At 68.8% G+C, this 115343-nt stretch carries 100 protein-coding genes and 1 pseudogene (1 of these 101 running past the window's edge); 63 read left to right on the plus strand and 38 right to left on the minus strand.

The window, feature by feature from the left end:
- Positions 1-249: pseudogene (locus tag D3230_RS16085) on the plus strand (hypothetical protein); the annotation flags it as partial.
- 398 nt (positions 250-647) lie between these two features.
- Here D3230_RS16085 and D3230_RS12835 read toward each other — a convergent pair.
- The 5 genes from D3230_RS12835 to D3230_RS12855 form a co-directional block, all read right to left on the minus strand.
- The gene (locus D3230_RS12835) at positions 648-2330 is read right to left on the minus strand and encodes a hypothetical protein (protein ID WP_202345450.1); all 1683 of its coding nucleotides are present in this window, start codon (positions 2328-2330) and stop codon (positions 648-650) included.
- 53 nt (positions 2331-2383) lie between these two features.
- On the minus strand, positions 2384-3433 hold the full coding sequence (locus tag D3230_RS12840) for a lipoate-protein ligase LplAB (RefSeq protein ID WP_202345644.1): 1050 nt from the start codon (positions 3431-3433) through the stop codon (positions 2384-2386).
- 70 nt (positions 3434-3503) lie between these two features.
- Positions 3504-4373, minus strand: a complete 870-nt coding sequence (locus tag D3230_RS12845) for an alpha/beta fold hydrolase (protein WP_202345451.1) — start codon at positions 4371-4373, stop codon at positions 3504-3506.
- Positions 4374-4469: 96 nt separating this feature from the next.
- A complete protein-coding gene (locus D3230_RS12850; RefSeq protein ID WP_202345452.1) occupies positions 4470-6143 on the minus strand; it encodes an amidohydrolase in 1674 nt (557 codons plus the stop codon).
- A 104-nt stretch (positions 6144-6247) separates the two neighbouring features.
- A complete protein-coding gene (locus D3230_RS12855) occupies positions 6248-7543 on the minus strand; it encodes an MFS transporter (protein ID WP_202345453.1) in 1296 nt (431 codons plus the stop codon).
- 129 nt (positions 7544-7672) lie between these two features.
- Here D3230_RS12855 and D3230_RS12860 point away from each other — a divergent pair, with 129 nt between their 5' ends.
- Both D3230_RS12860 and D3230_RS12865 read left to right on the plus strand, forming a co-directional pair.
- The gene (locus D3230_RS12860; RefSeq protein ID WP_202345454.1) at positions 7673-8290 is read left to right on the plus strand and encodes a TetR/AcrR family transcriptional regulator C-terminal domain-containing protein; all 618 of its coding nucleotides are present in this window, start codon (positions 7673-7675) and stop codon (positions 8288-8290) included.
- 22 nt (positions 8291-8312) lie between these two features.
- A complete protein-coding gene (locus D3230_RS12865) occupies positions 8313-9350 on the plus strand; it encodes an alpha/beta hydrolase (RefSeq protein ID WP_337249180.1) in 1038 nt (345 codons plus the stop codon).
- 40 nt (positions 9351-9390) lie between these two features.
- On the opposite strand, the gene D3230_RS12870 is transcribed toward D3230_RS12865, so the two are convergent.
- Together D3230_RS12870 and D3230_RS12875 are read right to left on the minus strand one after the other, a co-directional pair.
- Positions 9391-9960 (minus strand): flavin reductase family protein, encoded by a 570-nt coding sequence (locus D3230_RS12870; RefSeq protein WP_202345455.1) that lies wholly within the window; start codon positions 9958-9960, stop codon positions 9391-9393.
- The gene (locus D3230_RS12875) at positions 9957-10478 is read right to left on the minus strand and encodes an NAD(P)H-dependent oxidoreductase (RefSeq protein WP_202345456.1); all 522 of its coding nucleotides are present in this window, start codon (positions 10476-10478) and stop codon (positions 9957-9959) included. Before D3230_RS12875 ends, D3230_RS12870 begins: the two co-directional genes overlap by 4 nt.
- 253 nt (positions 10479-10731) lie before the next feature.
- Here D3230_RS12875 and D3230_RS12880 point away from each other — a divergent pair, with 253 nt between their 5' ends.
- The 8 genes from D3230_RS12880 (at position 10732) to D3230_RS12915 (ending at position 20401) form a co-directional block, all read left to right on the plus strand.
- The gene (locus D3230_RS12880; RefSeq protein WP_202345457.1) at positions 10732-12042 is read left to right on the plus strand and encodes an LLM class flavin-dependent oxidoreductase; all 1311 of its coding nucleotides are present in this window, start codon (positions 10732-10734) and stop codon (positions 12040-12042) included.
- On the plus strand, positions 12039-13472 hold the full coding sequence (locus tag D3230_RS12885) for an NtaA/DmoA family FMN-dependent monooxygenase (RefSeq protein ID WP_202345458.1): 1434 nt from the start codon (positions 12039-12041) through the stop codon (positions 13470-13472). Before D3230_RS12880 ends, D3230_RS12885 begins: the two co-directional genes overlap by 4 nt.
- Complete coding sequence (locus tag D3230_RS12890; protein ID WP_202345459.1) at positions 13469-14029, plus strand: GNAT family N-acetyltransferase; 561 nt, start codon at positions 13469-13471, stop codon at positions 14027-14029. Before D3230_RS12885 ends, D3230_RS12890 begins: the two co-directional genes overlap by 4 nt.
- Positions 14026-15060: an amino acid ABC transporter permease gene (locus D3230_RS12895; protein WP_202345460.1), complete on the plus strand. Its 1035-nt coding sequence runs from the start codon at positions 14026-14028 to the stop codon at positions 15058-15060. Before D3230_RS12890 ends, D3230_RS12895 begins: the two co-directional genes overlap by 4 nt.
- 11 nt (positions 15061-15071) lie before the next feature.
- Complete coding sequence (locus D3230_RS12900; RefSeq protein ID WP_202345461.1) at positions 15072-15968, plus strand: amino acid ABC transporter ATP-binding protein; 897 nt, start codon at positions 15072-15074, stop codon at positions 15966-15968.
- Between the two features lie 69 nt (positions 15969-16037).
- Positions 16038-17048, plus strand: coding sequence for an ABC transporter substrate-binding protein (locus D3230_RS12905; RefSeq protein ID WP_202345462.1), 1011 nt, complete (start codon positions 16038-16040; stop codon positions 17046-17048).
- A gap of 63 nt (positions 17049-17111) precedes the next feature.
- On the plus strand, positions 17112-18179 hold the full coding sequence (locus D3230_RS12910) for a transporter substrate-binding domain-containing protein (protein WP_337249181.1): 1068 nt from the start codon (positions 17112-17114) through the stop codon (positions 18177-18179).
- Entirely contained in the window at positions 18176-20401 is a 2226-nt protein-coding gene (locus D3230_RS12915; RefSeq protein ID WP_202345463.1) for an FAD/NAD(P)-binding protein, read from the plus strand. The genes D3230_RS12910 and D3230_RS12915 overlap by 4 nt, the downstream gene beginning before the upstream one ends.
- A gap of 76 nt (positions 20402-20477) precedes the next feature.
- Here D3230_RS12915 and D3230_RS12920 read toward each other — a convergent pair whose 3' ends face one another.
- The gene (locus tag D3230_RS12920; RefSeq protein ID WP_202345464.1) at positions 20478-21305 is read right to left on the minus strand and encodes a DUF1684 domain-containing protein; all 828 of its coding nucleotides are present in this window, start codon (positions 21303-21305) and stop codon (positions 20478-20480) included.
- Between the two features lie 114 nt (positions 21306-21419).
- Here D3230_RS12920 and D3230_RS12925 point away from each other — a divergent pair, with 114 nt between their 5' ends.
- From D3230_RS12925 to D3230_RS12935, 3 genes are all read left to right on the plus strand, one after another.
- Positions 21420-22031, plus strand: a complete 612-nt coding sequence (locus tag D3230_RS12925) for a GNAT family N-acetyltransferase (RefSeq protein WP_202345465.1) — start codon at positions 21420-21422, stop codon at positions 22029-22031.
- Positions 22032-22221: 190 nt separating this feature from the next.
- Positions 22222-22896: a HEAT repeat domain-containing protein gene (locus D3230_RS12930; protein WP_202345466.1), complete on the plus strand. Its 675-nt coding sequence runs from the start codon at positions 22222-22224 to the stop codon at positions 22894-22896.
- A 4-nt stretch (positions 22897-22900) separates the two neighbouring features.
- A complete protein-coding gene (locus D3230_RS12935) occupies positions 22901-23899 on the plus strand; it encodes a MerR family DNA-binding transcriptional regulator (protein WP_202345467.1) in 999 nt (332 codons plus the stop codon).
- A 60-nt stretch (positions 23900-23959) separates the two neighbouring features.
- Here D3230_RS12935 and D3230_RS12940 read toward each other — a convergent pair whose 3' ends face one another.
- The 4 genes from D3230_RS12940 to D3230_RS12955 all read right to left on the minus strand — a co-directional run bounded on the left by D3230_RS12940 (position 23960) and on the right by D3230_RS12955 (position 29594).
- Complete coding sequence (locus D3230_RS12940) at positions 23960-25204, minus strand: alpha-hydroxy acid oxidase (protein ID WP_202345468.1); 1245 nt, start codon at positions 25202-25204, stop codon at positions 23960-23962.
- 38 nt (positions 25205-25242) lie between these two features.
- The gene (locus tag D3230_RS12945) at positions 25243-26709 is read right to left on the minus strand and encodes a rhamnulokinase (RefSeq protein ID WP_202345469.1); all 1467 of its coding nucleotides are present in this window, start codon (positions 26707-26709) and stop codon (positions 25243-25245) included.
- Positions 26706-28745 carry a bifunctional aldolase/short-chain dehydrogenase gene (locus D3230_RS12950; protein WP_202345470.1) on the minus strand — a complete coding sequence of 680 codons (2040 nt, stop codon included), beginning with the start codon at positions 28743-28745 and terminating at the stop codon, positions 26706-26708. Before D3230_RS12950 ends, D3230_RS12945 begins: the two co-directional genes overlap by 4 nt.
- Before the next feature lie 87 nt (positions 28746-28832).
- Positions 28833-29594: a DeoR/GlpR family DNA-binding transcription regulator gene (locus tag D3230_RS12955; RefSeq protein ID WP_202345471.1), complete on the minus strand. Its 762-nt coding sequence runs from the start codon at positions 29592-29594 to the stop codon at positions 28833-28835.
- Between the two features lie 189 nt (positions 29595-29783).
- On the opposite strand from D3230_RS12955, the gene D3230_RS12960 reads away from it, so the two are divergent.
- The 6 genes from D3230_RS12960 to D3230_RS12985 are packed head-to-tail and all read left to right on the plus strand — an operon-like array spanning position 29784 to position 36624.
- A complete protein-coding gene (locus tag D3230_RS12960) occupies positions 29784-31043 on the plus strand; it encodes a cupin domain-containing protein (RefSeq protein WP_202345472.1) in 1260 nt (419 codons plus the stop codon).
- Positions 31040-32092 (plus strand): aldose 1-epimerase family protein, encoded by a 1053-nt coding sequence (locus tag D3230_RS12965; RefSeq protein WP_202345473.1) that lies wholly within the window; start codon positions 31040-31042, stop codon positions 32090-32092. Before D3230_RS12960 ends, D3230_RS12965 begins: the two co-directional genes overlap by 4 nt.
- On the plus strand, positions 32089-33582 hold the full coding sequence (locus D3230_RS12970) for a sugar ABC transporter ATP-binding protein (RefSeq protein ID WP_202345474.1): 1494 nt from the start codon (positions 32089-32091) through the stop codon (positions 33580-33582). The genes D3230_RS12965 and D3230_RS12970 overlap by 4 nt, the downstream gene beginning before the upstream one ends.
- A complete protein-coding gene (locus tag D3230_RS12975; RefSeq protein WP_202345475.1) occupies positions 33579-34586 on the plus strand; it encodes an ABC transporter permease in 1008 nt (335 codons plus the stop codon). The genes D3230_RS12970 and D3230_RS12975 overlap by 4 nt, the downstream gene beginning before the upstream one ends.
- Entirely contained in the window at positions 34583-35638 is a 1056-nt protein-coding gene (locus D3230_RS12980; RefSeq protein ID WP_202345476.1) for an ABC transporter permease, read from the plus strand. The genes D3230_RS12975 and D3230_RS12980 overlap by 4 nt, the downstream gene beginning before the upstream one ends.
- Complete coding sequence (locus D3230_RS12985; protein WP_202345477.1) at positions 35635-36624, plus strand: sugar ABC transporter substrate-binding protein; 990 nt, start codon at positions 35635-35637, stop codon at positions 36622-36624. The genes D3230_RS12980 and D3230_RS12985 overlap by 4 nt, the downstream gene beginning before the upstream one ends.
- 100 nt (positions 36625-36724) lie before the next feature.
- On the opposite strand, the gene D3230_RS12990 is transcribed toward D3230_RS12985, so the two are convergent.
- The 7 genes from D3230_RS12990 to D3230_RS13020 form a co-directional block, all read right to left on the minus strand.
- A complete protein-coding gene (locus D3230_RS12990; RefSeq protein ID WP_202345478.1) occupies positions 36725-37726 on the minus strand; it encodes a LacI family DNA-binding transcriptional regulator in 1002 nt (333 codons plus the stop codon).
- A 91-nt stretch (positions 37727-37817) separates the two neighbouring features.
- The gene (gene rhaI / locus D3230_RS12995; RefSeq protein ID WP_202345479.1) at positions 37818-38987 is read right to left on the minus strand and encodes an L-rhamnose isomerase; all 1170 of its coding nucleotides are present in this window, start codon (positions 38985-38987) and stop codon (positions 37818-37820) included.
- Positions 38984-39364: an L-rhamnose mutarotase gene (locus tag D3230_RS13000; protein WP_202345480.1), complete on the minus strand. Its 381-nt coding sequence runs from the start codon at positions 39362-39364 to the stop codon at positions 38984-38986. Before D3230_RS13000 ends, rhaI begins: the two co-directional genes overlap by 4 nt.
- An 85-nt stretch (positions 39365-39449) precedes the next feature.
- The gene (gene rhaS, locus D3230_RS13005; RefSeq protein WP_202345481.1) at positions 39450-40496 is read right to left on the minus strand and encodes a rhamnose ABC transporter substrate-binding protein; all 1047 of its coding nucleotides are present in this window, start codon (positions 40494-40496) and stop codon (positions 39450-39452) included.
- A 73-nt stretch (positions 40497-40569) separates the two neighbouring features.
- A complete protein-coding gene (locus tag D3230_RS13010; protein ID WP_202345482.1) occupies positions 40570-41634 on the minus strand; it encodes an ABC transporter permease in 1065 nt (354 codons plus the stop codon).
- Positions 41631-42686 (minus strand): ABC transporter permease, encoded by a 1056-nt coding sequence (locus tag D3230_RS13015; protein ID WP_202345483.1) that lies wholly within the window; start codon positions 42684-42686, stop codon positions 41631-41633. The genes D3230_RS13010 and D3230_RS13015 overlap by 4 nt, the downstream gene beginning before the upstream one ends.
- Positions 42683-44212 carry a sugar ABC transporter ATP-binding protein gene (locus D3230_RS13020; RefSeq protein WP_202345484.1) on the minus strand — a complete coding sequence of 510 codons (1530 nt, stop codon included), beginning with the start codon at positions 44210-44212 and terminating at the stop codon, positions 42683-42685. Before D3230_RS13020 ends, D3230_RS13015 begins: the two co-directional genes overlap by 4 nt.
- A gap of 236 nt (positions 44213-44448) precedes the next feature.
- On the opposite strand from D3230_RS13020, the gene D3230_RS13025 reads away from it, so the two are divergent.
- Positions 44449-45468, plus strand: a complete 1020-nt coding sequence (locus D3230_RS13025; protein WP_202345485.1) for a substrate-binding domain-containing protein — start codon at positions 44449-44451, stop codon at positions 45466-45468.
- Positions 45469-45620: 152 nt separating this feature from the next.
- On the opposite strand, the gene D3230_RS13030 is transcribed toward D3230_RS13025, so the two are convergent.
- Positions 45621-46367, minus strand: coding sequence for a response regulator (locus tag D3230_RS13030; RefSeq protein ID WP_202345486.1), 747 nt, complete (start codon positions 46365-46367; stop codon positions 45621-45623).
- Positions 46364-47701, minus strand: a complete 1338-nt coding sequence (locus D3230_RS13035; protein ID WP_202345487.1) for a sensor histidine kinase — start codon at positions 47699-47701, stop codon at positions 46364-46366. Before D3230_RS13035 ends, D3230_RS13030 begins: the two co-directional genes overlap by 4 nt.
- 123 nt (positions 47702-47824) lie before the next feature.
- Here D3230_RS13035 and D3230_RS13040 point away from each other — a divergent pair, with 123 nt between their 5' ends.
- From D3230_RS13040 to D3230_RS13050, 3 genes are read left to right on the plus strand one after another with little or no spacing between them, the layout of a single operon-like run.
- Positions 47825-48724, plus strand: a complete 900-nt coding sequence (locus D3230_RS13040; RefSeq protein WP_202345488.1) for an ABC transporter ATP-binding protein — start codon at positions 47825-47827, stop codon at positions 48722-48724.
- A complete protein-coding gene (locus D3230_RS13045) occupies positions 48721-49845 on the plus strand; it encodes an ABC transporter permease (protein WP_202345489.1) in 1125 nt (374 codons plus the stop codon). The genes D3230_RS13040 and D3230_RS13045 overlap by 4 nt, the downstream gene beginning before the upstream one ends.
- A 44-nt stretch (positions 49846-49889) precedes the next feature.
- The gene (locus D3230_RS13050) at positions 49890-50318 is read left to right on the plus strand and encodes a cytidine deaminase (RefSeq protein ID WP_237467555.1); all 429 of its coding nucleotides are present in this window, start codon (positions 49890-49892) and stop codon (positions 50316-50318) included.
- Between the two features lie 160 nt (positions 50319-50478).
- Here D3230_RS13050 and hpaD read toward each other — a convergent pair whose 3' ends face one another.
- The gene (gene hpaD / locus D3230_RS13055) at positions 50479-51474 is read right to left on the minus strand and encodes a 3,4-dihydroxyphenylacetate 2,3-dioxygenase (RefSeq protein WP_202345490.1); all 996 of its coding nucleotides are present in this window, start codon (positions 51472-51474) and stop codon (positions 50479-50481) included.
- A gap of 131 nt (positions 51475-51605) precedes the next feature.
- On the opposite strand from hpaD, the gene D3230_RS13060 reads away from it, so the two are divergent.
- Complete coding sequence (locus D3230_RS13060) at positions 51606-52514, plus strand: LysR family transcriptional regulator (RefSeq protein WP_202345491.1); 909 nt, start codon at positions 51606-51608, stop codon at positions 52512-52514.
- 84 nt (positions 52515-52598) lie between these two features.
- Positions 52599-53270 carry a GntR family transcriptional regulator gene (locus D3230_RS13065; protein WP_202345492.1) on the plus strand — a complete coding sequence of 224 codons (672 nt, stop codon included), beginning with the start codon at positions 52599-52601 and terminating at the stop codon, positions 53268-53270.
- 62 nt (positions 53271-53332) lie between these two features.
- On the opposite strand, the gene D3230_RS13070 is transcribed toward D3230_RS13065, so the two are convergent.
- Positions 53333-54670 carry a DUF3500 domain-containing protein gene (locus D3230_RS13070; RefSeq protein ID WP_202345493.1) on the minus strand — a complete coding sequence of 446 codons (1338 nt, stop codon included), beginning with the start codon at positions 54668-54670 and terminating at the stop codon, positions 53333-53335.
- 23 nt (positions 54671-54693) lie between these two features.
- Positions 54694-55743 carry an amidohydrolase family protein gene (locus D3230_RS13075; protein ID WP_202345494.1) on the minus strand — a complete coding sequence of 350 codons (1050 nt, stop codon included), beginning with the start codon at positions 55741-55743 and terminating at the stop codon, positions 54694-54696.
- Between the two features lie 296 nt (positions 55744-56039).
- Between D3230_RS13075 and D3230_RS13080 the strand changes: the two genes are divergently transcribed.
- The 10 genes from D3230_RS13080 (at position 56040) to D3230_RS13125 (ending at position 67425) form a co-directional block, all read left to right on the plus strand.
- Positions 56040-56828, plus strand: coding sequence for a dienelactone hydrolase family protein (locus D3230_RS13080; RefSeq protein WP_202345495.1), 789 nt, complete (start codon positions 56040-56042; stop codon positions 56826-56828).
- A gap of 61 nt (positions 56829-56889) precedes the next feature.
- Positions 56890-58182, plus strand: a complete 1293-nt coding sequence (locus D3230_RS13085; protein ID WP_202345496.1) for an FAD-dependent monooxygenase — start codon at positions 56890-56892, stop codon at positions 58180-58182.
- The gene (locus tag D3230_RS13090) at positions 58179-58649 is read left to right on the plus strand and encodes a YybH family protein (RefSeq protein WP_202345497.1); all 471 of its coding nucleotides are present in this window, start codon (positions 58179-58181) and stop codon (positions 58647-58649) included. Before D3230_RS13085 ends, D3230_RS13090 begins: the two co-directional genes overlap by 4 nt.
- Positions 58646-59500, plus strand: a complete 855-nt coding sequence (locus D3230_RS13095; protein ID WP_202345498.1) for a fumarylacetoacetate hydrolase family protein — start codon at positions 58646-58648, stop codon at positions 59498-59500. Before D3230_RS13090 ends, D3230_RS13095 begins: the two co-directional genes overlap by 4 nt.
- Before the next feature lies 1 nt (position 59501).
- Entirely contained in the window at positions 59502-59936 is a 435-nt protein-coding gene (locus tag D3230_RS13100; protein ID WP_202345499.1) for a RidA family protein, read from the plus strand.
- Positions 59937-60018: 82 nt separating this feature from the next.
- On the plus strand, positions 60019-61557 hold the full coding sequence (locus tag D3230_RS13105; protein WP_202345500.1) for an ABC transporter substrate-binding protein: 1539 nt from the start codon (positions 60019-60021) through the stop codon (positions 61555-61557).
- 135 nt (positions 61558-61692) lie between these two features.
- A complete protein-coding gene (locus D3230_RS13110; protein ID WP_202345501.1) occupies positions 61693-62640 on the plus strand; it encodes an ABC transporter permease in 948 nt (315 codons plus the stop codon).
- Complete coding sequence (locus D3230_RS13115) at positions 62637-65309, plus strand: dipeptide ABC transporter ATP-binding protein (protein WP_202345502.1); 2673 nt, start codon at positions 62637-62639, stop codon at positions 65307-65309. Before D3230_RS13110 ends, D3230_RS13115 begins: the two co-directional genes overlap by 4 nt.
- A gap of 271 nt (positions 65310-65580) precedes the next feature.
- Positions 65581-67041, plus strand: coding sequence for an MFS transporter (locus D3230_RS13120; RefSeq protein ID WP_202345648.1), 1461 nt, complete (start codon positions 65581-65583; stop codon positions 67039-67041).
- 57 nt (positions 67042-67098) lie between these two features.
- Positions 67099-67425 (plus strand): thiamine-binding protein, encoded by a 327-nt coding sequence (locus D3230_RS13125; protein WP_202345503.1) that lies wholly within the window; start codon positions 67099-67101, stop codon positions 67423-67425.
- 86 nt (positions 67426-67511) lie between these two features.
- Here the strand turns inward: D3230_RS13125 and D3230_RS13130 are convergent, their stop codons facing one another.
- On the minus strand, positions 67512-68297 hold the full coding sequence (locus D3230_RS13130; RefSeq protein ID WP_237467556.1) for a hypothetical protein: 786 nt from the start codon (positions 68295-68297) through the stop codon (positions 67512-67514).
- Positions 68298-68599: 302 nt separating this feature from the next.
- Between D3230_RS13130 and D3230_RS13135 the strand changes: the two genes are divergently transcribed.
- Genes D3230_RS13135 through D3230_RS13145 form a run of 3 tightly spaced genes read left to right on the plus strand, consistent with a single transcriptional unit; the run spans position 68600 to position 72207 of the window.
- A complete protein-coding gene (locus D3230_RS13135; protein WP_202345650.1) occupies positions 68600-70465 on the plus strand; it encodes an ABC transporter ATP-binding protein in 1866 nt (621 codons plus the stop codon).
- Between the two features lie 60 nt (positions 70466-70525).
- Entirely contained in the window at positions 70526-71752 is a 1227-nt protein-coding gene (locus tag D3230_RS13140) for an aminotransferase class I/II-fold pyridoxal phosphate-dependent enzyme (RefSeq protein WP_202345504.1), read from the plus strand.
- Positions 71749-72207, plus strand: coding sequence for a 23S rRNA (pseudouridine(1915)-N(3))-methyltransferase RlmH (locus D3230_RS13145; protein ID WP_202345505.1), 459 nt, complete (start codon positions 71749-71751; stop codon positions 72205-72207). The genes D3230_RS13140 and D3230_RS13145 overlap by 4 nt, the downstream gene beginning before the upstream one ends.
- Positions 72208-72283: 76 nt before the next feature.
- On the opposite strand, the gene D3230_RS13150 is transcribed toward D3230_RS13145, so the two are convergent.
- Positions 72284-73468: a methyltransferase gene (locus tag D3230_RS13150; RefSeq protein WP_202345506.1), complete on the minus strand. Its 1185-nt coding sequence runs from the start codon at positions 73466-73468 to the stop codon at positions 72284-72286.
- 203 nt (positions 73469-73671) lie between these two features.
- On the opposite strand from D3230_RS13150, the gene D3230_RS13155 reads away from it, so the two are divergent.
- The 6 genes from D3230_RS13155 (at position 73672) to D3230_RS13180 (ending at position 79720) form a co-directional block, all read left to right on the plus strand.
- Positions 73672-74040: a hypothetical protein gene (locus D3230_RS13155; protein WP_202345507.1), complete on the plus strand. Its 369-nt coding sequence runs from the start codon at positions 73672-73674 to the stop codon at positions 74038-74040.
- A gap of 307 nt (positions 74041-74347) precedes the next feature.
- The gene (nrdH, locus tag D3230_RS13160; RefSeq protein WP_087015249.1) at positions 74348-74584 is read left to right on the plus strand and encodes a glutaredoxin-like protein NrdH; all 237 of its coding nucleotides are present in this window, start codon (positions 74348-74350) and stop codon (positions 74582-74584) included.
- 99 nt (positions 74585-74683) lie between these two features.
- Positions 74684-75085 carry a class Ib ribonucleoside-diphosphate reductase assembly flavoprotein NrdI gene (nrdI, locus tag D3230_RS13165; RefSeq protein ID WP_202345508.1) on the plus strand — a complete coding sequence of 134 codons (402 nt, stop codon included), beginning with the start codon at positions 74684-74686 and terminating at the stop codon, positions 75083-75085.
- Positions 75085-77226 carry a class 1b ribonucleoside-diphosphate reductase subunit alpha gene (gene nrdE / locus D3230_RS13170; RefSeq protein WP_202345651.1) on the plus strand — a complete coding sequence of 714 codons (2142 nt, stop codon included), beginning with the start codon at positions 75085-75087 and terminating at the stop codon, positions 77224-77226. Before nrdI ends, nrdE begins: the two co-directional genes overlap by 1 nt.
- 43 nt (positions 77227-77269) lie before the next feature.
- Positions 77270-78247, plus strand: coding sequence for a class 1b ribonucleoside-diphosphate reductase subunit beta (gene nrdF, locus D3230_RS13175; protein ID WP_202345509.1), 978 nt, complete (start codon positions 77270-77272; stop codon positions 78245-78247).
- Positions 78248-78466: 219 nt separating this feature from the next.
- A complete protein-coding gene (locus tag D3230_RS13180) occupies positions 78467-79720 on the plus strand; it encodes a Fic family protein (protein ID WP_202345510.1) in 1254 nt (417 codons plus the stop codon).
- A gap of 70 nt (positions 79721-79790) precedes the next feature.
- On the opposite strand, the gene glpK is transcribed toward D3230_RS13180, so the two are convergent.
- The 3 genes from glpK to D3230_RS13195 all read right to left on the minus strand — a co-directional run bounded on the left by glpK (position 79791) and on the right by D3230_RS13195 (position 84001).
- The gene (gene glpK / locus D3230_RS13185) at positions 79791-81305 is read right to left on the minus strand and encodes a glycerol kinase GlpK (RefSeq protein WP_202345511.1); all 1515 of its coding nucleotides are present in this window, start codon (positions 81303-81305) and stop codon (positions 79791-79793) included.
- Between the two features lie 45 nt (positions 81306-81350).
- Entirely contained in the window at positions 81351-82106 is a 756-nt protein-coding gene (locus tag D3230_RS13190) for an MIP/aquaporin family protein (RefSeq protein ID WP_202345512.1), read from the minus strand.
- A gap of 185 nt (positions 82107-82291) precedes the next feature.
- Entirely contained in the window at positions 82292-84001 is a 1710-nt protein-coding gene (locus tag D3230_RS13195; protein ID WP_202345513.1) for a glycerol-3-phosphate dehydrogenase/oxidase, read from the minus strand.
- A 128-nt stretch (positions 84002-84129) separates the two neighbouring features.
- On the opposite strand from D3230_RS13195, the gene D3230_RS13200 reads away from it, so the two are divergent.
- Positions 84130-85077, plus strand: coding sequence for a sugar-binding domain-containing protein (locus D3230_RS13200; RefSeq protein WP_202345514.1), 948 nt, complete (start codon positions 84130-84132; stop codon positions 85075-85077).
- 45 nt (positions 85078-85122) lie between these two features.
- Complete coding sequence (locus D3230_RS13205; RefSeq protein WP_202345515.1) at positions 85123-86841, plus strand: long-chain-fatty-acid--CoA ligase; 1719 nt, start codon at positions 85123-85125, stop codon at positions 86839-86841.
- A 178-nt stretch (positions 86842-87019) separates the two neighbouring features.
- Here D3230_RS13205 and D3230_RS13210 read toward each other — a convergent pair whose 3' ends face one another.
- Entirely contained in the window at positions 87020-87760 is a 741-nt protein-coding gene (locus tag D3230_RS13210) for a Pr6Pr family membrane protein (protein ID WP_202345516.1), read from the minus strand.
- A 142-nt stretch (positions 87761-87902) separates the two neighbouring features.
- Here D3230_RS13210 and D3230_RS13215 point away from each other — a divergent pair, with 142 nt between their 5' ends.
- A complete protein-coding gene (locus D3230_RS13215) occupies positions 87903-88580 on the plus strand; it encodes a TetR/AcrR family transcriptional regulator (RefSeq protein WP_420029041.1) in 678 nt (225 codons plus the stop codon).
- A gap of 36 nt (positions 88581-88616) precedes the next feature.
- Here D3230_RS13215 and D3230_RS13220 read toward each other — a convergent pair whose 3' ends face one another.
- Both D3230_RS13220 and D3230_RS13225 read right to left on the minus strand, forming a co-directional pair.
- Positions 88617-89042 (minus strand): TFIIB-type zinc ribbon-containing protein, encoded by a 426-nt coding sequence (locus D3230_RS13220; RefSeq protein ID WP_202345517.1) that lies wholly within the window; start codon positions 89040-89042, stop codon positions 88617-88619.
- A 134-nt stretch (positions 89043-89176) separates the two neighbouring features.
- A complete protein-coding gene (locus D3230_RS13225) occupies positions 89177-90811 on the minus strand; it encodes a thiamine pyrophosphate-dependent enzyme (protein WP_202345518.1) in 1635 nt (544 codons plus the stop codon).
- Between the two features lie 168 nt (positions 90812-90979).
- Between D3230_RS13225 and D3230_RS13230 the strand changes: the two genes are divergently transcribed.
- On the plus strand, positions 90980-92140 hold the full coding sequence (locus D3230_RS13230) for an RsbRD N-terminal domain-containing protein (protein WP_202345519.1): 1161 nt from the start codon (positions 90980-90982) through the stop codon (positions 92138-92140).
- Positions 92141-92215: 75 nt separating this feature from the next.
- Here the strand turns inward: D3230_RS13230 and D3230_RS13235 are convergent, their stop codons facing one another.
- A complete protein-coding gene (locus tag D3230_RS13235; RefSeq protein WP_202345520.1) occupies positions 92216-93166 on the minus strand; it encodes a C-terminal binding protein in 951 nt (316 codons plus the stop codon).
- Between the two features lie 225 nt (positions 93167-93391).
- Here D3230_RS13235 and D3230_RS13240 point away from each other — a divergent pair, with 225 nt between their 5' ends.
- The 3 genes from D3230_RS13240 to D3230_RS13250 all read left to right on the plus strand — a co-directional run bounded on the left by D3230_RS13240 (position 93392) and on the right by D3230_RS13250 (position 97820).
- Positions 93392-94729, plus strand: a complete 1338-nt coding sequence (locus D3230_RS13240; protein WP_202345521.1) for an MFS transporter — start codon at positions 93392-93394, stop codon at positions 94727-94729.
- A gap of 117 nt (positions 94730-94846) precedes the next feature.
- Positions 94847-96496, plus strand: coding sequence for an amidohydrolase (locus tag D3230_RS13245; RefSeq protein WP_202345522.1), 1650 nt, complete (start codon positions 94847-94849; stop codon positions 96494-96496).
- Between the two features lie 46 nt (positions 96497-96542).
- Positions 96543-97820, plus strand: coding sequence for a M20 family metallo-hydrolase (locus tag D3230_RS13250; RefSeq protein ID WP_202345523.1), 1278 nt, complete (start codon positions 96543-96545; stop codon positions 97818-97820).
- On the opposite strand, the gene D3230_RS13255 is transcribed toward D3230_RS13250, so the two are convergent.
- Positions 97810-99108 (minus strand): D-alanyl-D-alanine carboxypeptidase family protein, encoded by a 1299-nt coding sequence (locus D3230_RS13255; RefSeq protein WP_202345524.1) that lies wholly within the window; start codon positions 99106-99108, stop codon positions 97810-97812. The two genes, D3230_RS13250 and D3230_RS13255, sit on opposite strands and share 11 nt — an antisense overlap.
- A gap of 242 nt (positions 99109-99350) precedes the next feature.
- Between D3230_RS13255 and D3230_RS13260 the strand changes: the two genes are divergently transcribed.
- Positions 99351-100523 carry an acetyl-CoA C-acyltransferase gene (locus tag D3230_RS13260; RefSeq protein ID WP_202345525.1) on the plus strand — a complete coding sequence of 391 codons (1173 nt, stop codon included), beginning with the start codon at positions 99351-99353 and terminating at the stop codon, positions 100521-100523.
- A 50-nt stretch (positions 100524-100573) separates the two neighbouring features.
- Here D3230_RS13260 and D3230_RS13265 read toward each other — a convergent pair whose 3' ends face one another.
- Together D3230_RS13265 and D3230_RS13270 are read right to left on the minus strand one after the other, a co-directional pair.
- Complete coding sequence (locus tag D3230_RS13265) at positions 100574-101791, minus strand: NAD(P)-dependent malic enzyme (RefSeq protein WP_202345526.1); 1218 nt, start codon at positions 101789-101791, stop codon at positions 100574-100576.
- Positions 101792-102160: 369 nt separating this feature from the next.
- On the minus strand, positions 102161-103459 hold the full coding sequence (locus D3230_RS13270; RefSeq protein WP_337249183.1) for an MFS transporter: 1299 nt from the start codon (positions 103457-103459) through the stop codon (positions 102161-102163).
- Positions 103460-103571: 112 nt separating this feature from the next.
- Here D3230_RS13270 and D3230_RS13275 point away from each other — a divergent pair, with 112 nt between their 5' ends.
- From D3230_RS13275 to D3230_RS13295, 5 genes are read left to right on the plus strand one after another with little or no spacing between them, the layout of a single operon-like run.
- Positions 103572-104330 (plus strand): 3-oxoacid CoA-transferase subunit A, encoded by a 759-nt coding sequence (locus tag D3230_RS13275; protein ID WP_202345527.1) that lies wholly within the window; start codon positions 103572-103574, stop codon positions 104328-104330.
- Positions 104327-104983: a 3-oxoacid CoA-transferase subunit B gene (locus D3230_RS13280; protein ID WP_202345528.1), complete on the plus strand. Its 657-nt coding sequence runs from the start codon at positions 104327-104329 to the stop codon at positions 104981-104983. The genes D3230_RS13275 and D3230_RS13280 overlap by 4 nt, the downstream gene beginning before the upstream one ends.
- The gene (locus D3230_RS13285) at positions 104980-106149 is read left to right on the plus strand and encodes a thiolase family protein (RefSeq protein ID WP_202345529.1); all 1170 of its coding nucleotides are present in this window, start codon (positions 104980-104982) and stop codon (positions 106147-106149) included. The genes D3230_RS13280 and D3230_RS13285 overlap by 4 nt, the downstream gene beginning before the upstream one ends.
- A gap of 35 nt (positions 106150-106184) precedes the next feature.
- Complete coding sequence (locus D3230_RS13290) at positions 106185-106976, plus strand: IclR family transcriptional regulator domain-containing protein (protein ID WP_202345530.1); 792 nt, start codon at positions 106185-106187, stop codon at positions 106974-106976.
- Positions 106973-108097 (plus strand): FUSC family protein, encoded by a 1125-nt coding sequence (locus D3230_RS13295; RefSeq protein ID WP_337249184.1) that lies wholly within the window; start codon positions 106973-106975, stop codon positions 108095-108097. Before D3230_RS13290 ends, D3230_RS13295 begins: the two co-directional genes overlap by 4 nt.
- Positions 108098-108119: 22 nt before the next feature.
- On the opposite strand, the gene D3230_RS13300 is transcribed toward D3230_RS13295, so the two are convergent.
- A complete protein-coding gene (locus D3230_RS13300; RefSeq protein ID WP_202345531.1) occupies positions 108120-108950 on the minus strand; it encodes an aldo/keto reductase in 831 nt (276 codons plus the stop codon).
- A gap of 88 nt (positions 108951-109038) precedes the next feature.
- Here D3230_RS13300 and D3230_RS13305 point away from each other — a divergent pair, with 88 nt between their 5' ends.
- The 3 genes from D3230_RS13305 (at position 109039) to D3230_RS13315 (ending at position 113204) form a co-directional block, all read left to right on the plus strand.
- Positions 109039-109578, plus strand: coding sequence for an HPP family protein (locus tag D3230_RS13305; RefSeq protein ID WP_202345532.1), 540 nt, complete (start codon positions 109039-109041; stop codon positions 109576-109578).
- A gap of 400 nt (positions 109579-109978) precedes the next feature.
- Positions 109979-112147 carry an ATP-dependent Clp protease ATP-binding subunit gene (locus tag D3230_RS13310; protein WP_202345533.1) on the plus strand — a complete coding sequence of 723 codons (2169 nt, stop codon included), beginning with the start codon at positions 109979-109981 and terminating at the stop codon, positions 112145-112147.
- Positions 112148-112304: 157 nt separating this feature from the next.
- Positions 112305-113204, plus strand: coding sequence for a glycerophosphodiester phosphodiesterase (locus tag D3230_RS13315; RefSeq protein WP_202345534.1), 900 nt, complete (start codon positions 112305-112307; stop codon positions 113202-113204).
- On the opposite strand, the gene mftR is transcribed toward D3230_RS13315, so the two are convergent.
- Positions 113196-113858, minus strand: a complete 663-nt coding sequence (gene mftR / locus D3230_RS13320) for a mycofactocin system transcriptional regulator (RefSeq protein ID WP_202345535.1) — start codon at positions 113856-113858, stop codon at positions 113196-113198. The genes D3230_RS13315 and mftR overlap by 9 nt on opposite strands.
- A gap of 383 nt (positions 113859-114241) precedes the next feature.
- Here mftR and D3230_RS13325 point away from each other — a divergent pair, with 383 nt between their 5' ends.
- A complete protein-coding gene (locus D3230_RS13325; RefSeq protein WP_202345536.1) occupies positions 114242-115069 on the plus strand; it encodes a mycofactocin-coupled SDR family oxidoreductase in 828 nt (275 codons plus the stop codon).
- A 34-nt stretch (positions 115070-115103) separates the two neighbouring features.
- A protein-coding gene (locus D3230_RS13330) for a mycofactocin-coupled SDR family oxidoreductase (RefSeq protein WP_202345537.1) crosses the window boundary here: on the plus strand, positions 115104-115343 show its 5' end (the start). Its footprint extends 585 nt past the window's final position; 240 of the gene's 825 nt are visible here — the first part of the coding sequence; it begins with the start codon at positions 115104-115106; its stop codon lies beyond the right edge, outside the window.

Here is a 115343-nt window from a genome sequence, read left to right on the forward strand (position 1 = left end):
CATCACGTCATGAAACACCACACCGGGTGGACCCTCACCCAACACGACGCCGGGGAGCTGTCCTGGAAAGACCCGACCGGACGCACATACCAGGACCGGCCACCGAGCCGGGTCAGGTTCGTACCCGTCATCGAACCACCCAACGACGACACACGAAATCGAGCCGGGGGAACATCACCGGGTACGCCGCCACCCGACGGTCACGGGAACTCGGGAACCGCCGACGATTCAGACGACCACCCGTTCTAACACGCAGCCGGGCTGGCACGCACGTTCCGGCGTCAACCCGCCCCCAAGCCGGCCACGCTGTGGCACCGTCCTGGACTGCTATCGCCCCGATGCCAGTGCGCCCCGATGCGAGTGCGCCCCGATGCCGGCGCGCGCCGGTGCCAGTGCGCTCCTGCGCCAGTGCGCACCGGTGCTCAGGGAGTACAGCACGCCCAGGAAATCATGGACTCCGCGGCCTCGGCTGGCCCCCATCAGGCGACGAACGCATGACCCGGTTGTGCGCCGCCGGAAGCTTGGGAGCGCATACCAGCCCACACCGGGGAACCCACGATCGAAGGCTGCAGATCGAAGGCTACAGGTTGGGGGCTTTCGGCCGGGGATTCCGCGCGAGAGCACCGGTGCGAGAGGCCCCGGGCAGCCTATTCCTCCGTGTGGCGGTCGATGTCGTCACGAGACTCAATCAGTTGACGCCGCCGCCAGGACACCAGAAGGGCTGGATCGCCGAGCATCACCGCGGTTGTGCCCGGGATGAATGCTTTCCCCATGGCGCGGAGCATGGTCTCGGCACGGCCTAACGGTGAGGTGCGGGTCGCGAAGGCCGACATCAGGGACTTCGCGGTGCGCGCGGGGTCGTCTCGCTCAAACCACTGGTTGTTCTTCGCGGCGAGCCAGCACAGTGCGACAGCGAGGTTCGCGTCTTTGATGCGCCCCCGGAAGCTGCCCGGGTCGACGAGTGCGAGGCGCTCGAGGAGCCGAGACGCGACCGCGACGAGCTCTGGGTCCCCGAAGAATTCCCCGCCGACCTCCGTGAGGAGCCTGGCTACCGCGCGCACCTGGTCGCGCGCGTCGTTCCGCATGCCCGCCAGTTTGAGTGGTTCGCTCGGGAGCGGACGGTCGTCGAGCGATTCGAGTTCTTCCGGCGTTCCGACCTCGGCGATGAGGTAGTCCCGGTACTGGGCCGGAGAGAATTCCGTGTATTGCCCACCCACCTCGTCGACGGGGGTGAATAGTTCGCCGGGGAACGCACTCGCTGCGGTCGTCTCCGCAATCAGGGCGAGGTAGCCGGGAACGAAGTACGCGAGCGCCTGGAGGGTCCGCGCCGTGGCCTCCTCCGGGAGGCCCGCTCGCCGATTCGCCCACGGAATCAACGCCATGAGGGCTTCGGGGAACTGTCGCAAGTACGTCGCGTCCGCCAGGACCTTCCGCGGGATGAGGTCCATGAGGACGCGCTCGACGAACTGGGGACCCCAGCGGAGCGGGTCCCCGCAGCCGTAGTCCACGTTGAACTCCATCAGGATTCGTGTGTGGTCCCGGAGAAGCTGGCCGTCCGCGCGCTCCGATGCCGTGGAGACGAACTCCGCGAGGAGCGCGCCGATCTCCTCGGGTGCCCACTCTCGCCGCCCGTAGCCGGCCCCGCCCTCCGGGAGCAGCCGCATCACCCATTCAAGAAGGGGGCGGTGGGACGGCCAGTCCGGGTCATCGTCTTCCGGGTCGGGGATAGTGGAATCGTGGAGCGCGAGTGCCTCGCGGAGCCGGGCACCGCCATCGGCGAGCGTCAGCTCGGTGAGCGTGGTCGGAGGAGCGGGCGCCGCGGCGATGTCCGCGAAAAGGGCATCCAGCGGCGCCTCGAGCGGATACGCCGATTCCAGGGTCGGAAGCCCGTGGAGGGCGATGGGAGCGGCGATCGTGAAGACGTGGTCGCCGAGCAACAGCTCGACGAGCAGCGTTTCTTCCGCCCCGTACACGTCGCCGGCAGCCGCCACCCTGACGGGCCGCAGCTCGGCGAGTTGACCGAGCCACGCCGGTTCGGTGGCGGCGGGGAGGCCGAGCGCGCTTCGTCGCCGCAGCACGTCATCGCCCAGCATCACCGACCACACGCTGAGCACGGCATCAAGTTCAGGCGCGCGATGCTCACCGAACATGTGGATCAGCTCGAGGAGCGTCGTTCGGGGCGCGCGTACGCCCACCAGGTGGCCGAGCGGTTGTGGGGTGGCGGATGCCGCAAGCGCGCTCGCGAGTGCGAGCAACGGGACGGGTGACGGCGCGGACCGCGCGCTCGCGAGGTCACGCAGCAGCGGAGGGGGCGGTCCGAAATCGGTCATACGGTCAAGGTACTGGCCTCGGCCGAGTGGGGGATGAGTTATCCACAGGGAGCTTACGGTACCCGGCGTAGCCACGCTTCCGTGTTGAACTTCTGCGCGACGAGCAGTTCGGCGGCATCCCACTCACCCTCCGTGACCTCGCCGTCGGTGCCGCCGTGCCGGCGCTTGAACACCTCAATCATCTTCTCGATGATCGCCTCCCGCGTCAGCCCGGTCTGGCTGCGCAGCGGATCGACGCGCTTCTGCGCGCTCGTGGTGCCCTTGTCGGAGAGCTTCTCGCGCCCGATCCGGAGCACCTCGGTCATGGCACCGGCGTCCATGTCGTAGGCCATCGTGACGTGATGGAGGACCGCGCCGGATCCGAGGCGCTTCTGCGCCGCCCCGCCGATCTTGCCGTGCGGGCTCGTGATGTCGTTGAGTGGCTTGTACTGGGCGTTGATGCCGAGCGCCTGGAGCGCCTCGAGCACCCACTCGTCGAGGTACGCGTAGGAGTCCGCAAAACTCATGCCGCGGACCAGCTCGCCCGGCACGTAGAGCGCGTAGGTGATGCTCGCCGCGGGTTCCATATACATGGCACCGCCACCCGAGATCCGGCGCACGATCTGTGCGCCGTGCGCAGCTGCCTGCTCCTCGTCGACCTCGTTGCGGACGGACTGGAAGCTGCCGATCACCACGGCGGGCTCGTTCCACTCCCAGATCCGCAGCGTGGGACCGCGGAGGCCTTCGCCGACCGCGGTGGTGAGGACCTCGTCCAGCGCCGCGTTCATCATGGGGGTGACGGGCGGCTCGTGCAGGATCTGCCAGTCGTAGTCGCGCCAGTGGGCCGCCCCGGTGATGGCGCGGCGGATCGCGATTCCGACCGAGTCGGGCGTGAAGCCGAGGAGATGCACCTCGCTCGGGAGGGCCTGCTGGATCGCCTCCCCGAACTCCTCAATCGTGCCGTTGGGGCTCAGGCCCTCGACCGCCTCGTTGATGCAGCCGAGCGCGTCGTCCGGTTCGAGGAAGAAATCGCCCGAGAGTCGGAAATCGCTGATCCGGCCGTCGAGCACGTCGAAGTCGACTACGACGAGCTTGCCGCCGGGTACCTTGTATTCGCCGTGCATGGTCATAGTCTCAGCGTACGCCTCCGAGGCGAATTCGGGGAGAGGCGCGTGCGCGTCACGGGGCGCGCGGTTACTCCGTGGAGACGCGTTCGAGCATCCAGGTGGTCACGTCTGCGATGACCTCGTCGCGATTCGTCTCGTTGAGGATCTCGTGCCGCGCGCCGGGGTAGATCTTGACCGAGACATCGCGCAGGCCGCGAGCGCGATACGCGGCGGCGAGTCGCTGCAGGCCGTCGCCCCGGCTGAGGGGGTCTTCCGCGCCCGCCACGATCAGGATCGGGAACTGGGCGGGGATGCCGGGACCGGGCTTGCCGAAGAGGCGCAGGCCGTCGGCCACCCCGAAGAGTTTGAGGATGTCCGCCTCGAAGCAGAGCGGGTCCGCGATGAACCGGTCGACCCGCTCGGGATCCCGGCTCAGCCACTCGAATCCGTTCGCGTCGGGGCCCGCCCACCGGGCATTGAGGTCGCCGCTCTCCATGAAGCGCGGCGTGCGGAACGCGGAGCCGGAGAGGACGAGCGCGTCCCACAGGAGCGGCCGCGCGTTGAGGATGCGCTGCGCCATGAGGGATCCCCAGGAGTGGGCGAACATCACGACGGGCACGTCGGGGTAGCGCTCGCGCGCGATCCCGGTGAGCTGCGCGATGGCGTCCTCGGTGGCTTGGAGGCCGCCCGGCCCGAGCTTGCCGAGGCGCGCCAGCTCCCCGCCGTGCTGGCGGCGACCGGTCTCGCCGTGGCCGCGGTGGTCGTCGGCGAACACGGCGAAGCCCGCGCCGGTGAGGTGCTGCGCAAACTCGGCGTAGCGGGCCGAGTGGTCGCCGATCCCGTGCGCGATCTGCACGACGGCGATCGGCTCGGCCACGGGCCACTCGGTGGCCGAGATCTCGACGCGGTGGGCGTCAACGTAGCTGAACTCGCGGGGGGCCGTCGGTGCGCTGCTCATTGCCCTATTGTGTCGGGTCCGGCTGAGCAGCGCCACCGAGGGGAGCGCCACGCGGGCAGTGCTGGCGGGCGGCGAGGCGCCCGCCAGGCGGGGTCGTTACGCCTCGCGGCGGTGTGCGACGTCGCCATCGACGAGGGTGAGCGCCGCGCCGGATCCGAGCAGCGCTTCGGGGGCGCCGGCGAGGGGATCCACCGCCCACACGGCGACGTTGGCGCGCGCTCCGGTGGCGATCCGGCCGAACTCGTGCTCGCGTCGCGTGGCTGTGGCCGCCCCGAGCGTGAGCGCTTCGAGCGCCTGCGCGGGCGTGAACACGCGTTCGGGCTGGTACGGGGCGCGGCTGCGGTCGAGTGCCGACGCCGCGGTGAGCGCGATGAACAGGTTGTCCGGCGCGAAGTGCGGGGCCGTGGGCGCGTCCGTGCCGAGGGCGAGGAGCACCCCGGCCGCACGGAACTTGTGCCACGGGAAGCCGGTGTGGGCGCGCTCGTCACCGAGTACAGCCTGCCAGTTGTCAAGCACCGCGGGATCGCAGTGCACCGGCTGCATCGACGCGGTGACCCCCAGGGCGGCCATTCGGGCGATGGTGTCGTCCGCCACCGACTCGAGGTGCTCGACCCGGGGGCGGCGGTCGGCGCGGGCCCCGTTCACGCGGACGCACTCCTGCACCATGTCGAGGGCGATGGTGCTCGCCTCGTCGCCGATGGCGTGGAGGGCGAGCTGCAGGCCCGCCGCGTCGGCGGCGACGGCGACGGGCAGCGCGAACTCCCGCTCCCAGATCGGCCCGGGCAGCGCCCCGTTGGCGTACGGCGCGCGCATGGTGGCGGTGCACGCGTCGATCACGCCGTCGAGGATGAACTTGACGCCAACAATCTGCAGCCACTGGGTGCCGAACTCCGCGGCGAGCTCGTCCCGCGCCTGGGCGATGCGCGCGATCTGCGCCACGTCGGCGGCCACGTCCCCGGACGCGGTGAGCAGCCAGTGCGCGGTGATGGGGAAGGGGAGTCGCCCGTCCCGCGCAAGCCGGCGGCGGTACGTCGCGAGCTCGGCCTCGCCGAATGACATCTCGGTGGCGGCCGTGACCCCGGTCTCCAGGTAGGCGTCGAAGGCGGCGGAGAGGTAGCGATCCTGGTCGGCCTCGCTGCGAACGGAGTCCAAGTACCCCCACGCGAAGTGCATGGCCGCGGTCTCGAGCAAGAACCCGGTCGCGTTGCCCTCGGCGTCGCGCACGATCTCGCCGCCCACGGGGTTCGGGGTGTCGCGGGTGATGCCCATCGCCTCGAGCGCGGCCGTGTTCACCCACACCGAGTGCAGGTCGTTGGCGTCGAGGATCACGGGAACGTCGGAAATGACCGCGTCGATGACCGCCGCGGTCGGGCGCTCGCCGTTGGGAAAAATATCGAACATCCAACTGGTGCCGAGAATCCGCGGAGCGTCCGGGGCGGCCTGACGGGCGGCGGCGAGCCGCTCCTGAACCTCCGTGAGGGAGGCGGCGTCGCGCAGCTGAACCTTTGCGAGCGACTCGCCGAGCATCAGCATGTGGGCGTGCCCCTCGACGATGCCGGGCGTCACCACGGCGCCGCCGAGCGACACCTCGGTGACCTCGGAGGCGCCATCGGTGCGGTCGGCACCATCGGCGCCCGCCGCACGGCGCACCGCCGCCAGCTCACCGGCGGCGAGCACGCGCCCGTCGCGAACGGCGAAGCTCTCGCGCGGAGACACCGCGGCGTCCCCGGTGAAGACGGTGGCGTCGCGGTAGATGGTGGTGACGGACATGAGGCTCGCTTTCCTGGGCTGCGCTGGGGTGACTGAATGGAGGCTGGTGTGGCGGATCGGGCCGGCCGGCCGGTGCCCTGCCACGCAGGCCCCGTCATTCGATGCTAGGGGGCTGGGGTGGGAGGTGCGGCGTCCACGGACGCGGCACCCACGGACGCGGCGGGCGCGGGCGCGGTCGCTGCCCGCGCCAGCGCGCGTTCGGCGCCGACGGAGACGCGCGCGATGAGCACGGTGGGGACGATCACCACGAAGCTGATGACGCCCATGATGAGCGCGAAGCCGGTCACGCCCAACTGGGCGATGAGCGCGCCGCCGATCAGCGGCGCGAAGCTGGACCCCACGAGGTATGCGCCGAGGAGCGGGCCGGACCAGCGGCCGCGCGCGTCGAGTCCGGCGGCGGTCGCGATGAAGAGGGCAAACGCGAAGGCGTAGATCGTGTTGATCGCGATGATGAGCCCGGCGAGCAGCGCGGGGCTGTCCGCGAAGCCCAGCCAGATCTTCAGTGCCCCGCCCAGGCCGAGGGCGATCGCGAGGGGGACGGCGCGGCCGATCCGCGCGCCGAAGATCGTGACGGCGAGCATCCCGAGGATCCCGCCGGCGGCCGCAATGCTGAGCGCGAATCCGAGACTCTGCTCGCCGATGCCCACGGTCTCGCCGAGCACGGGCGCCATGGTCCAGATGGCGTCCTCGCTTGTTCCCCAGAGCGGGAACACGATGAGCACGGCGATGCCGGCGAGGGTGATGCGCCGCGGCTCCGCGATCTGCAGGCTCGTGGTCACGTCGACCGGGGCGGCGTGCTCGGGGGCGTCGGGTAGCCAGAGCGCGAGGGCGAGACCCGCGAGCGAGATCAGCGCGAGTGTGCCGAACACGCTGCCCTGCGTGATCCCGATGACGGGGATCACCGCGAGGATCACCGTGATCAGGATGCGGTTGACGAGACCGCTCGTGGCGGACACGCGGTTGGGGTTGCGGAGCGCGGCGAGCGCGGCACCGGAGGTGGAGATCGCGGCCCCGACGCCAGCGCCGCCGAGGATGAGCCCGACGGTCGCGAGCGTGGGGTTCGGGATGAGGGCGGCCGTCCCGAACGCGACGACGGCGAGGACGAGCCCGATCGCGGCGAGGCGGCGCCGGGCCGGGCCGGCTGCCAGGCGGGAGGTGCCCAGGCCGACGACGGCGGAGGCGAGGAGCGCCCACGTCAGGATGTTGCCGCTCGCGATGACGTCGAAGCCGAGGTGACCGAGCGCGGTCATGATGAACGGTGCGAGGTTCGCCATCATCAGGCTGGCGAGGGCGATGATAAACGTCGCGCTGCCGTTGCGAAGGGTGAGGGGGTGGCGCGGATCGCCTTCGAGAAGCGGGGCGGCGCCCGGGGTGGCGGGGCGCGAGGCGGTGGTGTTCACAGGGCTCTTCTCCGACGGCTCTGGCGGGTGCGGCCCGAGGCCGCGATTAACCGAAACGGTTTCGATTAACTGAGATTCATCGTGCCTCCTGTGAGAGGATCTGTCAAGCACACCCACCGAAGGAGTCCCGTGGCGAGACCGCGCACCGTTCTGCTCAGCCGAGAGATCATCGGCCGGGCGGCGATCGATCACGTCGCCGCGGGCCATGAACTCCAGCTGGTGCCGCTCGCCAAGCGGCTCGGGGTGAGCGTGTCCTCGCTCTACCACCACGTCGACGGGCGCGACGGCGTGATCCGGGCCATGCGCGCGGTGCTGGTCGAGCGCTACGTCGCGGCGGCACCGGACCTCCCGGACGGGAGCGGCTGGGAGCAGCGGATCCGCAGCGAGGTTGAGCTGACCTGGCGCATGTACGCCGACCACCCGGCCGTGCTGCAGCTCATGCTCACCGTCGTGATCGACGAGCCCGACGTGCTCCGCTTCTACAGCGCCATCGCGGCCGCCCTCGGCGACGCTGGCCTCCCGGAGGAGGAGCTGTTGACGACGATCGAGGTGATCGACGCGTTCACGTTTGGCGCGGCGCTCGACGCACTCTCGCCCGAGGCGATCCTCGACGCGGATCACACGGGGCCCGAACTCGGGGCGCTGATCCGGCGACATCCGGTCGGTGCGGAGCGGAATCGCCGCGTGTTCGAGCGCGGCCTGGACTTCGTGATCGCGGGCGTGCGGTCGCGGTTGCCCGGGGCGTAGCCACCTCGCCTACACTGGGGGCGTGACCGGACACCGCCCTCGGGGACGAGGCACTCGGGGGAGCAGTTCGCGGCCGCGCCGCGCGCTGGGCGTCTGGCTTGCCCTGGGTCTCACCGCGACGGTGCTCGGCTGCGTGCCGGCCGTCAGCGAGGCGGCCGCCACGGAGTCCCCGCAGAAGAGGAGCGCAGCTGTGCAGATCATGACGCTGGACATCGCCGGACCGGCGGCGGATCGCACCCCCGGGGTTCCGAACCGCGTGGGATCCGAGCGGGTGCGGCTGCGGAGCTACGAACCCGCGCTCGAGGCGGGCGGGCAGCCGTGGGCCACCCTCGTGTGGGCGCACGGCGGGTCGTTTGTGCGCGGCACGCTCGACTGGCCGGAGGCCGATTGGGTCGCGCGCGAGTTCGCGGCGGCCGGGGTGCGCGTGTACTCCGTCGACTACGTGCTCGCGAGCGAGACGGTGAAAGCCCCCGCGCCCGCGAACGACGTGGCCGCCGTCCTCGCCTGGGCGGCGGATCGCGCGGAGCCCGGTGTGCCGCTGGTGGTCGGCGGGGCGAGCGCGGGGGCGCACCTGGCCACGCTCGCGGCACTGGGAGGCGCCGCGCAGGCGCTGGTGCTCGAATACCCCACGTTCCACCGGGCGCAGCGCCCGGACGCGGCGATCGCGGCGGCGACGGCGCAGCTTCCGGAACAGCGCCGCTTCGATGCAGCGCGGATCGCGGAGATGTACGCCTCCTACCTGGGCGACGACGTGGACGCCGTGGACGCCGTGGTCGGCGCGGGCGAGGAGCTCCCGCTCGTCGCCGGCGAGCTGCCTCCGGAGCGGCTGAGCGCCCTCCCGCCCACGGTGATGGTGCACGCGGACGCCGACGATCTGCGCGCCTCGGGAGAGCAGTTCGCGGAGCAGCTCCGGCTCGCGGGCGTGCCCGTCAGCGAGGCGATCCAGCCCGGCACGGTGCACGGCTACCTGAACCGACCGGAGGAGTCGCCGCAGGCGCTCGCTGACGCCGAGGCGACGATCGACCGCTTCGTGAGCGAGCTCCGCCGAGTGCTCGCCTGACCGCGTCCCGGCGATCGCGCACCCAGCGCCCAGACAACGCCTAGATCATGTACTCGAGCTCCCGGTACGCGCCGCGGTAAAACAGGAGCGGGGCCCGATCCGGGTCGGTTGAGATGCCGCTCACGCGCACGAGGAAGATCAGGTGGTCTCCCGCCTCGATCTCGCGCTCGATGTCGCCTGCGACCCAGCCGGTCACCCCGTCGAGGGTGGGAACGCCGTTGCTCACGGACGGGGTCCACGCGACCCCCTGCCATTTGTCGGTGCCGGATCGGGCGAACTGCCCACTGAGGTGCTGCTGCTGCGCGCTCAGGAAGTTGACGACGACGCGCCCGTGTGCGCGGACCGCGCTGAGGCTGCGGGAGGTACGCGCGATGGAGAACGAGACGAGCGGCGGGTCGATCGACACGCTGTAAAACGACTGGCAGGTGAAGCCGACGGGGCCGTCGGCGCCCTGCGTGGTGATGACGGTCACGCCGGAGGCGAAGCTTCCCATGACGTCGCGGTAGCTGCGGTCGTCGAACGCGCGGGGGACGGCGGCGGTGGTGGTCGCGGGGGCCGCCGGAGCTGCGGCCGCCGGAGCGGTCGTCGCCGCGGGCGTACGGGGGCTCATGCGGCGGCCTCCGCCCGGGCGGAGAAGCCGGAGATGGCGGGGCCCTGGCTCGCGAGCCACTCGTCGAGGAGCTCGTCGCGGCGGTCGAACTTCGGGGTGGGGAACGCGAGGCCGCGGGTGGGGACGCTCGCGCCGAGCTCGACGAGCAGCGGCCGGAGGGTGAACTCCACGGCGAGCGCGTGTTCGTCGGACGCGGTGGTGAAGAGCGGGATCGCGGTCACACCGTCGAGCGCCCGCGCCGGGTAGCGGTCGAGAAAGGACTTCAGGAGGCCGGTGTAGCTGGCCTTGTAGGTCGGTGTCGCGATCACCGCATAGCGGGAGGTGCGGAGCTGATCCAGCAGCGGATCGAGCGTGGGTGCCGGCCAGGCGAACAGCGAGCTCGCGTGGTCGATGAGGTCCACGGTGGGGTGCCGGGTGGCGCCGGTGTGGGCGGCGATCCGCTCGGCGAGCTCCTCGGCGATGTGGCGGGTGCGTGAGTGGGGTTTGGGGTTTCCGACGATGACGGAGATGGCGGACACGGGGATCCCTTTCTGGCGCCGGGCGCAGAGCTGCGGTGCGGCGTGCATCTGTGGGTGGCGCGGAGCGCCACGGCAGGCGGGTCATGATCCACGGTGGGGTGTCGCGGAGTCGCCGCGGGATCTCATCTCGCGGAACTGGAGCCAGTGTAGGTCGCTCGGCCGGGGCCGCGAGGGGTCGTCGACATATGACGTAACGGTCATTCTTCGTCATATTGCTGGACAGCCCCCGGCGGCATACTCATAAGCTCGCCGTATGTCTCCCATAACTCAACCCACGGAATTCACGGTGGGGATCGCCCTTGACGCGGCCGGCTGGCACCCGGCCGCGTGGCGCGAACCCGACGCCCGCCCCGACGCACTGTTCACCGCGCCCTACTGGACCGAGCTCGTGCGGACCGCCGAGGCCGGTGGCCTCGATTACGTCACGATCGAAGACTCCCTGAGCGTGCCGGGCACCGGAGCGCTCGACGCGGCACCCGCGTCGCCCCGCCCAGACCGCGTCGCGGGGCGCCTCGACGCGCTCCTGACCGCGAGCTGGACCGCACCCCAGACGCGCACGATCGGGCTGATCCCCACCGTCACCGTCACCCACACCGAGCCCTTCCACGTCGCCACCGCGCTCCAGACCCTCGATCACGTCTCCGAGGGGCGCGGTGGGTGGCAGTTGCGGATCTCGCCCGAACCGGAGGCCGCGGCCGCATTCGGACGCCGCCCGGCCCCGAACGTCGAGGCCGCACGCGTCATCGCGGGGGATACCGATCCCGGCCTCGACGCGCTCCTCGGCGAGGCCGCCGAGGCCGCCGCGGTGGCCCGGGGGCTGTGGACCAGCTGGGCCGCGGACGCCGAGATCCGCGACGCCGCCACGGGTCGCTTCCTCGACCGGGATCGCGTCCGCCACATCGGCTTCGCCGGCGAGCACTTCTCGGTGGTGGGGCCCTCGATCGTGCCGCGCTCGCCGCAGGGGGAGCTCCCCATCACCGTGCTCTCGCACTCGCCCCGCGTGCACCGATTCGCGGCCACGTCCGCCGACGTCGTGTTCATTACGCCCGACAGCGAGTCCGTGCGTGCCGGCGCATCGCGCGGGGCCTCGGCGGCCGAGCTCGTCGCCCAGGTGCGCGCCGCCGAGCGCGCCGTTGACCGCCCGGGACTCGGGCTCGCCCCGCTCCGGATTGTCGCTGACCTCGTCGTCGCGCTGGACACTGCGGCCCCGGGTGAGACGGGGGCGGCCCGGCTCGCCCGCCTGAACGCCCTCGCCGGCGAGCCGTTCGAGAGCGACGCTCGCGTCGTCGCCGGCTCGGCCGCCGAAGTCACCGAGCTGATCGCCGCGTGGCGCGCGGCGGGCGTTGAGGGGATCCGGCTTCTCCCGCTGACACTGCCGGGCGAGCTCGGCCGCATCGTCGCGGATCTGCTCCCGGCGCTCCGCGCGCGCGGCCTTGTCTCCGAGCAGCTCGACGCCGCCGGGGCCCCGCCGCGGTCCCTGCGCGAACGCTTCGGGCTGGCCCCCGTTCCGCCCCGCGCCCACCGCACCGCCCGCACCGCCCGCACCGAGGAGACCGCCGCATGAGCACCGAGTCCGCCCGTCCCGCCGCGACCGCCCCGCGCCAGGTGCGCCTCGTGGCCCACTTCCCGGGCGTCAACAGCGCCACCGTCTGGAGCGACCCCGCCGCCGGGAGCCAGATCGACTTCGCCTCGTTCCGGCACTTCGCGCAGACCGCGGAGCGCGGCCTCTTCGACTACGTGTTCCTCGCGGAGGGCTTGCGAGTGCGCGAGCACGGCGGTGAGATCCACGATCTCGACGTGGCCGGGCGCCCGGCCACGCTCGCGGTGATCACCGCGATGGCCTCCGTGACCCGCAATATCGGGGTCGTGGGCACCCTCACGAGCACCTTCAACGAGCCCTACGAGCTCGCCCGCCAGCTCGCCACCATCGACCACCTGTCGAACGGGCGCGTGGGCTGGAACGTGGTGACGACCTCCGACGCGTTCCACGGTGCCAACTTCCGGCGCGGCGCGTACCTCCCCCACGCCGAGCGGTACACCCGGGCCGAGGAGTTTGTCGCCGTCGCCAAAGCGCTCTGGAACTCGTGGGATGCCGCCGCGATCGTTGCGGATCGCGCCGGCGGCCGGTACATCGACCCCGAGCGGGTCCGCCGGGTCACACACGAGGGGCCCCAGTTCTCGGTAACCGCGACAAGCACGGTGCCGCGCAGCCCGCAGGGCTTCCCCGTGATCGTGCAGGCGGGGGATTCCCCGGCCGGTCGGGACTTCGCGGCGGCGAACGCCGAGATCATCTTCTCGCGACACACGAGTTTCGCCGAGGGGCAGGCCTTCTACCGTGACGTCAAGGGCCGCCTCCCCGGGGTGGGGCGCACGGAGGACTCGCTGCTGATCCTGCCCGGGGCGACGTTTGCGCTCGGGGACACCGATGCGGACGCGGCGGAGCGGGCGCGCGCGATCTCGCTCGCGCAGACAACCCCGCAAACCGCGATCGCCTGGGTGGAGGCGATCTGGGGGCACGAACTGCCGGGGCTCGACCCCGACGGTGCCCTCCCGCGCACGGACCCGAGCGACGGCCAGCAGCGGCAAGGGCAGGTCTCCACGCAGGTGGCGGATCGCGTGGCGCGCGCCGAGCAGTTGCGGTCTCGGGCGGCGGCCGAGGGGCTCACTCTGCGCGAGCTCGTCGCCGCGGAAACAGCCCGCCATACCTTCGTCGGCTCACCGAACACGATCGCGGCCGCGATCGACCACGCCGTGCAGGAGCGCGCCGCGGACGGCTTTGTGCTCGTGCCGCACCTCACCCCGGGCGGACTCGACGAGTTCGTGGACCGGGTGGTCCCGCTGCTCCAAGAACGCGGGGTGTTCCGCACCCGCTACGAGACCGACCCCGAGACCGGCGCGAACTCCACGCTGCGGCGCACCCTGGGATTGCCCCGGCCGCCGCACGTGGCGTGGCGACCGGCGGGGGAGCGCGTGCCCGCGGGGGTGGGGGCATGAGCGCGGCACCGTTCGCCGACACCGTCGTGGCCCGGCTGGTGCGCCCGAGCGATCCGCTCGCCGCGCCGCTGCTTGCCGACCTCGAGCGCGAGTACGACGCCCGCTACGGCGTCGAGGTGTTCGGCGAACCCGCCTCGGTGGAGCTGAATCGCTACCCGGAGGCGTCGTTTGTCGCCCCGCACGGCGGTTTCCTGCTCCTCCTCGCGGAGGGGGAAGCGATCTCCGGGGGTGCCTTCATGCGCTTCGACGAGCGGACCGCGGAGTTCAAGCGCATCTGGACCCGCGCAGACCGCCGCGGCCGCGGCCTCGCGAAGCGGGTCCTCCTCGAACTGGAACGCGAGGCGAGCCGGCTCGGCTACGAGCGCGTCTTCCTCACGACCGGCCCGCGCCAGCCCGAGGCCGTGGCGCTCTACCTGGGCACCGGCTTCACCCCGCACTTTGATCCCGCGCGCCCCGCGGCGGAGATCGGAGTGCACCCGTTCACGAAGGATCTCGTCCCGGGCTTCTCGAGCCCCCACGCCCACGATCCCGCACTCACGAAGGAGCGCCGCCCATGACCGCGACACTCGACACCCCGCCGGCCGCGGTGGTGAACCGCTCTGCACCGAAGATCACGGAGCCGGTGGTGCCGCTGCGCCACTGGTGGCGCTGGGCGTTCAGCGCCGTGGCCGTGTTCCTGCTGGCCCAGCTCGTGTGGACGTTCTTCTCGAACCCGCAGTGGCGCTGGCCCGTGTTCGCCGAGTACTTCTTCAATGACGCCGTGCTGCGCGGGCTGTGGCTGACGCTGTGGCTCACCGCGGTGTCCGCCGTGATCGGCTTCGTGCTGGGCGGCGTGCTCGCGCTCGCCCGGCTCTCGGGCTCCGCACTCCTGAACTCCTTTGCGTGGGGCTTCATCTGGTTCTTCCGCTCCGTGCCGCTCGTGGTGCAGCTGGTCATCTGGTTCAATCTCGGCTACCTCTTCCCGACCCTCGGCATCGGCTGGCCCTTCAGCTACGACTTCTGGGTGGTCGAATTCGACACGGTGCGCCTGCTCTCCTCCACCGTCGCCGCGATCCTCGGGCTCTCGCTGCACCAGGCGGCGTATTCGGCCGAGATCATCCGCGGCGGGCTGCTGTCGGTGGACCAGGGGCAGATCGAGGCGGCGAAGGCGCTCGGGATCCCGCGCAGCCGCCGCTTCTTCCGCATCGTGCTGCCGCAGGCCGCCCGCGCGATCCTCCCGAACGCCTTCAACGAGGTGATCGGCCTGCTCAAGGGCACCTCGGTAGTGTTCATCGTCGCGCTGCCCGAGCTGTTCTACACGGTGCAGGTGATCTACAACCGCAATCAGCAGGTTGTCCCGCTGCTGCTCGTCGCCGCGGTCTGGTACACGATCTTCACCACCGTGCTGAGTATCGCGCAGTACTACATCGAGCGCCGCTTCTCGCGCGGCACCGCCCGCGAGCTGCCCCCGACGCCGCTGCAGAAACTCCGCCGCCGCCTGGGCACCGCCGCCGCCCGGCTGCGCGGCCCCGCCGACGCCCCGCCACCCGCGACCACCGGCGGCATCTCCACCCACACCGTTGCCGCGCTCCACACGAGCGCCCACTGACAGGAGTCATGATGGCACAGAACGCCACCGCAGCAGCCACGCGCGACCGCGCCACCGCGGATCAGGATCCGGCGGTCGATGTGGCGGTCGCCCGAGCCGCCGATCCGGCACCCCAGGCGACCCCGGCGGCCACCGACCCCGGCCCCCGCACCGGGCTCGTCGAGATCACCGACGTGCACAAGTCCTACGGCGCCCAGGAGGTGCTGCACGGCATCTCGCTCCGCGTCGAACCCGGGCAGGTGATCACCCTGCTCGGCCCCTCGGGCTCGGGGAAATCCACGCTGCTGCGCGCGATCAACCACCTCGAGACCATCGACGCCGGATCGATCACGATCGACGGCGATCACATCGGCTACGAACGCCGCGGCGGGGTGCTCCACGAGCTGCCGGAGAAACAGGTGCTGCAGCGCCGCACCCGCGTCGGCATGGTGTTTCAGAACTTCAATCTGTTCCCGCACCTCACGGCCCTCGAGAACATTATCGAGGCCCCCATCGGGCTCAAGCGCGCGAGTCGGGCCGCCGCGATCGCGCAGGCCCGCACCCTGCTGGAGCGCGTCGGCCTTGCCGACCGCGCCGACCACTACCCGCGCCAGCTCTCCGGCGGCCAGCAGCAGCGCGTCGCAATTGCGCGGGCGCTGGCGCTGGCACCCGATGTGCTGCTCTTCGACGAACCCACGAGCGCGCTCGATCCGGAGCTCGTCGCGGAGGTCCTCAGCGTGATCCGCGACCTCGCGCACAGCGGCACCACCCTCATCATCGTGACCCACGAAATCGGCTTCGCCGCCGAGATCGCCGACCATGTGGTGTTCCTCGACGCGGGCCGCGTCGTCGAGCAGGGCCCGCCCGCCCAGGTGCTGCGCGCCCCGGAAGAGGCGCGCACCCAGGAGTTCCTCGACTGGGTGATCTGATCCGGCGCTGCTCCGGTGCCGCGCCCACGTCTGTCCGTCCCGAAGTCCCTCCCTAACGAAAGCGAAGCCATGTACACCACTTCCCGACGACGCGCTCGCGTCGCCCTCCCCGCCCTCGCCGCGATCGCGCTGCTCGGCTTCACCGCGTGCAGCGCGGTGGTCGACGGCGACACCGCCGGGGCCATCGACCCGGGTGCCGCCCCGGTCGCGCAGGAATCCCCGTTCGACCTCACGAGCGCCAACACGGATGAGCGGGTCCGGATCGACCCGATCCCCGAGGCCGTCGCGGCGCTCGAAGCGAGCGGATTCACGCCGATCCAGGCCGGCAAGTTGACGGTCGCCCACTCCGCCTACGAGCCGCCGCTCGGCTTCCTCGCCGAGGACGACAACCGGACCCTCCTCGGGATCGAACCCGATATCGCCCAGCTCGTGGCCGACGGGCTGGGTCTCGAGTATGCGCCCGAGAACGTGGCCTGGGCCGATTGGCCGCTCGGCGTGGAATCCGGGAAATACGACGCCGTGATCTCGAACGTCACGGTCACCGAGGAGCGCAAGGATCTGTTCGACTTTGCCACGCACCGCACCGATATCGTCGCCTTCTCGGTGCGCAGCGACAGCGACATCGATGCGATCGGCGCGGCGCCGGACGTCGCCGGGCTGAAAGTGAGCGTCGGCAGCGGCACGAACCAGGAAAAGATCCTGCTTGACTGGTTCGCGGAGAACGAGCAGAACGGACTCCCCGCCGGCGAGCCCGTCTACTTCGAGGACAACGCGGCGGCGCAGCTCGCGCTCGCGTCCGGCCGCATCGACGCGATCTTCGGCCCGAACCCGACCGCGGCCTACGCGGCCGCCGTGACCGGGGAGTCGAAGGTCGTCGGCACCGTCAACGGAGGTTTCCCCGCGAACGCCGAGATCGGCGTGACCACGGCGAAGGGCAACGGGCTCATCGATCCCGTGGCGATCGTGCTGAACACCCTCATCGCCGACGGCCGCTACGACGACGCGCTCGACCGCTGGGACCTCAGCGACGAACGTGTCGACGCATCGCGCGTCAACCCGCCCGGGCTCCCGCGCCCGTAACCCACCAGCATCCTGAGAACACCCGAGAAGAGGCCATCACCGATGCCCACGAACACTCCGCCCGTGTCTGTACCGCCCGTGTCGGCTCCGCATGTGTCTGTCCCGCCCGCGCCGGTCCCACCCGCGCCGGGCCGGTCCCGTGCCGCGCTGCGCCTCGCCGCCACCGCCGGGCTCGCGCTCGCCGTTGCCGGGCTCGTCGGCTGCAGCGCGGGCGCCCCCGGCACCCTGGACGCTCAGGCGGCACCGGCCGCCGGCCGCGCCGAGGCACCATTCGATCTGACGACCGGCAACCTCGACACTCGCCCGCACATCGATCCGGTTCCCGAAGCCGTCGCCGCACTGGAAGCGAGCGGCTTCACGCCCGCACAAGCGGGCAAGCTGACGGTCGCCCTGGGCGGCGCGGGATCCCCGCCGACCTCGTTCTTCGCGGAGGACGACGCCCAGACCATCATCGGGAGCGACGCCGATTTCGCCTCGCTCATCGCCGAGGGGCTGGGCCTCGACTACGCGCCCGAGAACGTCGCCTGGGCGGACTGGCCGCTGGGCATCGAGTCCGGGAAATACGATCTCGCCCTCACCAACGTGGGCGTCACCGAGGAGCGCAAAGAGCTCTTCGACTTCGCGACCTACCGTGATGCGGTCATGGGCTTCTCCGTCGCGGCCGGTTCGGAGATCACCGAGATCGCCGAGCCGAACGACGTGTCGGGGCTGCGTGTGATCGTCGGCAGTGGCACGAATCAGGAAAAGTTCCTGCTCGACTGGTTCGCGCAGAACGAGGCGGCGGGCCTCGCGCCGGGCGAACCCGTGTACTACGAGGACTCGGCAGCCGGATCCCTCGCGCTGGCGTCCGGCCGCGCCGACGTGAGCATCGACCCGCACGCCCTCGCGAAGTTCCGGGAAACGACGCTCGGCGAGACCCGCGTCGTGGGGAGCTTCAACAGCGCCTATCCGGTCTCCGGGCAGGTGGGCGCGGTGACGGCGAAGGGGAACGGCCTCATCGAACCCGTGGCCCTCGTGATCCAGTCGCTCATCGACTCGGGGACGTACGACGAGGCGCTTGCACGGTGGGGGCAGGACGAAGAGGCCGTCTCCGAGTCGCTCATCAACCCACCCGGCCTGCCGAAGCCATGACGCACGAGAGCCTCCTTCCGGCCGGGGGCGCCGCGCCGGTCGAGATCGTGTGCGTGGGCGCCGGGCCGGGGGCCGCGATGCTGCTGGAGCGGATCATCGCGAACCACGCCGCGCACAGCCCCGCCCTGCCGCTGCACCTCACCCTCGTGGACCCGCACGCACCCGGCGGCGGCCGGATCTGGCGGCGCGATCAGTCGCCGCTCCTCAAACTGAACTCCATGCTGCGCGACGTCGCCTTCTTCACGGACCCCTCCTGCCGGATCGCGGGCCCGGTCGCCCCGGGCCCCTCGCTCGCCGAGTGGGTGCGCGGCGTCCGCGCGGGGCGCTTCCCCGCGCCGGCGTGGGCCGACGCCCAGCTCCGCCGCGAGATCGCCGAGATCGGTGAGGCCGACTTCCCCACGCGCCGCCTCAACCACGCGTACCTGACGTGGGCGTTCGCCGAGATCCAGCGCCGGGCCGCGGACACGCTGCGCGTGAGCTGGCGGCCGGGGACCGCCGTCGCGGTCGAGGGTACCGGGGGCGGTCAGGCGGGCGACCCGGCCGCTGACTCGGCCGGCGGTTTGGTGGGCGACCCGGTGGCTGATCCGGCTGGCGGCACCGGCGGGTTCCGCGTGCGACTCGATTCCGGCGAGGCGCTGCACGCGGATCTCGTGATCTACGCGCTGGGCCACAACGGAACGGCACCGTCGGACGACGCCCGCCAGCAGGCGGCGTTCGCGCGGCGGCACGGGCTGCACTACATCGCGCCGGCGTTTACCGCCGACGTCGACCTGTCCGCGGTGCCCGCCGGGGCGGACGTCATCGTCCGCGGCATGGGGCTCGCGGCGATCGACCTCAGCGTTCGGCTCGCCGAGGGGCGGGGCGGCCGCTTCCGCGAGACGCCGGAGGGGGCCCTCCGGTACACGCCGAGTGGCGAGGAGCCGATCCTGCACTTCGGCTCCCGCCGCGGCGTCCCGTATCGCTCCAAGATCACGAGCCAGGTGGTGGGGGAGCCGGTGCGGCTCGCCTATCTGGGGCCCGAGTTCCACGCGGCCGTCGCCGCGCGCACCGATCCCCTCGACTTCGACCGGGACGTGTGGCCGCTGCTCTCCGCCGAGCTGATCACCGGGTACTACCGGGAGCTCTTCACCGGCCACCCCGGTCGAGTCGTCGGGGACTGGGAACGCTTCGCGCCGCGGTTGCAGGACGCGCTCGCCGCCTCGTGTGGGATCTCGGGCGGTGCCGCCCGCGGCCCGAGTGCGGCCGGCCCCGGCGCGCCTGATCCGCTCGGGCAGCTGATCCGCGCGCACGTGCCGGATCCCGGCGATCGCTTCGATCTCGCCGCCTTCGACCGACCGCTCGCGTTCGGCCCCGAGCCGCGCGCCGCCGCGCCCCCGGCCGGGGCAGGATCCGGCACTGGATCTGGCACTGCGGTCCACGCGCGGGTGTGCGCGCACATCGCCGAGGACCTGCGGCTGCGCACCTCGCCCGAGCACAGCGCCACGCAGGCGCTGTTCCTCACGGGGCTGTACGCCTTCCTCGCGCTCGCGGAGATCGCGCCCGAGCGCTGGAACGCGCGCAGCCGGACGCACGCGCTGCCGCGCCGCTGGTTCAGCACCTTCAGCTACCTCGCGAGCGGCCCACCCGGCCACCGGCTGCGCGAGCTGCTCGCCCTCGCCGAGGCCGGCGTGGTGCGGTTTCTCGGGGGCGACCTGGTGCTCGGGCACGACGAGACGCGGGGCGTCTTCACGGCAACCGGATCCGCGGTCACGGGAGAGACCGGGCCGCCCGCCGCCACGCGCGCCGAGGCGGGGATCCTGATCGACGCCTGGCTCCCGGAGGCGCGTGCCGCGCAGAGCGACAATCCGCTGCTCCGCCAACTCGTGCGGGACGGGCGGCTCCGGGAGCTCGCGGTGCCCGATCCCGCGACCGGCACCGTGGCGACCACCGGCCAGATCGAGGTCGACGGCGATGGGGGCGTGCCGGGCTCGGCGCGCGAGTTTGCGCTCGGCCCGTTCGTGGCCGGCCTCACCGGCGGGGCGTTCACCCGGCCCGGCATTAACTCGCTGCCCTTCCGGATCCACGACCGGTGCGCCCGGGCCGTTCTCGACGCCGCGAGTGCGGTGGCGGGCGCGGCCACGAATGAGACCGCGAGCGCGGCCGGGTTCGAGGTTGCGCGCGAAGCGGCACCCGAACTTCGTGGCACCGACGTGGGCCTCGCGGCGAGTGGGGCGCGGCACTAGTGTGGGGCGCGGCGTGAGCCTGGGGTGCGGCGCGTGCCTGGCGCGCGGCGCGTGCCCGGCGCGCGCGGTGTGAGGCCTACGCGGTGCGATCCTCATTCGGGCGCGGCACGCCGGGGCGCAGCTCGCCCGCCTCGATGCGCACGGGAAGCCGGTTTTCCGGGGGCGGGAAGGGGCACGTCGCGCTGGCGGAGTACGCGCAGGGCGGGTTCGTGGTGCGCGTGAAGTCGATGCGTACGGTCGACGCGTCGAGCGGCGTGACGTCCACGAAGCGTGCCGCCGGGAACGTCAGATCGGTGCCGGTCTCGTCGGCAAAGATCGCGCGCAGGTCACCGCCCTCCACGGAACCGAAGAGGGTGAGCGCGACCTCGGTGCCGGCGACCTGGAACACGGCGCGGCCCGGGGAATCGTAGTGCTGGGTGCGGTCGTTGCCCGCGGCGGAGGCGACCTCCACGCCGGTGCGGTCCGCGGGCTCGAAGCGTGCGGTGATCACCCACTCGCGGCGCGGCGGGAACGTTGCGGTCCCGGTGTAGGACGTGCGATCCGGCGACGCGGGATCCCGCGGCCGCACGATGACGCCGCCGCTCCGCGCGGCCACCTCCAGCTGCACGTCACCCCAGGCGAGCGCGGTTCCCGCGGTGCCCGTGAGCGGGCCCAGCTGCACGGTTCCGGCCACGGGTGAGCCGTCGCGGGTCACCCCGTCGGCGGCGTCGAGCTCGACCGTGACGAGGCCATCGGCCGTGACGCTCCACCGGCCCGGGATGCCGGGCAGGGCCGCCGGGTCACGGGAAAGCCAGTGCAGCGCGGTCGCGCTAAGGGGGCCGAACGGGGCAGTGCGCGCCCGCTCAACCTCCGCATGCCACACCGCGTGGGCATCGGCGAACGGGGTGGTGGTGCTCGTGGACATGGCGCTCCCTCAGCGTCGTCGGAAAGGACGCCTCCACACAATCATGCGGGGCCGAGAACCGGGTGAATGTGACCGGAAGTTTCGCGGAACCCACGGCCCGGGCAGAATACTGCCATGAGCCTCACACACCCCGGCACCCTGCGCGGCAGCCGCGTCACCCTCGAACCGCTCGCCGCAGCGCACCACGACGGCCTCGTCGACGCGGTACGCGACGGGGAGCTGTGGGACCTCTGGTACACCCTCGTCCCGCGACCCGAGGGCATGGCCGCGGAAATTGAGCGTCGGCTCGCACTCCAGGAGCGCGGCACCATGATCCCGTTCACCACGCGCCGCACCGACACCGGGCAGATCATCGGTATGACCACGTTCATGAACATCGAGGCCGAAACCCCGCGCGTCGAGATTGGTTCCACGTGGAACGCGCGCAGCGCGCAGGGCAGCGGCACCAACCCCGAATCGAAGCTCCTGATGCTCGGCCACGCGTTCGACGTGTGGGGCTGCACGGCGGTGGAATTCCGCACGGACTTCCACAACCACCAGTCGCGCGCCGCGATCGCCCGCCTCGGGGCCAAGCAGGACGGCGTGCTGCGCGCCCACCGCCAGGGGGAAGGCTACCTGCGGGACACGGTCGTGTTCTCGATCACCCAGCCCGAGTGGCCGGGTGTGCGGCTCGGGCTCCAGCACCGCCTCGCGAGGCGCGAGGGCACCTCCCCGAGGGAGATGTAGCGCCTGCCCCTTGCCTCCCCGCGCCCCGAACCCCGTCGAGAACGCACTGACGCACGTTCTCGGTCGCCGTGGCGGTGTCACAGTGCGCGCTCGGTGGCCCGGCGTTCGAGCCTCGCCCACCGTGGATCACATTCCGGGCTTGACCTTGTCATGGTGACAAGGTGTTCACTGGACGTGGAGGTGGTCACCCATGACCCAGGAACACTCGTCAGCCCACGGGGACGCCGGGCTGCGCGCGGCGCTTGCCGCAGCGGACCCGTCGACGCGGCTGCAGGCGGCCCTCACCGCGGGCAGCCGGCCCGATCCGGCGTTCATCGCACCGCTGCTCGCCCGGTGCGCATCGGAACCCGATTTTTACGTGCGCGACATGCTGACCTGGGCGCTGATCCAGCACGACCATGCCGAGGTGCTGACGCAGCTCCTCCCCGAACTGGAGGCGCCGACCGCGCAGGCCCGCAGCCAGGCCCTGCACACGCTCTCGAAGATCGGTGATCCGCGCACCTGGTCCGCGATCCGACCCCACCACCTCCGCGACGCCGACGATGACGTCGCCCGGGCTGCATGGCGGGCCGCCGCGGGCCTCGTGCCCGCGACGGACGCCGCTGCGCTCGCCGAGGAGCTTGCGCGCCAGTTCGGGCGCGGGGATCGCGACGTGCAACTCAGCCTCAGCCGGGCCTTCGCGGTGCTCGGCGCGGCCGCCGAGGGTGCCGTGGAGCGCGCGCAGCAGAGCCAGGACGCCGCGGTGCGCGTGCACGCGGCAGCGACCGAGCGCATCATGCAGGATCCCGAGGAGGGCTTTGACGCCGCGCTGCACGAGGCGCGCCGGGTCGTGGCGCTGCGCGATGCGCCGCGGGCGGAGGGGTGAGGCGGTGCTGATCGGGGAAGTCGCCGCGCGGTCGGGGGTGAGCGCCCGCATGCTGCGCCACTACGACCGGATCGGGCTGGTGTCGCCGAGCGTGCGGACATCGGGCGGGTACCGCGACTACACGAACGCGGACATCCAGCGCCTGTTCCATGTGGAGGGCCTGCGCACGCTGGGCCTGGGACTCCCCGAGGTCGCGGCGGTGCTGGACGATCCCGCATTCCAGCCGCGCGACATGGTGGCGCAGCTGACGGCCCAGACGCGCGCGCGGATCGCCCGGGAGGAGGCGCTGCTTCGCACCCTGGAGCGGGTGCAGGCCAGCGCGCCGCGCGACTGGGCCGAGGTGCTGCAGACGATCGGGCTGCTCCGGGGCCTGGAATCGCCCGAAGCCTCCGAGCGACTCCGTGCGGCGCTCCGCCTGGACGGCGCGGACGCGGGTGGCCCCGACGTGGCCCCGGTCGTGGCGGCCGCGCTCGCGGAGACCGATCTCAACGCCGCGGGAGCGCTCGACTGGGCCCTCGCGCAGCGCGGTGACGCCGCGGTGCCGCTGCTCGCCGCTGCTCTGGAGGATCCCGCGCGCGCCCGCAGGCACCGCGCTGTCGAGGCGCTCCGAAAGATCGGATCGGGCCCCGCCCTGCGCGCGCTCGCCGCCGCGACCCGCCACCCCGACCCCGTGGTCCGGGCGCGAGCCGCCATCGCGGCCGGAATGCTGGGAAACCTCGAGGCCGTGCCGGATCTGCTCGCGCTCGTGGCGGCGGGGCGCGACGACGTCGAAGCGGGGGATGTCCTCGCCGAGCGTGCGGCCGCCGCGCCGCACGCTGCCGAACGGATCGCGGCGGACCTAGCGGCGGCCCTGACGCGTGCCGACGACGCCGGCCGATACCGGCTCGTGGCGCTCCTCGCCGACCTGCCCGGCGACGCGGCCGCGGAGATCCTGCGCGCCCGGGTGTCGGATCCGGCACCCCGCGTGGCCCGCACGGCGCAGGCGCTGCTCGACCGCCGCTGAGGTGCCCGGGTGTGCGCGGGGCGCGCTCGGTGGGGACGCCGGCTGACCGCGCCCGGCCGGCTAGTCGGCGTGCACGCTGACCGGGCCGAGCCGCCGCAGCTGCGTGACGTGCCCCGGGTCGAGTTCCGCGAGCGACGACACCCCGAGCAGGCGCATGGTGCGCTCGATCTCGCTGCGCAGGATCGCGATCGTGCGATCCACCCCCGCGCGACCGCCCGCCATCAGGCCGTACAGGTAGGCCCGCCCGATGAGCGTGAAGTCGGCCCCGAGCGCGATGGCCGCGACGATGTCGGCGCCGTTCATGATGCCGGTGTCGATCATCACGGTGAAGTCGTCGCCCACCGTCCGGCGCACGCTGGGCAAGAGGTGGAACGGGACGGGCGCGCGGTCGAGCTGGCGACCGCCGTGGTTGGAGAGCACGATCCCGTCGACGCCGGCGTCGCGGAGCCGCAGCGAATCCTCAAGCGTCTGCACGCCCTTCACCACGATCTTGCCGGGCCACAGTTCGCGAATCACCGCGAGATCGTCGAAGCTGATCGTCGGATCCATCGCGGCGTCGAGCAGCTCACCCACGGTCCCGCCGGTGGTGGCGAGCGACGCGAACTCGAGCTTCGGAGTCGTGAGGAAATCGACCCACCACCACGGCCGCGGCAGCGCGTTGATGACCGTGCCGAGGCTGAGCTGCGGGGGAATCGAGAAACCATTGCGCTTGTCGCGCAGGCGCGCGCCGGACACCGGGGTGTCGACCGTGAAGTGCAGGGTGTCGTAGCCCGCCGCCGCGGCGCGGCGCACCAGCCCGTAGGAGATCTCGCGATCCCGCATCACGTACAGCTGGAACCAGTTGCGACCGTCCGGGTTCGTGGCCCGCACATCCTCGATCGAGGTCGTGCCGAGCGTGGACAGGGTGAACGGGATCCCCGCCGCCGCCGCTGCGCCCGCGCCCGCAACCTCGCCCTCGGTCTGCATCAGCCGGGTGAAGCCCGTCGGGGCGATGCCGAATGGCAGCGCGCTGGGCCCGCTGAGAATCTCGACGCTCGTGTCTACCTCGGGGGCCGGGCGCAAGATGCTCGGGTGGAACTCGATGTCTGCGAAGGCCTGGCGGGCGCGCGCCAGCGAGAGCTCGCCCTCGGCCGCGCCGTCGGTGTAATCGAACGCGGCCTTCGGGGTGCGCCGCTTCGCGATCGTCCGCAGGTCGTTGATGGTCAGGGCCCCCGTCAAGCGACGACGTTTCCCGTTGAAGTCGGGGCGCTTGAACTGCATGAGCTCGAGCAGTTCGGTGGGCTTCGGCAACTGGCGGGTAACCATGGGGCTCTCTTCGGGTCGGGGTGCGTTCACTGTCGACGTTAGCGCTGAGCGGGAGTTGAATGGGGGTGATATTTCAGCAGCGGCGTGGATCTGGCAACCACGGCCCGCAGATCGGCAAGTTCCGGGCCGAGCTGGCCCAGGGCCTGCGCCTGCAGAAGCAGGTTGCCCATTGCGGTGGCCTCGACGGGGCCGGCGAATACCGGCAGGCCGGAGCGGTCGGCGATCCGCTGGCATAGCAGCGTGTTCTGCGATCCGCCGCCGATGATGTGGATGGCGGACACGTCGCGATCTGCGAGCGCCGCCCCGGTCGCGACGGCCTCAGCAAATGCGACCGCGAGGCTTTCGATGATCGAGCGCACGATCTCGGCGGGACCCTCGGGGGCGCGTTCGCCGCGATCGGCGAACCAGCGCAGGATCCGGCCGGGGATATCGCCCGGCGGCAGGAACATCGGGTCGTTGACGTCAAACACGGGCACGTGGCCCGGCACGCGAGCCGCTTCGCCCAGAAGGACGTGCAGCGCGTTCGTGTCGCTCGCCGAAATGTCCCCGCGCCGTTCCCACACCCGGAGGGACTCGGAGAGCAGCCACATGCCCATGACGTTGTGCAGGAACCGGGTGGTCCCCAACACCCCGCCCTCATTCGTGAAATTCGCGGTGCGGGCCGCCTCGCTGAGGACTGGCGCCTCGAGCTCGAGCCCGACGAGGCCCCAGGTGCCGCACGAAATGTATGCCACGTCGGGGTGGGCGCTCGGGATCGCGGCAACAGCCGATGCGGTGTCGTGCGAGGCGACGGCCAGGACATCGAGCGGTCGTCCCACCATCTTGGCCACGTCTGGGGTGAGCTGGCCGAGCCGGGTCCCCGCGTCGACCAGCGGAGCGAAGATCCGGCGGGGAATCCCAGCCCGGTCCGCGAGGTGCAGATCCCACTCCAGGGTGTGCGGGTCCAGGAGCCCGGTCGTTGACGCGTTGGTGCGCTCGGCGGCTTCGGTTCCCGTGAGCCAAAAGTTCAACAGGTCCGGCACGAGCAGCATGCGATCGGCAAGCGCGAGGAGTTCCCCCTCGGTAGCAAGCTGAAACACCGTATTGAAGGCGAGGTGCTGGAGCCCGTTCCGGGCGTACAGCTCCTCGGCAGTCACCCGCGCGTGCACGGTAGCAACCCCGGCTTCGGTCCGGGAATCCCGATAGTGATAGGGCACCCCAAGCAGGCGACCGTTGCGAAACAGGCCATAGTCGACAGCCCACGAGTCGATACCGAGCGATGCAATTTCGCCCGGCGCACTCCGCTCCGCCGCGGTCAGTCCGGCGAGAGTCTGGCGATACAGCTCAAGCAGATTCCAGTGCAACCCGTCCCGGGTGCGCACCGGGTCATTCGCGAAGCGGGCGACGTGTTGGGTGCGAAGCACCCCACCGTCGCGGCCAGCCTCGACGCGGCCAACGATCACGCGGCCGCTCGTCGCCCCGAGATCGACCGCGGCGACGGCTCCGTGCGCTCGGTGCCCGGTCATCGCAGGAACGCGGCGGCGACGCCGGAGTCGACCGGGATGTGCAATCCCGTGGTGCGGCTGAGTTCGGGGCCGGTCAAGACGTACACGGCGTCTGCGACGTTTTCGGGGACTACCTCGCGCTTCAGGATCGTGCGGTTCGCGTAGAACTGCCCCAGATCTTCTTCGTCGACACCGTAGGTCGCGGCACGGTTTGCGCCCCACCCCGAAGCGAAGATTCCCGAGCCCCGCACCACACCGTCGGGATTAATGCCGTTGACGCGGATGCCGTGCTCGCCGAGCTCGACGGCGAGCAGCCGCACCTGGTGTGCCTGGTCCGCCTTGGTCGCTGAGTACGCGATGTTATTGGGGCCGGCAAAGACGCTGTTCTTCGAGGAAATGTAGATGATGTCGCCGCCCATTCCCTGCGCGATCATGGCTCGGGCAGCGGCCTGGGACACGAGGAAGGATCCCTTCGCCATGACGTCGTGCTGCAGGTTCCAGTCGTCCTCCGTTGTGTCGAGCAGGGATTTCGAGAGGGACAGCCCGGCGTTGTTGACGATGAGATCGACGCCGCCGAAGGCGAGCACCGCCGTGTCGATCGCCTGACGCACGGCGTCCGCATCGGCGACATTCGCGGCGACGCCGATGGCAACGTCGGTGCCCCCGAGTTCGGCGGCCGCGGCGTGCGCGGTGGCGAGGTCGAGGTCGGCAACGACCACGCATGCGCCCTCTGCCGCGAGGCGGGTCGCGATGGCCTTCCCGATTCCCGAGGCCGCGCCGGTGACCACCGCGATCCGGCCCTGATGCGACTTTGGCTGCGGAAGCCGCTGCAACTTTGCTTCCTCGAGCGCCCAGTATTCGATCCGGAACTTCTCTGCATCGCTGATCGGCGCATAGCTGGAGAGCGCTTCGGCACCCCGCATCACGTTGATCGCGTTGACATAGAACTCGCCGGCGACGCGCGCTGTCTGTTTGTTCGCCCCGTAACTGAACATGCCGACACCGGGGATCAACACGATGAGGGGGTCGGCACCGCGCATCGCGGGGCTGGTCTCGTCGGCGTGCGCTTCATAGTAGGCGCGGTAGTCGGCGCGGTAGGCCTCGTGGAGCTCGTGGAGGCGCGCGATCTGCTCGTCGACCGTCGCGGTGGTCGGCAGATCGAGCACCATCGGCTTGACCTTGGTGCGGAGGAAGTGGTCGGGGCAACTGGTGCCGAGAGCCGCGAGCGGTGCGAGCTTTTCGCGCGCCATGAAGTCGAGGACGGCCTCGCTGTCGGTGAAGTGGCCGACCATCGGCTTGTCGCGGCTCGCGATCCCCCGGATCACGGGTGCAAGTTGCGCGGCGCGGCTGCGGCGCTCGGCGTCCGGGAGCGCCGTGAAGTCGGGGACCACCGCGCCGAAGGGTTCGGCCGTGCCGTGCTCGGCGATGTACGCAGCGGCGGTATCGATGATCCAGAGCGAGTGCTCCTCAGCTTCTGCGCTGGTGTCTCCCCACGCCGTGATCCCGTGCCCGCCGAGGATGCACCCGATAGCGTTCGGATTCGCTTCCTTGATCGCGGCGATGTCCAGGCCGAGCTGGAAGCCGGGCCGACGCCACGGCACCCACACCACGCGATCGCCGAAGATCTGGGCGGTCAATGCCTCGCCATCCGCTGCAGTGGCGATCGCGATGCCCGCGTCCGGGTGCAGGTGGTCCACGTGGGCGGCATCGACGAGGCCGTGCATGGCCGTGTCGATGGACGGGGTCGCACCTCCCTTGCCATGCAGGCAGTATTCGAGGGCGGCCACCATCTCGTCTTCGTGGTCCACGCCGGTGTAGACCGCGGTAAGGGCGCGAAGCCGGTCGACGCGCAGCGCGGAGAGGCCTGCTGCGGTCAGCGTGCCGAGATCCCCGCCGGACCCTTTCACCCACATGAGCTCGATGGTCTCGCCGGTGACCGGATCGATCGCCGGGCCCTTTGCCGAGGTGTTCCCGCCAGCGAAGTTCGTATTCTTCGTGTCGGCACCCAGGCGGTGAGAGCGAGCGAGTAAGTCCTCGACGGTGAGGGGGAGAGTCATGGGTGCTCCTGATCCAGAGGTGTTATTTTATGTGAACATAACATGAAATAACACGCCCGACAAGTGGCGTCGCGTACGGCCTGGTGCCTAGTGGATCTCCAGGTGGTTTCGGTATGGATCGAGCTTGGGGTCGCCCGGATCCAGCTCCGTGACGATCGCAGAGATTCGGGCGAGGGGCAGTGCCATTCCCGTCGCGCGCTTGCCCAGTTTCGAGGAATCGATGCACAGGACGGTTCGGTCGGCGGCGTTGGCGAGGTGGCGCTTCACCTCGGCCTCTGCAAGTGAGGTCTCGGAGCTGCCAGCTTCGGGGGTGATGCCGATTGCTGAGGTGAAGAACGTGCGAGTGTGCAGGAGTTGCGCGCCAGCGTGGGCAATGGGGCCAACGAGGCTGCCGGTGACGGGCTCGGGTGTCCCCCCGGTGAGGTGTACGGTGAGGTTGCTCAGCCTGGCGAGGCGGTCGAACGTCTGCAGCGAGTTGGTGCATGCAGTGAGCGCGCCGCGCTCCCCGAGCAGCTCTGCGAGGGCGTTGACGGTCGTTGAGGCATCGAGTGCGATCGTGCCCTCGTGCGGCACGAGCTTAAGCGCTTTTCGGGCAATGACGCGCTTTGCGGTGCCGTGCGTCGCCAAGCGATCGTCGTAGCTTCGTGGGCCGAGAGCGCTGACGGCCCCGCCGCGCACGCGTTTCAATGCGCCGTCGATCTCGAGAATCTCGAGATCGCGTCTGATCGTCATGGTCGAGACCGCGAACTGGCGAGCGGCCTGCTCGAGGGTGATCTCGCCAGTGCGCTGAATGTGCTCGACGAGCTCACGTCGCCTGCGTTCGCCGTCGAGGCTGCTGTTTACGGCCATGCCCCGAGCATACTGATGTGCGGAGTGGGTGCGGCGGTCAGCGTCGCTCGGGGATTGAGCTGCCTGACGGGCGTCGCCCTTGCGCTGGGATCGTGCGTCTGTTAGCTTCATTGAAACATTTAGGGTTCAATGAACCAAAATATGTGCGGCGGACCCCATGCGTCCGCGACCAACACAAAGGAGTGGAAGATGGCGAAGGCCGGACCGTACGAGGGTGTCACCGGATCCGAGGCCGCGATCGAGCGGGCGATGAACGCGGGCGACGGTATTCTCCGTCTTGCACCGACCTGGGTCCCCCGCGCGTTCTGCACCCCCGGGCGGCGGATTCGGCTCCACCCCGACGACTACTTCCCGCTGGGGAAGGAGCGCGGCGGGATTGATGAGCGCTGGCTCGCCAGCGCCGTCCGTGCCGAAAATGGGCCGCGCACCGACCCGTTCGAAGGTCTCAGCCTCGTGCTGGATCCGGACGGTGGCGTGATCCCGCTCGACGAGTTCATCGCCCACGTCAAGGGCGATGCGATCGGTGGACTGTGGGAGAGCCACGGCCTGTGGCCCATGTATTCAAAGTTCTTCGACAACGAGTTCCCGCTCCCATTCCACATTCACCACCGCGATGAACACGCAGCACTGGTCGGGAAGCCGGGAAAGCCGGAGGCGTATTACTTCCCGCCTCAGATGAACAACCACGGAGGCCAGTTCCCGTACACATTTTTTGGGTTGCACCCCGAGGTCACCAAGGACCAGCTGCGGGAAAAACTTGCGGCGTTTCTCTCCGGCGGCGACAATCGGATCACGGATCTCTCGAAGGCGTATCGAATCACTCCCGGTACCGGATGGGACGTCCCCGCGGGAATTCTGCACGCCCCGGCGAGCATGTGCACCTACGAACCACAGGCTGCGTGCGACGTGTTTGCGATGACCGAATCCTGGTCGAACAACCGCGAGGTGCCGGATGACCTTCTCTGGAAAGACGTACCCGCCGACCGCGTCGGTGACCTCGATTTCATCGTCGACCTCGTCGACTGGGAACGCAATGTAGACCCAGAGTTCTGGAGTCACCGTTTCACCCCGCCGGTCGAAACGAGCGCAAGTCGCACCGGGTCCACCGAATACATCGAACGCTGGATCACCTACCGTGCCACCGCGTTCAGCGCAAAGGAACTCACCGTGGCCCCGGGAGGCGTGGCTCGGATCGCCGAACGCGATGCGTACGGGCTCATCGCCGTCGCGGGACATGGCCGATTGAACGACGCGCCGATTGCCGCGATCTCAAGCATCCGCTACGGTCAACTCTCGAGCGACGAGTTCTTCGTGACCGCGGCGGCGGCACGGAACGGAGTCACCGTGACCAACACTTCGGGCACTGAGGATCTCGTGATCTTGAAGCACTTCGGACCGGCCAACGAGCAGCTCGCGGCCGAGCGCGAGGAACTGGGGTTCGATCGATGACCGGCGCTCCTCTCCTATACGGCCGCACACGCGCAGAGGCCACGCGCAGGGTTGGCCACCTGAAACAACTCGCTGGGATTGACGATCTCGTTGAGACGCAAGGGAGCGCGCGCGGTGCCCGCCGCCTTATCCTGACCTCCGGCGGGGGACTCACCGTGGAGATCCATCCGGATCGCGCGCTCGATGTGGGCGCGGTCACCTTCCGCGGCGTTCCGATCGCCTGGCACTCACCCACGGGATTCACCGCACCAGGACTGAGCGTGAACGCCGAGACGGAGTGGCTGCGTGGGTTCGGCGGCGGGTTGCTCGCGACCTGCGGACTCGATGCGTTTGGGCCCGCGAGCCTCGACGACGGGGTGGCGTATCCGATGCACGGACGCGTGGGAAGTGTGCCCGCAACCGTCACGCGCACCGAGGTCACCGAGACGGAATTGGTGGTGACCGGCGAGGTGCGCCAGGCCGCAGTGTTCGGTGAAAACCTGGTGCTGCGGCGGCGGATCAGTGTCCCCCTCGGTGGCAGCAGCGTGGTCGTGGAGGATCGCGTCACGAACGAGTCACCGAGTGCCGCGGGGCATATGGTGCTGTATCACGCGAACATCGGCTGGCCGTTGCTGGATGAGGCCGCAGTGCTCGAGATCCCGTCGACCTCGGTGACCCCGCGTGACCCCGCAGCGGAGTCTGGGATGGTCGACTGGTTCCAGATCTCAGGCCCGGTCCCGGGTTACGCGGAGCAAGTGTTTAAGCACGACTTCAGCGGGCGCGGGATCGCCAAGGTCGCCGTGGACAACCCGGGGCGTGACCTTCGGCTCACTCTCGCGTTCGATTCCGCGACGCTTCCCGCACTCCACCAATGGAAGATGCTGGGTGAGGGACACTACGTGCTTGGCCTCGAACCCACCAACGTCGACTGGAGCTGGGGCCGCGCAGCGGCTCGCACCGCCGGGGTGTTGCCCACGCTCGAGCCGGGCGAGAGCGTGGACTATCGGCTCGAGTTTCATTGCGGTCCGAGCAGCCGACTGGCTGCGTCCAATGAAGGGAGTGCAGCATGAGCGCTGTGCTTGAGATGCGTGGCATTTCCAAGTCGTTCCCGGGTATCCGCGCGCTCTCCGGCGTCGATCTGGTGGTTGACGCGGGTGAGGTGCACGCGATCGTCGGCGAGAACGGGGCGGGGAAATCGACGCTGATGAAGATCCTTGCCGGGGTGTACCAGCCCGACGAGGGAGAGATCTTGCTGGGGGGTGCCCCAGCGCGGATTTCCGGCCCGATTGACGCCCGCAAACGCGGGATCGGCATGGTGTACCAGGAGCTGAACCTGGTGCCCGATCTCACTGTTGCTGAGAACATCACGCTCGGTGCTCCCCCATCCAGGTTTGGCCTGGTGCAGCGACGCCGGTTGCACGAAGAAGCCGTGGCGGTGCTCGACGCGCTCGACGCGCGGATCAGCCCGACGGCGCTCCTGGGCTCCCTCACCGTGAGTCAGCAGCAAATCGTGGAGATCGCGAAGGCTTACGCGCAGCGACCGAGCATCATCGTGCTCGACGAGCCCACCTCTTCGCTCAGTGAACACGAGTCGCAAGCGCTGTTCCAGGTGGTGAGGCGCATGCGAGAGGATGGGATCGCAATCGTCTACATCAGTCATCGGCTGCGCGAAGTTCTCGATCTCGCCGACCGAGTCACCGTGCTCAGAGACGGGAGACAGATCGAAACGCGTGACTCTGCCGGGCTCACCGCAGGTGAGATGATCCGACTCATGGTCGGCCGGGACCTCACCGACGTGTTCCCGAAGCGCGAGGTACCGATCGGTGGGACCGTTCTTGAGGTGCAGGGTCTTTCCCGGCAGGGCGCGTTCGAGAATGTCAGCTTCGATGTGCGCGCGGGGGAAATTGTTGGCCTTGCCGGGCTCGTCGGAGCCGGCCGCACCGAGGTGGCGCGCGCGATCTTTGGACTTGACCGCGCGCAGACGGGCGTCGTGCGCGTCGATGGCGCTCAGGTGCACGCGCGCACCCCGGGACAGGGAGTCGCCGCCGGGATCGCGTATGTGCCAGAGGATCGCAAACGCGACGGCATCATTCCGTCGGCAGCGATCAAGGACAACATTTCACTTCCGGTACTCGGGCGGATTTCCACAGGGGGCTGGATCTCCCGGGCACGCGAAACCGAGCTCGCGAACACACAGGTGGCAGCGCTCGGCGTCTCGCCGCCGGTGATCGACCGTCCAGTTGACACGCTCAGCGGAGGCAATCAGCAGAAGGTTGTGATTGCGAAGTGGCTCGCGGCGCAGCCGAGAGTCCTGATCCTCGACGAGCCAACGCGTGGGGTCGATGTCGGAGCGAAGGCTGACATCCACGAGATCATCGGGGAGCTCGCGGCGTCAGGGACTGCGATCTTGCTCATCTCCTCGGAGCTGCCGGAAGTGCTCGCCGTGAGCGACCGGATTTTCGTGCTGCACGAGGGCAAAGTCTCTGCGGAGTTGAGCCGAGCAGACGCAAACGAAACCACCGTCATGCAGGCGGCAACAGGGGAGGTGGTGGCGGCATGAGCGACACCAAGCTCGATACGACCCACACTGGGGTGCCGGGCACCAGTCGTGTGACCCGGGCGAATTTGACCGCGCGCATGGGTCCGCTCGTCGGTATGCCGCTCGGGATCGTGCTGCTGCTCGTGGTGGGAGCGATCCTTTCCGACCGTTTTCTCACCGTCGGCAACCTCGTCAACGTACTCATCAACATCTCAATCCTCGGGGTGATCGTGGTCGGGATGACGTTCGTCTTCATCACCCGCGGCCTTGCGGACCTCTCGGTGCCGGCCACCGTCGCGGTCGGCGCGATTCTGACCCTGGCTCTGCAACCCGCGATCGGCACGGTGCCAGCGGCGCTCGTAGCGATCCTCGTTGCGCTCGCCGCAGGCTGTATCAACGGCCTGCTCATCGGCTACGCGCGCATCAACCCGGTGATCACCACGCTCGCCGTGAGCACGATCGTGCTCGGCGTCGCGCAGTGGAGCGTCGGCGGCGTGATCGTGTACGGCTCCGACCCCGCTGCCCAGGCGTTCTTGAACGGCAGAGTGTTCGGGATCCCGATGATCGTGCTCGTGTTCCTGGTCGTTGCGATTGCCGGTCATCTGGTCCTCTCGCGCACCACGCTTGGCCGCTGGGTGTACGCGGCGGGCAGCAACCCTGACGCGACGCGAGCGAGTGCGGTCCCCGTTGCCCGGACCCGAGCCACGGCGTTTGTGCTGACCGCGGGTCTGAGCGGGCTCGCTGGGGTACTCCTCGGCGTCACCTTGCAGACCGCGCGGCCCGGGATCGGCGTCGGTTATGAGTTCGACGCGATTACCGCAGTCGTGGTCGGTGGGATCAGTCTCCTCGGCGGAACCGGCAGCGTGCCGCGTGCCCTCGGCGGACTTCTCTTTGTGGCGTTGCTCAACAACATTCTCGTGCTGCAGGGGGTGCCCACTCCGGTGCAGGGCATCGCGAAGGGCCTCCTCATCATTGGCGCCGTTTCGCTCGATATCTATCTCCGACGGAAAGGAGGCCGCGCATGAACACCTCGTCAGTGACGCCGAACGGCTGGACGCTCGTGCTGCTCGGGCTGGTGCGGTACCGCGTGATCGTGATCCTCGTTGCCACACTCGGGATCGCTGCAACGTTTGTGCCAGGCTTCCTCGAGATAGGAACCCTCAGCCTCGGGCTCGATCGTGCTGCCACAATGGGCCTGATCGCCATCGGGCTCACCGTGGTCCTCATCGCCGGTCAGCTTGATCTCTCCGGTGGCGCGATCCTTGCCCTCTCGAGTATCGCAGCGGTGGGACTGCAGGGAGAGCTCGGGCAGGTGCCCGCCGCGCTCGTGGGGCTCGGCGTCGGTGTGGCTGCCGGGTGTTTCAACGGGTTCTTGGTGGTGGTGCTCAGGATCAACTCCCTCGTCGCGACACTTGCCTCCATGCTGCTGTTTCGCGCGATCTGCCACCTGATTACCGACTCGCGCCCGGTCAGTGGGATCGATCCATTCTTTGGGATCCCGCTCACGCAGCCGCTGGTATGGACGTTCTCGGCCAGGGTGATGGTGTTCTTGGTGCTGATCCTCCTGTTGCACCTGTGGCTCACGCGCTTCGTTGCGGGCCGGAATCTCTTCGCCGTGGGCAGCAACGCCACGAGCGCCTCGGCGAGCGGGATCCGCTCGCGCTGGTATCTCTTCGGGGCGTTTGTCTGTAGCGGGCTCATGGCTGGAATCGCCGGCGTCACTTTCGGGGTCGCCTCGAACACCGGTTCGCCGGTGTTCGGGGACACGATCGTGCTGACCGCGATCGCCGCTGTCGTGATCGGTGGCACCCGGCTTGAGGGTGGCATCGGATCCGCACTCGGCACGCTCGGCGGCATCCTCACGCTCGCTTCGCTCACGACCGCTATGGAATACCAGAGCGTCCCGGCGTACGTGCAGGACATCGTCACCGGGGTGACGCTCCTGCTCCTGATTTTGCTCGACCGACTCACCCATTCCAAACGGGGTGTTGACCTCTCACTGACCACTCTCGTGCGCCGGCTCTCACCGACGAAAACCGGCTCTCAACCGAAAGAAACCGAAAGGACGATCGCATGATCAAGAAGGTACTGTTCACGGGAACAGCGCTTGCAGCGGCGCTGCTGCTCGCATCGTGTGCAACAGGCGGCGGTGCACCTGCCGAAGGCTCTGGCAACGCGGAAGCTGGGGGGAGTGGCAAAGAAATTTGTTACATCACCGCGGCCGAGTCACACGCGTACGCTACTCCGGCAAACAAGGCGTTCCAGGAGGCCGCTGACGCGGCCGGTGCCCAGGTAACGATGCTGAGCCAGGACTTCGATGTGCAGACCGGTACCGAGCAACTCACCACCTGTATCGGGCGCAACCCGGACGGGATCGTGCTGTGGCCGCTCGACCCGCAGGCCTACATTCCGGGACTGATTCAGGCTCAGACCGCCCAGATTCCGGTCGTGCTTATCAATACCCCGATGGACGAGGAAGCGATGAAGCTCGTGGCGAGTTTCACGGGCCCCGACGTCTACGAGGAGGGCAAGCTCTCCGCTGAGGCAATGACGGAGGCACTCGGTGGATCCGGCAAGGTCGTCATCATCGCCGGTCAGGCGGGCAACGGCACGACGATCGGTCGTACCGATGGCTTCACGGACGAGCTGAAGGCAACCGGCGCAGACATCGAGGTGTTGCAGACGGTGAACGCCGACTTCGACCAGCAAAAGGCGCTCGTCGCCAGCCGAGATCTCATCACGCGTTTCGGAGACGACATCGGCGGCGTCTATGCCAACGACGACACCATGGCGCGCGGCTTCATCGATGCCTGGGCCGAGGCAGGCAAGGATCCGCAGGCGATCCCGCCGATCATCGGCATCAACGGCCAGAAGGACGCGTTTGAGTCCATTAAGGCCGGCCAGTTCTACGCGACGATCGTGCAGTCGCCCGTCGAAGACGGCAAGCTCGCGCTCGACACGATTCTCCAGGCCGCCGCCGGTGAGAAGGTCGATGCTCGCCTCCCGATCCCGCTCACGGTTGTGACGGCAGAGAACGTCGACTCCGAGGAGCCCGCCTTCTAGTTACGCACTGCAGACCCCTTCCCCGGGGGCAGGGACACGTGCATCGGGTCCTCACCGCTCGTGAGGACCCGATGCGCGTCTGTGTAACCGGGAGCCGACGCTATGCAGACTCCCGGATGACGAGTTCTGGTTTCAGAATGATGTGGTTTGCCTCGGGGAGCGGTCCCGACCGATTGATCAAGCGAATCATCATCTCGACGGCGGTTCGACCGAGCAGCGTGCGCGGCTGAGAGACGGTCGTGAGCGGAACCGCGCCAACGCCAGCCCACTCAATGTCGTCATAGCCCATCACGGCGATGTCTCCTGGGACGCTGAGGCCGTTGCGGAGCAACTCCTGGGTGAGCCCAAGTGCGAGCATGTCATTGGCGCAGAAGACAGCGGTGGGGCGTTTGTCTGTGGGGCGCGCAGCGAGCGATACTCCGACTCGGCGGCCTTCCTCGAGGGTCCAAGACGTTGTGCTGACGAGTTCGAGAGTGATATCGCCGTCGGATTGATTCACGATTTCCCGTGCGCCCTGATAGCGCAGTTTCACCTTGGGGGAGTGATGCGGATGCCCGAGGAAAGCGATCCTGCGATGACCGCGGTCGATGAGGTGCCGTACGGCGAGCCTGCCGCCCTCACGGTCGTCGACGCCCACGGACCACACGTCATGATCATCGCCGACGCGGTCGACAAAGATCATGGGTACTCCGCGGTCTTTGAGCGACTCGAGGCGCGAGCTGTTTTCGTCGACGGGCGTGATGATGATGCCCTGGACACGCTGCTGCACGAGCAGATCGAGGTTGTGTGATTCGCGCACGGGATCATAGCCGCTATTGCACAGTACGACTCCGAGGTCGTTCTCACGGCACACCTCTTCTGCCCCCAGGGCAACATCGACAAAGAACGGGTTTCCGAGCTCGGCAACGGAGATCCCAATGGTGCGGGTGCGGCCTGGACGGAACTGCCGGGAGCGCTGATCGGGAACGAACTCGAGCTCTGCGATTGCCTGCATCACGCGCTCTCGCGTTTCGGCGCGCACGTAGGACGGGCGGTTGAGAACGTTGCTCACGGTGCCGGCGGAGACACCGGCGAGCGTTGCGACATCGCGAATCGTAGCCAAATCCTACCGCCTTGCACTGTTCGAACTTGGGTTCATTGAACAATGCTACCGCCTTAGACCCTCGGGCGCGTGCGGCGGTGAGACCGTCGCGCTACGCGCCCCACCCCGCCTGCGCGCCGCCGACACGCTCGGCGGCGATGCGTTCCTGGTACCCGGAAGCGGCGTACGCGGCCATCGGGTTGCCGGCGAGGCCGCGCGATTCCCGCCATCCGGCGAGTGCTGGCCGCACGTCGTGCTGGAACGCGTCCATGAAGATCTCGTTGGCTCCGAGGACATCGTTTGCTGACTGCGCGGCCGCGAGAGCCTCTCGATCGAGCAAGAGCGCCCGGGCGGTCATCTCCTGGACATTCAGCACCGAACGGATTTGGCCGGGGATCTTGTCCTCAATGTTGTGGCACTGATCGAGCATGAACGTGACGTCCGGGTGATTGAGTCCGCCCCCGCGCACCACCTCCACGAGAATGCGGAACAGCTGGAACGGATCGGCGGCCCCGACGATCAGGTCATCATCCGCATAGAACCGGCTGTTGAAGTCGAACGCCCCGAGCTTGCCGAGCCGGAGCAGTTGCATCACGATGAACTCGATGTTCGTCCCGGGGGCGTGGTGGCCTGTGTCCAGGCACACCTGGGCGCGTTCGCCCAGTGATGAGACCTGAGCGAAGGCGGTGCCCCAGTCGGGAACATCGGTGTGGTAGAACGCAGGCTCGAAGAACTTGTATTCCAAGACGAGGCGCTGTTCGTCCGAGAGGCGATCGTAAATCTGCTGCAGCGAATCCTGCAGCCGATCCTGGCGGGCGCGCATGTCATTTTGACCGGGGTAGTTGGACCCCTCGGCGAGCCAGATCTTCAGATCTCGGGAGCCTGTCGCATCCATCACGTCGATGCACTCAAGATGGTGGTTGATGGCTTTCTGGCGAATCGCGGGGTCTTCGTGAGTCAGCGCCCCGAACTTGAAGTCGTCATCCTGGAACGTGTTGGAGTTGATCGTGCCGATCACCACGCCCAGCGACTCCGCATGATCCCGGAGCGCAGCGTAGTCCTCGACACGGTCCCACGGGATATGGAGGGCGACTCGAGGGGCCAAACCGGTGAAGCGTTGCACCTGAGCTGCGTCGGCAATCTTCTCGAACGGGTCCCGAGGGGTGCCCGGCGTACCGAACACCTTGAAGCGGGTCCCGGAGTTACCGTAGGCCCAGGAGGGGACCTCGACGGCCTGCAGCGCGAGGGCGTCCAGGATGTCGGGAGTCAGCGTGGTGCTCATGGTTCCGTGCTTTCTGTTGTGGTGCGTGCGGGTGCGGTGCCCTCCGAAATCTCGGCGAGCTGGTCTTCGAGGTGGAACACCTCGGTGAGTCGTGGGGCCTCTTGATCGGGGCGGCCGGCGGAGGCGATGAAGAACTCGCTCATCTCCGCTTCCCACGCGGCGGTGCGGGGGTCCGCTTCGAGTGCGCGCTGCGCGGCGGCGTCATCGTCGGTTTCGTAGACGCCGATGAGCAGTCCATCGGGGCGCAGGAAGAGGGAGTAATTGCGGCGGCCGGCGTCGCGGATCGCGCACAGCATCTCGGGCCAAACGGCCGCGTGGCGGGCCGCGTATTCAGCGATCCGGTCGGGCCGAAGCTGCATTTCGAAACAGACGCGCATGGTCCCTCCGATCGGGCGTGAGGTCTGCGATGAGGTGGGTGGTGCGGGGATCCCGAACGAGAACGGCTCGGGATCCCCGTGGCGCTTAGAAGTCGAAGTCGCCGATGTTGTCGGTGTTGAAGCGGTACGGGTCGCCGAGCAGGACGACGCCGTCCTTTTCGACGGTGTACTCGCCGAGATCGCCGGCCTCGAAGGTGTCGCCCTCGGCACCGGTGATATCGCCCGCCGCGAGCGCGTTCGCCGCGTACGCGGTGAGGTAGCCGAGCTCCTCCGGGTTCCAGAGTGCGAACTCGGTGACGGTGCCGTCCTCGACGTACTCGCGCATCTGGTTCGGGGTGCCGAGACCGGTCAGCGCGACCTTGCCCTTGGCGTCAGAGGTGGAGAGGTAGCGCGCGGCGGCCGCGATACCGACCGTGGTCGGCGACACGATGCCCTTGAGCTCCGGGTAGGTCTGCAGGAGTGCCGCGGTCTTGTCGAATGAGGTCTGGTCGTCGTCGTCGCCGTAGACCACCTCGACGAGCTCAACATCGGGATGGTTCGCCGCGAGCTCTTCCTTCATGAGGTCGATCCAGGCGTTCTGGTTCGTCGCGTTGGCGGCGGCAGAGAGCACCGCGATCTGACCCTTGTCGGCGATCTGCTCCGTAATCATGTCGACCTGCACCTTGGCGATGCCAGCGGCGTCCGCCTGATTCACGAACAGGTCGCGGCAGTCGGTGTTCGTGTCTGAGTCGAAGGTGACGACCTTGACTCCCGCGTCGCGCGCCTCGTTCAGGGCGTCGCAGATCGCTTTCGGGTCGTTTGCCGAGACGGCAAGCGCGTCGGCACCCTGCTGGGCGACGGTGTTGATGAAGCTCACCTGGGCGTCCGGAGTGGCTTCGGCGGGTCCCACCTCGGTGAACGTCCCGCCGAGGGCCTCAATGGCGGCCTTGCCGCCCTTGCTGGAAGTGTCGAAGTAGGGGTTGCCCAGGTTCTTCGGGAGGAACGTGATGCTGGCACCGGAGTCGGATCCGCCCGCGTCGGATCCGGCACTACCGGTGTCCGCAGCGCCGCCGGAACAGCCGGTCAGTAGGAGTGCGGCGCTCGCCGCGATGGCGACGAGCCCGCCGGCCTTTTTCTTCGTTGAGAACCTCATTGTTCGTTTCCTTTCAGTCCCCGCGGTGCGGGAGTGTGTCGAGTCGTGTCGAGCGGATGGGGGAGGGTGAAAATCAGGATGTGGGAGTGCCAGCGAGCGTGAGTTTCGGGCCGGACCGGCGGCGGTGCTTGGCGGCGGCGAACACGCTGGAGGAGACCACCGCAGCGATGAGGAGCACACCGGTGATGATGTTGATCACATCGGAGGTCACGTTTGCGAGGCGCAGCGCGCTCGCGAGGACACCGATCAGGAGCACGCCCGCGATGACGCCGTGGAGTGCGCCACGGCCGCCGAAGATCGAGACGCCGCCGAGCAGCACCGCCGCGATCACCTGCATCTCCATGCCGGTCGCGTTGTCGCCGCGGGCGGAGCCGTAGCGCAGGGTGTAGTAGATCCCGGCGAGCGCGGCCACCGCTCCGCTGAGCGCGAAGAGCACCAGCTTGGTGCGGGCGACATTCACTCCGGAGAATCGTGCGGCCTCCGACGACAGGCCGATCGAGAAGATGCCGCGGCCAAACTTCGTGAAGTGCAGCAGCACCGCAAACACCAGCGCGAGCGCCACGAACAGCAGCATCACCACGGGGATGCCTGTGGACCCCAGCTTGGCTTTCGCGAGCCCCGTCCACCACTCGGGGAAGTCCGTGACCGCGGTGGTGCCGAGGAGACCAACCGCGAGGCCTCGATACAGCGCCATGGTGCCGATCGTCACGGCGAGCGAGGGGAGGCCGACCTGGGTGATGAGGAAGCCGTTGATGAGTCCGCAGACCAGGCCAGCCAGAATCGCGATGATGATGGTCGTACCGAACGGGACCCCAGCCTGCGTGAGCACGCCGGTCAGCACGCTCGAGAACCCGACCACGCTCGCCACCGACAGATCGATCTCCCCGGTCACAATGATCGCGGTCATGGGCAGTGCGATGATCAGGATCGGAAACATGTCGAGCAGCAGATACGTCATGGTGATCTGGCTGCCGAAGTTCGGGATGACCGCCGCGGCAACCGCGACAACGAGCACGAATAGGCCGATAATGGCCGCTTCGCGGGTGAGGATCAGTCGCTGCCAGAGCGGCCGATCGTACTCTGCGATGTGGCGGACCGTCGTGGTGTTCGTTGCGGTTCCCGTGAGTGTGGCGGTCATCGCTCCGTCTCCCGTCCCTCAATCAGTTTTCGATGTTGTCTGACGGCGAGCACCCGATCGAGAACGATCGCGCCGATGATGAGTACGCCGACCACGGCGCGCTGCCAGAAGTCGGGGACCCCCAGAACGGGAAGGGCGCGGTTGATGGTGAGCAAGAGCAGCGCGCCGATGGCGGCCCCCCACACGGATCCGACGCCGCCAAAGATCGCGACGCCGCCGATCACCGCCGCACCGATCGCGTCCAGCTCCCAGCCGGATCCGGCCTGCGAGTTGATCGTGCCGTAGCGCGCGGCGTACAGCACGCCCGCGAAACCGGAGAGCGCGCCGGAGAGCACAAAGGCGGTGATGATTCGCCGGGTGACGGGCAACCCGTAGAGCTGAGCCGCATCGGGGTCTGAGCCGATCGCGTAGTTTTCGCGACCCGCACGGGTGTTGCGCATCCACCAGGCCACCACGAGCAGGACCAGCACCGCGATGATGGTGAGCACCGGGATCGAGAAGACCTGAGCGGTGCCGAGCCCAAGGAACTCGCGGGGCATGTCCGAGGCGTTGATGCGGTCCGATCCCGTCCACCAGACATTCACGCCGCGGAACGCGTACATCGTGCCGAGCGTGATCACCAGCGCCGGGACCTTCGCGAATGCGACGAGCGCGCCGTTGATGAGGCCGAGCAGGCCACCAAATGCCACGGCGAGCAGCACCACCACGACGAGAGGCAGCCCCGGCACGTCGATGAAGAGGCGGCCAGTGAGGTAGGCGCTGAGTCCCAATATCGAGCCGACGGAGAGGTCAACATTGCGGGTGATCAGCACGACCGCCTGCCCCACCGCGACGAGCATGAGCAGCGACGGCGTGAGCCAAAGATCGCGGTACCCGTCGACCGAGAAGAGGAAGTTGGGGTTCTTGATTGTGGCCGCGGCAACCACGAGGAGAACGGCGAGCAGGATGCTCGCCTCTCGGGCACGGGTCAGGCGACCGAGCCCCGCGCGGAACGCGTTCCGGGGCGGGGTGGCCGGGTCCACGGGTGCCGGGACCGTGATCTGGGCGGTCATGCGGCCTGCTCCGTCTCAGTGTGTGCGTGCTGGGTGGCGGCGCGCATCACGTTCTCCTGTGTCGCCTCTGCGCGGTCAATCGTGGCGGTGATCCTGCCCTCGCGCATCACGACGACGCGGTCGGCCATGCCGAGTACCTCGGGCAGCTCGCTCGAGATCATGAGCACCGCCATTCCCTGGCTCGCGAGTGTGGAAAGTAGGCGGTGTACCTCTGACTTGGTACCCACGTCAATGCCGCGGGTGGGCTCGTCGATGATGAGGACGCGTGGATCCGTGGCGAGCCACTTCCCGAGCACCACCTTCTGCTGGTTTCCGCCGGACAGCGTGCCCGCGAGGGTGCTGAGGGCGTTCGCTTTGACCTCGAGCTGCTCGGACCAGGGTCGTGCAGCGCGGTGCTCGGCGCGAGTGGTGACGAGGCCCAGGCGGGCGATCGAGTCGAGGATCACGGCGGCGGTGTTGCGGGCGACGCTCTCCTCGAGGACGAGTCCCTGTTTGCGCCGATCCTCGGGTACGAGGGCGAGGCCGGCCTTCATCGCAGCCGTCGGGACCCCTTTCCGCACGCGCTTGCCGGCGAGTCGAACCTCACCGCTGCGATAGCTGTCGACGCCGAACACTGCGCGTGCGACCTCGCTGCGCCCCGCACCGACCAGCCCTGCGAGACCTACGATCTCGCCCGCCCGCACGGTGAAGCTGATGTCGGTGAAGACCCCGGGACTCGTGAGGCCGGTCACCTCGAGCAGCGGTTCGCCAATCGTGGTCTCGAGCTTCGGGAAGAGCTCCGTGACTTCGCGCCCCACCATCTCGGCCACGACGCTGTCGGGATCGGTGTCCGTGATTGCCCGGGTGGAAACGTAGCTCCCGTCCCGCATCACGGTGATGGTGTCGCAGAGGGCAAAGACCTCATCGAATCGGTGCGAGATGAAGACGAGCGCGCGCCCCTCGTCCCGGAGTGCGCGGGCGACGGTGAAGAGTCGCTCGACCTCGACGCCCGACAGCGCCGCTGTGGGCTCGTCCATGATGAGGATCCGCGCATCGAGCGAAATGGCTTTCGCGATTTCAATCATTTGCTGATCGGCGATCGAGAGTCCGTCGGCGGTGCGCTCAGGGTCCATGCGCAGCCCCAGACGCGCGAACAACGCGTCGGTTTCCACACGCATCCGGCTGCGGTCGATGCGTCCGAATCGGCCGAGCGGCTGCCGGCCCATAAAGATGTTCTCGATGACCGAGAGATCGGGGAAGAGGGTGGGCTCTTGATAGATCACCGCAATCCCGGCGGCTTTCGCCTCGGCGGTGTTCGTGAAATCGACAGGCGTTCCGGCGAGCCGGATGTCTCCGGCATCGCGACGATACAGTCCGGCGATGATCTTCACGATCGTCGACTTGCCCGCGCCGTTTTCGCCGACGAGCGCGTGAATGGACCCCTCATGGAGGGCGATGGTGCCATCGCGAAGCGCCACGACGGGGCCGAACGACTTCGTGACACGGTCGAGTTCGAGCAGCGGCTCGGAATCGGGTGATCTCTTCATTGAACTCACGGGTCTCTTGCCGCGACGGGCAGCAGGTTGAGCGGAATCGGGATGCAGTGAGAAACGCTCACATGTATGAATCGTTTCAATTGTGCTGTGGTGAGTCTATGCATCCTTGATTTCAAGAGTCAAGCGAATGTTGGCACGCGACACCACACCGTTATTGAAGCGTTTCAATTCTGGTGGAGTGTCGCATAGGATCGGTGCATCAGACGTCTGGACGGAAGGAGCACATCGTGGCCGCCAGTATTCGCGACGTTGCCCGTGAAGCGGGCGTCTCCGTCGGGACGGTCTCCAATGTGCTGAACCGGCCCGAACGGGTCGCCCCCGCAACGGTGGCGCGGGTCACCGCGGCGATCGAGGGACTCGGGTTCGTGCGTAACGACGCGGCGCGGCAGCTGCGTGCCGGCCGGAGCCGGAGCCTGGGCCTTGTCGTCCTCGACACACGGAACCCCTTTTTCATGGATGTGGCCCACGGGGCGCAGAGCCGCGCGCTGGAAGACGGGTACACCGTGCTCATGGGCGGGAGCGATGATTCACGCGATCGTGAGGTGAGCCTGCTCGAGATGTTTGAAGAGCACCGGGTCGCCGGGGTGCTCATTTCTCCGGTCCACACGGACCTCCGGCAGCTGAACACGCTGCGGAGCATGGGGATCCCGGTAGTGCTCGTTGACCGCGGCTCCCGGGACCGGTCCTTTCCTTCCGTCTCCGTAGACGACGTCGAGGGCGGGCGTATCGCCGCACGCCACCTCCTCGAGGGCGGGCGCCGGCGCATCGCCTTTGTCGGCGGGCCGCGCAGCATTGAGCAGGTGGCCGACCGTTTCTCCGGCGCGTCCGAGGTCGTCGCAGGGGCGTCGGGCGCCACGCTCACGGAGTTCCCGACGACGGCGCTGAGCGTGCTGGAAGGCCGCCGCGTGGGGGAGGAGCTCGCGCAGCTCCCCGCAGCGCACCGGCCCGATGCCGTGTTCGCGGCCAATGATCTGCTCGCGCTCGGGGTGCTGCAGGCGCTCGTGATGACGGGCTCGCTCCGGGTCCCCGAGGACGTCGCACTCGTCGGCTACGACGACATCGACTTCACCCGCTCCGCCGTGGTGCCGATTACCTCCGTGCGGCAGCCCGCCACGGAGATCGGGAGCACGGCCGTGGACTTGGTGCTGCGTGAGGCTGACGCGGACCTCGACGCGCTGCGTGAACAAGTGGTGTTCCAGCCGGAGCTCGTGGTGCGTGCCTCGTCCGCCCCGGTGCGCGAAGGCTGACTCACCAACCCCTCGGAGATTCACGAACGCGCAGGAGATTTTTCGTCGGAATGGGGACGCGGCGCGTGAATCTCCGCCGCGTTCGTGACAGCGGTGCCGGATCCGGCAGTCTGGGGCGGCAGCTGGACCCGCCAACCTGCGGCGGCGGAACGCTAGGCGCCCGCGCCGCGCGTGTGCGCCCAGACGACCGCCTGGATCCGGTCGCGAACCCCGAGCTTCTGCAGCACGTTCGACACGTGCGTCTTGACGGTGGCCTCCCCGAGGAACAGGGCCGCGGCGATCTCCGCGTTGGAACGCCCCTGCGCGATCAGCGTGAGGACTTCGCGCTCCCGGTCGGTGAGCCCGGCCGCTGCGTAGTGATCCTGCGCGGCGTCGGAACGCCCGGAGCGCCCGGAGTGCCCTGCGAGGTCGGAGCGCCCGGAGCGCCCGGAGGGCTCGGGGCGCTCGGGTTCGCGCGCGGTGTCGGCGGCCACGCGCTCCAGCACCGCCCGGGTGACGTCGGGCCCGAGCAGCGCGTGGCCCGCGGCCAACGCCCGCACCGCGTCGATGAGCTGCTCGGCGCGTGAGGTTTTCAACAGGAACCCGCTGACCCCGGCCGCCAGTGCCGCAAACAGGTACTGCTCGTGCCCGAACGTCGTGAGGATCAGGATCGCGGGCACCCGCTCGGGGCACCGCGGGCCCGCGGCAAGGATCTGCCGAGACGCCTCGATGCCGTCCATGCCGGGCATTTCGACGTCCATGCAGATCACGTCTGGCGCGAGCTCACGTGCCAGGGTGACGGCCTCCGCCCCGGTGGCCGCTTCCCCGACGACCTCGAGGTCGGATTCGGACTCCAGAATGATGCGGAACCCTGAGCGGACCAGGGCCTGGTCGTCGACGAGCAGGATCCGGATGGTCATGGGGTCTCCGTTTCTGCGGCGGGGAGCGGCGCTCGCGCATCGGCGGCTGCGGCGCCCAGGGGAACGTGCGCCCGGACGAGGAAGCCGCCCCGCTCGCGGGGCCCGGCCCACACGGTCCCGCCGACGGCGCCGAGCCGCTCACGCATGCCGCGGATCCCGAGCCCGGAGCCCCGCGATCCGCCGGAGGATCCGCTGCGTGAGATCCCGGTGGCCCCCACGCGCATGGCCACGCCGTCGTCGCTCACCTCGACCTCGACGGCGTCCGCGAGGAACCGGAGCCGAACGGTTGCGGCCGCCCCGCGCCCCGCGTGCTTCCTGACGTTGGTCAGGGCCTCCTGCGCGACCCGGTACAGGGCGACGTCGACGAGCAGCGGCACCGGGCGCGCGTCGCCGGTGACAATCAGCGTGACGGGCACCCCGGCGTCCTGCGACTCGGCGAGCAGCCCCGACAGCTGCGCGATCCCGACCGTGCTGGATCCGGCGTCCGCGTCGGGCATGCGGAGGGTGTGCACGAGCCGCTGCAGCTCCGCGACGGCGGAGCGGGCGCTCTCCTCCACGATCTCGAGCGACGCCACCGCGCGGTCCGGATCCTGCGTGAGGCTGCGTCGGGCCGCCCCGGCTTGAATCCCCATCACCGAGACGTGGTGGGCCACGACGTCGTGCAGTTCGCGGGCGATGGCGATCCGATCGAGCGCGACGGCCTGCTCCGCGCTGGTGCGCCGCTCGCGTTCCAACTCGTGCCCCTGCGCCTCGAGCGCGGCCTGGGTGCGGGCCGCCCGCCACGACCGCAGGCCGAACCAGGTCGCGGCCCCGAAGTACAGGAGATTGGTGATGATCTGGATCACGGCGAACGTGGCGTACTCGGAGAACAGCCCGGAGCGGGGCATCCCGAGGAAGTCGCTGTCGTCCGAGGCTGAGATGATGAGGGATACGATCAGCCAGATCAGGAGGGCGGCGGTCGTGCCGAGGACCGTCCACACGGCCGCGACACGGTTCGGCTCCCAGGCACCCACCGTGTAGATCGCGAGGAACAGGGCGACGTTGGTGATCAAGAGCTCGGGCACCGCGAACTGGCCGCACACGAAAAACCCGATCGACACGAGGATCGCGACGGGAATCGGGGCAACGCGGCGGAACACGAGCGGCAGGGTGCACGCGGCGAGTCCGAGCACGGACACCCAGAGTGGTGCCGGATCGGGGATCACGCCGGTGCGCGTGTAGAGCAGCGCCGTCACCACGCTCCCGAATGCCAGGGCCACCGCGATCCCGGCGTCCGTCCGCAGTTCCGCGCGCCCGGCCCGCGGGCGGGACCACTCGGCCGGATGCGCTGTCATGGCTTCCAGCGTAAACGGTCACCCTCCCGCGCACCTCCGTCGCGTGGCGGAGCGCTTTCCGCCGTGCGGGGGAGGTGAACGGTCGCGGCACCGCCGTAGCGTGGGAGCAACGAAAGGATCGCGATGATTGAGATTGCAGGCGTCACCCGCAGCTACGGCGCGCGCCGGGTGCTTGACGACGTGAACTTCACCGTGGAGAGCGGCCGGATGACCGGCTTTGTCGGCGGCAACGGCGCGGGCAAGACCACGACCATGCGCATCATCTTGGGCGTGCTCGCCGCTGACTCGGGGTCGGTGCGCCTGAACGGGGCGCCGATCACCGCCGCGGACCGGGCGCGATTCGGCTACATGCCCGAGGAGCGGGGACTGTACCCGAAGATGCCCGTGATCGACCAGCTCGTGTACCTCGCGCGGCTCCACGGGATGGAGGCGGGAGCGGCCCGTTCCTCGGCGACGGCGCTGCTGGAGCGACTGGGGCTGGCGGAGCGCGCAAAGGACACGCTCGAGAGCCTCTCCCTCGGCAACCAACAGCGCGCCCAAATCGCCGCCGCCCTGGTGCACGACCCGATCGCCCTGGTCCTCGATGAACCGTTCTCGGGGTTGGACCCGATGGCGGTCGAGGTGGTGCTGGGGGTGCTGCGCGACTACGCGGACCGTGGCGCGCCCGTCCTGTTCTCCTCCCACCAGCTCGACATCGTGGAGCGGCTCTGCGACGACGTGGTGGTGATCGGCGATGGCCGGATCCGGGCGCAGGGCTCCCGTGAGGCGCTGCGTGCCGCACACGCGGGCAGCACCTTCGAGCTCGAACTTGTGGGGCCGAGCGCCGACGCGGGCTGGGTGCGCGAGTTGCCGAGCATCGCCGTGACTCACCTCGACGGGGGCTTCGCCCGCTTCGACGCAGATTCCACTGAGGCGGCGCAGGCCGTGCTCGCCCGCGCGGTCGCGGAGCCCGGCACCACGGTGCGCAGCTTCAGCCCCGTCACCCCATCCCTCGCCGAGATTTTCACGGAGGTCGTCCGATGAGCGCCACCAGCAGCCCCGCATCCGCGGGAACGTATCAGCGACCGAGCGCCGCACAGGGCACCTGGATCGTTGCCGAGCGTGAGATCACCACGCGCCTGCGGTCCAAGTCGTTCCTCGTGTCGACCGGGGTGCTCCTCCTGTTTGTGCTCGCCGGCGTCCTCTTCAGCGGGTTCATGGCACACAGCGGCGGTTTTGGCGGGCCCACCCGGGTCGCGGTCATGGGGAACGCTGCGACGGATCTCGCCGCGGCCGGCTTCGAGGTCGAATCGGTGCCGGATCGCGCGTCTGCCGAGCAGCTCGTTCGTGGCGGCGACGTTGACGCGGCCGTGGTGCCCGGCGGTGACACCCCGGTCGAACTGACGGTGCTCGCGAATGACAGCGCCCCCGGGGACGTGCTGCAGGCGCTCTCCGCCGCACCCACCGTGGAACTGCTCGACCCGGTCACGAGCAATCCCGGGCTTGCCTACCTCATCGCCATCGCCTTCGGGGTGGTGTTCATGATGAGCGCCATCACCTTCGGCACCACGATCGCGCAGAGCGTGGTCGAGGAGAAGCAGACCCGCATCGTCGAGATCCTGCTCGCCACGATCTCGGCCCGCACCCTGCTCGCGGGCAAGATCCTCGGCAACAGCATCCTCGCGCTCGCCCAGGTCGTCGCGATTGTGGCGCTCGCCTGCGTCGGGATTCTCGCGACCGGCCAGGACCTGTTGCTTGGCGAGCTCGGGACCGCGCTGATCTGGTTCGGGATCCTCTTCGCCTTCGGCTTCGTGCTGCTGGCCACCCTGTATGCGGCGCTCGCCGCGCTGGTGTCCCGGCAGGAGGACGTGGCCTCCGCGGTCAGCCCGGTGATGTGGCTCGTGATGATCCCCTACGTGGCGATCATCTTCTTCTTCGATAACCCGGGGGCGCTCGCCGTGATGAGCTACATCCCGTTCTCCGCCCCGATCGGGATGCCGATGCGGCTGTACCTCGGCACCGCCGAGTGGTGGGAGCCGTTCCTCGCGCTCGCGATCCTGCTCGTCACGATCGCGGTGGCCGTGTGGGTGGGATCCCGGATCTACACGCACTCGATCCTGCGCACCGGCACGCGTGTGAAGCTCGGCGAGGCCTTGAAGGGCTGAGCGCCGGGGTCCCGCAGCTCGGGCGCTGCGCCTACGCTGGAGCCATGACCGACGCGAACCCGACCGACGCGATTGCGCCCGGTGAGATGCCGATCGACTGGGCTGCCCTGCGCGCCGCCGCGCTCGCCGCAACCGAGCACTCCTACGCCCCCTACTCCGGCCTGGCGGTCGGCTGCGCCGCGCTCGTCACAGATGGCCGGATCGTCACCGGCTGCAACGTGGAGAACGCGAGCTACGGCCTCACGCTCTGCGCCGAGTGCACGATGCTCGGCGCGCTCCACCTGGGCGGAGGCGGTCAGCTGCGCGCATTCGTGTGCGTGGACGGCGCGAACGCCCTGCTCACGCCGTGCGGGCGTTGCCGGCAACTGCTGCACGAGGCCGCCGCCCCGGGCATGCTGTTGGCTACCGCGCGCGGCGAGCGCACCATCGACGAGCTGCTCCCCGACGCCTTCGGGCCCGCCGCGCTCCCGTAAGACGGTGGGCGGGCGCCTCGACCCCGCGCTCCGCGTCGTCCGCGCTCTCACCAACGCACCGGAGATTCACGAACACCTCGGAGAGAACGCCCCCGACGGGGGCCGGGGGTCGAGGATCTCCGGTGCGTCGATGCGTGGAGCGCGCTCGGGGCCGGGGCACCTAGTGAAGGCCGAGATATGTCTCGAGCGTTTCGGGAGAGGCCTGCAGCAGGGGATCGTTCACGGGTTCGCCCGGGAACTCACTCGCCTCGAAGAACCAGCGGTTCGACGCCGGCATTCCCCACAGCTGTGCGCGGCGCGGATTGCTGATGTCCCAGCGGATCGGGGGTGCTTCGAGATCGATGAACTGGTAGTGCGTGTTGAAGAGTTCGACCCGGTGCTGATCGGGATCCCGGAGGTAGAGGAACAAGGCGTTGCTGATGCCGTGTCGACCGGGGCCACGGTCGATCTCATCACCGAAGCCCAGCGCTCCGGCAACGTCGGCGGCATGCAGGAGCGATGCCCCGTCGGGAACGGCAAAGGCGAAGTGGTGCAGACGCGGGCCCCGACCATTCGTAAACACGAGGTCGTGCGTGTTCCCCTTCACCTCCATCCAGGACCCCCAGAGCTCGTCGGTATGGTCTTTCGCGGTGTACTCCGAGAGTCGCATGCCAAGCCCCGTCCAGAAGTCTGTCGCGGTCTGCACGTCATAGGTGACGACTTGGTAGTGGTCGAGTCGCTGCGGGGCGCCGGCGACGAATTCGTTGTAGTTCTGCATCTTGCGGTCGACCACGTCCATAGAAGAGGTGAACTCCATGAGCGTGCCCACCGGATCGCGGAACTGCAGCGTGGGGCCCTGATGGTCCCGTTCGACCCGCTGGTGCTCGATCCCGGCGGCAGCGAAGAACTTCTCCGCGGCGAAGATGTCGGCGTCAGTGCGCACGCGCAGGCCGACTCTGTGGGCCTGCGCCGTGTCCGCACGCTCAAGCACGAGGCTGTGATGCGCGGCTTCCTCGAGGCCGCGGAGGTATACCGTGTCGTCGGTTTCGGCGGTCACGACGAGCCCGACCACGTCGCGGTAGAAGTCTCGGCTGCGCTCCAGGTCGGTGACGCCCAGCGAGACGTGACTGGCCCGCGTGATCTGAAATGCAGGATTCATGTTGGTGACGGGGAGCATGGTGGCCTCTCTGGCAGAAACGGTGGCTTGTGGATCCCTCCACAGTCTTGAGGCGAACGCGAGTGACGGGAAGTCTTGAATCGCCTAGAGTTGCCATAGCTCTGAACTATGGCGCTCGATTGGATATTGACATGATGGATCTTCGCGCCCTGCGGTACTTCGTAGCTGTCGTCGAAGCGGGATCGCTCACGGCCGCGGCACAGGGCCTCCGGCTGTCGCAGCCATCGCTCAGCGTGGCGATCTCACGATTGGAGACCGAGGTCGGTGTGCAACTGCTGACACGCTCACCTCGGGGAGTCGAACCCACGAGCGCGGGCCGATTCTTGCTCGATGCGTCATCGCGGGTGCTGGGGGAGGTCGACGAGATCGGGACTACGCTGCGCCGGTTTGGCGCGGGACTCGTGGGCACCATTTCGATCGCTGCGGTCCCCGTGCTGATGTGGTCTCGAATCCCGCGATTGTTGCGGGAGTTTTCGCGGGTGGTGCCGGACGTTGAGGTTCGGCCCGTGGATCCGCCGCCCTGGAAAGCGCTCGAGTTGCTTCAGCAGCGGCGCGTCGACGTGGCGGCGATCCTTGTATCGGACCCCGAGCGCTTCGCGCAGCGGCACGAGGAGGCGTTCGACATCGCCGATTGGGGTGAGGTGCCGCTGGTCGCGGCACTTCCGCCCGAGCAGGCACCGGCCTCCGCCGACATGGAGCTGCGCGAGTTTGAGCGTGCCACGCTGGTGCTGCCGCATCGAACGGCGGCGGTGCCGAGCCTGCCGGAGGCGGTCGAAGAGGCGCTCCGTCGCCAGGCGATCACGCCGCGCGCCATCAGGAGCGTCGAGACGATTCAGAGCGGAATGCCGCTGATTGAAGCGGGCTTGGCATGGGGGATCTTGCCGGACCCGGATGGGGAGAGCCTGGCGCGCTTCGGGGTCGCCGTGCGGCAACTCGTGCCGTCAGCGCCGCCGCTCCGGGCGCTTGTGCTGAGCCGAAAGGGTGGGGTTCAGCGGCCGGAAGTTGCCCGGTTGCTCGCGTTTATTTCCGAGAATCGATAGATCGTGTGTGAAATCCGATAGGATTTTGGTGATTCCTTCCCCGCGCTGCGCTGCACGGGGAAGGGCTCCCGGAGAAAGGCAAAGATGGCCAAGAGCAAGTCCGAGCAGTGTTACGACATCTTGAAGACCAACATCATGGATGGCACCTACGGGCCTGGCTTCCGTCTCGTGATCGACCAGCTTGGGCGCGAACACGGCATCAGCTCTGTCCCGTGGCGGGAGTCGCTCCGTCGGCTCGAGGCTGAGGGCTGGGTCGACATCATCCCGAACTCGGGTGCCGTCGTGAAAACGTTTGACACCGGTGAGTGGAAGCGGTCGATCCGAATTCTCGCTCGCCTCGAGGGGCTGGCGACCGCGCTCGCGGCCGAACGCATGACGCCGGAAGACGTGGCGGCCGCCCGGGCGTTGAACGCGGAGATGCGTGACGCGATTGCAAACTTTGACACGATTCGATTCGGGCGCCTGAACCGCCGCTTCCACCAGTTCATCTGTTCGCACTGCGGTGACGACCGACTGATCGCGATGGTCGAGGCCGAGTGGACGCGCATGGACATTATTCGTCGGTCCGCGTTTTGGTACGCGCCAGGCCGGGCGGTCGCCTCGCTGTCCGAGCACGATGCCATCCTCGATCTCATCGAGGCCCGCGAAGACGCGGAGACGATCGAGACGGCGGCCCGCAAACACGAGGTCAACACGTTGAACGCCGTGCTCGAACACGACGAGAGTCGTCATGCGGAGGATCCCACCCTCCCGTAAGTCTTCGGTGACGTGGTGGGGGACAGCGCGCACGCACGCTGCCCCCTCTGCCGCGGCTCCCGCTACTCGGTTGACGGTGCGGCGGCCTCCCGCTCGCGCCACTGCGCAAGGTAGGCCTTCCCGTAGTCGTTGCCGTTCGGGAGTCGCAGGGTGGTGTGCACGTGGAATCGCGCCGGCAGCCGGTTGTTGAGCCACACACCGGCGTGGTGATCGAGTTCCGCGAGGATCGTCGGACCGTGCACGCGGAAGTAGAATGGCTGCGATCCGTCGGTGGCACCGTACCAAGAGAAGAAGGTCTCCTCCGGGAATGCGATGGCCTCCGCCAGGGCCGCGGCGCGCTGCGCCGGGCGGAGGAGCAGGAGGAAGTCCTCGACGATCCGTAGGAGTGTGCGTTGCTGCGACGCATCCAGCTCACTCATCGGGATCCCCTCGGACGTGATCACCCGATTGTCGCGGAAGGCTCCGGCGACGTGGCGCTCGTCAGCCGGATGCAGACGGCCCTCGGGCATCGCCGGATCGAGCACCGAATCGAAGACGATCGCGCGCGAACGCTGTTCTGCGGTGAGAGATTCCGCAAGTTCGAGCGCCCACCGCTCACGAGACGCGAAGAGCGGTGGGCGCTCTCCGTCGGAGAGCGCCGGTTCCGCGCCGAGGAATACGGGAGCGATCACGTTCCGGCCGCCGACGGTCACGAAGTTCAGCGCGACATGATGGCCGAAGAGTTGCCAGCCCCACGGCTCGTCGGACCCGGGAGCCCCAAACAGGGCGAACCAGTAGCTTTCCGGATTCATGATGCGCGGGAGCTCGACGAGCTCCCCCAAGTGTCCGTTGAGTTCCATGGCCTCACGCACGCGGTCGTAGCCGTCGTCGCTCAGCGATGCGCGGAGCACCTCGTGCACCGCGGCGACCACATCCGGGCTCTGATCTTCCAGGCGCAGCCCGGTCCGGAAGAACACGAATTCAGGGTTGCTCCAACCGCGCCACTCGGGGGCGTCAATGGGGTACGAAACCGATTTCAGCTGCGCGTCGGAGAGGAGCGTCAGGAGTGCCGAGGCGGCCGCTGCGGGCTGGGGATCCCAGCCCGCAGGAGGCGCAGCGGCAGACGCGGGGAGGCGATAGAGGTGTGAGCGGACACTCCCGTCAGTGGTGATGCCGACATACGGCTCGTCGTAGAGCCGCCGCCAGGAGTCGAGCAGCTCGCGCAGAAACGGAGCCTGGTACCGATCGGCCGTGAACTCCTCGTAGCTCATCTCCCGGTAGGGAGCGAGCACAGGATCCTGCAGCTCGTACAGGTGCTCCCGGTAGCTGCCGGAGGAGAGGGTGACGCCTTCGGAGCGTCCGCTCGTCCGATCGCTCGAGAAGAACTCGTCGATGTCGTTCGATTGTGCGTCCTGTGACATGGTGTGATGCCTCCCCGTCGCGGCTAGATCGGCAGGTTGAAGAGGCGCTTCGCGTTGCCCGACAGCACCAGTTCTCGGTCTGCGTCGCTGATCTCCAATTCGTTCTTCACGAAATCAACGCCCTGGCCCATCCAGCTGTAGAACACGGGGAAGGAGGAACCGAACAGGTAGTGATCCGCGCCGTTGATTTCGAGCGCGGCCTCGACCTGGGTTTTTCCCCAGGAATGCGGGTGGGTCATGTCGAAGAAGATGTTCTCGTCGAGGTACTGCTTGATCTTCTCGCCGCCCGTCGGATCCAAGCGCTGCATCGCCTCGGTCTTGTTGGTCCGGTGCGGGGTGAGGAGCGCAGTATTTGCGAACCAGTTGCCGCCCATCATCGTGTGGATAAAGCGGAGCCCGGGCATCCGATCGAACATGCCGCTGAAGAGTTCGCGGCCGACGGCAACACCCTGGTCCACGATGCGGCCGTACTCGCGTCGGAGGTTCGTGTAATCAATCACAGACTTGTACTCGACCGGGAGGGGCGTGTGGTGCACGACGACCGGGATGTTGAGCTTCTCAATTACCTTGAGGTAGGGCTCAAACACCTCGTCGTCGAGGTAGAGCTGACCGTAGTGGCAGGCGAGCTGCACCCCGACGGCGCCGAGTTCGCCCACGCAGCGCTCCAGCTCGTAGATGTTTTCCTTGCCACCCCACGGCGGAACGCACGCTGTGGAGAAGAGCCGCCCGCCGGATCGTGCGACGATGTCGGCCGCGTTGTCGTTGACCGCGCGACAGGTCTCCACGTCAAGCCATTCCTGCCAGACGGGGACTCGCATCACGCCGTAGTCGACGCCGGCCTCGTCCATCGCGGCAAGCTTGGACTCAACCGAATAGTCGCCCTCGACGTAGTTGAGGTTCTGGTAGCCCTTGGGTTTCTCCAGGACTAGCTGCTTCTTCCCGTTGTCCATGGTGATGACGCTCGCGATCTCCCCAAAGCCGCGCGGTGCGCTGTTGAGGAAGCCGTTCAGGATCTTTTCATTGGTGAAGAGATCCTCGGGGAGGTGGTGGATGTTGATATCGACGACGGTCATGTCGGTGCTCCTTTATGGTGCTGCTTCGTTGCGGTCCTGGTGAGCACTCTCACAGACGTGAGAGGTGATCGTGTGTGAAATCATACGCGATCTTGCAACTTTGCGGGAACCCCGAGTGCCGCGGTGTTCCGCGGAAGGTCGGAAGAGTTCCAGTTCAGGACGTATTTAGCGGCATTCTCCGCGCTCGAGTGGGGTGCGGGGGCGCTCCGGGAATCGTCGGCAAACTCGGGAATCGCACTTGAAATCGTGTGTGATTCTGCGTACGATACGAAGCAGCGTTCGAAGGGGAATGGGACATGATGGACGAGCTCACTACACGAGATATTGCCTACCGCCACGGTGGTACGGAGATGCTCGGGGTCTTGTGCGCGCCAGCCGGTGCCCGGGAACTTCCCGCTGTGCTGCTCGTTCACGACGCCTTCGGGCTTGGCGGCGACACCATTGCGCTTGCCCGGGAGCTCGCGGCTCTGGGACTCGCGGTGTTTGCCGCTGATGTGTGGTCGCACAGGTACGCCCCGACCGAAGCAGCGGAACTCGGGTCGCTGATCGACGCGATGGTCGCAGATCGCGCGGAATGGCTGGGGCGAATTGCCGCTGCCCATGCTGCCGCAGCGGCGCAGCCAGAAATTGATGCCCAGGCACTCGTCGGCCTCGGCCACTGCTTTGGCGGATCGTCAGTGCTCGAACATCTTCGAGTGGGAGGGCAGCTTCGCGGTGTGGTTGCCATCCACGCCGGGCTCGACCTCCTCGCGCCAGGGTGGGAGTCCGCGCTGGGGGACTCCGAGGGCGGGTGCGCGCCGCGCGTGCTGCTCTGCACCGGAGCGGACGATCCGATGGCGACAGCAGCGCAGCGAGCCGAGCTCCAAGCGGGCCTTGACCAGGCAGCAATCGAGTGGGAGACACACCTCTACAGCGGCACCGTTCACGGGTTTACTAGCCCGCATAGTGCCCAATCACCCCGTCCAGACGTGGTGATGTATCACCCGGGCAACGCCGCGCGGGCCAGGCAGGCGACGCTTCGCTTTCTCGCGGAGGCGTTCCCCGGCCGCCTCGCTTTCCCGACCCCCGAGAACGAATTCGCCTAGCCAATACCGGCCACGAATCGTCGCGAGCACCTCGCGGATACGCATGACAAAGGAGTACAGCTTGAATATCGCCATTATTGGTGCCGGCCCCGGCGGGCTGATCACCGCATTGCGTCTGCAGCAGCAGGGCTTTGCGCCCACCATCTACGAGACGGTGCCTGAGCTGAAGCCCCTGGGGGTCGGCGTCGACATTAAGGTCTATGGACTCAAAGAGATCGAGGAGATCGGGCTTCTCGAGGAGTTCCGTGCGCTGTCCGTCGACGCGGTTGATTCCGTGTTCTACAACCACTACGGACAGGAAATTTACGCCGAGAAGTGCGGCGTGCACATGGGTTATGAGCATGAACAGCGATTCGTGCACCGGGGGGAACTGCAGATGCTGTTCTATCGCACCGTGCTCGAACGCCTGGGGAAGGACTCCATCGTGTTGGGGGCCCGCGTCGTCTCATACGAGCAGGACGCCACCGGCGTGACGCTGCACCTGGAACACCGCGATGGGCGCTCCGAGACGGTACGGCACGACGCCGTGATCGCCGCCGACGGCATCAACTCCGCGGTTCGCAAGCAGATGCACCCCGAGCTGTCCGAACCGCACTACTCCGGCATCACGATGTACCGCGGAACCACGCTGCGTGACCCGTTCCGTGACGGCCACACGATCCTGCACATCGGCGACCCGAGGATCTCGTCGATGATCGTGTACCCCATCGCGGACAACTTCGAGGGCACCGGTAAAACCCTGGTGAACTGGGTGGTCGAAGCGGAACGTGACGAGACCGTCGAGGACTGGAACCAGCTCGGTTCGGTCGAGGAAATTCTGCCCTACTACGCCGACACCAACATCGACTTCATCGACATCCAGCAGCTCATCGCCGATGCCCGGGAGGTCTATCTGTTCCCGCTGATCCGTCACGAGCCGCTCGACACCTGGGTGGATGGGCGGGTGGTCCTGCTGGGCGACGCGGCGCACGCGATGTATCCGCGGGGCGGCAATGGCGTCTGCCAGGCATTTCTCGATGCGAGGGTTGTTGCCGAGCAGCTCGCGGCCCACGCCGACCCACACGCGGCATTCGTGGCATACGACGAAGAGCGCCGCGTCCCCGTGAATCGGATCGTGATGAACATGCGTGGAGAGGGGTACGAGGTGATCCGGCGCATGGTCGCGGAGCGCACGGACGGCAAACCATTCGTGGACAAAACCGACATCGAAGCGGTGCTCCCACTCGCTGAGGCCGACGAGCTGTTCTCGAACTACCACCGGCTTGTCGGGCAACCGCTCCGACCCGGACACCACACCTATTCCAGCGGCTTCCGTACCTGGGACACGGCACACCCCGTGGAAGTGGTCGCATGAGCCGGATCACCGCGGCCGCCGCCGAGATCGAGACTCAGCTGCGCGAAACCGAATCGCGCCGTCAGCGAGCACTGATTGCCGGGGATATCGAGACCCTACGCGACCTCTTCGACGAGTCGATCGTGCACGTTCACGCCCCGGGCGTCGTGCAGCACAAGGCGGAGTTGATCGAGCACGTTGAGGTGCGCAGGCCCTACCTGGAGATCACGCGGGGTGAGCTTGAGTTTCGCGTCGTGGGCGAGGACGGGCGCGGCGACGTCGCAATTGTAACGGGTGCCCTGACGAACCGGATGCGTGCCCCCGGGGGCGGAGAACGTACCCTGAGTGGGCCCGTGACGCAGGTGCTCCACCGCGCCGACGATGGCGTTTGGCGCTTCGTGAGCTTTCACATGACCCCGTTCGGTGAGAAGGTCTGGGGTGAGCTGCCCTCGGAGCAGCGGAGCAACGACGCGGGGGTGGCACGATGAAACTCGCGCGATTTGACACGGGCGACGGCCAGATCCGGCTCGGCAGGGTCGACGGGGAGACCGTGATTGAGCTCTCCTCAGTGACCGGCGGGCACGCATCGCTCCGGGAGATCCTGCCGCGACTCGACGCCCTCCGCGACGCGATCCTCGCAGCTGAGGGGGAGTCGTTTTCGCTCGCAGCTGTCACCCTTGAGGCACCGATCGACGCGCCCCAGAAATACCTTGCGATCGGGATGAATTACAAGGAACATGCGGCGGAGGCCCGGCTAGCCGGGATCCCCACCCCCGTGAATCAACTCTGGTTCAACAAGCAAGTGTCGTGCATCGTGGGGCCGAATGCGGACATCGAAAAACCCCGGGTCTCCGATGCACTCGACTATGAAATCGAACTCGGCGTCGTGATCGGGCAGCGGTGTCGCCACGTGAGCGTCGAAGACGCATACTCGGTCATCGCGGGGTACGTGGTCGCCAACGACGTTTCAGTGCGCGACTGGTTGCAGAAGCGATCGCCGACCTTCACCCTGGGCAAGTCCTTCGACACGCACGGACCGATCGGCCCCTGGCTCACCACCGCCGACGAGATCCCGGATCCGCAGAACTTGCGCATGCGGCTCACCGTCAACGGTGAGGTACGCCAAGACTGGGGTACTGACGACATGATCTACGACATCGCGGCCCAAATCGCCGAGTTGTCGACGGTGATGACCTTGATGCCCGGTGACATTCTCGCCACGGGGACCCCGGCCGGGATCGGTGCCCCCACCGGGAACTTCCTATGCGTCGGTGACGTGGTGCGGGCTGAGATCGAGGGCCTTGGCGCGCTCGAGAACACCGTGGTTCAGGAGGCATGACATGAGTCCCCGAGTCAGCGTGTATCTCGAAGGGTTTGCCCACGAGAACCCCGTTCCGGTGGCCAGCCGGATCGGGCCGTTCGTGCACTCCGGAGTATTGACCGGTCGCGATCCCGATACCGGAGAGATGCCGGAGGGGATGGACGCGCAGTGCGCCAATGTGTTTGCGCACGTGCGTGAACTCCTGGCCGCCGTGGGAGGCGGGCCCGATGACATTGCGAAGCTGACCTGCTACCTCGTGAATTATCGAGACCGAACCGCACTCAACCGCGAGTGGGACGCGCTGTTTCCGGACCCGGACAATCGACCTGCGCGCCAGGTGATGTCGACGGTGCTTGACCGAGGCGCGCTCATACACTGCGATCTGGTCGCGATCCTCGGAGACGCATACGCGGGATCGGGAGCACCAGCCGAACAATCTTCATCCCTGACGTGACCGCGTAATTTCTGATCCCCAAAGTTCGCAATAATGTGCAGCGGTCGCTGCCGCTCGCACGATACGACGCAAGGAGGCGTCCATGTCCAAGAAATCATTCCTCATCAAGTCCCTCGTCCCGCTCAGCATCGCCGGGCTGCTCCTCACCGGGTGCTCTGGTGGCTCGGGTAATACCGGTGATTCATCTGCGCAGGCGCGAGACACCCTGCGGGTCAACTGGGGAGGGTTCCCGGAAACCTGGGAGCCGGGCTCGCAGGCGATGGAGCCCGGCTACATGCGGGTGCCGTACGAGACACTGGTGCTGCGGGAGAAGGACGGGACCATCCTGCCGAATCTGGCCACCGAATGGGAGTTCGGTGACGGTGGGAAATCACTGACGCTGACGCTGCGTGAAGGGGTCACATTCCACGACGGCACGGCGTTCAACGCCGCGGCAGTCAAGACGAACGTCGAGTACGTTCGCGACGTGGTGGGGGGCCAATTCGGGGGGCCGCTCTCGTCGGGCGTGGAATCGGTCGAAGCGATCGATGAGACGCACGTGGCGTTCGTCTTCAGTCGTCCCTTCAGTACGTTCCTCGATCTGCTCAGTCAACGAAACCTGCCGATGGCGTCGCCAGCGGCAATTGCCGACGGCAGCATTAAGACGGCACCGGTCGGGACGAGCCCGTGGGCCTACGATCCCGAGAAGTCGATCGACGGCACCAAGATGAGCTTCGTTGAGTACGCCGACTACTGGGGCGAGAAGCCCGGATTCCCAAATATCGAGCTGTTCGGCATTGCGGATGACACCGCCGCGACGGCCGCGCTCCTCAGCGGCGACCTGGACATCACAGACACCGAACTTGACGAGTTCCCGCGGCTCGAATCCGCGGGTAACGTTGAGACCTTTGACTACCCGGCCATCCGCGTGAATCTCAACTTCTTTGACCGAGGTGAGGGCGGCCTGTTTGCGGACCAGCAGGTGCGAGAGGCGCTGTGCTACGCGATCGACGGCGACGTGATCGCCAGCCTGAGTGAAGACCGCGTCGGCGAAACGCAACACTTCACCGAGGGAGAATCCGGGCACAATCCCGACATCGTCGGATACAACGGGAACCTCAAGAAGGCCACCGAGATCTGGGCAGAGCTCGGAAACCCCGCGATCACCGCGCAGATCGGGGCCGCGCCGTTCAACAAGCAAGAGATCACGGTGCGGGCCGAGCAGATGAGCCAACTCCCGAACGTGAACATCACCGTTCAGGAACTCACAGCACCGCAGTACTTCTCGACGTGGAACAACGGCAGCTACGCCCTCGGCGTCGGGAATAACGCGCAGATCACCCCCGCGGACTGGTACGGCAGTTGGTTCTCGGAGAACGCCCCCCTGAATAGCTCAAAGGTCGTCAGCGAGCAGCTCTCGGGACTGGCGGGGAAGGCTCTGGGGTCCACGGGGACCCCGGCGGCTGAGGCAAACTGGCAGGCCGTCATGAAGGAGATCTCCGACGAGGCGCTCGCGTGCAGCCACTCCATCAACATGGAGACGATCGCCTACAACACTGACACAGTCGCCGACGTGCAGCCCGCCTCGCAGGTCTGGGAACAGAACCTGATCGACTACGCCGCGGTGAAGCCCGCGCAGTAGCCCGCGTCCAGAGCCACGTGGATGCTGGCCCCGCGCATCGGGCCGGCATCCACGTGATGGTGCCCCACGCATTCGACCCAATCCTGAGGAGACAGAACTGATGGCCTTTCGCATGAACAGAACGGGGGAAGGAACATGCTGAAGCTCATCGGGACGCGGCTCGCCCTCGTCGTACCCCAGCTCCTGCTCATCTCCGCGCTGGTGTTCCTGCTGGTGTATCTCGTGCCGGGCAGCGCAGCCTCGCTTGTCCTGGGAGATGCAGCCGCGAGTCCGGAAGACATCGCGCGCGTCGAGGCCCAGCTGGGCCTCGACCGACCATTCTTCGTGCGACTGTTCGACTGGGTTGGATCCGCGATCCAGGGGGACCTCGGTACCTCCCTGCAGAGCGGTCGTCCCGTGGCCGCGATGATCGGCGAGAGGCTCCCCGCGACGCTGTCACTGATCGGTGGCGGCCTCATCGTCGCGATGCTCGTGGGCATCGGTCTGGGCGTGCTCGCCGGTACGCATGCTCGTCGCCCGATCGATCGCGGCGTGACCGCCCTGACGTCGCTGCTGCAGGCGATTCCCGAGTTTTGGTTGGGTCTACTGCTCGTCCTCGTCTTTGTGATTCAGCTGCACGTTGCTCCGGTCGTTGCGTGGGTACCGCCCGAACAGGACTTCGGTGGCTGGCTTCGCGGGTTGATCCTCCCGTCCCTCGCGCTCGGTGCCGGGGCCTCCGCGCTGATCGCGCGCCAAACCCGCACCGCGGTTGCCGCGGCGCTGGCGTCCCGTTACGCCGACACTCTCACGGCGGCGGGAGTGCCGCGCCACCGAATCATCTGGGTGTACGCCCTCAAGAACGCGATGGTTCCGGTGCTGGCGGCATCCGCGCTGGCGGTTTCGATTCTGTTCGGCACGAGTCTCGTGATGGAACGAGTATTCGCGTTCCCCGGGGTCGGCTCCATGCTCGTCAACGCCGTCATCGGCAAAGACTTCCCGCTCGTCCAGGGCACCGTGCTCGTCGTCGCGATCATCATCATCGCCGTCAACCTCGTCGTGGATATTGGCTACGGCGTCATCAACCCGAAGGCGAGGCCCCAGTGACTCACCCAACTCCTCCCAAGACGCAGGTGTTTCGTGTCGCCCACGCGACGGCCCCGCAGCGCGGAAGCAGCGTGTTCCTCCGCCGCCTCGTGAGACAACCCGCCACGATCCTGTCGCTCAGCTGGCTTGCCGTGGTCCTGATCTGCGCCGTGTTCGCCAGCGCCCTCGCCCCGTACGATCCACTGCAGAACACCTTTGCCGCGGATGCCCTCTTGCAGGGGCCGAGCGCGGAGCACTGGTTCGGTACCGACGACAACGGGCGGGATGTGCTCAGCCGCATGATCTACGGCGCACGCATCGCACTCCTTGTCGGACTGGGCTCGGTACTGATCGCCATGCTCATCGGTGTCCCGATCGGCCTGCTCCTCGGATACCGAGGCGGGTGGTGGGACCGGATCGGCACCCGGTTCGTTGACATTCTCGACGCGCTCCCCGGACTGCTTGTCGCCGTCGCAGTGATCGCAATTCTCGGCCGCGGACTTCCCGCCCTCATGCTCGCCATCGGCCTGATTTTTGCCATGAACTTCGCGCGGATGACGCGCGCGATCACGCTCACCGAACGCGGAAAAATGTACATCGATGCCGCGAAGGTCTCAGGGCTTCGCGAGGCTGCGATCCTGTTCAAACAGATTCTTCCCAACCTCGTCGGGCCGCTCGTGATTCAGGGCGCGATCCTCACGGGGTCCGCGATCATTATCGAATCAATGCTGAGCTTCCTGGGATTGGGGCTGCAGTCGGCCGTTCCATCGTGGGGCGGACTGCTGGGGCTCGCTGCCACCAAGCTGGCGGTGCAACCGTTCCTCGCGATCCCGCCAGGCATTGCGATCGTGCTCACGGTGCTCTCTTTCAATATGATCGGCGACGGCATCAACGATGCGCTTGCCGGAGAAAAGCGCAAGCTCATCAAGCCAGTGAAGCGCGTGACTCCGGCGATTCCTGCCGACCGTGAAACCGCGAATCCTGCCGTGGACGGGCCGCAGCCGGTGCTCGATATCCGTGATCTCGAGATCGCGCTGAATACTCCAACGGGCACGCGCTCACTGGTTCGCGATGTCACTCTGACCGTCGGGCGCGGTGAGATCGTAGGCCTGATCGGCGAGTCGGGATCGGGGAAATCGACGCTCGCGCGGGCGATTCTGGGGCTCATGCAGCCGGGGATCGGCGTCTCGCGGGGGCAGATTCTGCTCGACGGTGAAGACATCGCTGGGCTGGGGGAAAAGGATCTTCGGAGCATCCGGGGGACCCGCATGGCCGCCGTCTTCCAGGATCCGATGGCCTCGCTTTCGCCCGTGCACACCGTGGGCAAACAGCTCACCGAGACGTTGCGCACGCACGCCACACTCACGAAAGCCGAGGCTCGGGCGCGCGCCGCAGAGCTGTTGAGCCGTGTAGGCGTGGTGAACGCCGAGCAGCGGCTCGACGACTACCCCCACCAGTTCTCGGGAGGCATGGCGCAGCGCGTCGCGATTGCGATCGCCATCGCGTCAAACCCGGAGCTGATCATTGCCGACGAGGCAACGAGCGCGCTCGACGTGACCACGCAAGCGCAGGTACTGGATTTGCTCCTCGAGCTGCGTGACGAGATGGGGCTCAGCATCCTCTTCATTACCCACGGTTTGGGCGTCGCGGCTGAGGCCTGTGACCGCGTCGTGGTGATGTACCAGGGGGAGGTCGTTGAGACCTCGGGCGTGTGGGAATTGTTTGATCGGCCCCAGCATGAGTACACGGAGCGCCTGCTCTCAGCCAACCCGGCGTTGCATGTCGGTGCCGCGCCCCGCGGTGCCAGCGGGAGCGGGGGAGAGGCCGCGGAGCACACTCCACTGCTGAGCGTGCGCGATCTCGCCTTGACGTACCGCACCCCCACCCCCTTCGGGGCGGCACCGCAACCCGTGGTTGAGGGCGTGAGCTTCGACATCGCCCCGGGGGAAACACTGGGACTGGTGGGCGAGTCAGGATCCGGAAAGTCAACGACGGGGCGCGCGATACTGCGGTTGATGCCGGTCGCGGAGGGAAGCATCGAATTCAAGGGCACCGATATCACCAGCTTCGGGGCGAAGACGCCGCTCAGCTATCGGAAGCAGGTGCAGGCGGTGTTCCAGGATCCGTCGATGTCGCTGAACCCGCAGCACGCCGTGTCTCAGGCTCTGACGACGGCGCTTGCCCGGCACGGCATTGGTGATCGCGCCGAGCGGGAGCACCTTGCGGAGACCGCGTTTGCCCAGGTCGGGCTCTCGAATGACCATCTCGGCCGCCGCCCCGCTGAACTCTCGGGCGGGCAGCAGCAGCGCGTGGCGATTGCACGCGCGCTGGTGCTGCGGCCACAGCTGGTGGTGTGCGATGAGGCCGTCAGCGCTCTTGACCTATTGACGCAGCGCCAGATCATTGATCTGCTCGCTCAGCTGCAGGAGGAGACGGGAATCAGTTACCTCTTTATCGCGCATGACCTGGGACTGGTGCGCAACATCTGTGACCGGATCGCCGTTATGCGTTCGGGGCGACTCGTGGAACTTGCCGAGACCGAGCAGCTGTTCGCAGCGCCCGAGCACCCCTACACGAAGCGCCTGCTCGGGGCGACCCCCGCCGATCACCCGGAGGGCCGGGAGGAGCGCCGCCGGACGCGGCTCGAGTACGCCCGCGCCCACACCGACGGACGAATTCCCACGCCGTAGGCAGCCCGGAGAGGCCGAAGTGGCTGCCGAGGTCTCGGGCTACCCAACCGTCACCAACGCACCGGAGATTCACGAACACCTCGGAGAAAACTCCCCCGACGGGGGCCGGGGGCCGAGGATCTCCGGTGCGTTCGTGAACGGGGCGTGTGCCAAGCCCGGCCCCGGCAACCCGGTACCCCCGAATGTCACGGGCCCGGAGTAGGCTGTGCGGGTGAGTACCCAGCCCGAGACGCCCACCCCCGCAATCCGCCCCTGGGCCGCACTCTGGTCCATGGTGCTCGGCTTTTTCATGATCCTGGTGGACACCACGATCGTGTCGGTCGCGAACCCCTCGATCATGCAGGGGCTCGAAACGACAATGGTCGCGACCCTGTGGGCCACGAGCGCCTACCTGCTCGCGTACGCGGTGCCGCTGCTCATCACTGGCCGCCTCGGGGATCGCTTCGGTACGCGCCGGATCTACCTGCTCGGCCTCGCGGTGTTCACGCTGGCCTCGCTCGCGTGCGGCCTGTCCCACTCGATCGAGATGCTGATCGTCGCTCGCGTCGCGCAGGGCCTCGGGGCGTCGCTCATGACGCCGCAGACCATGGCCGTGATTACGCGCATCTTCCCGCCGCGGGAGCGCGGTTCGGCGATGGCCGTGTGGGGCGTGACCGCGGGCGTGGCCACCCTGGTGGGTCCGATCCTCGGCGGCTTCCTGCTCGATGCCTGGGGCTGGGAGTGGATCTTCTTCATCAACGTGCCGGTCGGGATTCTCGCGTTCATCCTGGCTATGCGTTTCGTCCCGGTACTCCCCACCAGCGCGCACCGCTTCGACTGGCTCGGCGTGATCCTGAGCGCCGTGGGCATGTTCCTCGTGGTCTTCGGCATCCAGGAGGGCCAGAGCTACGAGTGGGGCCCGATCTGGGGGCCGGTCACGATCTGGGGCATGATCATCGCGGGCGTCGTGGTGCTTGTGCTGTTCGTCGTATGGCAGCGCTTCCAGCGCGGAGAGCCGCTGATCCCGCTCCAGATTTTCCGGGATCGGAACTTCTCGGTCGGCTCCGCAGCGATCGTTACCGTCGGCTTCAGTGTGACCGGGATGAGCCTGCCCCTCATGTTCTACCTGCAGCTGGTGCGCGGGCAGACCCCGACCCAGTCGGCGCTGATGATGGTGCCGATGGCGGTGCTGTCGATCGCGCTCGCCCGCCCGGTGGGATTGCTCATCGACCGGCGGGATCCGCGCCGCATCCCGGTGATCGGCCTCGTGCTGGTCTCCGCGGGCATGCTCGGCTACGTGCTGCTGATGCACCCGGACACCCCAATCTGGCTGCTGCTGATCCCGAGCGTCATCCTCGGCGTGGGCAACGCGTTCATGTGGGGACCGCTCGCCTCGCTCACCACGTTCAGCCTGAAGCCCAGCCTCGCGGGGGCCGGATCCGGCGTCTACAACACCAGCCGCCAGATCGGTGCGGTCCTGGGGTCGGCGGCGATGGCGATGCTCATGAACGCGCGGATCAGTGCGCTGCTCGGCGAGCAGGCGGCCGCCGGCATCGGTGGCGGCGGTGAAGCGGGCGGCGGGCTTGCCGCGCTCCCCGCGCCGCTGCAGGAAAGCTTCACCACCGCGATGATGCAGTCGCTGATGATGCCGATGGGCGTGATCCTTGTCGGCGCGATCATCGCCCTCTGGTTCGCCCCGCGCCCCGCGCGCACCGGCGAGATATCCGTCCCGGACGCGGCACCGGGCCACTAACCGAACGCCCGGCCCAGCGCCCGCCACACCCCAGTTCACCCCACGAAAGGACCCCGCATGATCCTCGCATTCTCCGTTGCCCCGAGCGGCGTCGGCACGGCAGGCCCCGCGACGAGCGATTCCGGTTCGGTCTCCGACGCGGTTGCGGCGGCGATCCGCGTGGTGCGCGAGTCCGGGATCCCGCACCGCACCTCCTCGATGTTCACGGAGCTCGAGGGCGAGTGGGACGAGGTCTTCGACGTGGTGAAGCGCGCCACCGAGGCCGTGCTGCCCTACGGCTCCCGGGTATCGCTCGTCATGAAGGCGGACATCCGGCCCGGCTTCGAGGGCGAGCTCGACGCGAAGCTCGAGCGCCTGGAAGCGGCGGTCGAGCGCGGGGCGTAGCGTCCGCCGTGGCCGGGCGAGCTGCCCGGCCCTCGGCGAGCTGGGCGGTCTCCGTCCGCGAGTGGCCGTCGACGGTGCGGGCTGGGCTACTCGATATCTTCGAGCAACTCGGACAGGGCGTTTGGCGTCGCGCCTGAGGCCTGTGCGAGTTCGCCGAAACGGGCGTCAGCCGCCACGTTCTCGGCCTCACTCGCGTTGTCGAACAGCGAGAGATACTCCGCATTGCCCCCGGTCTCTTCGACCGACTGCACGCGGATGAGCCAACAGGTGGCGTCCGGTGTGAAGCCCGCATGGACTTCCCAAGCGAGCGCAAGCGTACCGATGCAGATGTTGTTGGCATCGAGAATGTCGGTCGCCGTGGCGTCGTCCTGGACCAGCGCCAACTCGAACAGATCAGCCATCGTGTGCGTGGGAGAAATGCTCGCGTCGTTCGAGAGGAACTCGTCGGCGACGGCCTGGTGCTCTGTGCAGAGGAACCGCGAGGCGAGCCACGTCATCGCCGGATCCTTCAGCTCCGATGCGCCAGCCGCATCGTCTGCCCGAGTGCACGCGTCCAGCCCCATGCCGACCACGGTCTCTTTCACCGCGGGATCGGCATCGTCCCACGCTACGAGTTCGATGGATGTCCAGGACGAGGACGCATCGAAACTCGCGACCATCGGGATCGCAAGTATCACGTTGTCGAAGAACGCCTGCTGCGCCGCCGGCACATCCCGCCCACTCGGCGTCGTTGGTTCGCCCGAGGAGGTCGAGGGTGACTCGTCCGTGAGCAGGGGCGGCAACGCACCGCACCCGCTCACCGCCAGACACCCGGCGAGTGCGGTGCTGGCTGCCAGCGCCGCCCAGCGCTGCCGTGAACGTACCGTCGACACGAGTGTTTCTCCCCACTGTTCGGGGGTCTTCGGCTCCGGGGACCAAAGATCCTCTCCCGATCATTCGCTTGCATTCTACGGGGAAATCGGGGTGGGTCGGAGGAACCGCTGGGTCGTTGTGCTCCCTCGCGACGCTCCTCCTGCACATGACCCGGCGGTGCCTCGGGGAAACGGGGTCGGCCTCGAATACGGCGCCGGCCGCGAACACGGGGCTGATCCGGCACCGGGTGCCGCGCGGAGCAACTCCGCCGAGCTCACTACTGTGCGATGTCCTCGGTGTCCGCTAGTCTCCGACTATGAGCATGGGTGGTGGAGGCGGCCGCGGATCCCGAGTATCGGGAGGCGACGCGGAGCGTCAGCGGGAACTCAACAGTCAGGCACCGAAGGTGGCCAGGCTGGGGCGCCGGATCGCGGACCTGTTCCGGCCGTACCGCTGGCCGCTCGCGGTCATCATCGCGCTCGTCATCGTCTCGGCGGCGCTCGCCATCCTGCCCCCGCTCCTCACGCAGCGCGTGTTCGATGAGGGCCTGTTCCCGCTCGACGGCGGCGGGCCGAACATGACGGCACTGGGCTGGCTCGTGCTCGGCATGATCGCCGTGTTCGTGGTCTCGTCGGGGCTCGGCATCATCCAGACCCTGTTCACGGCGCGCGTGGGCAACCGGGTGATGGGGGATCTGCGCGTCAAGCTCTTCGCCCATCTGCAGGCCATGGAGCTCGGCTTCTTCACCCGCACGAAGACGGGGGTGATCCAGTCGCGCCTGCAGAACGACGTCGGCGGCGTCGCCAACGTGCTCACGAACACGGTGTCGAACATCATCGGGAATACGGTGACGGTCGTGGCGGCCGCGGTGGCCATGATCCTGCTCAGCTGGCAGCTCACGCTCGTCGCCGTCGTGCTCATGCCGGTGCTCGTGTTCGCCCAGCGTCGCGTGGGCCAGGTCCGTGCGCGGATCGCGGGGCGCACGCAGGAGTCGCTGTCCGAAATGTCCGCGATCACGCAGGAGGCGCTGTCCGTCTCGGGCGTGCTGCTCGCGAAGACCTACTCGCGGCAGGCCGCCGAGACCGAGCGCTACGCGGACGAGAACCGCAACCAGATCAGCCTGCAGGTGCAGCAGACGATGAGCGGCCAGGTGTTTTTCGCCCTGGTGCAGGTGTTCCTGTCCGCGGTGCCGGCGATCGTGTACCTCGTTTCGGGCTGGTTGATGGCGCGCGCGCTCGGCACCGATATCGATCCGGGGATCACGGCGGGCACGATCGTCGCGTTCACGACGGTGCAGTCGCGCCTCCTGTTCCCCCTGATGGCGCTCATGCGGATCGCGCTCGACCTGCAGACCTCCAGCGCGCTGTTCGCCCGCATCTTCGAGTACCTCGACCTGAAGCCCGCGATCGTGGACAAGCCGGACGCGCGCCAGCCCTCAGACGCGCCGGGCCGCGCGGGCCGGATCGAGTTCGACGAGGTGACCTTCCGGTACCCGGACTCCCGCACCGACGACCGGCCGACCCTCGACCGGATCTCCTTCGAGATCGCGCCCGGCGAGTTCGTGGCCTTTGTGGGGGCCTCCGGTTCCGGCAAAACCACGATCGGGAACCTGATCCCGCGCCTGTACGACGCCGAGTCCGGCGCGGTCCGCTACGGCGGGGACGATGTGAAGGATCTCGCGCAGGAGGCGCTCATGGATCGGATCGGGGTGGTCACGCAGGAGCCGTACCTGTTCCACGCGACGATCGCCGCGAACCTCCGCTACGCGAAGCCCGACGCCTCTCTCGAGGAGCTCCGCAACGCGGCTCGGCTCGCGAACATCCACGACACGATCGCGAGCTTCTCCGAGGGCTACGACACCGTCGTGGGGGAGCGCGGGTACCGGCTGTCCGGCGGCGAGAAGCAGCGGATCGCGATCGCGCGGGTGCTGCTGAAGAACCCGCGCGTGCTGGTGCTCGACGAGGCGACGAGCGCGCTCGACACCGTGAACGAGCGGATCGTGCAGCACGCCCTCGAGGATGCCCGCAGCGGGCGCACCACGATCGCGATCGCGCACCGGCTTTCCACCGTTGTCGATGCCGACCGGATCTACGTGGTCGGCGAGGGGCGGATCCTGGAGCACGGCACGCACGAGGAGCTTCTGGAGCTCGGCGGTGCCTACGCGGAGCTGTACTCGCAACAGCAGTAGCGCGCGGTCGGGACGGCGGGCTCGCGCGCGTGATCGGAGCCCGCGCAGTACACTTTCCCCGTGCGCCAGATCACGCAATCCCGCAAACTCGCCGGTGTCCGCTACGACGTGCGGGGCCCGATCCTGCAGGAGGCCGAGCGGCTTGAACGCGAGGGCCACGAGATCCTCAAGCTCAACATCGGCAACCCGGCACCGTTCGGCTTCGAGGCACCCCCCGAGATCCTCGAAGCGCTGCGCCGCGCCCTCCCCCTCGCGCAGGGCTACACGGACTCGCGCGGGATCTTGCCCGCCCGGGAGGCGGTGGCGCGCTACTACGCGAGCGAGGGCATCGGCGGGATCGGCCCGGACGACGTGTTCATCGGCAACGGCGTGAGCGAACTGATCTCCCTCGTGCTGCAGGCCCTCGTGAGCGAGGGGGACGAGATCCTGGTCCCCGCCCCGGACTACCCGCTGTGGACGGCGCAGGTCACCCTGTCCGGGGGCCGCGCGGTGCACTACCCGTGCGTTGAGGAGAACGGGTGGATGCCGGATCTGGCGGCAATCGAAGAGCTCATGACCCCCGCCACCAAGGGGATTGTGCTGATCAACCCGAATAACCCCACGGGTGCGGTGTACTCGGCCGAACTGGTCCGCGGCTTCGCGGCGCTCGCGGAGCGGCACGGGCTCGTGTTGCTCGCCGACGAAATCTACGAGCGGATTCTCTACGACGGCGCGGTGCACGAGCACGCGGCCGCCCACGTCGCGGATACGCTCTGCCTCACGTTCAGCGGCCTCTCGAAGGCGCAGCGCATCGCGGGGTATCGCGCCGGTTGGGTGGCGATCTCGGGCGCGCGAGAACCGGCGCGCGACTTCCTGGAGGGGCTCACCCTGCTCGCCAACATGCGGATGTGCGCGAATGCGCCGGCGCAGCACGCGATCCCGGTGGCGCTCGATCCGGCATCGAACTGGTCGGGCATCGGGGAGCTCTGCGCGCCGGGCGGCCGGCTCCGCGCGCAGCGGGACGTGGCGCACCAGCTGTTGACGGCGATCCCGGGGGTCAGCTGCGAGCTGCCGGGCGGCGCGATGTACCTGTTCCCGAAGCTGGACCCGGAGCGGTACCCGATCGCGGACGATCAGGCATTCGTGATCGAGTTGCTGCGCGCGACCCGGGTGCTCGTCACCAACGGACGCGGCTTCAACCTCGCGACGCCGGATCATGTACGCTTCGTGACGCTCCCCAGCGTCCCCGTGCTGAGCGAGGCGATCGGTCGGATCGCCGAGTACCTGGACGGGGTGCGTGCCGCGTGAGCGTCAAGGTCTTGGCGGTCGGCAAGAAGCACGAGGCGTGGGTCGCCGATGGGATTGCGCGCTACGAACAGCGGCTCCGGAAACCCTTCGACCTGAGCTGGCAACTCCTGCCACACTCCTCACGGGAGGGCGACGCGGCGCGCAGCGAGGAGTCCGAGCGGATCCTCGCGAAGCTGGACCGGGACGCGTTTGTGGTGGTGCTCGACGAGCGCGGCCGCAACGTCGACTCCCCGGAGCTTGCGAAGCGGCTGCGCGGGGCGCTCGAGGCGAGTCGCCCGGTGACGGTCGTGATCGGCGGCGCCTACGGGGTGACGGATCAGGTGCGGCAGCGCGCGGACTTCGTGTGGAGCCTCTCCGCGCTCGTGTTCCCGCACCAGCTCGTCCGCCTCATCCTGACCGAGCAGGTGTACCGCGCGCAGGAGATCGTGGCCGGGCGCGGCTACCACCACGTGTAGCGCGCGGGTGCCCTGCCCCCGGTCAACAGGGGTGCACTGTGGGGGTCACGCGTTACGCGTGACCCCCACACGCGTCTCACCGAGGGGACGCTGCGACGTGCGTGGCGCGGGGTGCGAGCCGCCAGAGCAGGGTGCGCTCGCGTGACCGGGCCGCGTGGAGTGGATCACTCGTGTCGCGCGCCCGTGTGTGCCGCGGCGCGGTCTCGTGGGTGCCGAGCACCTCGAGGCCAGCCTCCGCGATGCGGCTCACGAACTCTTCGCGGCTGCGCAGGCCGAGGATCTCGGCGAGATCGGACAGGATGAGCCAGCCTTCGCCGCCCGGGGTGAGGCGATCGGCGAGTCCGTCGAGGAAGCGGTGCAGCACCTCGGACGCCGGATCGTAGATCCCGAGCTCGAGGTCAGACGTGGGGGCGCCGGGGAGCCAGGGCGGGTTGCACACGATGACGTCGGCGCGCAGCGCCGGATCCGCCGGCCAGAGATCGGCCTCGACGACGGTGACGCGCGCGCTGAGGTCGAGCTGCTGCACATTCGCGGTCGCGCAGCGCACGGCGCGGGGATTGATGTCGGTCGCGAGCACCGAACGGGCCCCGCGGCGGGCGATCAGGGCGGCGAGCACCCCGGTCCCCGTGCCAATGTCGAACACGACCGGGTGCGGGGCGGACTCGGGGAACGGCGCCTCCAGTACCAGGTCAAGGTACTCGTCACGTGTCGGGGTGAAGACGCCGTACGCCGGGGTGATTCGCGCGCCGAGTGCCGGAACCTCGATGCCCGTGCGGTGCCACTGGTACGCGCCGATCACGCCGATGAGTTCGGAGAGTGACACGAGGGTGGCCTCCGGTGCATCGCCGGTGTTCGCGGGGCCGTACGCGTGGGTGCAGGCATCGCGCACGTCGGGGGCGCGGCGCAGCCGGACCGTATAGTCGCTCTCGAGCGCCACGACGACCCGGCCGAGGAGCTCGGCGCGTTCGGCGCGCTCGGCGCGGTGCGCAGCGAACAGCCGCCCCAGGTCGGCATCGTGGGCGGGAGTATTCCGGGACGCGCGCGCGTGGAGGCGACGATCCATCGCCTTCAGGAGGTGCTTGGCGTTCTCGAAGTCGCCGCGCCACAGCAGAACGGTGTCCGGTGCCACCAGCCGGAGGGCGGCGTTGGCGTTCGTGGCGTCGTCGATGACGATGACGCGGGCCGGGGCGGGGGTGCCGTTCTCCGAATGCCAGCGCGCGGTCTGGCGCACGCCGTGCTCGGCCCAACGTAGCTGTGCCATGTGTTGTGGTGCTCCCCTGGTTGACGGTGCTGCCGACGGCCCCGAATCGCCGGTGCGGTCGGCGCGGTGCCGCGGGTGCCGTGAGGTGGTTCCCGCACGCGGCTCCGAAGGTACCACAGGCGCGGCGGGAAACTCGGGCGGTCAGAGCGAGGGCCGGAACGAGCGTCGTCGGCAATGTCTGACGTCCCCGGTACCCTCACCGCATGAACCCATTCCGGCTCGCCACTCGCCGCCGCCCGCCGACACGAGCGGGACCACGGACGAGCTCGCTGGCGCCCGAACACGAGGGCCGTCCGGTGCCGGTGCCCTGGTGCGTGACGCTGCGCTCGCCGAGCGGGGTGATCGAGGTGGAGTATCGCGGCAGCGTCCCCGCGAGGCAGGTGCGGTTCGCGCTGGCCGGTCGGGGGCTGCTCGGGTTGTCGCTGCCGCAGACGGTGGCGCCCGGGGAGCGCGTGCGTGTCACGCTCAGGGGGAGTCACGCGGAAGGTGCCGTGGCCGCGGCTGACGCGATGCTGGTGCTGCGGTGGTTCGACGCAGACGGGACCGAGTTCCTGTGGCCGATTGCGCTGTAGTCAGCGCAGAATCTGTCCCCATTGTCAAGCACACACAGGGCCCGAAATGGGGTGTGCAGCCCCGCCCCGCGCGACACGCCGAGTGGGGTGTGTGGATCAATTCTCTTTCTGCCGCTCGGCCCTGTGGATAACCTCCGCAGAGGGGCGGAACTGAGCCGAAAGTTGTCCCCAAGCGGTGATCGAATCGGTGGAAAGCTCGTGGAAAACTACATTGGTGTAACTACATCATGTTGTGGTTAAGGAAGGTGTGGTTCACTAGATGTAGTGCCTCGGCGTGGGGCACACGGTTGTGAGAGAAGGGCGTGACATGGCCATTACGGTATACACCAAGCCGTCGTGCGTGCAGTGCACCGCGACGTACCGGGCGCTCGACAGCAAGGGCATTGAGTACAACGTGCTCGACCTGTCGCAGGACGAAGCCGCACTGGAAACGGTGAAGGAACTTGGCTACCTGCAGGCACCCGTGGTGGTGACCGACGAGGACCACTGGTCGGGCTTCCGCCCGGACAAGATCTCGGAGCTTGCTGGCCGTCTCGCCGAGTAGCGACGCTGTGGGAACGCCCACGACGGTTAGCGGCTGCGGCTGCGAACGTCGGGGCGTTTTCAGGGATGTGGGTATTTTCTGGTGAACGGAGGAGATCCCGTGGTGGATCTGGTCTATTTCTCGAGTATCTCGGGGAACACTGCCCGATTCGTGGAGAAGCTCGGCCGGCCGGCCCTGCGGATTCCGCTGTACTCGCGGGAAGAGCCCCTGCTGGTCACCGAGCCTTTCGTGCTTCTGGTGCCGACCTACGGGGGTGGCCCCGACACGAAGGCCGTCCCGAAGCAGGTGATCCGGTTTCTCAACGACGAGCGCAACCGGAAGCATCTGCGCGGCGTGATGGCCGCGGGCAACACCAACTTCGGTGACGCGTACGGCCTGGCCGGCAAGCTCATCGCGAAGAAGTGCCAAGTCCCTTTTCTCTACCGATTCGAACTTTTTGGAACCCCGGACGACGTGACCGCCGTCCACGATGGATTGGAACAGTTTTGGAAGCAGCAGTGATGGAGCCCGGGCTCGAGTCCTCGAAGATCAGCGAGATGGATTATCACTCGCTGAACGCGATGCTCAACCTCTACGACGCGAACGGCAAGATCCAGTTTGAGAAGGATCGCGAGGCCGCACGGCAGTACTTCCTGCAGCACGTCAACCAGAACATGGTGTTCTTCCATAACTTCGAAGAGCGCCTCCGCTACCTGATCGACAACGACTACTACGAGAAGGAACTGCTCGATCAGTACTCGGTGTCGTTCGTCGAGCAGCTCACGGACGAGGCCTACGCGCTCAAGTTCCGCTTCCCGGCGTTCCTCGGCGCGTTCAAGTTCTTCACCTCCTACGCGCTGAAGACGTTTGACGGCAAGCGCTACCTCGAGCGCTTCGAGGACCGCGTGGTGATGGTCTCGCTCGGGCTCGCCCGCGGCGACGAAGAGCTCGCCCGTGGCTTCATGCGCGAGATGATCTCCGGCCGGTTCCAGCCCGCCACCCCGACCTTCCTGAACCTCGGGAAGGCGCAGCGCGGCGAGCTCGTGTCCTGCTTCCTGCTCCGTGTCGAGGACAACATGGAGTCGATCTCGCGTGGCATTAACTCCTCGCTGCAGCTCTCCAAGCGCGGCGGCGGCGTCGCGCTCTCGCTCTCGAACATCCGCGAGGCGGGCGCTCCGATCAAGAAGATCGAGAACCAGTCCTCGGGCATCATCCCCGTCATGAAGCTCCTCGAAGACAGCTTCAGCTACGCGAACCAGCTGGGCGCGCGGCAGGGTGCGGGCGCGGTGTACCTCTCGGCGCACCACCCCGACATCATGAAGTTCCTCGACACGAAGCGCGAGAACGCGGACGAGAAGATCCGCATCAAGACGCTCTCGCTCGGCGTGGTCGTCCCGGACATCACCTTCGAACTCGCGAAGAAGAACGAGGACATGTACCTCTTCTCGCCGTACGACGTCGAGCGCGTGTACGGCGTGCCCTTCGGCGACATCTCGGTCACCGAGAAGTACGCGGAGATGGTCGCAGACGCGCGCATCAAGAAGACCAAGATCAGCGCGCGCCAGTTCTTCCAGACGGTCGCGGAGCTGCAGTTCGAGTCGGGCTACCCCTACATCGTGTTCGAGGACACGGTGAACCGGGAGAACCCGATCAAGGGCCGCATCAACATGTCGAACCTGTGCTCCGAGATCCTCCAGGTCAACACCCCGACCACCTACAACGAGGACCTCAGCTACGACAACATCGGCAAGGACATCTCCTGCAACCTGGGCTCGATGAACATCGCGATGGCGATGGACGGCGGCGACCTGGGCGGCACGGTGGATCTCGCGATCCGCTCCCTCACCGCGGTGAGCGACATGAGCGCGATCACCTCGGTGCGCTCGATCGAGGACGGCAACGCCCAGTCCCACGCGATCGGCCTCGGCCAGATGAACCTGCACGGCTACCTCGCTCGCGAGCACGTGCACTACGGTTCCGAAGAGGGCATCGACTTCACGAACATCTACTTCTACACGGTCCTGTTCCACGCGCTCCAGGCGTCGAACAAGATCGCGATCGAGCGGAAGTCCGTGTTCGGTGGCTTCGAGGACTCGAAGTACGCCACGGGTGAGTTCTTCGACAAGTACACGGATCGCGTGTGGGAGCCCGAGACCGAGCGCGTGCGCGAGATGTTCGCCGCCTCCGGCATCGAGATCCCGACGCAGGACGACTGGCGTGAGCTGAAGGCCAGCGTCATGGAGCACGGCATCTACAACCAGAACCTGCAGGCCGTGCCGCCGACCGGCTCGATCTCCTACATCAACAACTCGACGAGCTCGATCCACCCGATCGCGTCGAAGGTGGAGATCCGCAAGGAAGGCAAGCTCGGGCGCGTGTACTACCCGGCCCCGTTCATGACGAACGACAACCTCGAGTACTACACCGACGCGTACGAGATCGGCCCGGAGAAGATCATCGACACGTACGCCGCGGCAACGCAGCACGTCGATCAGGGGCTGTCGCTGACGCTGTTCTTCAAGGACACCGCCACCACCCGCGACATCAACAAGGCGCAGATCTACGCGTGGCGGAAGGGGATCAAGACGATCTACTACATCCGCCTTCGCCAGCTGGCACTGGAGGGCACCGACATGACCGAGTGCGTCTCCTGCATGCTGTAGCCGCGGATCCGACCGACACGACCCGAAACGTAGAAGGAACAGAATGAACCCGAAGCCGTTCAAGCTGGGACACCCGGTGCAGGCGATCAACTGGAACCGGATCGAGGACGACAAGGACCTCGAGGTCTGGAACCGCCTGGTGAACAACTTCTGGCTGCCCGAGAAGGTGCCGCTGTCGAATGACGTCCAGTCGTGGGCAACGCTCACCCCGGACGAGCAGCTGCTCACCATGCGCGTGTTCACGGGCCTGACCCTGCTTGACACGATTCAGGGCACGGTCGGCGCGGTGTCGCTGATCCCCGACGCGATCACCCCGCACGAGGAGGCGGTGCTCACGAACATCGCGTTCATGGAATCGGTGCACGCGAAGAGCTACTCGTCGATCTTCTCGACGCTGGCCTCCACGCAGGAGATCGACGACGCGTTCCGGTGGTCGACCGAGAACCAGGCGCTGCAGAAGAAGGCGCAGATCATCGTCGACTACTACGAGGGCGATGACCCCCTGAAGCGGAAGGTCGCCTCGACGCTGCTCGAGTCCTTCCTGTTCTACTCGGGCTTCTACCTGCCGATCTACTGGTCCTCGAAGGCGAAGCTGACGAACACGGCCGACCTGATCCGCCTCATCATCCGCGACGAGGCCGTGCACGGCTACTACATCGGCTACAAGTACCAGCAGAGCCTCCTGAAGGAGACCCCGGAGCGTCAGGAAGAGCTCAAGGAGTACACCTTCTCGCTCATGTACGAGCTCTACGAGAACGAGGTCAAGTACACGCAGGATCTCTACGATCCCGTGGGCCTGACCGAGGACGTCAAGAAGTTCCTGCACTACAACGCCAACAAGGCGCTCATGAACCTCGGCTACGAGCCGATGTTCCCCAGGGAAATGACCGACGTGAACCCGGCGATCCTGTCGTCGCTCTCGCCGAACGCGGATGAGAACCACGACTTCTTCTCGGGTTCGGGTTCCTCCTACGTGATCGGCAAGGCCGAGGCCACCGAGGACGAGGACTGGGACTTCTAGGCCCAAGTATCGACACCTTTCCAGGGAGATCGTGAGGCCCCTGGTGCACGAGCGCTCGTGCACCAGGGGCCTTTCTGCATCGTCCCGGGTCCGTTCGGTTCGAGGAACCGCGACGTGTCGCGGGAGAGGAGCCCGCGCGTCACCCCGATGGGCTCCCGAATGGGGGCATATCTGCCACTAACTCACATTTCCGAGATTAAGTGTTGGTACAGTGGCCTTATGTCGACGGATCCGGCGGATGCAGCGATCCCGATTGAGCCGGTCTCGTATGAGGCGCTCGATTGGCGGCCCAGAGCGCCCGAGATGCACTCACGCGCAGAAGTGATGCGCCAGACCGGGCGCTATGAAGCCGCGATTCCCGCCTCGATTCCCGCCTCGATCGCTGAGTGGTCTCCCCGGATCCACGCTGAAGTGTTGGCGGATGTAGAAGATGCGACGCGTCAGCTCGTTGAATTCGACCTCCACGCGCACCGCATTCTGCCTGGCGAGCACCCTGCTCTCGGGCCGATGGCCGCCATCCTGTTGCGCACGGAGGCGGCCTCAAGCTCCCAGATCGAGCAGCTAACGACCTCGGCGAAACAGCTCGCACTGGCAGAAATTCATGCGGGGGACACAGCGAATGCGCGAGCAGTCGTGGGGAATGTCCATGCGATGGAAGCAGCACTCGCGCTTTCGGGCACCGTGAGTGTGGAATCCATACGCGAAATGCACCGAGCACTGATGCTGCATCAGCGGAGCTGCGACGCTGAGCTCGCGGGGCGGTTTCGAGAAGAACAGGTCTGGATCGGGCCAGGGGAAGCGGGCCCCCGCATCGCGGACTTCGTCGCGCCGCACCCCGATCGTGTCCCTGAAGCGCTCGCGGATCTGATGACATTCGTGCGGCGGCAGGATCTCCCAGTGCTGGTGCAGACGGCGGTCGCGCACGCACAGTTCGAAACTATTCACCCGTTCACCGACGGCAACGGCCGTACGGGCCGGGCGCTCGCGCACTCAATCCTGCGGAACAAGGGCCTCGTGCGGTCAACATCGGTGCCGATCTCAGCCGGGCTGCTGACCGATGTGGAGCACTATTTTTCTGCCCTGGGTGAATTCCGGGACGGGGATGCTCGCGCGATCATTCGCGAATTCACTCGATCAAGCCGTGTGGCCGCCGTCACCGGTCGCGACCTGGTTGACGCGCTCGCGATGCAGCTCGAGGGTTCACGCGCGAAGCTCGCTGGTCTTCGTTCAGATGCGGCAGCTTGGCGGATCCTCCCCACGTTGATCAGCCAACCGGTCGTGACGACGAAGCACCTCGTGGCACGCCTTCAACTGGGTGAAATGACCGCGCTGCGCGCACTTGATGCGCTGACGGAGCGGGGGGTCATTGCTGAGATGACTGGGAAATCCCGTGCGCGCGTGTGGCAACACCGGGGCATTCTCGATGTGCTGGATGAGTATGCCTCACGGATCCGTCGAATGGTCGCGCGGTAGCTCCCGCGAGAAACACTGAGGGGGCACCGCGTGCTCAGCACGCGATGCCCCCTCAGCGGTCTGCGAAGACCTAGTTCACGTCCTCGTCGACCCAGTTGCTCGACTTCTCGACGGCCTTGCGCCAGTTGCGGAGCAGGCGCTGCCGCTCGGCGTCGTCCATCGACGGCTCCCAGCGGCGATCCTCCTGCCAGTTGGCGGAGAGGTCGTCGAGGCCCGACCAGAACCCGACCGCGAGGCCGGCGGCGTAGGCCGCGCCGAGCGCGGTGGTCTCGGCGACGACCGGGCGCACCACGGGCACGCCGAGCACATCGGCCTGGAACTGCATGAGCGCGTTGTTCGCGACCATGCCGCCGTCGACCTTGAGCTCCGTGAGGTCCACGCCGGCGTCCGCGTTGACCGCATCCAGGACGTCGCGCGTCTGGTAGGCGACGGCCTCGAGTGCGGCGCGGGCCACGTGGCCCTTGTTCGCGTAGCGAGTGAGGCCGAGGATCGCGCCGCGGGCGTCCGGACGCCAGTACGGGGCGAACAGGCCGGAGAACGCGGGCACGATGTAGACGCCGCCGTTGTCGGGGACGCTGTCGGCGAGCTCCTCGACCTCGGGGGCGCTGCTGATGATTCCCAGCTGATCCCGCAGCCACTGGATGAGGGAGCCGGTCACGGCGATCGAGCCCTCAAGGGCGTAGTGTGCGGGGCCGTCGCCGAGCTTGTAGCCAACGGTGGTGAGCAGCCCGTTCTTCGAATGGACGATGTCCTCGCCCGTGTTGAAGATCAGGAAGCAGCCGGTGCCGTAGGTGTTCTTCGACTCGCCCGCGGTGAACGCGGCCTGGCCGAAGGTCGCGGCCTGCTGGTCGCCGAGGATGCCCGAAATCGGGGTCTCGCGCAGCAGCGAGGAGTCCTCGGCGACGCCGTAGACCTCTGAGGAGGACTTGATCTCGGGGAGCATGGAGCGCGGCACCCCGAAGGCCTCGAGGATGTCGTCGCGCCACTCGAGCGTCTTGAGATCCATGAACATGGTGCGGGACGCGTTCGTGACGTCGGTGACGTGCACGCCGCCGTCGGCCCCGCCCGTGAGGTTCCACAGCACCCACGCGTCGGTCGTGCCGAAGATCAGGTCGCCCGCCTCGGCGGCCGCACGGGCCCCGTCGACGTTCTCGAGGATCCAGGCGACCTTGGTGCCGGAGAAGTAGGTTGCGAGCGGCAGCCCGACAATCTCCTTGAACCGGTCCGTGCCACCGTCAGCCGCGAGCCGGTCCACGATGTCCTGGGTGCGCGTGTCCTGCCACACGATCGCGTTGTAGACGGGCTTGCCCGTCTTGCGGTTCCACACGACGGTGGTCTCGCGCTGGTTGGTGATGCCGATCGCGGCGATGTCGTGGCGGGTCAGGTCGGCGCGGCCCAGGGCGATGCCGATGACCTCCTGCACATTGCCCCAGATCTCGGTGGCGTCGTGCTCCACCCAGCCGGCCTGCGGCATGATCTGCTCGTGCTCCTTCTGGCCCACGGAGATGATGGTCCCGCTGCGGTCGAAAATGATCGCGCGGCTGGAGGTCGTGCCCTGGTCGATGGCAATGACGTACTGAGACATTGTCTTCCCTTCTTACCGGTGAATTCGTGTGCGGTGCGCGCGAGACTACGCGATGAAGCCGAGCAGTGCGGGAGCGGCGAGTGCCGCAAGCGCGCCGCCGACGAGCGGGCCGAAGACGGGCACCCAGGCGTATCCCCAGTCGCTCGAGCCCTTGCCCTTGATGGGGAGGATCGCGTGCGCGATGCGCGGGCCGAGGTCACGGGCGGGGTTGATCGCGTAGCCGGTGGGGCCACCGAGGGAGGCACCGATACCGACCACGACGAGGGCGACGGGGAGCGCGGAGAGAGCGCCGAGCCCGCCGGGGACGCCGATCTCGATGTCGCCGTAGTCGGCGAAGGCGAACACGGCGAAGACGAGGACAAACGTCGCGATGACCTCGGTCAGGAAGTTCGCGCCGGCGGAGCGAATCTGCGGCCCGGTCGCGAAGACGCCGAGCTTGGAGGCCGCTTCAGGCTCCTCGTCGAAGTGCTGGCGGTAGGCGACCCAGCACAGGATCGCGCCGACGATCGCGCCCACCATCTCCGCGGCGAAGGCCACGAAGAACTGAGCGACGGTGATCTTGCTGGCGATCAGGAGCCCGAGGCCGACAGCCGGGTTGAGGATCGCGCCGGAGTACGCGGACGCCAGCACGCCGATGAACACCGCGAGGCCCCAGCCCCAGTTGATCATCAGGAAGCCGCCGCCGTTGCCCTTGGTCTTGGTGAGGATCACGTTGGCGACCACGCCGCAGCCGAGGAGCACGAGCAGGCCCGTGCCGACGGCCTCGGAGAGGAAATAGAGCCCGAGGTTGATGTCTTGCATGTCTTCGTTGACCTTTCAGTTTCGCCCGGTGCGGTGATGCGCGGAGCGGAGCGGAGGGAGGGGCGGGCCCGGATGACGGTCGTCCGGGCCCGGTCTTGCGGCACTGCGGTACGGCAATTTCGGTGGTGCTATTCAGTTGTTGAGATCTGTGAAAACTCTGTGGCGGATCGGCTGACCCGGGCGCGCTAGTCGGTCAAGAGCGTGGCTCCGGTCGTGACATCGATGCGGTGCGCAACGCGCAGCAGCTCGCTCATGCGCTCGACCTCCTCGGCGATCCGAGCCTCGTCCCACTCGAGCGCCGGGGCGACGGCCGCGGCCGCGGCGCGCAGCCGCTCCGGCGTGAGCCCGCCGACGAACGCGAGCGAGGTGCGGCGCAGCAGGAGATCGTCGAGGTGCACCACCTGCTCGGTCGCGGCGAGGTGCGCGAGTTCCTCGGCGGTGTAGCCGGGCAGCGTGTCGAGCGTGGTCGCCGTTTCGGGCTCCGCGTGCAGGATTTCTTCGGCGCGGGTGCCGTAGCGGGCGAGAAGCTGGGCGACGCGGTCGGTGCTGCGGCCGTCCGCGTGCTCGGTGAGCCAAGTGGTGCGTTCGGCATCGCTGCGGGGGTAGCCCGCGCCGCCGCCGATCGCCAGGGTTTCGGTGCTGCGCGTGCGGCTCGCGCCGAGCACGGCGAGGGTGTCGTTCGTGAGGTGCTCCGCGAGGGCGCGGAACGTGGTCCACTTGCCGCCGACGAGGCTGAGCAGGGGAACGCCCTGCACCTCGGACTCGACAATCCGGTAGTCGCGGGACACGAAGCCGGGCGTGGTGTCGTCGTGCCGGGGCAGCGGACGGATGCCGGAGAAGGTGTAGACGATCTGTGAGCGGTCGACGGTGATCTTCGGGAACACGTGGGCGATGAGGTCGAAGAAGTAGTCGACCTCGTCGCTCGTGCACACGGGGGCCTCGCGGGGATCGGCGTCGATGTCGGTGGTGCCGACGAGTACCCGATCCTTGAGCGGGTAGATCAGCACGATCCGGCCGTCCGAGTGCTCAAAGAAGATCTCGCGACCGGCGGTCGCGGCGAGCAGCTCGGGATGGTCGAGCACGATGTGGGATCCCTTGGTGCCGCCCATGTACTGGGTGGGGGTGCCCAGGGCCTCGTTCGTGAGGTCGGTCCAGGGGCCGCTCGTGTTGAGGACGACGCGGGCAGTGAAGGTGAATTCCTCGCCGGTCGCCGCGTCCCGCAGGCGCACGCCGCCGTCGGCGAATCCCACGGCGGGAAGGTAGTTCGCGGCCCGGGCGCGGTCGCCGCCGGCCACCTCGCCGTCGTGCAGTACGTCGAGGGCGAGCCGCTCGGGATCGTGCATCGACGCGTCATAGTAGGTCGCGGTGTACGAGAGTTCGGGGTTGATCTGCGGCAGCTCGGCGAGCGCACGCTTGCGGCCCAGGAAACGGTGGCGGGGCACCTGGCCACCGTCGCGCGAGAACGTGTCGTACATCGTCAGGCCCATCTTGATGAGCGCGGCACCGCGCTCGCGCGGCTTGCCGCGGCCGTGGGTGACGAGGAGACGGAACGGAGCCGAGAGGATGCCGGAGAACGTCGAGAAGATGGGGATCGTGGTCTCGAGCGGCTTCACGTAGTGGGGTGCGGAGCGCAGCAGGCGGTTGCGCTCGGTCACCGATTCCTTGACGAGCCGGAATTCGCCGTTCTCGAGGTAGCGGATCCCGCCGTGGATCATGTGACTCGACGCGGAGGAGGCACCGGACACGAAGTCGCCCTGCTCAACGAGCGCCACGTCGACGCCCTGCAGCGCGAGGTCGCGGAAGGTGGCGATGCCGTTGATGCCACCGCCAATGACAAGCACGTCCGCGTGCGGACGATCGCGGAGCTGCTGAACGGAAGTGCGGATCGGTGACATGAGCCATTCTCGGTTTCGGTAATCGACGGGGCACCCTCAGCATCGCCGGGAGTGCACCACAGTGCAAGCTCCCTGCACAAACGTGCAAAAATTGCGATCACGGGTGAGAATAGGGGCGGAGGTACGGGATGGGCGCCATGAAACCGGAGCAGACGCTGCGCGCGGCGCAGCTCTACTACCAGCACCACGTCACGATGGAGGGCATCGCGCAGGAACTGCGGGTGTCGCGGTCCACGGTGTCGCGGCTGCTCGCGACCGCCCGGGAGACGGGTTTGGTGCAAATCTCGGTACGCTCGCCCCGCGAGATGGGCAGCAAACTCGAGAAGCGGATCGCGCAACAGTACGGAATCCGGGTTCATGTCGTGCCCATTCCGCCGGGGGCGTCGAGTTCCGAGCGTCTCGAACGAACGGCCCGTGCGGGCGCGCATCGACTGGCCTCCGCGGTGATCGATCACTCGAAGATCGGGGTGGCCTGGGGGACCACGATGAGCGCGGTGGCGCGGCATCTGCCGGTGAAGACGGTGCACGGGACCAGCGTGGTGCAGATGAACGGGGCCGCAAACGTGCAGAGCATGGGCGTCTCGTACACCGCGAAGCTGCTCGGCGATTTCCACCGGGCGTTCTCCTCCGCGGTGTACGAATTCCCGGTCCCGGCGATCTTCGACGATCCCGCGACGCGTGACGCGCTGTGGCGCGAGAGCTCCGTACGGGGCGTGCTCGGCCTGCAGGCCTCCGTCGACATCTTCGCGTTCGGCCTGGGATCCCGGCTCGGGGAGCCGCGCTCCCACGTGTACTCCGGCAACTACTTCAACCAGCGGGATCTCGGCGAGCTCCGGGCCGCGGATGTGGTGGGCGATTGCGCGACCGTGTTCTATCGCGCCGACGGCAGCACGGACGCGCTCTCGCTGAACACGCGCACGAGCGGGCCCTCCTTCGACACGGTGCGCCGGATCCCGCATCGCCTGTGCGTGGTGACGGGCGCGGCGAAGCAGCAGAGCCTGCGCGGCGCCCTGCAGAGCGGGATCATCACCGAACTCGTGGTCGACGAGGAGCTCGCGCGGCTGGTCACCGAGTAGCGACCGCACCGAACAGCACGGCGGGGAAGGCATACCATGTGGGGTATGCACCTGAACGAATCCCGTGCCTGGAACCGGTTCTACGCCCCCGGCACCCCCATCGACATCGAGCCGGTGACCGGCTCCCTGGTGGACCTGCTCGACGAGCGCTGCGCGCAGTGGGCGGATCGCGACGCGATCAGCTTCTTCGGCCAGACGCTGACGTACCGGGAGCTCGGCGACCGGGTGGCACGCGTCGCGCAGGGGCTCGCCGATCTCGGTGTCGGAGCGGGAGACCGCGTCGCGCTCATCATGCCGAACGCTCCGCAGCACGTGGTCGCCTTCTACGCGGTGCTGCGCCTCGGCGCGGTCGTCGTCGAGCACAATCCGCTCTACACCTCGGGAGAGCTCGAGACCCAGTTCCGGGATCACGGTGCGACCGTCGTGGTGGCCTGGAGCAACGTGGTCGAGACCGTGCAGGCGCTCCCCGCGGAGCTTGGGATCGCGACCATCATCTCCGTCGACGTGACGCGGGCGATGCCGTTCGCCACGCGCGCCGCACTGCGGCTGCCGATCCAGAAGGCCCGGGAGTCCCGGGCGAAGCTCTGGGCGAAGACGACGGGCACGGTGCCGTTCGCGCAGCTCGAGCGGTCCCGACCGCTCCCCGCCGTGCACCCGCGGCCCGTGCGCGATGACGTGGCCTGCCTGCAGTACACCTCGGGCACCACGGGCACCCCGAAGGGGGCGATGATTTCGCACGGGAACCTCTGGGCCAACGCCCGCCAGGGGGCGGCGTGGATGCCGGACTTCACGCGGGGCGAGGGCAGCATCTACGGCCTGCTTCCCATGTTCCACTCCTTCGGGGTGTTGCTCTCGGTGATCTACTCCGTCGAGACGGGCTCGCGCGCGGTGCTGTTCCCCACCTTTGATCCGGAGCTCGTGTCGCAGGCCGCCAAGCGCTTCCCGCCGACGTTTGTGCCCGCGGTGCCGCCGATGTTCGACCGCCTGGCGCGGGTGGCGCGCGACGGCAAGCTCGACCTCAGCGGGGTCGTGTACGCGATCTCCGGGGCAATGACCCTGACGCCCGCGGTGGTGCAGCGCTGGGAGGCGCTCGCCGGCAGCATGCTGAACGAGGGGTACGGGCTCACCGAAACGAGCCCGGTTGCGCTCGCCAACCCGTTCTCGGACGCGCGCCGGATCGGCGCGATCGGGATCCCGTTCCCCTCCACCGACATTCGGGTCGTGGATCCCGAGAACCCCACGCAGCAGGTGGAGCTGGGCGAGGTCGGCGAGCTGCTGATCGCCGGGCCCCAGGTGTTCCAGGGGTACTGGAACCGGCCGGAGGAATCCGCCGCCGCCATGGTCGATGAGCGGTGGCTGCGCACGGGCGACCTCGTGGTGCAGGACGAGGACGGTTTCGTGACGGTGGTGGATCGCAAGAAAGAGTTGATCATCACCGGCGGCTTCAACGTGTCGCCGAGCGAGGTCGAGCGCGTGGTCAACAGCGTCCCCGGCGTCGCGGAATCCGCGGTCGTCGGGGTGCCCCGAGGCGGCGGGGCCGAGGTGGTTACCGCCGCCGTCATCCTGGAGCCCGGTGCCGAGTTTGACGAGGAGGCCGCCCGGGAGGCCGCCCGCGAGCAGCTCGCCGAGTTCAAGCGACCCAGCACCTACCTGGTGTGGGAGGAGCTGCCCAAGTCGCTCATCGGCAAGGTCCTGCGCCGCAAGGTGCGCGACGCGCTGCTGGCGGATCGGCACGCGGTGCGCGCGCTTCCCGAGGACGAGTAGGGCCGGCGACCGGGGTGCGCTGAATCGGGTGCTCGCCCGGCTCCCCGGTTTCACCCCTCTCGCCCGGCGCTCATTCCACAGGAGATTGACGAAAACCGAGGAGATTTTTCCCGGAAACCGGACCTGGGCGCAGGATCTCCGTGGTGTTGGTGGGCGCGGCTCGCGTCTGCGCGTGCGCCTACCGCCCGCGGAAGGCGCGGGCGAGCAGTCGATCCAGCGCCACATAGACGTAGCCGACCGCGACGAGCGCGACGGTGAGCCCCGCGATCCACAGGGCGACGCCCGAGACCCCGTGCGTGGCGACGTCGAGGAACGGGTACGGGAAGGTCTGACCCGCCGAGAACTCCCCGCCCAGGCCGCCGTAGACGAGCGCGTAGGCAAGATAGGCGTAGGGGATGAGCGCCCACAGCGGCGGGTCGATCCAGCGCAGCCGCCCCTTGGGGACGAACAGCAGCCAGTCGAGGATCAGCAGGATCGGCGTGATGATGTGGATCAGGTTGTCCGTCAGCGAGAACGGGACGTAGTCGCCCTCCTGTTGGAAGGTCGCGGGGACGAGCACGATGAGGTACACGAGCATGGTCACCGTGATGGCCATCATGACGGCCCCGCTCCACCGGGCCGACGGGGTGGAGGTGCCGCGGGGGCCCGCCGCCCCGAGGTCGCGCAGCGTCCGCACGATGAGGAGCACCACCCACCCGAGGCACAGCACGTTGCTGAGCACGGTGTAGTACCGGAACGCGCCCCAGCTGGGGTCGGCGGTGAATGCCCCGGTGATGCGCACGATCCCGGTCAGGATCACCGCGAGCGTGATGATCCGAAAGCCGAGGGCGGCGAGTCGCGCGTTGAGTGCGCCGCTCGCGAGCAGGCCGGTGTGGGTGACGGTGTTGGCGGCGGGTGTGGTGGGTGCGTCAGTGCTCACCCGGACATTCCATCACGGTGCGTGAATTCTGGGGAGCCCGCGGCCCGCGCGCCGTGGCCTCGTTCGCCATGCGGGGAGTGGCGCACCCGATACACTGGTCCGAAGTGCGCCGGCCCGGATTTCCGGCGCGACGTGCAGACTGATGGAGGTGGCGCAGATGACACGGGCCCGCCTGGACCAGCGCACGATCGTGGACGCCGTACTCGAGCTGGCGCGGCAGGAGCCGCAGGCTCGGATCACCTTCAAGCGTCTGGGCGAGGCGCTCGGCGTTGACGCCACCGCGATGTACCGCCACTTCCGCAATAAGGACGAGCTCACCCGCGCGGCCCTCGACCGGCTTGCTGCGCTCGCCACCGAGACCGCCCGATCCACCGAGGGCGACTGGCGCGCGCGGCTCGAAGCGTTTGTGCGGCGCATGGCCGAGCTCAGCCTCGAACACCCCGCGATCGGCGCGGAATGGGCGATGGTGGATCCGGTGGGCCCCGGCGACGTCGCCTCGGACGAATTCCTGCTCGAGATGTTGACCATCGCGGGCCTGTCCGGGGGCGAGTTGATTCGCGCCTACGCCGCCGTATCGGGCTTCACGCTCGCACAGAGCGCGGCGCTCGCGCAGGAGGCGCTGCTGCGGAAAGACACGGCGCGCGACGGCACGATCCCGTGGATCAGCACCTTCGGCGCGGTCGATCTCGGCGGCTTCCCGCACGTCCGTGAGCACCGCGAGGCGCTGCTCACGATCGACGGTCTCACGGTCTACCAGGCCGGGATCGCCGCGATCCTCGACTCGATCGCGCGCACCGCGGACGCGGGCGTCACGCGGTAGCTCGGACCGCAGCGCAGGGCTGCGGCCCGAAGCGGCTCAATCGAAGATGTCGCCGAGGAAATCGAAGGGGCTCTTCTTCTTCCGGTATCGCGGATCGCCGTAGCGCGGGTCGCCGGAGCGGCCGCGATCGTCGCGGTACCGATCGTCAGCGCCGCGGTACCGATCGTCGGCACCACGCTGGCCGTGGCGGGGATCCACCGCAGGCTGCTGCGGCGGCACGGGAGGCAGGTACTGCTGCGGCGGGACGGCCTGCGGCGGGATCTGCTGCGGCGGCAGCGGCGCGGCCTGCGGTGCCTGCTGCTGCGAGGCTGCGAACGCCTCGGCTTCGGCCTGGGCGCGTTCCAGCATCTTGTCGAGCTCGCCGCGGTCGAGCCAGATGCCGCGGCACTGGGGGCAGTAATCGATCTCGATTCCCTGCCGCTCGCTCATGAGCAGGGTGGTTCCGTCGCTGGGGCAGTTCATGCTTCTCAGCGTAGAGCGCGGGGGCTGGGGGAACGGCCCGTGTGGGCGGACTGGGGGTGGCTTCACAGCAAACGGCTCGGGCCGGGCGGAAGATCCGCCCGGCCCGAGCCGCGGTGCCTCGCGATCGCGGTGCGTTACAGTCCGGCGCCGCTGGGGGAGGGGGTCGCCGGATCGACCACGAGGTGCAGCAGCGCCGGGCCGTCGTGCGCGAGCAGCTCGGCGACCGTCTCCGCGATGCCGTCGTTCGATTCGAGGCGCGCGCCGCGACCGCCGAAGGACTCCATCCACGCGGCGAAATCGGGGTTCGCCATCCCGGTGCCGGAGGGGCGGCCCGGGTACCACCGTTCCTGGTGCTCGACAATGGTGGCGTACTTGCCGTTGTCAACGACCACGAACAGAGCGCGGCCGCCCTGGGCGACCAGCGTTGCCACCTCCTGGCCGTTCATGAGGAAGTCGCCGTCGCCGCAGACCGCGACGGCACGGCGCTCGGGGAAGACCAGCGCGGCAGCGACGGCGGCCGGCACGGCCATACCCATGGCCCCGTTGCGGGATCCGACGAGGCTGTTGGGCACGTTGTGCGTCAGCTGGCGGTGTCCCCAGATTGTCGCGTTGCCCGCGCCGTAGGTGAGCACGCGCTCGTCGCCGAGCTGCTGCTCGAGCTCCGCGAACACGAGCTCCAGGTCCACGCCGGTCGAGACCGGGGCGTGCTCGGTCACCGCCGTGAACCGCTCCTGGCTCGCACGGAGCTCGGCGACGCGCTCACCGGTGCGCGCGCCACGAACGTCGTCGAGTTCAGCGAGCTCGGCCACGAAGCCGGCGGGGGTCGCCGTGATGAGCTGGTCGACGCGGCCCGCGTGCTGCAGCAGCTGCGCGTCGGTGCTCACGAGCACGGTTTCCGTGTCGAGCCCGACCGTGTAGCCCTCGCTCATCACGTCGCTGCGCACGGCGCCGACGCCGATGAACAGATCGGCCTCGCGCAGCGCGTCAACGATGCTGTCGCGGCGGCCGTAGCCCGGCCAGCCGATGTAGGCGGCGTGGGTGTTCGGAACCGCGTCGTAGTTGCGCCAGTCGGCCGCGACCGGGATGTGGTTCGCGAGCGCCCAGTCCGCGAGCTCGCGCCCGGTGTCGCCCATGAAGCTGTCGCCGCCCACGAGCAGGAACGGACGCTCGGCCGCGGCGATCCGGTCGCGCAGCGCGGTGAGGTCGCCCCGGCTCGGTGCCGGAGCGGCGATCGCGCGGGGCGCGGGTGCCGCGGCATCGGTCATCTCGCGCAGCAGGTCCTCGGGGAGCCCGACGATCACGGGGCCGGGGCGGCCGGACGCGGCGACGTGCATGGCCTCCGCGACGATCGCGCCCGCCTGATCCGCGGTCTCGATCGTGAGCACCCGCTTCGCCGTGGAGCCGAACCAGCTGTCGATGCTGAACTCCTGGAAGGACTCGCGGCGGCGGTCCGCGATGGGGACGAGGCCGATGAAGCACACGAGCGGGGTGGCGTCCTGGTAGGCGCAGTGTGCGGCGATGAAGAAGTTCGCGGCGCCGGGGCCGCGGGTCACCATGGCGACACCGGGGCGTCCGGTCAGGCGTCCCTCGGCGAGCGCCATGAAGCCGACCCCGCCCTCCTGGCGGCAGACGACGTTCGTGATCGGGGAGTCGTGCAGTCCGTCGAGCACGTCGAGGAAGCTCTCGCCGGGCACCGAGTAGACGCGTTCGACTCCGTGGCTCGCGAGCGTCTCAACAATGAGGTGGCCGGCGGAGCGCGAGTAAGTCATCGTGGGTTCCTCTCAAACGGGTGACGACCGTGCCCGGGCACAGGGGCACCCGGGGGTCAACCCCAGCTTGCCAGGTACATCTGCACAGTGCACGGGGCATCCGACACCGATTCGGGTTAGTCTTTTGGGTATGTGCACATTCTGTGCCGGATCGGAGCGGTGACGGCAATGCCGGAAAATGGGACCTCGCCGCTGTCGAGTCGGCCGTTTGCGGCGGACCAGGAGCGCTGGTTCGCGCTGCTCGATCTGCTCGACCTGGATCGTCTGGCGCGCGACTTCCTCGTGCGGCTCGAAGAGGTGGACGAGTACGCCGAGAAACGCGTGTCGGGCGAGGAGCTCGCCGCCGCCGCGCGGGCGTCCTTCGCGGGCCTCATCGAGCGCATGCGGGTGGCCGACAGCGTGAAGGCGCAGGCCGCCGCGTTCGCCGTCGGGACCTCGCGCGCGCGGGCCGGAATCTCACGCGCCGCCCTCATGACCGCGATCCGGCTCGACTATGTGGTGCTGTGGAACGCGCTCGTCGCGGTTGCCTCCGAGGACGACGCCCAGCTCCTGCTGCGGCACGCGGACTACGTGTGGCAGGTGGTCGACGAGTACGCGGGGCACGCCCAGGACGGCTACCTGGCGGAGCGTGAGCTTCAGACCGACGAGCGGCAGCTTCTCGAGCGCGCGCTTGTCTCCGAACTCGTGGACACGGAGGAGCGACCGCCGAGCGAGCGCACCGCAGAGATTGCGGCGGCGCTGGGGGTCCCCGCCCGTGCGCACTGGGTGGTGCTCGCCGCCGAGGGCACCGAGGCGGTCGCGCTGCGCCAGACCCTCGCGGGGGATCCGCGCATGCGGGAGTCGCTGCTGTCCTCGTACCGCGGCGCGACGCTGCTGCTGCTCGTGACGGCGACCGCGTGGCACACCCGCCCCGCACTGCAGTCGCTGCGGGGCAGCGACCTCGGTGCCATCGTGACGGTCGAGGGTATCGAGGAGGTCTGGGCGGGGGCGCGGCTCGCGTCCGAGCTCGCGGCGCTGCCCGCCCGCAACGGGGGTCGGCGCGGCTTTACGGACTGGCCGCGGCTGGTGCGCTCCCAGCTCACCGGCACCCACTTCGAGCTGGTGCTCGACTTCGAGGCGAAGCTCGCGGAGTGCAGCCCGGCCGAACGGGAAGCGATCGAGGAATCGATCCGCGCGTATCTCGAGACCGGCAGCGTGCAGGCCGCGGCGTCGCAGATGTTCTGCCACCGCAACACGATCACCAACCGCCTGCGCCGTTTCACCGAGCTGACCGGCATCGACGTCACGGTGCCGACCGAGGCCGCGAGTGTCGTGCTCGCCTGGGCGTAGCGGCGTAGCGGCGGGGCTGGGGGAATGCGCGGGGCCGCGGGCGTGTGTCCGCCCGCGGCCCCGCGCGCGATCGTGCTAGTTGACGAGCGTGTGCGGCTGCTCGCCCGCGAGGACGCGCGTCACGTTCTCGGCGGGCACCATGAAGTACTCGCGGAGCGTCGCGTCGCTCCGGAACGCCGAGTGCGGGGTGACCTGCACGCGCGGGTGTGCGACGAAGGGATCGTCCGCGGGTGCCGGCTCGACGTCGAGCACGTCGAGGAACGCGGAGCGCACCTGGCCGCTGTCGAGCGCGGCGAGGAGGGCGGCGCTCTCGATCAGCTCGCCACGGGCCACGTTGATCACCACGGCACCCTGCGGCAGCTTCGCGAGGTTCTCCGCGTCGAGGAATCCGCGGGTCTCGTCGGTGAGCAGCGCGTGCAGGCTGAGCACGTGGGACTGCGCGAGCAGCTCGTCGGTCGAGTGGACCCGCTCGATGCCGTCCTCCCAGGCATCCTCGGGGACGAAGGGGTCGTAGGCGACGACGCGGTCGAAGAACGGCAGGGCGCGCTCGGCGACCTTCCGCGCGATCCGGCCGAAGCTCAGCAGGCCGAGCGTGAGCTCGCTCACGCGGGGCGGCAGCGGCAGCGCGGAGTAGTCCCACTCGCCGCCCTCGACCTGTTCGACCGAGGCGCGGATCTCGCGGAGCAGGCCGAGCATCCCGGCGACGGCGTGCGTGGCGACCTCCTCGCTCGCGACACTGGGCATGTTGCACACGTCGATGCCGAGCTCGCGCGCGACGGCGACGTCGATCTTGTTGAACCCGACGGAGGTCGTCGCGATGACCTTCAGCTGGGGCAGCGCGCGAAGGGTGGCCGCATCGAGCTCGATGAAGCTGGCAACGATACCCTCGCAGTTCGGCGTCTTCGCCAGCAGTTCCGCGGGATCGAGCGTGTCGAGCAGGGTCACCTCGTGGCCCTGGGACTCCAGATAGGCGATGGCCTCGTTCGGGTCGAGCGCCCCCCGATCGGTGATGGTGATCTGTGCCATTGCGGCTCCTCCTGCGTTGAATCCGGTGGCGAAAAGGCTCGCCCCACGAAGCTTCGCACACCCCCCGATGTGCAAGTGCATACCGTTCCCGCCCGGGTTCACGTCACTTGCCTAGTGACCTGTGCGGGGCCGAAATGGCATTGTCATTGGAGCGAGCGCGACATGACTTACGGCCCGGTCGCTCGAAGAAGAGTGGGCCACTCAACGAAAGAGGACGGAACTCGAATGAGCTCGACGTCAAACATCACGCAGGCGGAGCGCGAGACCGCGACCGTCAACGTGATTTCCCCACGCGATGCGCGGCGCGCATCCTTCGGTGCCCTCGTCGGCAACGTGCTGGAGTGGTACGACTACTTCCTGTTCAACACCGCCGCCGCGCTCGTGTTCAACGTGCAGTACTTCGTCAGTGACAATGCGGCCGCAGCCTCGATGGCCGCGTTCGCCACCCTCGCGGTCGGCTTCCTCGTCCGTCCGCTTGGCGGCTTGTTCTTCGGCTGGCTCGGCGACAAGATCGGCCGCAAGGCGGTCCTGATGATCACCGTCGTCGGCATCGGCGTCGCGACCGGCCTGATCGGCATCCTGCCGAACTACGTCACGATCGGCGTCTGGGCCCCGATCATCCTCGTGTTCCTGCGGCTGCTGCAGGGCCTGTTCATCGGCGGCGAGTGGTCGGGTGCGATGACCCTCGCGGTGGAGAACGCGCCCCTGAAGATGCGCGCCCGCATGGCGGCCCTGCCCCAGCTCGGTTCGCCGATCGCGACGATCATGTCCTCGGGCGGGTTCTTCCTGCTCGCCCTCTTCCTGAGCGCCGACAACTTCGACGCGTGGGGCTGGCGGATCCCGTTCCTGCTCGCGATCCCGCTGCTGCTCGTTGCCGTCTGGCTGCGCGCCAAGATGCACGAGTCGCCCGTGTTCACCGAGATGAAGGAGAGCGGCGAGAACGAGAAGGCCCCGCTCAAGGCCGTCTTCGCGCAGGCGTGGCGCCAGCTGCTCGTCGGCATTGCCGCGGTGCTGCTCGGCACCGCCGGCTTCTACATCGTGACCACGTTCGTGATGAACTACGGCACCCGCGTGCTCGGCATCGAACGCGACATGATCCTCATGGCGACGCTGATCGGAGCGGTGTTCCAGCTCCTTTCGGTGCTGCACGCCGGATCCCTCGGCCAGAAGTACGGTGCCACCCGCGTCATCATCGGGGCGGGCATCCTCACCGCGGTCGCCGCGTTCCCCTGCTTCCTGCTGATCCAGACCACTCAGCCGGTGCTCGTCACGATCGGCATCGTGATCTCGGTGTCGCTGCTCACGTACTCCTTCGCCGCCGCGGGCTCGGTCCTCACCGGCCTGTTCCCCGCATCGGTGCGCCTCTCGGGTGTGGCCGTGGCCTTCAACGGCGCGAACGTGCTCGCGGGCCTGACCCCGCTGATCGCGACGGCGCTCGTGACCGCCTCCGGCGACTCCTGGGTGCCCGCGGCGATCATGCTGATCGTGTTCTCGCTGCTCAGCACCGTCGGCGCGATCCTCGCCCCGAAGCTCAGCCAGCAGTACGAGGGCTTCAAGCACTAACGCAGTGTGTGCCGCGCGGGTCCGCCGCGCGGCACACGTGACCTCCGGGTGCGGTGGAATGGGGATGAACCCACCGCCGCACCCATTCGTATTCACCCCCCTGGAAAGGACGCCACCATGCAGCTCGACCTGATCGTTCGTGCCCGTGAGATCCTCACGCTGGACCCCGCCCGCCCCGTCGCGACAGCGGTCGGCGTGATCGGGGAGCGCATCGTCGGCTTCGATGCCGAGATCGCGGGGCTGCCCGCACTGCGCGAGCTCGATTTTCCGACCGCTACCGTCACGCCCGGTCTGATCGACGCGCACTGCCACACGGCCTGGTGGGGGCTCGGTCTCGCCGCGATCGATCTGAGCCAGGCGCGGGGCCTCGACGAGCTCTACGCGCTGGTGGCCGCCGAGGCCGCGCGGCTGGACGCGGCCGGGGATCCGCACGCCTGGCTGCACGGCACCGGGTTCAACCAGGCGCACCACGGCGGGGCCTTCCCCGACATCGCCCGCCTCGACGAGATCACGGGTGGTCGCCCGCTGTATCTCCGTCACACCTCCGGCCACGCCTCGATCACGAACACCGCGACGTTGCGGCTCGTGGGCGCGCTGGAACCCGACTTTGAGAACCCCACGGGCGGGGTCGTGGTCCGCGACGCCGCGGGGGATCCGACCGGCCTCGTCGAAGAGGCCGCGCAGGGTCTCGTGCAGGCCATGCTGCTGCCCTACGCCACGGACCAGCTCGTGACCGCGCTCGACGCGGCGACGCGACGGTACGCCGCCGAGGGGATCACGAGCTTCACGGAGGCCGGGGTGGGCGGCGGCTGGATCGGCCACAGCCCCGTCGAGGTCGCGGCGTACCAGGCCGCCGCCGAGCGCGGCCGGCTGCACGCGCGCGCTCAGCTCATGCCGGCGCTCGACGCCCTGCGCCCGCTGTCCGGCCACGCGAGCGATTTCCACGGTACCGGCGCCGGGGCCGGCCTCGACCTCGGGATCCGCGCCGGGTTCGGCGACGATCGGGTGCGCTTCGGCCACGTCAAGGTGTTCCTGGACGGTTCGTTGCTCGGGGCTACGGCCGCCGTCACCGAAGACTACTGCGGGCACGAGCACAACACCGGCTACCTGCTGGACGAGCCCGAGGTGTACCGCGAGCGCGCACTCGCCGCGTACCGGGCCGGGTGGCCCCTCGCGCTGCACGCCATCGGCGATGCCGCCATCGACCTGGCGCTCGATCTGATTTCCGAGGCGCAGGAGCGCTACGGGACGCACGAGGTGCCGTGCCGGATCGAGCACTTCGGCATCGCGAGGCCCGATCAGCTCGCGCGGGCCGGTGGCCTCGGCATCGCGGTCACGCCGCAGGCCGGCTTCATCGGACCCATCGGGGACCAGATGGCGGATCGCGTCGGCCCCGAGCGCGCGCCGTGGCTGTACCGCGGGCGTTCGGTGATCGACGCGGGGATTCTGCTGACGGGCTCCTCGGATCTGCCTGTCGCGGACAACAACCTGCGCCGTGGCATGCAGGCCGCCGTGGACCGCCGGACCGACTCCGGGGCCGTGCTCGGCCCCGAGGAAGCGATCACCCCCGAGGAGGCGCTGCGGACCCACACCGTGTGGGCGGCGCAGGCGACGGGTCAGCTCGCGAGCCGCGGCACTCTCGAACGCGGCAAGCTCGCCGATCTGACGGTGTTCTCCGATTCGCCACTGACCGCCCCGAGCATCGCCGACCTCGACGTGGTCGCCACGATCCTCGGCGGTGCGCTGAGCTACGACGCCCGCGGCTAACCGCCGCCCGGCGCACCCCACCGTTTTCTCCACGAAAGGAACCACCATGACCGAGCCTCTCGGAGCCCCGAACGACGACGCGTTCCTCGCGGACTGGGCCACCCATTCCGCGTTCGGGGCCGTCCCCGGCACGAACGGCGTCGACCGTCAGGCCGCGAGCCCGGCCGACGGGGAGCAGCGGAAGTGGTTCGCTGAGCTCCTCGAATCTCGCGGGTTCACGGTCCACCACGACGAGATCGGCAACCAGTTCGGGTTGCTTGAGCTCGTGCCCGGGGCGCCCTACGTGCTCACCGGCTCGCACATGGACTCCCAGCCCACGGCGGGCCGCTTCGACGGGGCGTACGGTGTGATGGCCTCGGCCTACGCCTGCTTCCGTGCCGCCGACGCGCTGCGCGCCGATCCCGCGGGGGCCCGGCACAACCTCGCCGTGGTGAACTGGTTCAACGAGGAGGGCTCGCGCTTTAAGCCGTCCATGATGGGCAGCTCCGTGTTCACGGGCAAGCTGGCCCTCGAGACCGCCCTCGCCACGCCGGATCCGCGCGGCACGACCGTCGCCGAGGCGCTCGGCGCGATCGACGAGCTGGGGACGGGGCCCGTGTTCGGTGCGGGCACCGAGCGCCGCGTCGCCTCCTACGCGGAGATCCACGTCCAACAGGGGCGCAGCATGGAGGAGGACGGGGTCACGATTGGCCTCGTCAACGCGACCTGGGCGGCGCACAAGTTCGAGTTCCGGGTGCGCGGGGCGCAGGCTCACAGCGGCGCCGCGCTCATGGCGGATCGCAAGGATGCGCTGCTCGGGGCCGCGCGCCTCGTGGTGGCGGCCCGTGAACTCGTGGATCAGTTCGACGAGGGCCAGCTGCACACCGCCTGCGGCGAGCTGAACGTGTACCCGAACTCCCCGGTGGTCGTCGCGAGCGAGGTCGAGCTGCTGCTCGATCTGCGCTCCCCGTCGGCCGAGGTGATCCGCGCCGCGCACGCCTCGCTCATGGACACCGTGGCCCGCGTGGAGCGCGAGGACCGGGTGACGATCGAGGTCATCGCCGAGCACGCCTGGGATCAGAACCCGTACCCGGAGGCCGGCGTGGAGCTCGCGCGCGAGGTCGCCGAGGGGCTCGGGCTGAGCTCGGCTCGCGTGATGACGGTCGCGGGGCACGACTCGACAAATATGAAGGACGAGGTCCCCACCGTCATGCTGTTCGTGCCGAGCGTCGAAGGGGTCTCGCACAACCTCGACGAGTACACGCGCGACGCGGACCTGCTCGCCGGCATCGCGCACCTGACGGGCGTCGTGACCCGTCTGGCGGGCGGCGCGCTTACGGCGTAGGCGGTTCGGCCCAGCCGAACACGAGGGCGGGGTGGGTGACCCGCCACCACAGATCCGGCTCCCGGATGGTGGTGGCGGTGATCACCGGCACCGCCGCGTCACCCGTGGGGGCGGAGAGCTGAATCGTTCCCGCGCGCTGCCCCTCGGCACCGGTCGAGATCGGGGTCAGCTCGACCGTGCGCGTGGCCCGTTCCCCGGGGAACAGCACCGTGCTCGCGCTCCCGTCGGCCACGAGCTCGACCGTGTGACCGTCGACGGTGACCGCCGTGCCGACAAGATCCTGGGGGAGTACGAGCGGGAGCGGCTGCGCCGCACTGTCCATCCCGGTGAGGAGGGCGCTCGTGTGCCGCGCCCGTTCGCTGCCCGAGTCGCGGCCGAGCACCGCAGCGATCTTCACCGCGGGGCGGCCCGAGGCGGTCGTTTCTTGTGCGGCGACGAGGTTGTAGCCCGCGACGCTCGAGCGGCCCGTCTTGAGGCCGACGGTGCCGGGGAGCTGCGTGAGCAGCGGGTTGGTGTTCTCCACCGTACCGATGCCCCAGGGCAGCTCGGCGCTGGGCATCCGGGTGAATTCGGCCAGGGTGGGGTTCGCGAGTGCGAGCCGGCCGATCCGAACCACGTCCGCGGCGCTTGCCACGTTCGCCTCGTCCATCCCGGTGGGTTCGGCGAGCGACAGCGTGGCGAGGCCGTGGCGTTCCGCCCACTCGGACACGGCCGCCGCAAACGCCGCGTCGTCCCCGACGGTCATCGCCGCGTAGGCGGCGGCGAAATCGTTCGCGGAGGGGAGCAGCGCGAGCGTGAGCATCTGCCGGGTGGTGACCTCGGTGCCCACGGGGATCGGGAACGCGATCCCGTCGTCCGCGAGATACGCCTGCTGCCGGGACGCATCGGCCGCCGTCCAGACGTGCACGGGACCGTCCTCGCCCGGCGCGAGCGGGGCCCGCTCCAGACCGATCAGTACGGTGACGAGCTTCGAGATACTCGCGATCGGGCGCGGTGTTTCGTCAGTGCTCCACACGGCCTCGCTGTCCTGCCAGCCCACCGCGGCCGGTCCGGGCTGCGCCGCCACGAGATCCGCAACCGTGGCCGTGGCGAGCTCCGCGCTCGCCGCAGCCGCCGCATCCCACTCGGCATGGTCTGTCGGCGCGATCCGGGGCGCGGGGAGCGGGGTGAGCGCGCAGGCCGCCGTGTAGCCGCCCGCACCGAGCAGGATCGCGCCCGCGATGCCGCCCGCGAGCCAGGGGCCGCGGCGCCTCGGAGCTGTCGGCGGGGCAGGGGCGTCGCGGTGCATAGCTTCAGCCTAATCGGCAGCGTGCGGGGTCTGACGAACGGCGCTCCGAACCGCCCCGCCTGGGCGAGCGCTCACCGTCGCGCTGCACAGCCGTTTGGGCCTGGACTGTGCCAGATGCACCTCGGCCGTGCGGGGGAAGCCTGGCAGGATATCCCTCATGCAGCCGCGCCGCATCGCGCGGTGCCCCTGCCGCGCGCACCCATCGTGTGCCGCGCGGATCCGGATTCCCGAGGAGGCTCACCTTGACCGCTGTGATCGCCGGCTACGCCCGCACTCCGTTTACCCGATTCACTGGCCAGCTCGCCGCGCAGCCCGCGACGGTGCTCGGCGCGCACGCCGCGCGCGCGGCCCTGGAGCGCGCCGGGGTCAGCCCCGAGCAGGTGGACTCGGTGGTCGTCGGACAGGTGCTTCAGGCTGGGGCCGGGCAGAACCCGGCACGGCAGACCGCGGTCGGCGCGGGGATCCCCCTCTCCGCCCCGGCAATCACGCTGAACGCGGTGTGCCTGTCCGGGGCCGAAGCGATCACCCACGCGGTCCGGCTGATCGCCGCGGGTGAGGCCGAGATTGTGCTCGCCGTGGGGCAGGAATCGATGTCGCTCGCACCGCACGTCATGCCGCTGCGCGCCGGCACCAAGTACGGCACGGCACAGCTGGTCGACACGGTCGAGCGTGACGGGCTCTCGGACGCGTTCGACCAGGTCGCGATGGGAGCGCTCACCGAGGCCGGAAACGGGGTGCTCGGCCTGGGGCGTGAAGAGCAGGACGCGTTCGCCGCCGCCTCGCACCAGCGAGCCGCGGCCTCCGCGGCATTCCTCGCGGAGGAGATCGCGCCGTTCACGGTGAGCTCCCGCCGGGGCGACACCGTCGTGGCCGCCGACGACGGCGTGCGCGCCGACACCACCGCCGAGGGCCTCGCGAAGCTGCGGCCGTCCTTCGCCGCCGACGGCACGATCACCGCGGGCAACGCCTCGCAGATCACCGACGGCGCGGCCGCGCTCGTGCTCGTGAGCGCCGCCGCGGCCGAGCGCCTCGGCCTGCAGCCCATCGCCCAGGTCGAGGCGACCGCGTTTGTCGCGGGCCCGGACACCCACCTGCACTCGCAGCCCGCCCGCGCGATCGCCGCGGCCCTCGCCAAGACCGAGGGAATCGCCGCCGCGGATCTCGCCGCCGTCGAAATCAACGAGGCCTTCGCCTCCGTCGGCCTGCAGTCGACGCGCGAGCTCGGGATCGACGCCGCGATCGTCAACCCGCACGGCGGCGCGATCGCCCTGGGACACCCGATCGGGGCCTCCGGCGCGCGCATCGTGGGCACGCTGGCCCGGCAGCTCGCGGCGGCCGGATCCGGCACCGTCGGCGCGGCGGGGATCTGCGGCGGTGGCGGCCAGGGTTCGGCGCTCGTGCTCCGCGCCCTCTAGCCTTCCCAGCTGGGGGCCGGGCCGGGGTGGGCCCGGCCCCCGCTCCGGGGCTACGCCTCCTGGGCCGCCGCCATCACCGCGGCGGCGACCGCGGGGGCGACCCGCGGGTCGAGGGCGCTCGGCACGATGCGATCCGGCGCGAGATCCGGCGCGGCAAGTTCCGCGATTGCGTGCACGGCGGCGAGCTTCATCGGGAGCGTGATCCGGCGCGCGTCCGCGTCGAGCGCACCCCGGAAGATGCCGGGGAACGCGAGCACGTTGTTGATCTGGTTCGGGTAGTCGCTGCGGCCCGTCGCGACGACGGCCGCGTGGCGACGGGCCACGTCGGGGGCGATCTCCGGGTCGGGGTTCGAGAGCGCGAAAATGATGGCGTCGGAAGCCATGTGCGCGGCGTGCGCTTCGGGCAGCGACGACGAAGACACCCCCACGAACACGTCCGCGCCCGCGAGCGCCTCAGCCGTGCCGCCCGCGATCTCCCGCGGATTGGTGCGGAGGGCCAGGTCGTGCTTCACGCCACTGAGATCCTCGCGCCCCGGGTGTAGCGTGCCCCGCGAGTCGAGGATGACGACGTCGGGAACGTCGAGCGCCAGGAGCATCTCGGCGACGGCGACGCCCGCGGCGCCCGCTCCGGAAATCACCACTCGGAGCGTGGTGAGTTCTTTCTGCACGACCCGCGTCGCGCCGAGCAGGGCGGCGGCCACGACCACCGCGGTGCCGTGCTGATCATCGTGCATGACCGGCATGTCGAGCGCCTCGATCAGGCGGCGCTCGAGTTCGAAGCAGCGCGGGGCGGATACGTCCTCGAGGTTGACGGCCCCGAAGCTCGGGGCGATGCGCACGAGCGTCTCCACGATCTCGTCCGTGTCGGTCGTGTCGAGCACGATCGGGATCGAGTTCAACCCCGCGAAGGTCTTGAACAGGGCTGACTTCCCTTCCATCACGGGGAGGGAGGCGCTTGCGCCGATGTCGCCGAGTCCGAGCACCGCGGTGCCGTCGGAGACGACGGCGACCAGGCGGGAAGCCCACGTGTGGGTCTCGGCGAGCGCGGGATCTGCGGCGATGCCGCGGCTCACCTGGGCGACGCCCGGCGTGTACGCGATCGACAGGTCACGGCTCGTGTGAATCGGGCGGGTCACGTCGATCGCGAGCTTCCCGCCCGCGTGTGCGGCGAAGATCTCCTCCTCGGTGATGGGGAGGGCGCTCGACGGGCTCGGGGTGGTCGGTGGGGTCTGCGTCTGGGACACGGTCAGTCTCACTCTCGGTCTCATATCCCGGACCGGGGCTCGGCGGGTGCGCGAGCCAGGCTGCGACGGCGCAGCGTGCGGGTCCGGGTCGTGGAATGGCCGTGGCGGCACATGTCGGCGAACGGGCACCGGATCCGGCGCACGATTCCCTGGATCTGAGCGGCTCCGAACGGGGGTGGCGATGGGCACCGGAGCCGGCTGCGTCGGGCGACAGGAACCGGCTCCGGTGCACTCAGAATTGCCGCTATTCTGCGGACGCGGGGCCGCGAAAGTCAAGCTTTTCCGGATCACCAGATGAGAACGCCCGCATCCGTGTGGGCGATGATCAGGCGTTTTCCCGCGGTCCGCGCGCGGGATCGGCGCCCGGGCTGAGCGCGGGGGTCGGCTCCCGGCTTAGCTCGGGGGTCGGCGCTCGAACACCATTCGTCCGCGGCCCAGCTGCAGCCCCAGCAGCACCTGGACGAGGACCGCGCCGACCGCGAACCAGAGCGGCACCGTCCATTCGCCCGACAGGGAGTGCAGCCAGCCGAACGCGATGGGTCCGGCCGCGGCGATGAGATATCCCACGGACTGCGCCATGCCGGAGAGCGCGCTGGCGGTCTCCTGCTCGCGGGCCCGCACCGCCATGAAGAGGAGCGACATGCTGAGGAGAGCGCCGGAACAGAACCCGCTGAGCAGGATCCAGTGCAGCGCGGGGCCGTCTGCGAGGACGATCCCGACAAACGCGACACCCCACACGGCGGGCAGGATCGCGGGCATCCAGCGGCGCATCCGGCCGCGGTAGAGGAGGGGCAGGGCGAGGGAGCCCGCGATCCCCACGACCTGCATGAACATGACGTCGAGCCCGGCGGCGATCTCGGTACTTCCGGCATCGGTGCGGATGGGGGCGAGCCAGGTCGCGGACGTGTAGAACATCATCGACTGCATGCCCATGAACCCCGCGATCGACCAGGCGACGGGATCGCCCCAGACGCGGTTGCCGATGCCGGGGACCCGGTTTCGCGGTGCCGTCGTGGGGGTATCCGTCGTGCCGGGCGCGCGGGAGGGCAGCGATTCCGAGGCGGAGGCCCCGATCGTGATCCGCCCGGTGTGGGGCGAGCCGCCGCGCCAGCGATTCGCCACGAGCCACGCGACGAGCGCACACGGGACGACGACGCCGGTCGCGAGCAGCGCACCGCGCCAGCCCAGCGGCTCGCCGGCGAGCACCAGCTGTGAGACGGGCACCACGAGCCCGGCGGAGACCGCGCCGAAGGTTCCGAGAATGCCCGTGTACAGGCCCATCACGAACGGAATCCGTGACGGGAAGTCGCGCCGGATCACGGCCGGGATGAGGACGTTGCCGATTGCCAGCGCCGCGCCGATGAATGCCGTGCCGAGCCACAGGTGCACGGGGCTGCCGGGGAGCGAGCGCCAGACGGTGCCGACGGCCAGCGCGACGAGCGACCAGGTGACGACCCGCGAGATCCCGAACCGCATGCTCAGGCCGTGCGCCAGGGGCGACACCGCCGCCCAGGCGAGCAGCGGCACTGAGGCGAGGCCGCCGAGCGCGGCCGGTGTCACGCCCTGATCCGCCGCGATCTGCTCGATCAGGGGCCCCAGGCCCGTGATCGTCATGCGGAGATTGATCGCCACCAGGCAGATGGCGAGCAGCAGCGGGCCCCAGAGGCGCTCGGTCGGGTGTGGGGTAGGCACGTACGGACCCTATCGGAGATCGCAGCCTAGCGGGGTCCGGCGACTCGTGCTAGATTTCGTTCAACGAACTGGCTTTCGCACAGCGAATGAATGCATGGAGGTGAAGGGGCCAATGATCGACAAGACCGTGGAGTCTCTTGAGGAGGCCGTCGCCGGGATTCCCGACGGGGCCACCGTGATGATCGGGGGCTTCGGGCGGGCTGGACAGCCCGTCGAGCTCATCGACGCGCTCATCGCGCAGGGCGCGAGCGAGCTCACGATCGTCAATAACAACGCGGGGAACGGCGATGTGGGGCTTGCGGCGCTGCTTGCGAAGCGCCGCGTTCGCAAGATCATTTGCTCCTTTCCGCGGCAGAGCGACTCGTGGGTGTTTGACGGCCTCTACCGGGAGGGGGCGATCGAGCTCGAGCTCGTGCCCCAGGGCAACCTCGCCGAGCGGATCCGGGCCGCCGGTGCCGGCATCGGGGCCTTCTTCACGCCCACGGGCGTCGGGACCGAGCTTGCCGCTGGCAAAGAAACCCGGGAGATCGACGGCCGGATCTACGCGTTGGAGTACCCGATCCGGGCGGACTTCGCGTTCATCAGCGCCCGTGCCGGGGACCGCTGGGGCAACCTCGTCTACCGGGAAACGGCCCGCAACTTCGGGCCGATCATGGCGACGGCCGCGACCACCACGATCGTGCAGCTCGACGAGATCGTCGAGCTGGGCGCCCTCGACCCGGAGGCCGTGGTGACGCCCGGAATCTTCGTCGATCGGGTGGTCGCAGTCGGGGAGCGTCCCTGGCTGCGGGACGGCGTGTTTGTGGGCGGTGTGGACCTCGAGGGGAACGCACTCGCGGGCGAGGCACGGAACGGGGAGGGCGCACGATGAGCGGAATCAGTCGGCAGGAGCTCGCGGCGCGCATCGCCGCCGACATCCCGGAGGGCGCGATCGTGAACCTCGGCATCGGCGCCCCGACGCTCGTCGCGAACTACCTGCGTCCGGAGCAGGAGGTGATCCTGCACACCGAGAACGGAATGCTCGGCATGGGCCCGGCTCCCGCGCCGGATCGCGTCGATCCGGACCTCATCAACGCGGGCAAGCAGGCCGTGACCGCCGTGACCGGGGCCGCCTACTTCCACCACGCCGATTCCTTCGCAATGATGCGCGGCGGGCACCTCGACGTGTGCGTCCTGGGGGCGTTCCAGGTCGCCGAGAACGGCGACCTGGCGAACTGGTCGACCGGCGCACCGGGGGCGATCCCCGCCGTCGGCGGCGCGATGGACCTCGCCATCGGGGCACGAGACGTCTACGTGATGACGGACCTGTTGACCAAGCAGGGAGAGTCCAAGCTCGTCGCGGCGTGTAGCTACCCGCTCACGGGTGCTGGCTGCGTGTCCCGGGTGTACACGGACCGCGCCGTGTTCGACGTCGTGCCGGGCGGCTTCGCCGTGCGTGAGTTGCTCGGCGCGAGCACGCTCGGGGAACTCCGCGAGCTGACCGGGCTCGCGCTGCAGGACGCGACCGAGGGGACCCGGAAATGACCGCCACCTATATCTATGACGCCGTTCGCACCCCGTTCGGGCGGGCGGGCGGGGCGCTCGCGGGAGTCCGTCCCGACGACCTCGCCGCGACCGTGATGCGTGGGATCGTGGACCGTGCGGGGCTCGATCCGGCGCGCATCGGGGACGTCATCTTCGGCGACGCGAATCAGGCCGGGGAGGACAACCGCAACGTGGCGAGATTCGGGGCACTGCTCGCAGGGTTCCCCTCGAGCGTGACCGGGGTGACGGTCAACCGGCTGTGCGCCTCGTCCGTCGAAGCCGTAATCCAGGGCGCGCGCGCCATCGAGTCCGGCGACGCCGAAGTGATCCTCGCCGGCGGCGTGGAATCGATGAGCCGGGCCCCGTTCGTGGTCGAGAAGTCCGGCAAGCCCTGGCCGGCAGTGGGAAATCAGACCCTGTGGAACACCGCGATCGGCTGGCGCATGGTGAACTCCGCCCTGCCCACGCACTGGACCATCTCGAACGGCGAGGCCGCGGAGCAGACGGCGCGCGAGTGGGGGATCACCCGCGAGGCGCAGGATGCCTTCGCGGTGCGCTCGCACCGGCTCGCCGCGGACGCGTGGGCCTCCGGCCACTACGACGCGGAAATCGTCCAGGTGCCCGGCGCGGAACTCGCGCGCGACGAGGGGATTCGTGACGGCTCCTCCGTGGCGAAGCTTGCCGGGCTGCGGCCCCTGTTTGCCGCCGATGGGACGGTGACCGCGGCCAACTCTTCGGGCATCAACGACGGGGCCTCCGCGGTGCTGCTCGCCGGTGAGGGGGTACTCGAGGGCGAGCCGCTGGCCCGGATCACCGGCCGCGCGGCGCACGGGGTGGACCCCGATCAGTTCCCGACCGCCCCGATCGAGGCCGCCAACCGGGCGCTCGCGCGCGCCGGGAAGACCTGGGCCGACGTCGACCTCGTGGAGCTCAACGAGGCCTTCGCCTCCCAGGCACTCGCGTGCCTGGCCGGCTGGCCCGAGCTGGACCCCGAGAAGCTCAACGTGCACGGCGGGGCGCTCGCGATCGGTCATCCGCTGGGGGCATCCGGTGGCCGGATCATCGGCCATGCCGCGCATGAGCTCCGGCGTCGCGGGGGCGGGGTCGCGGTTGTCGCGATCTGCATCGGGGTGGGTCAGGGGCTCGCGCTCGTGCTTGAGCGGTGACGGGAATTGCGCCGCCGCGGGGATAGGGTGAGTGCGTGACGGACAGCGAAACCACGAACACCGGAGCGCCCGCGGGGGACTTCGTGCAGTCGCTCGCGCGCGGGATCGCGGTGATCCGCGCGTTTGACGCGGAGCACCCGGAACTGACGCTGAGCGAGGTCGCGCGGCGGGCGGACATGCCGGCCGCCGCGGCGCGGCGCTTCCTGCGGACGCTCGAAACCCTGGGCTACGTGCGCTCCACCGGGCGGACGTTCGCGCTCACCCCGCGTGTGCTGGAGCTCGGCTTCAGCTATCTGTCGGCGCTGTCACTGCCGGAGGTCATGCAGCCGCACCTCGAGCGGCTCTCCCGCGCCCTGGACGAGTCGGTGTCCGCGGCCGTGCTCGCCGACGCCGAGATCGTCTACGTCGCCCGCGTCCCGACCCGCCGGATCATGACGGTGGGCATCACCATTGGCACCCGGTTCCCCGCATACGCCACGAGCATGGGCCGTGTCCTCCTCGCCGCGCTGCCCGAGCCCGAGCGGACGCGCGCGCTTCAGGCGCAGGACCTCCGGCCGCTGACCGCGACGACGCTCGTCGCCCCGCAGGACCTCGCCGCCGAGCTCGTGCGCGTGCGTGAGCACGGATGGGCGATCGTTGACGGAGAACTCGAGGCGGGGTTGCGCTCCGCGGCGGTGCCGATTCGTGGCCGGGACGGCCGCGTTGTGGCGGCAATGAACGTCTCGACGAGCGCGAGCCGTGAAACGCTGGAGCGGCTGCGGGACCACCATCTCCCGCTGGCGCTCGAGACGGCCGCCGCGATCGAGGCGGACCTGCGCCTCCTGTGAACGCGCCGGTGACAGGCGGTGCCGGATCCGGTACCGCGGGCGACCCCCAGGCCTGGCGCGCGATCCTGCGCGCCATCCTGAGCGCGAGCGGGAACGCCGGGCGAAGCCTGGTCAGTCTTCCGGCGGGGCCGGGACCGCGCGCCTGGATTGCGGTCCGCGCCGCGCTGTCAATCGGGATCCCCCTGCTCGTCTGTACCCTCCTCGGTCGTCCCGATCTCGGATTGCAGGCCGGGGCCGGGGCTTTTGTTGCGCTCTTCGCCGCGAGCGCGGGGGCCGCGGAGCGCGCGAAGGTGCTGCCCATTGTGGGAGGCGTGCTGCTCGCGTGCGCCGGGGTCGGGGTGGCGCTCGTCCCGTCCCACCTGGCGTACTCCCTGGGGCTTATCGGTGTCGCAATCGCGGTCAGTGTGTTCGCTCTCGGGCTGCGACTCGGCCCGCCCGGACCCGTGTTCTTCGTGCTGGTGTACGGCCTCGCGGGCACAATCACCGCGGTCCGCGACGGGGCGCGGGTGACGGATCCGGCAGTCTTTCTCGCCGCGATGTGCGGTGGGCTTCTCTTCTCCTACCTGGTCGCGCTCGCCCCGCTGCTGCGCTCCGCGGAGCGGGCCCGGCCGGTGCGACCGCTCCGCGAACTGCTTCCCGGTCCGTGGTTCGGGTTTCCCGAGCGCGAGCTGCTGGCTCGGATCGCGATCGTGGCCGTCGTGGGCACCGTCGTGAGCGTGGTGTGGCTCGACCCGGGCCGCGCCTACTGGACCGTGTCCGCCGGGGTCGCCGTGGTGGGCCTCACGCCGGGCCGCAGCCACTCGCTCGGGCGCGGGCTGCACCGCACCGTCGGCACCCTCCTCGGTGCCCTGCTGTACCTCGTCATCGCCCCGCTGGGGGAGCACCCGCTGACCCTGGTGCTGCTCGTCATGGCGCTCCAGTTCTCGATCGAACTCGTGGTCGTGCGGAACTACGCGCTCGCGCTCGTCTTCATCACGCCGCTCGTGCTGTTCATCTCGAGCGCGGCCGCGGGCGGCTCAGACCACTGGGCCACCGCCGGCGAGCGCGTGTTCGACACCGCCGTCGGCTCGGCCCTCGCCGTGCTCTCCGTCGTCGTCCACCGGCCGCCGCGGGGGCGCTGAGGTCCGGCCGAGCTGCGCGCGGCTAGTGTCCGAACTCCTCGGGGTCGTGGTGCAGCGGGGCGCCCACGTCGAGCGCGCTGATCGCGGCCATCTCGGCGTCGCTCAGCGCGAAGTCGAAGATGTCGAGGTTTTCACGCTGCCGCTCCGGGTTGGCCGATTTCGGGGCCGCCGCGATGCCCTGCTGCACGTGCCAGCGGAGCACCACCTGCGCGGCGGTTTTCCCGTGGGCGGCCGCGGCGGCGGTGATTGCGGGATCGGCGAGGAAGGCGCCCGCGCGACCGAGCGGCGTGTACGCCGTCGTCGCGATCCCGAGCTCGCGGTGCACGCGCAACAGCTCCGCGCGCCCGTGCTCGGGGTCGAGTTGGATCTGGTTGACCTCGGGGAGGAACCCGGCGTCGATCACCCGGGCGAGGTGCGGCTGCGTGAAGTTTGAGACGCCGAACGCGCGGATCAGGCCCTCCTCGCGGAGCGCCGCCAGGCCGCGCACCGCGTCGACGTAGCGATCCTGATCCGGGTTGGGCCAGTGCACGAGGAGCAGGTCAAGCTGTTCCACGCCGAGCCGCTGGAGACTCACCTCGCAGGCGGCCCGGGCCCCGTCGACGCTGTGGTGCGCGCGGTTGAACTTGGTGGTCAGGAAGACCTCCTCGCGCGGGATCCCGGAGCGCCGCAGGCCCTCGCCCACGCCGCGCTCATTGCCGTAATTCTCGGCGGTATCGATGTGGCGATAGCCGCTACGCAGCGCCGAATCGACGGCGTCGGCGGTCTCCGCGTCATTCATGGGCCAGGTGCCGAGCGCCAGGACCGGCATCTGGGCACCGCCCGCGAGGGTGAGGGTGGGGGCGAGAGTGGTCATGGGATCCTTCGCATTCGATGGTGAGCGGGGGCCTCCCGGTAGACTACGCCGGTGCCCGGACGGGCGCCGAGCGGATACGGCGGGGAGTGTGGCAGTGCGGGTGCGGGATGTGTTGTGGCCCGGTCAGCCGAGGCTCCCGTGGCGGCGTTTGCTGCCCGCGGTGATCGGGATCGCGGTGCTCGTGGGCGTGCTCGGCCTGATCGGCCGCGCGGACGACCACATCGCCCTGTTCCTCGGCTTCGCGCCGAGCTGTCTGCTGGTGTTCCTGCTGCCGGAGGCCCCGGTATCGCAGCCGACCGCGGTGATCGGGGGCTGCGTGACCTCGGCGTGTGTGGGTGTGGCGGCCGCGTACACCCTGCCGTTCACCTGGTGGACCGCGGCGCTGACCGCGGCCGTGGCCACCCTCGCGATGGCGCTCCTGCGCATCATCCACCCGCCGGCCGTCGCGATGGCCGTGATCGCGCTTTCGGAGTCCGCGGACTGGTGGTTCGTGCTGCGCCCCGCGCTGCTCGCCTCTGGCGTGATCGTGGTCGGCGCGCTCGTGTGGCATCGCGTGACCGGGGTGCGCTACCCGGTGCCGGGCCTGCAGGGCACGGGCCGCGTGCAGCATCACCCGCCCGAGGCCTGAGCCGCCGGCCCCGCTGCCGGCCCGCGGGCCCCCGGCACGCTCGGCTGCCGCTCCGTCGCAGGCCCCGGCTGCCGGCCAGCCGCAGGCGCCGCCGCGCCAGAACTGACCCGTTCCGTGCGAAATCGCTCGATTCGCGGATCGCGACCAGGGGTTTTCCGGGCGTCCTGCGAGTATCGGGTCGTTTGTGGAGCCGCCACTGGGCCCGGCGGGCTGCCGCCCGACCGCGAATGCGCCGGCCTGCCCTCCGTCGCCAATCGGCCACAACTTCCAGTGGCGAAATTCGCACTCGTTCGCTAAACTTGAGTCATCACCACTCAAGTTTGCGGTGGTCGCGATCTGGGCCGCGAAACTCCGCGGGCTCGGACCCCACCGCAACGCACTGCGAACGGAAGGGACCCACATGCAGGCAAACTGGCAGCCCGCCGAGGGCGAGGGCGAACAGTCCGCCCTCGAGCAGTTCGGCGTCAACCTCACCGAGGTCGCCCGGTCGGGCAAGCTCGACCCCGTGATCGGCCGCGACTCCGAGATTCGCCGCGTCAGCCAGGTGCTGACCCGGCGCACCAAGAACAACCCCGTGCTGATCGGGGAGCCCGGCGTCGGCAAGACCGCCGTGGTCGAGGGGCTCGCACAGCGCATCGTCGCCGGCGACGTCGCCGAGTCGCTCAAGGACAAGGAGTTGATCTCGCTCGACATCTCCGCGCTCATCGCCGGGGCCAAGTACCGCGGCGAGTTCGAGGAGCGCATGAAGGCGGTGCTCGCCGAGATCAAGGAATCCGACGGCAAGTTCATCACCTTCATCGACGAGCTGCACACGCTCATGGGTGCCGGCGGCGGCGAAAGCTCGGTCGCGGCATCGCAGATGCTCAAGCCGATGCTGGCCCGCGGCGAGCTGCGCCTGATCGGTGCGACGACGCTCGACGAATACCGCGAGTACATCGAGAAGGATGCCGCGCTGGAGCGCCGGTTCCAGCAGGTCTACGTGGGCGAGCCGAGTGTCGAGGACACCGTCGCGATCCTCCGTGGCTTGAAGGAGCGGTACGAGGCGCACCACAAGGTGACGATCGCGGATTCGGCGTTGATCGCCGCTGCGGCGCTCTCGGACCGCTACATCACGGCCCGGCAGCTCCCGGACAAGGCGATCGACCTGATCGACGAGGCGGCGAGCCGGCTGCGCATGGAGATCGACTCCGCCCCGATGGAGATCGACGAGCTGCGCCGCGCGGTGGATCGGCTGAAGCTGGAAGAGCTCGCGCTGAAGAAGGAGAAGGACGACGCCTCCAAGGAGCGCCTCGCGAAACTGCGTGAGGATCTGGCGGCGAAGCAGGCCGACCTCGACGTGCTTGAGGCGCGGTGGGAGCGCGAGCGGGCCAGCCTGAACCGGGTCGGCGAGCTGCGCGAGAAGCTCGATCAGCTGCGCATGGCGGCCGAGGTCGCGCAGCGCGAGGGCCAGCTCGAAAAGGCATCGAAGCTGCTGTACGGCGAGATCCCCGTGATCCAGAAGCAGCTCACCGAGGCCGAGAACGCCGAGGCTGCGGGGGAGGTCGGCGACGAGCCCCGCATGGTGAACGATCAGGTGACCGACGAGGACATCGCCGGCGTGGTCGCCGCCTGGACGGGGATCCCCGTGGGGCGGCTCATGCAGGGCGAGACCGAGAAGCTGCTGGCGCTTGAAACCGAGCTGGGCAAACGCCTGATCGGCCAGTCCGATGCGACCGCCGCGGTCGCCGACGCGGTGCGTCGCACGCGCGCCGGCATTGCGGACCCGAACCGGCCGACGGGATCGTTCCTGTTCCTCGGCCCCACGGGAGTGGGCAAGACGGAGCTTGCGAAAGCGCTCGCGGAGTTCCTCTTTGACGATGAGCACGCGATGGTTCGCATCGACATGTCCGAGTACGGTGAGAAGCACTCCGTCTCCCGTCTCGTGGGCGCCCCGCCCGGGTACGTCGGCTACGAACAGGGAGGCCAGCTCACCGAGGCGGTGCGGCGTCGGCCGTACTCGGTGGTGCTGCTCGACGAGGTCGAGAAGGCGCATCCCGAGGTCTTCGACGTGCTGCTGCAGGTGCTCGATGATGGCCGGCTCACCGACGGGCAGGGCCGCACGGTCGACTTCCGCAACGTGATCCTGATCCTGACCTCGAACCTGGGCAGCCAGTACCTGATCGATCCCGAGCTGGCGTGGTCCGAGAAGGAGGACGCGGTGCGCGAAACCGTGCGGCGCGCGTTCAAGCCGGAGTTCATCAACCGGCTCGACGAGATGGTGATCTTCCACCCGCTGTCCGAGGGCGACCTCGCGCAGATCGTGGAGCTCGCGATCGACCGAATGCAGGATCGGCTCTCCGACCGTCGGCTCACCCTCGCGGTGACCCCCGCGGCGCGGAGCTGGCTGGCCTCGCGCGGCTACGACCCGATCTACGGGGCGCGGCCGTTGCGCCGGCTGATGCAGAAGGAGATCGACGACCGGCTCGCGCGGGCGATCCTCTCCGGGGAAGTGCGCGACGGCTCCGCGGTTCGAGTCGACGTGGCCGGAGACGGCTCGGCGCTCGAGCTCGCGGTCATGCCGGAGGCGTAACGACGCGACGTGCAGCGGGGCCCGGGCAATCATGCCCGGGCCCCGCTGCGTCCTGCACGCAAACGAGGGCGCCCACCGCCCAAGTATTACGAAATGGTAACGGAGTCCGCTAGGCTATCGGCACCTCGCGCAGTGGCGCGCGAAGAGCGGAGGCACCATGCGGATCTCATGGCCGGGGCTGAGCGGCCCGATCGGGCGGCGCGGTGCGCGGGTTGGCGTGCTGGCCTGGGCGCTCACGACGGTCCTCGCCCTCGGCTTCAGCGCGACCCCCTACGCGGAAGCCGCGAGTCCGATGCAAAGCCACGGTGCGCTCCAGCGGGACGATCGGGTCGGGGTCATCGCCCACCGAGGGGCCGCGGCGCTCGCCCCGGAGAACACGCTCGCCGCAATGCGGATCGCCTTCGCGCAGGGCGTCGAGTTCGTCGAAACCGACGTGCACCTCACCGCCGACGGGGTGCCGGTGCTCATGCACGATCCGACGCTCGATCGGACGACCGCCGGCAGCGGCCCGGTCGCGGCCCACTCCCTCGCCCAGGTGCAGGCGCTCGAGGCGGGCAGCTGGTTCGATCCGGCGTTCGCGGGCGAGCCCGTGCCCACGCTCGACGAATTCCTCGCCGAGCTCGCGACCGCGAATGTGCGCGCGCTGGTGGAGTTGAAGGGAACGTGGGGCGCGTCGGATCTGGCCGCAACAGTCCAGCTGCTGCGGGACCGCGGAATGGTGAACCGGGTGGCGCTGCAGTCCTTCGAACTGGACACGCTGACCGGTCTCGCGGAGATCGCGCCGGAGTTTGCGCGAATCCTGCTCACGCGCGAGTGGGACAGTGGCACCGTCGCGCTCGCCGCAGAGCTGCAGGTATCGGCGGTGGGGGCCCGCGCGGCGTTGCTCGATGAGCGCCCCGAGCTGATCGCGGAGATCCAGCGCGTGGGAATTGGCGTGCTGGTCTATACGCTGAATTCCACGCGAACCTGGAACGAGGCGGTGGCGCGAGGTGTCGACCTTGTCATCACCGACGACCCGGTCGCGTGCCTGGCCTGGCGGGACGGGAGGTCACCGTGAGGCCGCCGGGGATACCCCGGCGCCGGGGTCAGGCACCTCCCCGAGTCCGAACACGGAATCCGCGCTGGCGTACGCGGCCTCGAGGAGCTCGGGCAACTGGGATGCAGGATCAGCGACCCAGTGCTCATAGGCGCTCAGGCTGAGTCCGAGGCAGACCCAGGCGATCGCCTGGGGGGCGAGGTCGTTCGGTGCCTCGCCGCGGCGTTCGGCGACGAATTCAGCGATCACCTCGCGCCAGGCCGTGTATTTGATCGTGGAGTACGCGGTGAGGGATGGCACGTTCAGCAAGAGCCACATTCGGCCGCGGTGCGCGGCGGTTTCCGCGGGTGGAAACGCGTTGAACGCCACGACGGCCTGCCTGATCGCGCGCATCATCGGCACGTTACGGTCCGTCGTCGCAAGTCGGTGGCGGAACTCCGTGAGGAGCTCGTCGAAGTCCCCCCAGGGCAGTTCGTTCTTCGACGCGAAGTACCGGAAGAACGTGCGGCGCCCGATGCCCGCGGCGCGCGCGATGTCATCGATCGTCGTCGCGTCGAACCCCTGCTCCAGAAACAGTGCGAGCGCGATGTGGCTGAGCTCGCGTGACGTCGTCGCCGGTGCCCGCCCGATGCGCGGCGCCGGCGCGCTGGCGGGCGTGTCGTGATCGTGATGCATGGAGCGTCTCCCCTTCCCTGGAGTGCAGCCTACCGCGCCGCGCTTCCCGGGCGCGGGGTGGAAAGCGCATGGGAGGGGTATCTATTGGCACCGAGTGCCGTTATGCTTGCAGGGTGGGCCGGATCCGGCCCACCCGGTGTAACGGACCGACTCCGAAGCTCAGCGCTGAGAGCCGGCCGGAAGACTGCTCACCGTCGAGAAACGAGCGAGCGATGGCACACAGCTGCGCGGCCCCTGTGGGCTCGAACGCGTTCGTGGCGCGCGCGAGCAGGCTGCGGGGCCGCCGCCGGGAGTGAGAACCCGAACCGGGCGGTCCTGAACGCGCTGCCGCCGCCCTGCTCGACCGCTTTCGGGCGGCGCGTGTGACAGGACGGAGTGAGGACATGACCGGACGACTAAACGACCAGGTCGCATTCATCACCGGGGCGGCTCGCGGGCAAGGCCGTGCGCACGCCGTGCGGCTCGCCGAGGAAGGTGCCGACATCATCGCGGTGGATATTTCCGAGCCGGTGGAGACCATCGCCTACGATACGGCCCGCGCCGAGGACATGGAGGAAACGGTTCGGTTGGTGGAGGCGCGCGGCCGACGGATCCTCGCGAGCGAGGTCGATGTGCGGGACCTGGGGGCGCTCACCGCCGCCGCGGACGCCGGAATGGCGGAGTTCGGCCGGATCGACATCGTCCTGGCGAACGCCGGGGTGCTGTCCATGGCACCGACCCTCGCGATGGACGAACGTGTGTGGCAGACCATGATCGATATCAACCTCACCGGTGTGTGGAAAACACTGCGCGCGGCGGTGCCGCATATCCAGGCCGGCCAGCGGGGCGGGGCGGTGGTGATCACGAGTTCGCTGGCGGCCACGACGGTCAACGCCAACCTTGCGCACTACGCTTCGGCGAAGGCGGGCCTCGTCATGCTGGGCCGGACGCTCGCGCGGGAGCTTGCGCCGGAATCGATTCGGGTCAACATGGTGCACCCCACCACCGTGGCCACCGACATGGTGCTGAACCCGTCGAGCTACCGGACCTTCCGCCCCGACCTCGCGGAGCCGACCCGTGCGGACTTCGAGGAGGCGGCCGCGGCGATGAACCTGCTTCCTGTCGCGCTGGTCGAGCCGGAGGACGTCTCGGAAGCGGTCCTGTACCTGGTGACCGAGGACTCCCGATATGTCACGGGAACGAGCCTGATGATCAACGCGGGAATGATGTGACGGGGGAGCCAACACAGCGAACGGAGTATGAATCATGACCGAGAAACTTGCGGGCAAAGTGGCCTTCATCACGGGCGCCGCGCGCGGGCAAGGGCGCTCGCACGCGGTGCGCCTCGCGCAGGAGGGCGCCGACATAATCGCGGTCGATATCTCGCGCCAGGTCGAGACCGTCGGCTATCCGACCGCCGATGCCGCACAACTGGCGGAAACCGTGCGCCTGGTCGAAGGGCTGGGGCGGCGTGTGGTCGCGCGTGAGGCGGACGTCCGCGACCTC

It is taken from the genome of Leucobacter chromiireducens subsp. solipictus (genome assembly GCF_016758195.1).
GTDB lineage: Bacteria > Actinomycetota > Actinomycetes > Actinomycetales > Microbacteriaceae > Leucobacter > Leucobacter solipictus.

Excerpts from the sequence above, each read along its gene's own strand:
- D3230_RS12835 (WP_202345450.1), bottom strand. The coding sequence starts at position 2,330 with ATGACCGATTTCGGACCGCCCCCTCCGCTGCTGCGTGACCTCGCGAGC.
- D3230_RS12840 (WP_202345644.1), bottom strand. The coding sequence starts at position 3,433 with ATGCACGGCGAATACAAGGTACCCGGCGGCAAGCTCGTCGTAGTCGAC.
- D3230_RS12845 (WP_202345451.1), bottom strand. The coding sequence starts at position 4,373 with ATGAGCAGCGCACCGACGGCCCCCCGCGAGTTCAGCTACGTTGACGCC.
- D3230_RS12850 (WP_202345452.1), bottom strand. The coding sequence starts at position 6,143 with ATGTCCGTCACCACCATCTACCGCGACGCCACCGTCTTCACCGGGGAC.
- D3230_RS12870 (WP_202345455.1), bottom strand. The coding sequence starts at position 9,960 with ATGAGCCCCCGTACGCCCGCGGCGACGACCGCTCCGGCGGCCGCAGCT.
- D3230_RS12880 (WP_202345457.1), top strand. The coding sequence starts at position 10,732 with ATGTCTCCCATAACTCAACCCACGGAATTCACGGTGGGGATCGCCCTT.
- D3230_RS12885 (WP_202345458.1), top strand. The coding sequence starts at position 12,039 with ATGAGCACCGAGTCCGCCCGTCCCGCCGCGACCGCCCCGCGCCAGGTG.
- D3230_RS12890 (WP_202345459.1), top strand. The coding sequence starts at position 13,469 with ATGAGCGCGGCACCGTTCGCCGACACCGTCGTGGCCCGGCTGGTGCGC.
- D3230_RS12895 (WP_202345460.1), top strand. The coding sequence starts at position 14,026 with ATGACCGCGACACTCGACACCCCGCCGGCCGCGGTGGTGAACCGCTCT.
- D3230_RS12900 (WP_202345461.1), top strand. The coding sequence starts at position 15,072 with ATGGCACAGAACGCCACCGCAGCAGCCACGCGCGACCGCGCCACCGCG.
- D3230_RS12905 (WP_202345462.1), top strand. The coding sequence starts at position 16,038 with ATGTACACCACTTCCCGACGACGCGCTCGCGTCGCCCTCCCCGCCCTC.
- D3230_RS12915 (WP_202345463.1), top strand. The coding sequence starts at position 18,176 with ATGACGCACGAGAGCCTCCTTCCGGCCGGGGGCGCCGCGCCGGTCGAG.
- D3230_RS12920 (WP_202345464.1), bottom strand. The coding sequence starts at position 21,305 with ATGTCCACGAGCACCACCACCCCGTTCGCCGATGCCCACGCGGTGTGG.
- D3230_RS12925 (WP_202345465.1), top strand. The coding sequence starts at position 21,420 with ATGAGCCTCACACACCCCGGCACCCTGCGCGGCAGCCGCGTCACCCTC.
- D3230_RS12930 (WP_202345466.1), top strand. The coding sequence starts at position 22,222 with ATGACCCAGGAACACTCGTCAGCCCACGGGGACGCCGGGCTGCGCGCG.
- D3230_RS12940 (WP_202345468.1), bottom strand. The coding sequence starts at position 25,204 with ATGGTTACCCGCCAGTTGCCGAAGCCCACCGAACTGCTCGAGCTCATG.
- D3230_RS12945 (WP_202345469.1), bottom strand. The coding sequence starts at position 26,709 with ATGACCGGGCACCGAGCGCACGGAGCCGTCGCCGCGGTCGATCTCGGG.
- D3230_RS12950 (WP_202345470.1), bottom strand. The coding sequence starts at position 28,745 with ATGACTCTCCCCCTCACCGTCGAGGACTTACTCGCTCGCTCTCACCGC.
- D3230_RS12955 (WP_202345471.1), bottom strand. The coding sequence starts at position 29,594 with ATGGCCGTAAACAGCAGCCTCGACGGCGAACGCAGGCGACGTGAGCTC.
- D3230_RS12960 (WP_202345472.1), top strand. The coding sequence starts at position 29,784 with ATGGCGAAGGCCGGACCGTACGAGGGTGTCACCGGATCCGAGGCCGCG.
- D3230_RS12965 (WP_202345473.1), top strand. The coding sequence starts at position 31,040 with ATGACCGGCGCTCCTCTCCTATACGGCCGCACACGCGCAGAGGCCACG.
- D3230_RS12970 (WP_202345474.1), top strand. The coding sequence starts at position 32,089 with ATGAGCGCTGTGCTTGAGATGCGTGGCATTTCCAAGTCGTTCCCGGGT.
- D3230_RS12975 (WP_202345475.1), top strand. The coding sequence starts at position 33,579 with ATGAGCGACACCAAGCTCGATACGACCCACACTGGGGTGCCGGGCACC.
- D3230_RS12980 (WP_202345476.1), top strand. The coding sequence starts at position 34,583 with ATGAACACCTCGTCAGTGACGCCGAACGGCTGGACGCTCGTGCTGCTC.
- D3230_RS12985 (WP_202345477.1), top strand. The coding sequence starts at position 35,635 with ATGATCAAGAAGGTACTGTTCACGGGAACAGCGCTTGCAGCGGCGCTG.
- rhaI (WP_202345479.1), bottom strand. The coding sequence starts at position 38,987 with ATGAGCACCACGCTGACTCCCGACATCCTGGACGCCCTCGCGCTGCAG.
- D3230_RS13000 (WP_202345480.1), bottom strand. The coding sequence starts at position 39,364 with ATGCGCGTCTGTTTCGAAATGCAGCTTCGGCCCGACCGGATCGCTGAA.
- rhaS (WP_202345481.1), bottom strand. The coding sequence starts at position 40,496 with ATGAGGTTCTCAACGAAGAAAAAGGCCGGCGGGCTCGTCGCCATCGCG.
- D3230_RS13010 (WP_202345482.1), bottom strand. The coding sequence starts at position 41,634 with ATGACCGCCACACTCACGGGAACCGCAACGAACACCACGACGGTCCGC.
- D3230_RS13015 (WP_202345483.1), bottom strand. The coding sequence starts at position 42,686 with ATGACCGCCCAGATCACGGTCCCGGCACCCGTGGACCCGGCCACCCCG.
- D3230_RS13020 (WP_202345484.1), bottom strand. The coding sequence starts at position 44,212 with ATGAAGAGATCACCCGATTCCGAGCCGCTGCTCGAACTCGACCGTGTC.
- D3230_RS13030 (WP_202345486.1), bottom strand. The coding sequence starts at position 46,367 with ATGACCATCCGGATCCTGCTCGTCGACGACCAGGCCCTGGTCCGCTCA.
- D3230_RS13035 (WP_202345487.1), bottom strand. The coding sequence starts at position 47,701 with ATGACAGCGCATCCGGCCGAGTGGTCCCGCCCGCGGGCCGGGCGCGCG.
- D3230_RS13040 (WP_202345488.1), top strand. The coding sequence starts at position 47,825 with ATGATTGAGATTGCAGGCGTCACCCGCAGCTACGGCGCGCGCCGGGTG.
- D3230_RS13045 (WP_202345489.1), top strand. The coding sequence starts at position 48,721 with ATGAGCGCCACCAGCAGCCCCGCATCCGCGGGAACGTATCAGCGACCG.
- D3230_RS13050 (WP_237467555.1), top strand. The coding sequence starts at position 49,890 with ATGACCGACGCGAACCCGACCGACGCGATTGCGCCCGGTGAGATGCCG.
- hpaD (WP_202345490.1), bottom strand. The coding sequence starts at position 51,474 with ATGCTCCCCGTCACCAACATGAATCCTGCATTTCAGATCACGCGGGCC.
- D3230_RS13060 (WP_202345491.1), top strand. The coding sequence starts at position 51,606 with ATGATGGATCTTCGCGCCCTGCGGTACTTCGTAGCTGTCGTCGAAGCG.
- D3230_RS13065 (WP_202345492.1), top strand. The coding sequence starts at position 52,599 with ATGGCCAAGAGCAAGTCCGAGCAGTGTTACGACATCTTGAAGACCAAC.
- D3230_RS13070 (WP_202345493.1), bottom strand. The coding sequence starts at position 54,670 with ATGTCACAGGACGCACAATCGAACGACATCGACGAGTTCTTCTCGAGC.
- D3230_RS13075 (WP_202345494.1), bottom strand. The coding sequence starts at position 55,743 with ATGACCGTCGTCGATATCAACATCCACCACCTCCCCGAGGATCTCTTC.
- D3230_RS13080 (WP_202345495.1), top strand. The coding sequence starts at position 56,040 with ATGATGGACGAGCTCACTACACGAGATATTGCCTACCGCCACGGTGGT.
- D3230_RS13090 (WP_202345497.1), top strand. The coding sequence starts at position 58,179 with ATGAGCCGGATCACCGCGGCCGCCGCCGAGATCGAGACTCAGCTGCGC.
- D3230_RS13095 (WP_202345498.1), top strand. The coding sequence starts at position 58,646 with ATGAAACTCGCGCGATTTGACACGGGCGACGGCCAGATCCGGCTCGGC.
- D3230_RS13100 (WP_202345499.1), top strand. The coding sequence starts at position 59,502 with ATGAGTCCCCGAGTCAGCGTGTATCTCGAAGGGTTTGCCCACGAGAAC.
- D3230_RS13105 (WP_202345500.1), top strand. The coding sequence starts at position 60,019 with ATGTCCAAGAAATCATTCCTCATCAAGTCCCTCGTCCCGCTCAGCATC.
- D3230_RS13110 (WP_202345501.1), top strand. The coding sequence starts at position 61,693 with ATGCTGAAGCTCATCGGGACGCGGCTCGCCCTCGTCGTACCCCAGCTC.
- D3230_RS13120 (WP_202345648.1), top strand. The coding sequence starts at position 65,581 with ATGGTGCTCGGCTTTTTCATGATCCTGGTGGACACCACGATCGTGTCG.
- D3230_RS13125 (WP_202345503.1), top strand. The coding sequence starts at position 67,099 with ATGATCCTCGCATTCTCCGTTGCCCCGAGCGGCGTCGGCACGGCAGGC.
- D3230_RS13135 (WP_202345650.1), top strand. The coding sequence starts at position 68,600 with ATGGGTGGTGGAGGCGGCCGCGGATCCCGAGTATCGGGAGGCGACGCG.
- D3230_RS13150 (WP_202345506.1), bottom strand. The coding sequence starts at position 73,468 with ATGGCACAGCTACGTTGGGCCGAGCACGGCGTGCGCCAGACCGCGCGC.
- D3230_RS13155 (WP_202345507.1), top strand. The coding sequence starts at position 73,672 with ATGAACCCATTCCGGCTCGCCACTCGCCGCCGCCCGCCGACACGAGCG.
- nrdH (WP_087015249.1), top strand. The coding sequence starts at position 74,348 with ATGGCCATTACGGTATACACCAAGCCGTCGTGCGTGCAGTGCACCGCG.
- nrdE (WP_202345651.1), top strand. The coding sequence starts at position 75,085 with ATGGAGCCCGGGCTCGAGTCCTCGAAGATCAGCGAGATGGATTATCAC.
- nrdF (WP_202345509.1), top strand. The coding sequence starts at position 77,270 with ATGAACCCGAAGCCGTTCAAGCTGGGACACCCGGTGCAGGCGATCAAC.
- D3230_RS13180 (WP_202345510.1), top strand. The coding sequence starts at position 78,467 with ATGTCGACGGATCCGGCGGATGCAGCGATCCCGATTGAGCCGGTCTCG.
- glpK (WP_202345511.1), bottom strand. The coding sequence starts at position 81,305 with ATGTCTCAGTACGTCATTGCCATCGACCAGGGCACGACCTCCAGCCGC.
- D3230_RS13190 (WP_202345512.1), bottom strand. The coding sequence starts at position 82,106 with ATGCAAGACATCAACCTCGGGCTCTATTTCCTCTCCGAGGCCGTCGGC.
- D3230_RS13195 (WP_202345513.1), bottom strand. The coding sequence starts at position 84,001 with ATGTCACCGATCCGCACTTCCGTTCAGCAGCTCCGCGATCGTCCGCAC.
- D3230_RS13200 (WP_202345514.1), top strand. The coding sequence starts at position 84,130 with ATGGGCGCCATGAAACCGGAGCAGACGCTGCGCGCGGCGCAGCTCTAC.
- D3230_RS13205 (WP_202345515.1), top strand. The coding sequence starts at position 85,123 with ATGCACCTGAACGAATCCCGTGCCTGGAACCGGTTCTACGCCCCCGGC.
- D3230_RS13215 (WP_420029041.1), top strand. The coding sequence starts at position 87,903 with ATGGAGGTGGCGCAGATGACACGGGCCCGCCTGGACCAGCGCACGATC.
- D3230_RS13220 (WP_202345517.1), bottom strand. The coding sequence starts at position 89,042 with ATGAACTGCCCCAGCGACGGAACCACCCTGCTCATGAGCGAGCGGCAG.
- D3230_RS13225 (WP_202345518.1), bottom strand. The coding sequence starts at position 90,811 with ATGACTTACTCGCGCTCCGCCGGCCACCTCATTGTTGAGACGCTCGCG.
- D3230_RS13230 (WP_202345519.1), top strand. The coding sequence starts at position 90,980 with ATGCCGGAAAATGGGACCTCGCCGCTGTCGAGTCGGCCGTTTGCGGCG.
- D3230_RS13235 (WP_202345520.1), bottom strand. The coding sequence starts at position 93,166 with ATGGCACAGATCACCATCACCGATCGGGGGGCGCTCGACCCGAACGAG.
- D3230_RS13240 (WP_202345521.1), top strand. The coding sequence starts at position 93,392 with ATGAGCTCGACGTCAAACATCACGCAGGCGGAGCGCGAGACCGCGACC.
- D3230_RS13245 (WP_202345522.1), top strand. The coding sequence starts at position 94,847 with ATGCAGCTCGACCTGATCGTTCGTGCCCGTGAGATCCTCACGCTGGAC.
- D3230_RS13250 (WP_202345523.1), top strand. The coding sequence starts at position 96,543 with ATGACCGAGCCTCTCGGAGCCCCGAACGACGACGCGTTCCTCGCGGAC.
- D3230_RS13255 (WP_202345524.1), bottom strand. The coding sequence starts at position 99,108 with ATGCACCGCGACGCCCCTGCCCCGCCGACAGCTCCGAGGCGCCGCGGC.
- D3230_RS13265 (WP_202345526.1), bottom strand. The coding sequence starts at position 101,791 with ATGAGACCGAGAGTGAGACTGACCGTGTCCCAGACGCAGACCCCACCG.
- D3230_RS13275 (WP_202345527.1), top strand. The coding sequence starts at position 103,572 with ATGATCGACAAGACCGTGGAGTCTCTTGAGGAGGCCGTCGCCGGGATT.
- D3230_RS13280 (WP_202345528.1), top strand. The coding sequence starts at position 104,327 with ATGAGCGGAATCAGTCGGCAGGAGCTCGCGGCGCGCATCGCCGCCGAC.
- D3230_RS13285 (WP_202345529.1), top strand. The coding sequence starts at position 104,980 with ATGACCGCCACCTATATCTATGACGCCGTTCGCACCCCGTTCGGGCGG.
- D3230_RS13300 (WP_202345531.1), bottom strand. The coding sequence starts at position 108,950 with ATGACCACTCTCGCCCCCACCCTCACCCTCGCGGGCGGTGCCCAGATG.
- D3230_RS13310 (WP_202345533.1), top strand. The coding sequence starts at position 109,979 with ATGCAGGCAAACTGGCAGCCCGCCGAGGGCGAGGGCGAACAGTCCGCC.
- D3230_RS13315 (WP_202345534.1), top strand. The coding sequence starts at position 112,305 with ATGCGGATCTCATGGCCGGGGCTGAGCGGCCCGATCGGGCGGCGCGGT.
- mftR (WP_202345535.1), bottom strand. The coding sequence starts at position 113,858 with ATGCATCACGATCACGACACGCCCGCCAGCGCGCCGGCGCCGCGCATC.
- D3230_RS13325 (WP_202345536.1), top strand. The coding sequence starts at position 114,242 with ATGACCGGACGACTAAACGACCAGGTCGCATTCATCACCGGGGCGGCT.